Source organism: Hydrogenophaga sp., from assembly GCF_035481345.1.
GTDB lineage: Bacteria > Pseudomonadota > Gammaproteobacteria > Burkholderiales > Burkholderiaceae_C > Hydrogenophaga.
The window spans coordinates 1-85746 of record NZ_DATIGV010000021.1; the positions used below are offsets into that span (position 1 = coordinate 1).

Genomic DNA, 85746 nt, shown 5'->3' on the forward strand with positions numbered 1-85746 from the left:
TGATCGAGGTGGAGAAGGACTTCACCCTGGCCGCCGGCGGCTACGGCGAGGAGGTGAAGTTCGGCGGCGGCAAGACCATCCGCGACGGCATGGCGCAGAGCCAGCGCTCGCGCGCGCAAGGCGCGGTGGACACCGTGCTCACCAACGCGCTCATCGTCGACCACTGGGGCATCGTGAAGGCCGACATCGGCTTGAAGGACGGCCGCATCGCCGCCATCGGCAAGGCCGGCAACCCCGATACCCAGCCGGGCGTGGACATCGTCATCGGCCCGGGCACCGAGGTCATCGCCTGCGAAGGCATGATCGTCACGGCCGGCGGCATCGACAGCCACATCCACTTCATCTGCCCGCAGCAGGTGGACGAGGCCCTGGCCTCGGGCGTGACCACCATGCTGGGTGGCGGCACCGGCCCGGCCACGGGCACCTTCGCCACCACCTGCACGCCCGGGCCCTGGCACATCGAACGCATGCTGCAGGCGGCCGACGGCCTGCCCATGAACATCGGCTTCCTGGGCAAGGGCAACGCCAGCCGGCCCGACGCGCTGCGCGAGCAGATCGACGCCGGCGTCATCGGCCTCAAGCTGCACGAGGACTGGGGCACCACGCCCTCGGCCATCGACCAGTGCCTGGCCGTGGCGGAAGAGTCCGACACGCAGGTCTCCATCCACAGCGACACGCTCAACGAGTCGGGCTTCGTGGAGAACACGATCGAAGCGACCAGGGGCCGCACGCTCTGCGCCTTCCACACCGAAGGCGCGGGCGGTGGCCACGCGCCCGACATCCTGCGCGTGGTGGGCGAGAAGAATTTCCTGCCCTCCTCCACCAACCCCACCATGCCCTACACCGTGAACACGCTCGACGAGCACGTCGACATGCTCATGGTCTGCCACCACCTGGACGCGGCCATCCCCGAGGACCTGGCCTTCGCCGAGAGCCGCATCCGCAAGGAAACGATTGCGGCCGAGGACATCCTGCAAGACCTGGGCGCCATCAGCATGATGAGCAGCGACAGCCAGGCCATGGGCCGCGTGGGCGAGGTGATCATGCGCACCTGGCAGACGGCGCACAAGATGAAGCTGCAGCGCGGCACGCTGCCCGAAGACTCGGCGCGCAACGACAACTTCCGCGTCAAGCGCTACATCGCCAAGTACACGATCAACCCGGCCATTGCGCACGGCATCTCGCACATCGTGGGCTCGCTGGAGGTGGGCAAGTGGGCCGATCTGGTGCTGTGGAAGCCGGCCTTCTTCGGCGTCAAGCCCTTCATCGTGCTCAAGGGCGGCAGCATCGCGCTGGCGGCCATGGGCGACCCGAACGCCTCCATCCCCACGCCGCAGCCGGTGCACTTTCGCCCGCAGTTCGGCTCGTACGGCGGCGCGCTGGCGCGCGGCAGCCTGAGCTTCGTCTCGCAGGCCGGGCTGGACGCGGGCGTGGGCGAACGCTACGGCCTGAAGAAGACGCTGGCCGCCGTGACGGGGTGCCGCGGCGTGAACAAGACGCACATGGTGCACAACGCCTGGCTCCCCACCATGGAGATCGACGCGCAGACCTACAGCGTGCGCGCCGACGGCCAGTTGCTCACCTGCGAGCCCGCCAGCGTGCTGCCCATGGCGCAGCGCTACTTCCTCTTCTGATGCAACAAGCCTCGAAACTCATCGCCGGTGGCAAGGGCCTGGCGCCCGTGCTGCTCAAGCGCGCGCCCACGGTCGAGCTGGACTGGGACATCCGCCAGAAGAGCCGCTTCGACGCGCGCCTGAGCGATGGCCGCGCGCTCGCCGTCTTCCTGCCGCGCGGCAGCCTCGTGCGCGGCGGCGACGTGCTGCTCACCGCCGAGGGCGAACTCGTGCGCGTGATCGCGGCGCCGCAGCCCGTGCTGCGGATCACCGCCTGCCCCGCGCACCCGCTGGCCGAGCAGGCCTTCGACCTGATGCGCGCCGCCTACCACCTGGGCAACCGGCACGTGCCGATCGAGCTCAAGCCCGACCACCTGAAGATCGAACCCGACCACGTGCTGGCCGAGATGCTGCGCGCCATGCACCTGGACGTGGCCGAGGTGAGCGAAGCCTTCGAACCCGAGGGCGGGGCTTACGCCAGCCACAGCGGGCACGGGCATGGGCACTCGCATGGCCATGCACACGGTGACGGGCACGGCCACGACCACCATGACCACGAACACGGCCATTCGCACGACCACTGACGCGGGCCTGCTGCGCACCCTGTGGCTGGCCTCGCCCGCCCTGCCCGTGGGCGGCTTCTCGTACTCCGAAGGCCTGGAGGCGGCCATCGACGCCGGCCTGGCGAGCGACGAGGCCAGCGTGGCCACCTGGCTCATCGACCAGTTGCACCTGGGCCAGGCCCGCAGCGACCTGGCCGTGATGGCCGAGGCCATCCCCGCGTGGCGCGCGCGCGAACTGGACCGCGTGCGCGCCTTGAACCAATGGGTGCTCACCACGCGCGAGACCAGCGAGCTGCGCCTGCAGAGCGAGCAGATGGGCAAGTCCCTGCTCGCCTGGGCGCAGGCCCTGGGCGAACACGGCACGGCCGTGCACGCCGCCCTGAGCGAAGCCGCGCTGAGCCCGCCCACCTGGCCCGTGGCCGCGGCCTGCGCCGCGGCGCAGGGCGAGGCCACCGTGCGCGAGGCCGTGATCGGCCTGGCCTTCGGCTGGGCCGAGAACATGGTGCAGGCCGCCATCAAGGCCGTGCCGCTGGGCCAGGGCACGGGCCAGCGCCTGCTGGCGCGCCTGGTGGGCGAGATCCCCGCCGCCGTCGACGAGGCCATCGCGCGCGGCGGCGACGACCAGCGCCAGGCCTTCACCCCCATGCTCGCCATCCTCTCGGCGCGCCACGAAACCCAGTATTCACGCCTGTTCCGATCATGAGCACCCCGCTGCACCACATCCCCAACCGCACCAAGCCCCTGCCCCCACTGCGCGTGGGCATCGGCGGCCCCGTGGGCTCGGGCAAGACCACCCTGCTCGAAATGCTCTGCAAGGCCATGCGCGAGCGCTACGACCTCATCGCCATCACCAACGACATCTACACCAAGGAAGACCAGCGCCTGCTCACCGTGAGCGGCGCGTTGCCGGCCGATCGCATCCTGGGCGTGGAGACGGGCGGCTGCCCGCACACCGCCATCCGCGAGGACGCCTCCATCAACCTCGAGGCCATCGACCGCATGCTGGAGCGCTTCCCCGACGCCGACATCGTCTTCGTCGAAAGCGGCGGCGACAACCTGGCCGCCACCTTCAGCCCCGAGCTCAGCGACCTCACCATCTACGTGATCGACGTGGCCGCGGGCGAGAAGATCCCGCGCAAGGGCGGCCCCGGCATCACCAAGAGCGACCTCTTCGTCATCAACAAGACGGACCTGGCGCCGCACGTGGGCGCCGACCTGGAGGTGATGAAGGCCGACACCGCGCGCATGCGCCCCGACGCGCAGCGCCGGCCCTGGGTGATGACCAACCTCAAGACGCTGGCGGGCGTGGACGAGGTGGTGCGCTTCATCGAGACGCGGGGTTTGCTGAAGGCGGCGCAACCGGCCTGAAGGCCGAGGGCCGAGGGCGTCGCCCCGCCCGCGAACGCGCCGCACTAGAATCCCGGTCTCTGCGGAGACGTGGGTGAGTGGTTTAAACCAGCAGTCTTGAAAACTGCCGACCCGCAAGGGTCCGTGAGTTCGAATCTCACCGTCTCCGCCACTTGTCGAGCCGACGCCGTCACGCGGTAACCACCTCAGACCCGAGGCGCCGCCGCCCGCCGCGTCCACGACACGCAGCCCCCCGCGAGCGCCCCCTGGCCGACCCAAAGCGCTCCCCGCCGGTACAGCGCCCACCGCGCCGACGGATCGTCCAGCGCGACGCCCCACACCCCTCCCGACCCATCGACCCAGACGATGCGCGCCTGCGCCGCCGCCAGGGCCTGGTGCGCCTGGCCCGCGCTCACACCGGGCGCGAACAGCACCACGGTCTGATCGGCGCCTTGCGGCGCGCGCGCCGCCAGCGGCCCCGCCACCAGAGCGGCCAGGGCGAGCGAGACCGCCGCGGCGCGACCGCCGCCGCTGCCCGGTGGGCCGCGCCGGCGCAAAGCCCAGGCGCCCATCACCAGAGGCACCAGGCCAAAGACCACCAACCAGCCCAGGTCCCACAGCAGGGGGTGGGGCGAGTCCATGCGGATGCGGTGGATGCCCAGCAGCCAGTGCGAGAGCACGGCGTCGAGCGCGTGCCAGGCGCCGAAACCCGTCAAGGCCATGCCCCCCAGCAGGGCCCCGGCCCCGGCGCGCCCCAGTGCCGCGCGCCGACGCCAGAGCCCCCACAAGGCCGCCACCGCCAGCAGGTACATCAGGGCATGGAACAGGCCGTCCGCCAGCAACTGCGTTCGCAGGTCTTGCGCGGCCTGCACGGCCGAGAGCAGGTGGTGCCATTGGAGGATCTGGTGCAGCAGGACGCCATCGAAGAAGCCGCCCAGGGACACCCCGAGCAGGAAACCCGGCAGCTTCAAGGGCGTGAGCGCGCCCGCGCGCGTGGGCGCTTCGTCGTGACGGTGGTCGGTGTCCATGCGGTGCCCCTGCGCGCGAATCGGGCGAACACGAGGCAAGCGATATGCCCACCGCCACGCGCCACGCGAGGGAACGCCGATTGCCGAACCCGCCCATGAACGCCACGCCACCCGCCGCCGCGCCCCACCCGCTGTCGCTGCGCATCAACGGACAGGCGCACACCGCCATAGTGGATGCCTGGGTCACGCTGCTGGACCTGTTGCGCGATCGCTTGCAGCTCACCGGCACCAAGAAGGGTTGCGACCACGGCCAGTGCGGGGCCTGCACGGTGCTGGTGAACGGGCGGCGCGTTCTGTCCTGCCTGCAACTGGCGGTGATGCACGAGGGTTCGGACATCACCACGATCGAAGGGCTGGCGCGGGGCGACGTGCTGCATCCCATGCAGCTCGCCTTTCTGGAGCACGACGCGCTGCAGTGCGGCTACTGCACGCCAGGCCAGGTGTGTTCGGCGATCGGGCTCGTGAACGAAGGCCAGGCGAGCAGCCTCGACGAGGTGCGCGAGCTCATGAGCGGCAACATCTGCCGCTGCGGCGCCTACGTGCAGATCGCGCGCGCCGTGGCCGACGTGGCGCTGGGCGCCCCGCCGCACGAGAGCGAACGGGCCCGTCAGCCCATCGTCACCGGCACGGTGCCCGCATGAACCCCTTCGCCTACACGAAGGCCGCCGACACACCGGCCGCGCTCGCGCAGGCCGCGGCCGCCCCCGCGCCGGCTGACGCCTCTGCCGTGGAAATGAAGTTCCTCGCAGGCGGCACGAACCTGCTGGACCTGATGAAGGACAACCTCATGCGCTGCAGCCACCTGGTCGACATCAACGGCCTGCCGCTGGACGCCATCGAGGAGTTGCCCGACGGGGGCTTTCGGCTGGGCGCCCTGGCGCGCAACGCCGACACGGCCTACCACCCGGCGGTGCGCGAGAACCTGCCGCTGTTGTCGAGCGCCATCCTGGCGGGGGCCTCTGCGCAGATCCGCAACATGGCCACCAATGGCGGCAACCTGCTGCAGCGCACGCGCTGCTACTACTTCTATGACGCGCACACGCCCTGCAACAAGCGCGCGCCCGGCACGGGCTGCCCGGCGCGCGAGGGCCTGGCGCGGCAGCACGCGATCCTGGGCGCCAGCGAGCACTGCGTGGCCGTGCATCCGTCCGACATGTGCGTCGCGCTGGCGGCGCTGGGCGCGGTGGTGCACGTGCGCTCGGCGCGCGGCGAGCGCGACATCGCCTTCGCCGACTTCCACCGCCTGCCGGGCGATCGGCCCGAGCAGGACACCACGCTCGCACCGGATGAACTGATCGAATACATCGCCATCGCGCCGCTGCGGCAGTACGCGGCGCATTCGGTGTACCTGAAGCTGCGCGAGCGGCAGTCGTATGCCTTCGCGCTGGTGTCGGTGGCCGCGGCCCTGGACCTGGGGCCGAACGGGCGCATTCGCGGTGCGCGCCTGGCCCTGGGCGGCGTGGCGCACAAGCCCTGGCGCGACATCGGCGCCGAGGCGCTGCTGCAGGGCCAGGCGCCCGAGACCGCCGCGTTCGAGCGCGCCGCCACCACGCTGTTGCAGGGTGCCGTGCCGCACGGCCGGGGCGTGGGCAGCAACGCCTTCAAGATCCCCATGGCGCAGCGCGCCATCGTGCGGGCGCTGCAGACGGCCGCGCGCGGCACCGTGTCCCACACGGGAGGCAACCTGGCGTGAACGGCCGCCCCGACAACGCCCAGCCCGTCGCCGAGCCGGGCACCGGCCCGGTGGCCAAAGGCGACCCCGTGCCACGCGTGGACGCCCGCGCCAAGCTGACGGGGGCCGCGCGCTACGCGGCCGAGCACGCGGCGCCTGACCTGGTCCACGGCGTGGTCGTCAACAGCGCCATCGCCCGGGGCCGCATCACCGCCCTTCATCTGGACGACGCCCTGGCGGTGCCCGGCGTGCTGGAGATCCTGTCGCACCGCAACCGGCCTCGCATGCGAAAGCTGGACCTCTTCTACAAGGACATGACCGCCCCGGCCGGGTCGCCGTTCAAGCCCTTCCACAGCGATCGCATCCTGTACAGCGGCCAGCCCATTGCGCTGGTGCTGGCCGAGACCTTCGAGGCCGCGCGCTACGCCGCCTCACTGGTGCGCGTGGACGCCGACGCCGAGCCGCACGAGACGCGGCTGCTGTCGCATCTGCAGCGCGCGCACCAGCCCAGCCGCCTCAAGGCCGGCTTCTCGCCGCCACCGAAGGAGAAGGGCAACGCTCAGGCGGCCTTCGATGCGGCGGCTGTCAAGGTCGACAGCCAGTACCACGCGGGCGTTGAGCACCACAACCCGATGGAGATGCACGCCACCACCGTGCTGCGCGGTGAGGACGGCCACCTGACCATCCACGACAAGACGCAGGGCCCGCAGAACTGCCGCTGGCTGGTCTCGCACGTCTTTGGCCTGTCGCGTCATCAGGTGACGGTGAAGAACGCCTTCGTCGGCGGCGCTTTCGGCTCGGGGCTGCGCCCGCAGTACAACCTGGTGCTGGCCGTGATGGCGGCGCTGCGCCTGAAGCGCTCGGTGCGCGTGGTGCTGACGCGCCAGCAGATGTTCACCTTCGGCCACCGGCCCGAAACCTGGCAGCGCGTGCGGCTGGCGGCGGACGCGCACGGCCACCTTCGGTCGGTGATGCACGAGGCCATTGCCGAGACCTCGCGGCTCGAGGACTACGCGGAGGTGGTGGTCAACTGGTCGGGTCAGCTCTACGCCTGCGACAACGTGAAGCTCGACTACCGCCTGGTCGGGCTGGACCACTACAGCCCCATCGACATGCGCGCCCCGGGCGCCGCGCACGGCATGCACGCCCTGGAGGTGGCGATGGACGAGCTGGCCCATGCGCTGCAGATGGACCCGCTGGCGCTGAGGCTGAAGAATTTCGCCGAGCGCGATGGCGCCACCGGCCTGCCCTACTCCACCAAGGCGCTCAAGGCCTGCTACGAGCAGGGCGCGGCGCGCTTCGGTTGGGCTGGCCGGCCGCTGGCGCCGCGGTCCCTGCGCCAGGGCGACGAGCTCATCGGCTGGGGCATGGCCACCGGGCAGTGGGACGCCATGCAGATGTTCGCCCGCGCCCACGCCGAGCTGCGCGCCGACGGCAGCCTCATCGTGAGCAGCGCCGCCAGCGACATCGGCACCGGCACCTACACCGTGATGGCGCAGATCGCCGCCGCGGCCATGGGCCTGCCGATGGAGCGGGTGCTGTTCCGCCTGGGCGACTCCACCCTTCCGGTGGCGCCCGTGGAAGGCGGCTCCTCGCACGTGGCGACCGTGGGTTCCGCCGTGGAAGGGGTGTGCGAGAAGCTGCAGAAGACGCTGCTGCGGTTTGCGCACGCCCTGCCCGACTCGCCCTTCGCCAAGGCCCGCTTCAAGGACCTGCGGTTCCGCGGCGGTGCCATGGAGTGGATGGACGCGGACACCGGCGCGGTGCGGGCCTCGACGCCGCTGCCCGCGCTGCTGGCCGCCGCCGAAGTGGACCGCGTCGAGGAGCGCTACCTGATGCTGCCGAACCTGCTGCGGCAGAAGCGCTACACGCGGGCCACGCACTCCGCGGTGTTCTGCGAAGTGCGGGTGGACGAGGCGCTGGGCGTCGCGCGGGTCACGCGCATCGTGAGCGCCGTGGCGGCGGGCCGCATCATGAATGCGCGACTGGCCGCCAGCCAGGTGACGGGCGGCGTGGTCTGGGGCATCAGCCAGGCGCTGCACGAAGAGACCCACACCGACCACCGCCTGGGCCGTTTCATGAACCACAACCTGTCCGAGTACCACGTCGCCGCCAACGCCGACATCCACGACATCGACGTGATCTTCGTCGAGGAGGACGACCGCATCGTCAGTCCCCGCCTGGGCGCCAAGGGCGTGGGCGAGATCGGCATCGTGAGCGTCGCCGCGGCCGTGAGCAACGCGATCTTCCACGCCACGGGCCGGCGCTTGCGCTCCACGCCGATGACGCCCGACAAGATCATGGCACCGGGCCCCGACTGGGCCGCCGGCGACAGCGCGGTGGGCATTCCCCTGGTGCCGCGCTGAGGGGCAATGGGCGGAGCGCGCCGGCCAGCGGGCCCCGCCGAGGCTCAGGCCGCCAGTTCAAGTTCGCCCGGCTCGCGCATCAGCTCGGTGCCGGACGTCCAGGAGTAGGTGGCCGAGACGGTGCGCGACGGCGAACCGCCGGCGTTGACGGCGTCGCGGTAGACCAGCGAGCTCTTGCCCTCGGCTTCGGTGCCGACGTACTGCGTGCCGTCCTTGCGCAGGCCGGTTTCCTGCTCCACCACCTGGCGCACGAAGTCGCGCTGGCTCTGGAACTGGATGAAGGGCGGCAATGCGCCGTCGCCCAGCACCTCGGCCGGGTCGCGGCGTTCGTTGTCCTTGAACAGTTGCAGCGCGAGCTGGAAGTGGCCGAGCTCGTAGTCGAGGAAGCGCTCCCAGATCGCGCGCACGCGCGGGTTGGTTTCCTGCGCCGCGCAGCCCGCGTAGTTCCACACCTCGCAGGCCTCGCTGATGAGCAGCTTCTCCAGCGGCGACTCCATGGGATTGAGCATGGAGCCGTAGTGGGTGATGTGCTGCGACTCGACCGAGGCGATCTCCGCGTAGAGCTGGCGCGCGAGCGGGTCGGCGAACACCGGGCCGATGTTCATGTAGTAGTCGTGCGTCTGGTATTCGCCGCCGGTGAGCGTGAGGGCGTGCAGCTTGGTGGCCAGCGCGGCGTCGGGGCCGTAGGGCTCCAGCAGGTCGTGTTCGGGCGAGCGGTGGTGAAACCAGGTCTCGCGCGCCGGCACGATGTCGGTGTAGCCCTGGGTGATGTTGTTCGCGTCCTTGCCCTCCAGGCGGTCGAGCAGCGCGCTGTAGCGGTAGAGGTGGTCGAAGTCCTCGAGCAGCGCGTAGCGGTAGCCCTGGGCCAGGTAGGTGTCGGGTTCGAGCTGGGCCACCGAGGCCGTCACTTCGATGGCGGTCTGCTCGTAGCCGATGGTGGTCTCCAGCGGCGAGTGGTCGGCGCCCAGCAGCCAGTTGATGGTGGTGGCCTGGTGCTGCTCGACGCGCATGAGCTGCGCGAGCAGCGGGCGCGCGGCGGCGTTCATGCGCAACGCCACCTGCTTGGTGCGCAGCGAATCGAGCTCCAGTCCGTTCATGAGGATGATGCGCACGCGCGTGAAGGCGTCGTCGTCGAGCTTGCTGATCGGCTTGCCGACCATGTCCTTCCAGCTCATGCGCTGGCGGTCCAGGGCCATGCCCTTGTCTTGGAAGAGGTTGAGGCTCATGTCGGTTCTCCTGGTGAAGTGTCAGACGAGCACCGAGCTGCGCTCGGCACTCAAGAGCGCGCTCAACCAGTGCCGCACGATCTGTGCGTGCCGGGCCTCCTGCGCGAGCGCGCCGAGGAAGACGCCCGTCAGCTCGTCCTCACCCGCCTGCTCGGTGAGCTGGATCAGCAGTTCCCAGCCGGCGTTGTCCGCCAGCTCGGCGGTGAGCAGTGCGTTCAGCGACTGGGCCAGGGTGGTGCGCGGGTCGGTGATCACCTGCATGATCCCGGCATTGGCGGTCGCGGTCGCGTCCGCACAGGGCGTTTGCGCCGTGGGGTCGCCACCCAGGCGCCGCATGGCCTGGCAGAGCAGGTGAAAGTGCTGCAGCTCTTCGTCGCGGATGCGCTGCAGCGTCTGCATCGGCATTTCCTGCTGTAAGGTTTCAAGCACGGCGCCCTGCTCGCCTTGCGCGGCCATGGCCTCGGCCACGGAGGGCAGTTCCGCGTCGGCGTCGACCGCGGCCTGGTATTTGACGATGAGGGCGTCGTAGAGGCGTGTGCCCCCACGCTCGAAGGCGATGCGCTCGCCGATCTTGTCGAGCAGCAACTCGGGGCGCTCGCCCATGAGCTTGCCCATCCCCGTCTTGACGCTGCCCTTGAGCGAGGCTGGCGGAGGCACCGAGCCGATGGCCTCGGCCTCGGCGATGTAGCGCGCGTGGTCCTCGTCGCTGGCCGAGGTGTCGATGAAGGTGGGCGGGCTGTAGCGCAGCACGGCTTCGGTCATGGCTTGCACGCCTTTCGGCGATACGGCCTCGCCCGTTCGGTTGGCGCCGGTGGTGGTGGCTTGCATGGAGGCTCCTTGGGTTCGTGGGTGGAAGGAGCGAGCTATCGGGCAAGGCGCATACCCGTGTCCGGCGCGACGCGCCCGTAGACCTCGAGGTAGGCCCGCGCGGGTGCATCCCAGGCGAAGTCGCGCGCCATGCCCGCGCGCTGGATGCCGCGCCAGCGCCGTGCCTGCGCCCAGGCCGCCGTGGCGCGCGCCACGGCCTCGTCGAAGGCCGCCTGCGTGGCGGCCGCCATGAGGAAACCCCCGCCGCCCGCGGCCGCGTCGTTGACCGAATCGGCCAACCCGCCCACGGGCGTGACGATGGGCGGCGTGCCGTAGACCTGGCTGTACATCTGCGTGAGGCCACAGGGCTCGAAGCGCGAGGGCATGAGGAAGGCGTCGGCACCGGCCACGATCTGGTGGGCCAGGGTTTCGTCGAAGCCCAGGTGCACGCTGATGTGAGCCGGGTGGCGCGCGGCGGCCTGCGACAGCGCCGCCTGCAGCGCGGGCTCGCCGCTGCCCAGCACGACCAGTTGCGCGCCGCCGCGCACGATGGCGTCGGCGCCGCCGGCGATCAGGTCCACCCCCTTCTGGCCGGTGAGGCGACCCACGTGGCCCAAGAGCAGGCGCTCGCGCCGGGGCTCCAGGCCACAGGCCGCTTGCAGGGCCGTCTTGTTGATCGCCTTCGCCTCCAGACGCCCGATGCCGTAACGCTCGGTGATCAATGGGTCGGTGGCGGGGTTCCAGACCGTGGTGTCGATGCCGTTGAGGATGCCCTGCAGCCGCGCGGCCTGCGCGCGCAACACGCCGTCCAGGCCGAAGCCTTCGGCTTCGGTCTGGATCTCGCTCGCGTAGCGCGGGCTCACGGTGGTGATGGCGTCGGCGAATTGCAGCCCCGCCTTGAGCATGGAGCCCTGGCCCCAGAACTCCACGCCATCGATGCGGCGGTGCGCGGGCGCGATGCCGAGCGCCTCACAGGCCGTGAGCGGGAACAGGCCCTGGAAAGCCAGGTTGTGCACCGTGAGCACGCTCGCCGCCACCGGCGCGCCGTCGGTGGCGCGGGCCTGCCGCAGGTAGAGCGGCGCCAGCCCGCAGGGCCAGTCGTTCGCGTGCACCACGTCGGCCCGCCAGCCGATCGGCGAGGCCGCCGTGCCGAGCAGCGCGGCCACGCGGGCCAGCAGGCCGAAGCGCAAGGCGTTGTCGCCAAAGTCGCGACCGCCCGCGTCGGTGTAGGGGGTGCCGCCCCGCGCGTAGAGGGCCGGGCAGGCCAGCAACAGCAGCGAAGGGGCGTCCACGCGCTCCACGTGCAGCAACTGCGCCGCGGGCCAGGCGCCGTCCGCGGGCAGCGACCAGCTCGCCACGAGCGCACCGCCGAGCTTCATGTCGCCGTAGGCCGGCATGAGCACGCGCACGTCCTGCCCCAGGCGCGCCAGCGCGGGCGGCAGCGCGGCGCTCACGTCGCCCAGGCCCCCTGTCTTGGCCAGCGGCGCGCATTCCGGCGTGACAAAGAGAATGTTCATGGCGCGTCGCCCGACACCAGCACCACGAACGGCAGCCGCGCCGATGCCGGGCCGACGTCGCCCAGCAGGGCATCGAGCCGCAGGGCACCCTGCGCATCCGCCACGGGCTCGGCACCGGTCATCCATTCGCGCCAGGCCGCCACGCGCGCCAGCGCAGGGTGCGCGTCGGCGACCAGGAGCCGCGTGTCCTGCCAGCCCCGCGCGGCCAGCCCCCGCAGCAAGCGGGCGGCCACCACCACCACGGCCTGGCCCTCGTGCCAGCGCGCGAAGGCGATGGCGTGGTGGGCGGCCTCCCCCTCCAGCGCCAAGGGCAGGTAGCGACCGTCGCGCATCAGCGCCGGCAAGGCGCGGCGCAGTTGCAGCAAGCGCCAGGTGACGAGTTGCTTGAGGTCGCCGCCAGGGCAGGCGGGCAACAGGCGCGACCAGTCGGCCCGCGAAGGAACGTGTCCGCCGCCGTACAGCGGCCTCAGGCGCTCGAGCGAGGCCGCCAGCGCGGAAAAATCCACGGGGCGCCGGTTGTCCGGGTCGACGAGGCTGAAGCACCAGCGCTCGCAGCCTTGATAGATGTCCGGCACGCCGGGCACGGTGAGCTTGAGCGCAAGCTGCGCCAGGCCGTTGCGAAAGCCGTGGGGCGCCACCCACGCGACGAATGCTTCCAGCACGGTGACGAAGCCATCGAGCGAGAGCACCCCGTCGATGTAGCCGGCGAGCGCGCGCTCGTAGCCCTCGTCGGGACACAGCCAGCTCGACTGCCGCTTGGCTTCGCGCACGGCCTTGAGCATGTAGGCCTGCACACGTTCGCGCAGGCCCTCGCGTTCGGCGGCGTTCGCACCGGCGGCGGGCCAGACGCCCACGAGCGTTTGGTAGAGCACCCACCGGTCGTGCGGGCCGGGCGCCGGCTGGCCTTCGTGTTCGCCCAGCCACCGACCACCGAGCGCGTCCAGGCGCAGCACGGTGTCCTCCCAGGGCGCGGGCATTTCCGAGAGCACGTTCAGGCGCGCGCGCACGTCCTCCGAGCGCTTGCTGTCGTGCGTGGACGTGGCCAGCAGCCAGTGCGGCCGGTGGCGCGCGCGCTGCGCGCTCGCGTGGTGAAAGGCCGCCGGCGAGACGCCGAAGCGCCGCGGCTCGGCGCCCACGTCGTTGAGCGAGGCCAGGCGAACGTGGCGGTAGAAGGCCGTGTCCTCCACCGCCTTGGCCATCACCGGCGCGGTGAACTGCTGCCATCGCTCGACGAAACGGCGGCGCAACGCGGGGGCGGGGCCGTCCTCCCCGGCCATCAGCGCGCCCAGGAAGTCCAGCAGGCCGGCCTCGGACGGGTCGAGGCGGCGGCGCGCGTCGGCCAGGGCCCAGTCGATGTGGCGGCGGTCGGCCTCGCTCGCGCCGTCCCCGTCGACATAGGTGCGGTAGACGGGAAACGCGGTGGCCACCTCGGCCAGCGCGGTGCGCAGCCGCTGGCGGGTGAAGTCGCAGACGCGGCGGTCGGCCTGCGCGATGCGCACCCCGGTTTCGGTGAGCCAGCCCAGCTCCGCCGCGAGCGCCGATTCGATGATGTGGCGCTTGCACTCGCGCACGGTGTCCTCGTAGCCGGTGGTGTCGCCGGTGAAGGCTTCGTACGCCGCGTCGAAGGCGGACTGCGCGGCCGGGTCGACGAACAGGCCGTTGACCAGGCCGCTGAAGCGGTAGCCGGTGCCCCCGTGCACGGGCCAGTCCTCGGGCAGGGGCTCGTGCTCGGCGAGGATTTTCTCGACCACGAGGTAGAGCGCGCGCGGCTCCCGGCCGGCCGCGCGCGCCAGGGCCGCGTGGCGCCCCTGCAGGCGGTGGAAATACTCGCCGGGCCGGCTCAGCCCGTCGGGGTGGTCCACGCGCAGGCCGGTGATGCGCCCTTTGGCCAGCCAGCGCAGCACGCGCTGGTGCATGGCCTCGAACACCGCCGGGTCTTCCATGCGCACCGCCGCCAGCGCATTGATGTCGAAGAAGCGGCGGTAGTTGATCTCGTCGCCCGCGGTGCGCCAGTCGGCCAGGCGGAAGGCCTGGGCGCGCAACAGCGCGTCGAGTGCGTCGACGCTGGCGGGGTCGCCCGGCTGGCCCTGTAGCTGGCGCAGCGCGGCGGCGATCCATTCGCGCAGCCAGGCGTGCTGGCGCGCGAGCGCCGCCAGCCGCTGGCGGTGCAGCGCCGCGTCGCGGCGTCGGGTCTCCCGCTGCGCTTCGTCGGGCGTGTCGCGCGGCGCCAGGCGGCCGAAGGCGTCGAGCAGCGACTGCACCTCGGCCGCTTCCGGCGCGGGCACCGGTGGGGGCACGGCGGCCAGGATCTGCGGGTAGCCGCGCGGGTCAAGGGGGAACCGGTGCTCCCAGTAGACCGCCTCGAAGCGGCCCTCGGCCGCGTCGAAACGCAGCGAGATCTCGCCGGCCTCCAGCACGCGGCCATAGTGGTCGCCCAGCACGGGCAGCAGCACGCGCCCGCGCATCTCGGGCGCGGCGCTCGCCCACTCGATGTCGAAGGTGCTGGCGTGCAGCGAGGCCTGGCCGTGCTCCAGCACGTCCTGCCACCAGGGGTTGTCGGCACCCAGAACGCCCATGTGGTTGGGCACGATGTCGAGCACCTGGCCCATGCCGTGCGCCGCCAGGGCATCGCACAGGGCCGCGTGCTCCTCGTCCGTGCCGACCTCGGGGTTGAGCCGCGTGGGGTCGACGACGTCGTAGCCGTGCGTGCTGCCGGCGCGCGCCTTCAGGTAGGGCGAGCTGTAGAGGTGGCTCACGCCCAGCGCCGCCAGGTACGGCACGGCCGCGCGCGCCTGGGCGAAGGTGCTGCGGGCATTGAACTGCAGGCGGTAGGTGGCCAGCGGAATGTCGGCGCTCTCCAGGGGCGGCGGCTCCCCGGCCGCGTCGGCCAGTGAGTGGCCTCCACGCTCGGCCCGCATGGCCGCCGCGATGGCCACGAAGCCTGGCAGCGCCGCCATCGAGGACAGCGGCATGGGCAGGCGCAGCCGCCAGTTGGGGTGCACCGCCTCGGTGGTGCCGGGCACGTTCACCTGCCGCTGCTGCCCGCAGGCGTCTTCCAGTTGGACCGCCGCCAGCCAGCACGGCGTGCGGGCCAGGTAGGCGTGCACGGCGGCGCCCAGGCGGTGGTCGACGTCCGGCAGCGCGGTCGGGTGCAGGCTCATGCCCTCGGGCAACAGGCCTTCGCCATCGAGTGCGAGCAGCAGGTGGGCGCGGTCCTGCGCGCGGGCCAGCACCGCCTGCGCGTGGCCGTCCTCGCCGGGCAGCAGCCGCAGGCGCGCCTGGGTCTCGATGTCCTCGCCCGCCCAGAAGCCCGACAGCGTGGGCAGGTCGTGCGTGCTGAGCACGGCCAGCGCCTGCGGCTGCCATTCGCGCGGCGGACGAAAGCGGCCGTCCTCGGCGCGCTCGAACAGCAGGGTGCGGTAGGACAGCACGCCGCGCGCGCGCATGGCCTCGCGCATCTCGGGAGCGACGTTGCCCAGGTCCTCGCCAATCACGAGGCAGCGCTGGCGTTGGCTCTCGACGGCGAGGATGGCGAGCAGTTCGTGCAGCGGGTAGCGCACGTAGGTGCCGCCCTCGGGCGAGATCCAGAACAGGCGCATGAGCGCCATCACGTGGTCCATGCGCAGCGCGCCGGCGTGGCGCATCACGGCGCGCATGAGTTCGATGAAGGGCGCGAAGCGCGCGGCTTGCAAGGCCACGGGGTTCACCGGCGGCAGACCCCAGTCCTGGCCGATCGCGTTGAGCGGGTCGGGCGGCGCGCCCACCCGCAGGCCTGCCGCAAACAGCTCGCGCCCCACCCAGGTTTCGGAGCCACCGTCGTTGGCGCCCACCGCCAGGTCGCAGTACAGGCCCAGCGGCATGAAGCGGCGCGCGTGGCGCTGGGCCTGCGCGAGCTGCTCCTGCGCCACCCATTGCAACCAGAACCGGTAAGCCACCTCGTCGGCGTGTTGGCGCTCGAACGCCTGCACCGCGGGGCTGTCGTGCCGTTGCAAGGCCTCGGGCCAGGCCGGCCAGCCCCAGACCGAGGGATCGGCCGCGTGCAGCTGGCACTGGATGGCCTCCCACAGCGCGTGGCGGCCGAGCGTGCCATCGCGCTCGCGGCGAAAGTCGTCGAAGGCGCGCTGGCGCTGGCCGCGGGGGTCGGCGCGGAACTGCGCCCACAGCAAGCGCAAGACCTCGTGCTTGGCCACGGCGACCGTCGCGTAACGCACCTCGGGCGCTTCTCGCAGCGACTGCAGGCGCCGCTGGAACGCCGCGCTGGCGACCAGGGCCTGCGCGGGCTCGCAGCGCGCGAACTCGGGCAGGCCGGGCACGTCGATGAAGAGCGGGTTCAGGGCCAGCCGGCTCGAAGGGCTGTAGGGCGTGGCCTGTTCGGGGGCGTGCGCGAACAGCGCGTGCAGCGGGCTCAGGCCCACGAAGGCCGCGCCTTGCGACGCCGCCAGGTCGACCAGCTCGCGCAAGTCGCCGAAGTCGCCGATGCCCCAGTTGCTGTCCGAGCGCAGCGCGTAGAGCTGCGCGCTGAAACCCCACCAGCGTTCGCCTTCGCGCAGGGCGTCCGGCGCCCAGCAGCGCGGTGGCGCGACGATGACGAAGGCCTCGCCCGCCGGGGCTTCGAAGCGGTAGTAGCCTGGGGCGAGGCCGGCTGGCAAGGTGGCCCGCGAACCCTCGCCCGAGGCGAGCACGCGCCCGGCCCCCTCGGCCTCGCGCAGGGTCCAGGCCCCGTCCGCCGCGAGCGCGCCGGCCTCGCCTGGCGCGAGCACCTCGGTCCGGACGGGGGCGGCCGAAGCGGTGCCCATGGCCGCCAAAGCGCGCTCCAGCACGCCGGGGGGCACCTGCACCGGCTCGCCCCAGAAGCTCGTGTACTCGGTGGCGATGCCGGCGGCGCGCGCGCGCTCGGACAGGATGGGGGTCATTCGGGTTCCCCGAGCCGCCAGCGCGCCGCCCACGCGGGCCAGGCACCGCCATCGGGGCCGTCATCGGGCCAGGCGTGGCGAAACACCGGCCGCCAGCGTCCGCGCGACGGGGGCGCGGGGTCGTCGACCGGCGCCGCGCCGAGGTTGATGTCGAGCCACAGCACGGCGCCGTCGGTGTAGCGCCAGCACAGCCGCAGGCCACTCGCGCCCACGCGCCGCGCGCTGTGAACGCCCGGCGCGAGACGCGCCTGCCGCGGCACGATCCACCGCCGCCGCGCGGCCAGCGCCGCTTGCAGCAGCCGCTCGCGCGGCGCGCCGTGGCGCCGCGAGGCCTCGTCCCAGGCCAGGCGGCTGCGCTCGAAGCTCTCGCTCGCGCACGGGTCGGGCAAGGGCCGCTCGGGCGTCTCGGCGTGGCCGAACTCGCGCCGTCGGCCCGCGCGCACGGCCTCGCGCAGTTCGCCGTCCCAATCGGCGAAGTAGAGGAAGGGCCGCTCGGTGGCGAGTTCGTCGCCCTGGAACAGCAGAGGCGTGGCCGGCGTCAGCACGGTCAGCAGCAGGGCCAGCTCAAGGGCCTGCGGCGGCACCAGCCGGTCCAGCCGCTCGCCGAAGGGGCGGTTGCCGATCTGGTCGTGGTTGTGCATGGCGTTGACCATGGCGGGCAAGGGCTGCGGCGGCGCCGGCAGGCAGGCGGTGCGCCGGCCGCCCTCGCGCCGGGACGATTCCTTGAAGACGAAGCCGTGCGTGAGCGCGCGCGAGAGCAGGTCCAGCGGCTCGGCCGCATAGTCGCCGTAGTAGCCATGCGACTCGCCGGTCAGCAGCACGTGCAGCGCGTGGTGGAAGTCGTCGTTCCACTGGGCGTCGAAGCGACCCGGCTGTGGCGCGCCGGCTATGCGGTGACGCTCGTTCTTCTCGTTCTCCAGAACCAGGTGCACATGGCGCCCGGCCGTGGCCTCGCGAACCTGCGCCGACAGCTGCTGCAGAATGTCCGGCGAGGAGGCGTCGACGATGGCGTGCACCGCGTCCAGCCGAAGACCGTCGAAGCGGAACTCCTGCAGCCAGTACAGGGCGTTGTGGACGAAGAAGCGCCGCACGGTGGCGCTGTCGGGTCCGTCGAAGTTGAGCGCCGCGCCCCAGGGGCTCTGGTGCGTGGACGAGAAGAAGGCGGGCGCGTAGTGGTTCAGGAAGTTGCCCTGCGGACCGAAGTGGTTGTAGACCACGTCGAGCAACACCATCAGGCCAAGGCGGTGCGCGGCCTGCACCAGGGCCTTGAGCTGATCGGGCGTGCCGTAGGCGGCGTGCGGTGCAAAGGGCAGCACGCCGTCGTAACCCCAGCCGAAGCGGCCGCCGAAGGCGGCCACGGGCATGAGTTCGATGGCCGTGACGCCGAGCGCGGCCAGGCGCTCGAACTGGCGGGCCGCGGCCTCGAAGGTGCCTTCGGGCGTGAAGCTGCCGACGTGCAGCTCGTAGATGACGGCGTCGTGCCAGGGCCGGCCGGTCCAGCCCTCGTCCCAGTCGAAGGCCAAGGGGTCGGTCACCACGCTGGGGCCCAGCGGCCCGTGGGGGTTCCAGCGCGAGGCCGGGTCGGGCACGCGCTGACCGCCGTCCACCTCCCATTGGTAGGTGGTGCCGGCGCGGGCCGGCGCGACGCGGCAGTGCCAGAAGCCCTCTTGCGCGGCGCGCGCGCGCTGGCGGTGCGTGACGCCGGCGGCGTCTTGCCAGAGCAGCGCCGGCCCGGTGGCCGCGGGCGCCCACAGGCGGAAGTCCACGCCGCCGCGCGCGCGCGGCATGGCCCCGAAAGGCATGTCGTGGGCGTGCTTCATTGCGGCCCTTTCGCGGGGGCGGTGAGCACGGCCATGGAGAACGCCTCCAGCGTCCAGTGGGCGCCGGAGGCCACCGGGCCCTCGTCGGGCGGTGGCACCTCGGCCGTGCGGGTATCGACGCGGACCGCCCACTCGCGCTCGGGCGCTTCCTTGGGCAGGGTGAACATGGCCTCCTCCGGCGTGGCGTTGAACAGCAGCAGCACGGCTTCCTCGCCGTCGCGGCCCTCGATGACCGCGGCGACGCAGCGCACCTGCGGGTTGTTCCATTCCTGCGGCGTCATGTGCTGGCCCCAGACGCTGTGCCATTCGATGGCGGGGCAGCCGCCCGGGTCGTCGTTGCCGTCGGCCGGCCAGGCGCGCGGCCGCAGCACCGCGAGTTCCTGGCGCAGCCGCACGAGCCCGCGCACGAAGCCGTGCAGGGGCGCGTGCTCGCCCGCCCGCGCCCAGTCGAACCAGCTGATCTCGTTGTCTTGGCAGTAGGCGTTGTTGTTGCCGCCCTGCGTGCGCCCGATTTCGTCACCGCCCAACAGCAGGGGCACGCCGAGCGAGGCGAAGAGCGTGGCGAGGAAGTTGCGGCACTGGCGCTCGCGCAGGGACCGCACGGACAGGTCGTCGCTGGGGCCCTCCGCACCGCAGTTCCAGCTGCGGTTGTGCGCCTCGCCGTCGGCGTTGCCTTCGCCGTTCGCCTCGTTGTGCTTGCCGTCGTAACTGACGAGGTCGTGCAGCGTGAAGCCGTCGTGCACGGTCACGAGATTGACGCTGGTCCAGGGCGGGCGCCGGCGCGGCCTGTGCATGTCGGCACCGCCGCACAGGGCGGCCGCGAACTCGGGCAGGCTGCCATCGGTGTTGCGCCAGTAGTCGCGCACCGCGTCGCGGTAGCGCCCGTTCCACTCCATCCAGCCGGGCGGAAAGCCGCCCACCTGGTAGCCGTCGGGGCCCAGGTCCCAGGGTTCGGCGATGAGCTTCACGCGCGCGAGCACCGGGTCCTGCGCGAGCGCGGCGAAGAAGGGGGAGCGGTGATCGAAGCGGCCCTGGGCGTCGCGGCCCAGGGCGCTGGCGAGGTCGAAACGGAAGCCGTCCACGTGCATGTCCGTGACCCAGTAGCGCAGGCTGTCGAGCACCAGGCGCAGCGCTGTGGGGCTGCTGGTGTCCACGGTGTTGCCGGTGCCGGTGTGGTCCGTGTAGTAGCGCGCTTCTTCCGCCAGGCGGTAGTAGCCCGGGTTGTCGATGCCCTTGAGCGAGAGCGTGGGCCCGAGGTGGTTGCCCTCGCCGGTGTGGTTGTAGACCACGTCGAGGATCACCTCGAGGCCGGCCGCGTGCAGGGCCTTGACCATGGCCTTGAACTCGGTCACCGGGTCCGGCCCGCCGTAACGCGGCTCGGGCGCGAAGAAGGCCACGGTGTTGTAGCCCCAGTAGTTGGTGAGGCCGGCGTCCTGCAGGAAGCCGTCGTCGATGAAGGCCTGCACCGGCAGCAGCTCGACGCTGGTGACGCCCAGGTCCTGCAGGTGCTGCAGGGCCGGCGGGCTGGCCAGGCCGGCGTAGGTGCCACGCCATTCGGGCGGCACGCCGGGCATCGCCTGGGTGAAGCCCTTCACATGGACCTCGTAGAACACCGTGTCCTGCGGCGGCACGCGCGGTGGCTCGTCGTCGCCCCAGTCGAAGGCGCCGCGCACCACGCGGCATTTGGGAGCGAGCGCGCCGTTGTCGTTCACGTTCATCGCCAGGTCCTGGTCGTCGTGGCCCAGGGGGTAGGCGAACAGCGCGGGCCCGGAGACGAGTGGCCGGTCGATGGCGCGGGCGTGCGGGTCGAGCAGCAGCAGCGCGGGGTTGAAGCGCCAGCCGGCCGCCGGCTCGTAGGGGCCGTGCACCCGCAGGCCATAGAGCTGTCCGGGGCGCAGGCCATGCACGTAGCCATGCCACACGCCGTGCGTGAAGCCGGGCAGCGCGAGGCGCTCCACCTCGGTGCGGCCGTCGGCGGCGAACAGGCAGAGTTCCACCCGCTCGGCATGCGCCGAATGCACCGCGAAGTTGACGCCGTGCCGGTCGGGCGTGGCGCCCAGGGGCCAGGCTTCGCCCTCGGCCACGCGGTGGTGGGTGGCGCGAGGGCGGCGGGGTTTGATGAGGGTCAAGGGGGCGGGGACCCCTGCGCTCACGGCCACCCCCCTGCCCCGGGTCCGGCGCCTGGGATCGGCCTCACGCCATCGCCTCCTGGCGCTCCCCGGTGAGGCGTTCGACCACGGTCGTGGCGGCGTCGGTGCCCGGCGCCTGGCCGCGGCCCGGCGGGAAGAAGCGCGCGGGCACCACGACGATGCCGCTGCTGGTGACGTGAAAGCGCTGGCGATCGGCCTCCAGGTCGAGGCCGATGCGCTCACCGGGCGGGATGTCGTTGTCCTGGTCGATGATCGCGCGGCGGATGTGTGCGCCCCGTCCCACGCGCGAGCGCTCCATGACGATGCAATGTTCCATGACCGCGTTGCGCTCCACCAGCACCGAGCGGCGCAGCATCGCGTGGTCCAGGCGCGCGCCGTTCACGATGCTGCCCGAGCCGACGATGGAGCGGTGGATGACGCCGTTCTCGATCTGCGCCGATTCGGCCTGGTCGGGGCTGGCGTAGATCGGCCACTCGCGGTTGGTCATGCGGAACTTCGGCACCGCGCCCAGGGTGTCGAAATGGGCCTCGAAGTAGGCGTCGATGGTGCCGACGTCACGCCAGTAGCCGCGTTCTTCGTAGGGCGCGATGCCGGGGATGTCGTTGGTGCCGAAGTCGTAGGCGAACAGGCGGTGGCTCTCGATCATGGAGGGCAGGATGTGCTTGCCGAAGTCGCTCTGGCCTGTGTGGTGTGCGCGCCGCAGGGCCTCGAGCAGCACGTCCGCATCGAACAGGTAGTTGCCCATCGACGCCAGCGCGTGCGTCTCGTTGCCCGGCATGGGCCGCGTCTGCGCGGGCTTCTCGACGAAGCCGGTGATGCGCTGGTCGGCACCGGTTTCCACGATGCCGAACTGGTCGCATTGCGCCAGCGGCACTGGCAGGGTGGCCACGCTCACCTGCGCGCGCCGGGCGGTGTGGAAGTCGATCATCTGGCGCACGTCCATGCGGTAGATGTGGTCGGCGCCGAACACGGCCACGATGTCGGGACGGAAGGTCTCGATCAGGTGGATGTTCTGGTAGACCGAATCGGCCGTGCCCTGGAACCACTCGGGGCCGTTGCGCATCTGCGGCGGCACCACGGTGATGAAATGGCTGGGAATGAAGCGCGCCATGGCCCAGGACTGTCGGATGTGCTCGATGAGCGATTGCGACTTGTACTGGACCAGCAGGTACACCGAGTAGATCTCGGAGTTGATGAGGTTGGACAACACGAAATCGACGATGCGGTGCTTGCCGTTGAAGGGGACGGCGGGCTTGCACCGTTCGGCGGTGAGCGGGTGAAGGCGCGACCCCTCTCCCCCCGCCATGACGAATGCCAGGACGTTGTTGCTGCGTGACATGGAGAGCTCCCGCGCCGGTGCGCGAATGGGTTTAGATCGGGCCGTTCGAGAAGAACACGCAGGCCAGTGGCGGGACGGTGATGGCGGCGCTCGCGGGCAGGTGCCCCAGGGCCTTCGCCTGAGCCCGGACCCCGCCCAGATTGCCCATTCCGCTGCCCCCGTAGACGCTGGCGTCGCTGTTCAGTACCTCGTGCCACCACCCGGCAATCGGCATGCCAAGCCGCAGGTGGGTGCGGGGACGCGCCGTCAGGTTGCACACGGCGAGCACGAACTGATCGCCCGCGCGGCGGTAGAAGGCAAGCAGTTCGGGCTCATCGTGCGCGAGCGGCGCCCAGTCGAAACGGCCACCGAAGTCGTGCTCGTGCAGCGCGGGCAGGCCGCGGTACACGCGGTTGAGGTCGGCCACCCAGCGGGCCACGCCAGCGTGCAGCGGGCGCGCCAGGCGATGCCAGTCCAGGGTCTGCTCGTGGTGCCATTCGTGCGGCTGCGCGAACTCGCCGCCCATGAACAGGAGCTTCTTGCCGGGGTGCGCCCACATGTAGCCGTACAGGGCGCGCAGGCCCGCGAAGCGCTGCCACTCGTCGCCCGGCTGGCGCTGCAGCAGGCTGCCCTTGCCGTAGACGACCTCGTCGTGCGACAGGGCCAGCACGAAGTTCTCGTCGAAGGCGTAGACCGAGGAGAAGCGGATGTCGCCGCCATGCCAGTGCCGGTGCACGTGCTCACGCTGGAAGTAGCGCAGCGTGTCGTTCATCCAGCCCATGTTCCATTTCATGCCGAAGCCCAGGCCACCGGCGTGCACCGGGCGCGAGACGCCGGACCAGGCCGTCGACTCCTCGGCGATCACGTGCACGTCCGGGAAGGCGGCGTACACGGCGGTGTTGAGGTCCTGCAGGAAGCGGATGGCCTCGTGGTTGTGGTTGCCGCCTTCGCGGTTGGGGATCCACTGGCCCGGCTCGCGCGCGAAGTCCAGGTACAGCATGGACGACACGGCGTCCACGCGCACGGCGTCGACGTGGTACTTGTCGAGCCAGAACAGCACGTTGCCGATGAGGAAGTCGCGCACCTCGTAGCGGCCGTAATTGAAGATCAGGCTGTTCCATTGCGGGTGGAAGCCCTGGCGCGGGTCGGCGTGCTCGTAGAGTGCCGTGCCATCGAAACGCGCCAGCGCGTGGCTGTCGGCCGGAAAATGCGAGCCCACCCAGTCGACGATGACGCCGATGCCGGCCCGGTGCAGGGTGTCGACCATGGCCATGAGGTCCTGCGGCGTGCCGTAGCGCGAGGTGGGCGCGTAGTAGCCGCTGGTCTGATAGCCCCAGGAGCCGTAGAACGGGTGCTCGGCCACGGGCATGAGCTCCACGTGCGTGAAGCCCAGTTGCAGGCAGTGCGCGGCCAGGCGCACGCCCAGCTCTCGGTAGTTGAGGAAGTGGCCGTCCTCGCGCCGCTGCCAGGAGCCCAGGTGCACCTCGTAGATCGACATGGCGCGGCGCGCCGACTGGCGCTCGCCGCGCGTGGCCATCCATTCGCCGTCGTGCCAGTCGTGGTCGAGCCGCCAGACCTGGGAGGCGTTGCCGGGCGGGGGCTCGCAGCGGTGGGCGTGCGGGTCGGCCTTGTCCGTCCAGTGGCCGTCGGCGCCCTCGATGCGGTACTTGTAGAGATCCCCGTGCACGGCGCCTTCGGCGTTCAGGGCCCAGCGCCCGCTGCCGTCGTCCAGGCGGTGCATCGCCTGGGGGCGCCAGCGGTTGAACGAACCGATGAGGCAGACCTGGCGCGCGTTCGGTGCCCATACCGTGAAGCACACGCCGTGGGCGTGCGGCACCGCGCCGAGGGCTGGCGGCTGGCCGGACGGATGGGACGACCGGCTGCGCGAGCGCCCGGCTGAGGGCAGGGGAACGGGCGGCTGCGCCATTGCAGCAAAGTTTGCCAACTCAACCGCGCCGGTCGCGCGCGGCGAGCAGGCCGGCCAAGGCCAAGCCGGCGCCGAAGGCCAGGTACACGCCGGTGAGGCTGCGGCGCTGCAGGCGCCGCTCGAAGCCGGGCGTCAGCCGGGGCGGCACCAGCTGCAGGTCGACGCAGGCCGCCACGACCGTGACGGCGGCGGCGTCGCGCAGCGCGCGGCCAGCGCCGCGCGCGCGGCCGTGCGGGGCCATGCGCTCGTAGAGACAGGCCCAGAAGATGGACGCGAGGTGGTGCACCAGCGCGCCGGTCAGGGTGTAGCGCAGGCTGGGCCGGTCCTGGCGCAAGGCGCTGGGCCACAGCCAGTGGCTGGGCGCGTTCAAGGACGCGGCTGTTGCGCCGGTGTCGCGCTGCCCTCGCCAGGCCAGCACCAGCGTCGAGCAGGCGCTGGCGAGGGTGCCGCTCACGATGGCGGCTTGCAGGGCTTGGGTCCAGGGGGTCATCGATGGCTCCGGCGTTCGACAGGCATGGGACTTGCCCGATCGGCAATCGCCATGCCATCCACCCCCGCCCTCCCTTCGCTCCCTCCGGGCCCCTCCGGCGACGCCCCATGGTGATCCTGCTGGTCGGAGCCACCGGCTTTCTCGGTCGCCGGCTGGCGCGCGCCCTGCTCGCGGCCGGCCACGAGGTGGTCCAGGTGCAGCGGCGCCTGTCCGGCCCGTCGTCGGCCGGGGAGACCGAGCACGCCCGTCTGCGGCGCTTGCAGGGCGACTTCACCACCGATCACCGGATCGGCGACTGGCTGCCCCGGCTGCAGGGCGTGGACGCGGTCATCAATGCGGCCGGCATTCTTCGCGAATCGGGCCAGCAGACCTTCGAGGCATTGCATGTGCGCGGGCCTCGGGCCCTGTTCGAGGCGGCCGTGCAGGCCGGCGTGCGCCGGGTGCTGCAGGTGTCGGCCCTGGGGGCGAATGCCGACGCACGCAGCGCCTATCACCGCAGCAAGCGGGCGGCGGATGAGCACCTGCTGGGCCTGCCGCTGGCGGCCACCGTGGTGCAACCGGCCCTGCTGTACGGTACGGGCGGGGCGAGCGCTCGCCTTTTTTCCCGCTTGGCCGTTCTGCCCTGGGTGCCGGTGCCCGGCAGCGGGCGGCAGGAGGTGCAGCCGCTGCACGTGGACGACGCGGTGCAAGCCCTGCTGGCCCTGCTGGACGACGGGGCACCGCTGGGGCGGGTCGAGTTCGCCGGGCCACAGGCGATGGGCCTGTCGGATTTTCTGCTCACCCTGCGGCGGGCCCTGGGCCTGCCACCCACCCGGGTGGTGCCAATCCCGCAGGCCTGGGTGTCGGCCGCTGCCTGGCTGGGCAGCCACTGGCCCGGCGCGCTGCTTGACCGCGACACCTGGGGCATGCTGCAGCGGGGCAACACGGGCGATGCGGCGCCGGTCCGGGCGCTGCTGGGCCACCCGCCGCGCCCGCCGGCTGCGTTTGTCGAGCGGGACCAGGCGCCGGCCTTGCGGCAGGCGGCCCAACTGGAGGCCTTGCTGCCCGTTCTGCGGTGGTCCCTGGCGCTGGTCTGGCTGGTCACCGCCGTGGTGTCGATCGCGGTGTTTCCGCGCGAGCAGAGCCTGGACCTGCTGCAGCGCGCGGGCGTACCGGCGGCGTGGTCGCCGCTGTTGCTGTGGGGCGCCGCCGCGTTCGACGCGGTGCTGGGCGTGGCGACCTTGTTCTGGCACCGCTGGCGCCCTTTGTGGGGCGTGCAGGCCGCCCTCATCGCTTTCTACACGGCCGTCATCACGCTGCGCCTGCCGGAGTTCTGGGCGCACCCCTACGGGCCGGTGCTGAAGAACCTGCCGCTGCTGGCCCTGCTGTGGCTGTTGCACGCGCTCGCGCCGCCCCGCCCACCCGCCGAAGGACCGCGATGAACAGCTACCTCATCGTCAAATGGCTGCACGTGCTGTCATCGACGGTGCTGTTTGGCACCGGGGTGGGCACGGCCTACTACCTGCTCACCGTGAGCCTCACGCGAGAGCCGCGCGCGGTGGCGCTGGTCGCCGCACGCGTGGTGACGGCGGACTGGCTCTTCACCGCCACGACGGTGGTGGTGCAGCCGCTGACCGGCCTGTACCTGGTGCGCCTCTCGGGCGGATCGCTGTCGCCCACGTGGCTGCAGGGCTCGCTGTGGCTGTTCGCGCTCACCGTGGCCTGCTGGCTGCCGGTGGTCTGGCTGCAGATCCGCATGCGGGACCTGGCGCGCCGGGCGGTGGCGCGCAACGAAGCCCTGCCGCCCCAGTACCAGCGCTGCCTGTGGGCCTGGATCGCGCTCGGCTGCCCGGCCTTCGTGGCGATGGTGGCGATCTTCTACCTGATGGTCGCCAAGCCGGCGTGAGCGCCGTTACAGTTGACGCCTCAACCACCGCCGCCCGGCCTCACCCCTGCATCACGGAGCCCCTTATGCGCATTTCCCGTCTCGCTGCCCTGGCCGCGGCCCTGCTCTTGAGCGGCGCCGCCCTCGCCGGCCCGAACGATCCCTCGACGTTCGACGGCACCCGCTACCTGCCCCAGAAAGCGCTGTACGACTTCAATTTTTCCAAGCCCCTGGAGGGCAAGGCCGCCTTCGGCTACGTCAAAAACCACCTGCGCGCCATCAAGGAATACGGCGACCCGAAGTCGCACATCGTCATCGTGGCGCACGGCAACGAGCTGCATGCCTTCTCGCGCCTGAACCGCGCGGCCTACCCCGGCATGTACGAGGAGCTCAAGGCCCTGGCCGACGCGGGCGTGACGATCCGCGTCTGCGCCAACGCGGCGCGCTCGCGCGGCTACAAGCCCGATGAGTTCTACGACGTGGTCACCGTGGTGCCAGCCGCCGTGATCGACCTGGCCAAGTGGCAGAACGAGGGCTACAGCTACATGTACGCCGAGATGTTCCCGCGCCTGACGCGCGAGGAGCTGGTCAAGCAGAGCCCCGAACTGCAGTAAGCCGGCGGCTCACCAGGTCCGCCCGAAGCGCCCGGGCGGACCGTGCTGCGCCAGCAGCGCGTGCCACAGCGCCGTGAGTTCGGCCGAGGCGCCCGCGTCATTGGGGTTGAGGTTCACCGCCGTCTGCACCAGCACGAAGCGCGTGATCGGGTCGATCAACACCGCCTGGCCGAGGATGCCGCGCATGGCGTAGTAGCGCGGCGTCTCGCCGGACAGCCAGATCTGGTAGCCGTAGTTCGCGCCCAGCCCGCGCGGCGGCGTGGTGCTTTCGTGCACCCAAGGGCGCGAGACCACCTGCTGGCCATTCCAGCGCCCGTCGTGCGCCAGCATGAGGCCCAGGCGGGCCCAGTCGCGCAGGCGGGCCACCACGCAACAGAAGCTGAGCGCATCGCCCGCGGCGTCCGCGTCCCACGCGGCGTTCGCTTCGGCCCCCAGCGGGGCCCACAGCCGGCGGCTGAAGTAGTCGGGCAGCGGCATGCCCACCGCGCGGCTGATCACCATGCCCAGCACCTGCGAATCGGCACTGGAGTAGTGGAACACCCGGCCCGGCTCGGCCACACGCGAGTCGAACTGGCGCACCGCGGCCACCGCCCCCATGGCAGAGGGCCCGATGAGGCCGTCGATGAGGCGGCGCACGTCGTCGTCCGGTTGGTAAGTCTCCCGAAAGCCGATGCCGGAGGCCATGGGCAGCAAGGCGTGCAGGGGCGTGGCGCCGTAGGCCGTGCCCGCCAGCTCGGGCACGTAGGCGGACACGGAGTCGTCGAGCGAGCGGATGGCGCGGTCTTCCAGCGCCGCACCCGCCAGCAGACCGGTGATGGTCTTGGCCAGCGAATGCGAGAGGAAGCGGTCGCTGTCCTGGCGGCCATATTGGTAGCGCTCGAACAGGATGTCCGTGTCGCGCGCGATGAGCAGGCCAGTGACGGGGTGGCGGCGCAGGTAGTCGGCCAGGGTGTGGGTTCGGCCTTCGTGCTGGTACGTCAGGTCCAGTCTGCCCGGCGGCCGCGACAAGGGCGATGGCCTGGCCGAGGTGGGCACCTCGCGCAGGGGGCGGAACTGGTCGTAGTGGCTGTGCAGGCCCACGTAGTGTTCCTGCTTCAGGCCTTCGCGCTTGGTGCCGGGCGGGGGCACCGGGTAGCCCAGGGCCTGCCCGTACGCGGCGGCCTGCGGGCCATCGGGCGCAAAGCCCGGCTCGGCCCGCGCCGCCAGCGCCACCGCGCCGCACAGGGCGGCGCCCAGCACCGCCATCGCCCAGGACCGCAAGCCCGCCACCCTAGGCGTACTTCTTCAGGTTGGCCCGGATCCCCTTCACCTCTTCCGAGTAGCGCCCCAGCACCCGGGTGAGCAGGAGGTTGAGCGCACGGTAGGGCCAGGGCATGGGCCGCAGCACGTCCACGATGAGCACCACGCGGATGTCGCTGGCGTGGTTGATGACCTCGTGGCTCCAGCTGTCGTCGAAGAGGATGCTGTGGCCGTTCGTCCAGGTGTGGAACTGGTCCTTCACCCGCAGGGTGGGCGGGTTCTCGGCGGGCACCTTCAGGGCCAGGTGGTAGCGCAGGTAACCGGTGTAGGGCCCGTCGTGTGCGGGGATGGACTTGCCCGGGTCGAGGATGGAAAAAAAGGCGCCCAGCAGGTTCGGCACCTGGCGCAGCGCGGCCATGGTTTGCGGGCATTTGCCGGCGTTGGCGGGCACCTCGCCATCCACCGTGGCCAGCATGAAGACGCGCCAGCTCTTGTCGGGATTCACGGTGCCGGAGATGTAGGTCTCGACCTTGGAGACCTCGTGGTAGCGGGGGATGCGTTCGCGCTCCTGCAGCAGCGCCTCGAGCTCGGTGCGGATGGCGTCCTGGTGCCGGTCCAGCACGCGCAGGGCCGGGTAGGTCTGGTCGATGTCGAAGAACGCCGGCCGCTGCTGGCCGCCGGCCTGCCGCGAGAAGATGGCGTTGATGCGGCGCTGCACGGGTGTTTGCGACATCACGGCTCCTGGGGCGCCCCGGCGGGGCAGTCGCGCGCATTATGTGGCGCCGTCTCCGGCGGCAGGCAAAAAAAAGCAGCCCGGAGGCTGCTTTCAATCCTTGGAGGAGACGTTCGATCGCGGGATCAGTTGGCTTGCACGCTGCCTTCGATTTGCACCACGGCATTGCCTTGCGCGGCGCGCAGACCGGCCAGGCGGATCTGCTCGGCCTGTTGGGCGCTGGCGAAGGTCGTGATCTCGCCACCGTTGTGCAGGCCCAGGCGCAGGGCTTCCGCGGCCTCGGCGCGCACCTGGGCGCGGCTCAGGTTGCTCTTGACGGTGTTCTCGGCGACCAGGGTCTGGCCCTCGCCCAGCGCGAACACGCCGGCGTCGCGAGCCTCAAGGGCCTGGGCGCGCACTTCGGCGCGGCTGAGCGTGGAAGTGAACGGCGGATCGACAAAGATCGGGCCCTCGGCGAAGGCAGCGCCCGCGGTGAGGGCAAAAGCGATGGGGAGCAGGACACGTTGCGAGGTTTTCATGACAGTTCCTTTGGAGACGACAGGTTGAAGACGATGGAGGGTGGAGACACTGGGCCAGCCGTTCTGCGTCGGCATGGGAGGAACTGTAGAAACCGGGCCTGTCGTTTCCCGAACGCCTGAATTACGTATTCGTAACCCAATGCCAGCTCACTTTCCGTGACAATTTCATAGCGCGCAATTGGTCAGCGCGCCCTCTTTTCACCCTCCCCCACGCCATGCGCATCCTGGTCATCGAAGACGAAGCCAAGCAGGCCGACTACGTCAAACGTGGTCTGAGCGAAGCCGGCTATACGGTTGACGTCGCCCGCGACGGCATCGAAGGCCGCTACCTCGCCACCGAGGGCGACTACCAGCTCGTGGTGCTCGACATCATGCTGCCGGGCGTGGACGGCTTCGGCGTCCTGTCCGCCCTGCGCGAGAAGCACAACACGCCGGTGCTCATGCTCACGGCGCGCGACCTCGTGGAGGACCGCGTGCGCGGCCTGCAGTCCGGCGCGGACGACTACCTCGTCAAACCCTTCGCCTTCTCAGAGCTGCTCGCGCGCATCGCCGCCCTGCTGCGCCGCGGCCCGGCAGCCGGCAACGAGGCCGCCAACAGCCGCCTGAGCGTGAGCAACCTCGAGATCGACCTGCTCGGCCGCAAGGCCACGCGCGCAGGCCAGCGGCTGGAGCTCACGGCCAAGGAATTCGCGCTGCTGGCCCTGCTGGCGCGCCGCAAGGGACAGATCCTGTCGCGCACCACGCTGGCCGAGCAGGTGTGGGACATGAACTTCGACTCCGACACGAACGTGGTCGAGGTGGCGATCCGTCGGCTGCGCGCCAAGATGGACGACCCCTTCCGTCCCAAGCTGCTGCACAACGTGCGCGGCATGGGCTACGTGCTGGAGGAGCGCGCGTGAACACCACCACCATTGCCCCGCCCACCAGCCCGGCCGCCGCCGAGCCGAGCACCGCGGCCAAGCCCTGCACCTACTCCATCGGCAAGCGGCTGTCGCTGCTGCTGGCGGTGCAGACCATCATCGGCCTGGGCGTGTTGCTGGCCGTCATTTATGCCGCCACCTGGATGCTCTTCGAATCGCGCCAGCAGGAAGAGCTGCGCGGGTACTCCAACGTGCTCATCGAGGTGCTGAAAGAGGCCGACGCCGACGGCGGCGAGGCCGCGATGGTGCAGAAGCTGCAATGGCTGAGCGAGCGCCGGCCTGGCAACTTCGTGCAGATCCACCGCGCCGATGGCAGCGAGATGTACCGTGACGCGCTGCCCACCTTCGACCCCCAAACGGCCCCGACGAGCGAGCAGCGGTTCTCGGTGCCGCGCGCCGACGGCAGCGCACCGCTGCAGGGCCGGCTGGTGATGGACTGCTCGCGCGACGCGCAGTACGGCCAGCGCATGGCCCTGCTGCTGGTGGCCGCCACACTGGCGGGCGGCGCCTTCGTGGCCTGGGCCACGTACTGGCGCGTGCGCTGCAGCCTGCGTCCCCTGGCGGACCTGGCGGCGCAGACGCGCGCCATCGACGTGCGCCGGCTCGACCAGCGCCTGGCCATGTCCGAACCCATCGAAGAACTGCAACCGCTCATCGAGCAGTTCAACGGCCTCATGCAGCGTGTGGAGCGCACCTACGTGCAGCTCGAAGGCTTCAACGCCGACGTGGCGCACGAGCTGCGCACGCCGCTGGCCAACCTGATCGGGCACACCGAGGTGGCGCTCAGCCGCGAGCGCAGCGCGCCCGAACTCGAGGAAGTGCTGCTGTCCAACCTGGAAGAGCTGCAGCGCATGGCGGGCATCGTCAACGACATGCTCTTCCTGGCGCAGGCCGATCGCGGGGTGAAGGCCCGCCGCGGCGCGGCCGTGAGCCTGGCCGAGCTGGTGAGCCAGGTGGTGGAATTCCACGAAGCACCGATGGAAGAAGCCGGCCTGTCCATCGACATTGAGGGCGACGCGCAACTCGCCGTGGACGAGCCGCTGTTCAAGCGCGCGTTGTCCAACCTGCTGGGCAACGCCATCCGCTACGCCGACAAGGACTCGCGCCTGTGCGTGCGCATCCTGCGCGAGGGCAACAGCGGCGTGCGCTTGTGGGTGGAGAACGTGGGTCCGGCGATCGAGCCCGACCACCTGCCGCGCCTGTTCGACCGATTCTTCCGCGCCGACGCCTCGCGCTGCGAACTGGAGAAGCCGCACCACGGCCTGGGCCTGTCCATCGTGGCGGCCATCGCGCGCATGCACGATGGCTTCGCGGCGGCGGAATCCTCCGCTGGCCGCACGCGCGTGGGCTTCAGCCTGAGCTGACGCCCCCCGCCGCGCTGCGCGCGACCAAGGGGGGCGACACCTGCGGCCCGGCGAAGCCGGTTCCGCGGTATCTCTGGATATGCTGCGTTGGCGTGTCAGCCAGGCAAGAACAACGACTGCAGGTCGCTCAGAAAATCGAAGCCGCGCTCGGTCGGGCGCACCTGGCCGCCATCGCGCTCGATCAGGCCCTTCGCCTCGGCTTCGCGCAAGGCCGCGTCGATGCTGGACAGCGGCAGGCCGGTGCCGGCCATGAAGTCGGCCAGGGCGAAACCTTCGCGCAGGCGCAGCGCGTTGAGCATGAACTCGAAGGGCAACTGCGCGCGCGGCACCTCGTCCATGCTGGCCAGGGCGTCGCCGGCCAGGGCGCGTTCCATGTACAGCCGCGGCTCGCGCACGCGCACCGGGCGCGCGATGCGATGCGCGAAGCTGAGCTTGCCGTGCGCGCCCGCGCCAATGCCCAGGTAATCGCCGAAACGCCAGTAGTTGAGGTTGTGCCGGCAGGCATGGCCCGCGCGCGCGTAGGCCGAGACCTCGTAACGTTGCAGGCCGGCTTGCGCCGTGATCGCGGTGATGCGGTCCAGCATCTCGTAGGCCTCGTCGTCGCTGGGCAGCCGGGGCGGGAACTTGGCGAAGTAGGTGTTGGGCTCCAGAGTGAGGTGGTAGACCGACAGGTGCGGCGGCGCGAAGGACAGCGCAGTGCGCAAGTCGGCCTCGCATTGCGCGAGCGTCTGGCCCGGCAGGGCGTACATCAGGTCCAGGTTGAAGGTGTCGAACACCTGGGCCGCTTCTTCCAGCGCGGCGCGCGCCTGCGCGCCGTCGTGCACGCGGCCCAGGGCCTTGAGCTGCGCGTCGTCGAAGCTCTGCACGCCGATGGACAGGCGCGTCACGCCGGCCTGGCGGAACGCGCGGAAGCGGTCTTTCTCGAAGGTGCCGGGGTTGGCCTCCAGCGTGATCTCCGCGTCGGCCTCCAGCGGCAGGCGCGCGCGCACGTCGGCGAGCAGGCGGTCGATGGCCTCGGGCGAGAACAGGCTGGGCGTGCCACCGCCGATGAACACGCTGTGCACGGGCCGGCCCCACACCAGCGGCAAAGAGGCCTCGAGGTCGGCCCGCAGGGCATCGAGGTAGCGCGCCTCGGGCATCGCGGCGCCGGGGGCCGCCGTCGCGCTCCACTCATGCGAATTGAAGTCGCAGTAGGGGCATTTTTTCAGGCACCACGGCAGGTGGATGTAGAGCGAGAGCGGTGGCAGCGCGCCGAGCTGCAGCGTGCCCGGGCGCATCCAGTGGCGCGGGTCGCGGCTGATCGGGGCGTCGCTCATGGGGAAAGCTCCGGGTGGTGCGCGGCGGGCGCGCCGCTCAGGGCGCCGGCGAGAACCAGCGCTCGCGCATGAGTTCGAGCATGGCGCGCGCGGCCTGGCCGCGGTGGCTGTGCCGGTTCTTCACCTCAGGGTCGAGCTGAGCGAAGGTCTGGCCCAGCGCGGGGATGAACATCACGGGATCGAAGCCGAAGCCTTGATCGCCCACTCGCTCGCGCGTGATGAGGCCCGGCGCGCGGCCCGTGGCCACCAGGGGTTCGGGGTCGTCGGCGTGGCGCAGGGCCACGAGGGTGCTGACCAGCGCCGCGCGGCGGTCGCTCACCTCGCGCATCTGTTCGAGCAGCGCGGTGACGTTGTGGTCGTCGCCCTTGGGGTAGCCGTGCTGCGTGGCGTAGTAGGCGGTGTCCACACCCGGCAGACCGCCGAAGGCCTCCACGCAAAGCCCTGCGTCGTCGGCCACGGCCGGCAGGCCGCTCTCGCGCGCGGCGTGCCGGGCCTTGGCCAGCGCGTTCTCGATGAAGGTGCGGTGCGGCTCGGGCGCTTCGGGAATGCCCAGATCGGCCTGGCGCACCAGTTGCACGCCCAGCGGCGCGAACAGGGTCTGCAACTCGGCCAGCTTGCCGGCGTTGTTCGATGCCAGAACCAGCTTCATGCGCTGAGCGCGGCCTTCTGCAGGGCCACGAGTTCGGCGATGCCCTTCTCGGCCAGCACCAGCAACTGGTCCATCTCGGCGCGCGTGAAAGCCACGCCCTCGGCCGTGCCCTGCACCTCCACGTAATGACCGGCGCCGGTCATCACCACGTTCATGTCGGTGTCGCAGGTGGAGTCTTCCACGTACTCGAGGTCGAGCAGCGGCGTGCCATCGAGGATGCCCACGGAGATCGCGGCCACGTGGTCCCGGATCGGCGAGGCCGTGAGCTTGCCGGCGGCGATCAGGCGGTTCACCGCGTCCTGCGCGGCCACGAAGGCGCCGGTGATGGCGGCCGTGCGCGTGCCGCCGTCGGCCTGCAACACGTCGCAGTCGAGCGAGATCGAGCGCTCGCCCAGGGCCTTGAGATCGAACACGGCGCGCAGCGAGCGGCCGATCAGGCGCTGGATCTCCTGCGTGCGCCCGCTCTGCTTGCCCTTGGCGGCCTCGCGGTCGCTGCGGGTGTGCGTGGCGCGCGGCAGCATGCCGTACTCGGCCGTCACCCAGCCTTCGCCGCTGCCGCGCTTGTGCGGCGGCACCTTTTCTTCCACCGAGGCCGTGCACAGCACCTTGGTGTTGCCGAACTCGATGAGCACCGAGCCTTCGGCGTGCATGGTGTAACCGCGGGTGATGCGCACCGGGCGCAGGGCATTGGTGGCCCGCTGGCCTGGTCGTTGGACGGCCGTCATGGCAGAAACCTCAAAAGGGAAAACGAAGCTCAGGCGTTGCGCGCGGCCGCCGTGCGGGCGATCGCCGCATTGATCTCGGCGATCGATTTTTCGATGGCCGCGTCGTCCAGGTCTTCGATGGTGGGGTCGGGCACGCCCGACTGGATGGTGGAGGCGAACACGCCGTCCTCGATGTCTTCGGTGGAGACGCGCGTCGTCTGGTATTCGTCGACGGTTTCCCACTCCATGGCGAGCACGGTGACGTTGTCGCAGCGCTGGCCGCCGCGGCGCAGCGCGGTTTCCACGAGGTCGGGCACGGCCTGCTCCAGCGGGCGCGTGGACAGCTCGTTCACGATCTCATCGTCCTCGACCGTGCCCCACAGGCCGTCGGAGCACAGCAACACGCGGTCGCCCTGCATGAGCTGCACCGGGCCGGACAGGTCATAGACCGGCTTGGCCGGCGAGCCCAGGCAGGTGAAGAGGATGTTGCGGTTGATGTGCTCGGTGTTGCGGCCCAGATGTGCCTGCTGCTCCATGTAGGAGTGGTCGCGCGTGCGCGTGAGCAGCTCGTTGTCGCGCACCACGTACAGGCGCGAGTCGCCACAGTGCACCCAGTGGATGTGGCCACGCTCCATGACGGCCGCCACCAGCGTGGTGCGCGGCGTGTCGAGCATGCCCTTCTCCGCCGCGTAGCGGATGATCTGGTGGTGTGCGGCCATGAGTGCGCTGGAGAGGAACTCGGGCACCTCGCGCACCGTGGGGTTGGCCGCCTTCTGGAAGTAGGCCGACAGCGTCTGCAGCGCGAGCTGCGCGGCCATGGCGCCTTCGGGATGGCCGCCCATGCCGTCGGCCAGCACGAACAGGCCGGACTCGCGCGTGTAGGCGTAGCCCATGCGGTCTTCGTTGCGCTCGCGACCGCCTTGCCGGCTGATCTGATAGACCGAGAATTTCATCGGAACTTGGTGCCCACGTCAGTGGACTTGCGCAGCATTGACTTCTGTTTGTCGGAGACGATGTTGTCGAACTGCAGGCGCATCTTCTCGGCCACGGTGAGCTTGGTGTAGCTGCGCTCGGTTTCGCGGCTGAGTTCCTTCTGCAGCGCGAAGACCGATTGCGGACGAGAGAGCGGGTCGAGCGACATGCACCACTCGACCACTTCGATGAGGTTGTCGGAGTACACACCGCGCAGGCGCGACAGTGCGAGCGACAGGCGGTCTTTCTCGAGGCGCTGGGGCGCGTCGTTGGGCGGGTAGCCCTGCATGCTGGCGTAGATGCAGGCGCCGATGGCATAGATGTCCGTCCAGGGGCCCATCGACGAGTCGCGGCGGTACATCTCGGGCGCGGCGAAGCCGGGCGTGTACATGGGGCGGATGAAGTTGCCCTCTTTGCTCAGCACCTCGCGCGCGGCGCCGAAGTCGATCAGCACGGCGCGGTTGTCGTCGGTGACGAAGATGTTCGCGGGCTTGATGTCCAGGTGCAGCATCTTGTGCTGGTGCACGATGCGCAGCCCGCGCAGCACCTCGTCGTAGAGCGAGCGGATGGTGGACTCGCGGAAGACCTTCTGCTTCTTCAGTTCGCGAGCGGTGATGATGAACTCCTGCAGGGACGAGCCCTCGAGATAGTTCATAACCATGTAGACGGTCTCGTTCTCGCGGAAGAAGTTGAGCACGCTGACCACCGATTGGTGGGAGATCTGCGCGAGCGCGCGGCCTTCTTCGAAGAAGCTCTTGAGGCCCAGGCGGTAGAGCGAGAGTTTTTCGGGCTGCACCTGCGGCAGCAGTTCGCCGGGGCCGCGCGTGGCCAGCGATGAGGGGAGGTATTCCTTGACGGCGACCTGCTGGCCTTCGGTGTCGACCGCGAGGTACACCACGCCAAAACCGCCGGCGGCCAGCTTGCGAACGATGCGGTAGCCACCGATCACCGTGTCGGGTGGCAGAGGAGCGGGTTTGACCTTTGACATAATTCGACCGGTTTCCGAAACGCCCCGTTTTGGACCTCCAACACCACCGGCCCAGAGCGATGGCAGTTTACAGCATGACCGGCTACGCCTCGGCCCAGCGAAACGCTGGCGCGGAGCCGGCCGCGGGGGATTCCGGGCCGTCCGTCGGTGTCGAAATCCGCTCCGTCAACAGCCGCTTCCTCGACCTCAGCTTCAAGCTGCCCGACGACCTGCGCGCGAGCGAACCGGCCCTGCGCGAGCGCTTCACGCAGAAGCTCAAGCGGGGCAAGGTGGAGTTGCGCGGCTGGATCGAGGCCTCGTCGGACCAGGTGCCACGCGCACCGGGCAGCGCCGAACTGCAACGCCTGCTGGCCGCGCAGGACGCCGTCCGCACCTGGCTGCCCCAGGCCCAGCCGCTGTCGGTGGCCGAGGTGCTGGGCCTCGTCGAGCGCCGCAGCGCCCCGCCGGCCGACCTGCACGAGCGCCTCACCGAACTGCTGGACACCGCACTGGAGCAACTGCTGGAGGCGCGCGCGCGAGAAGGCGCGCGGCTGGCCAGCATGCTGCTCGATCGTGTGGGCCAGTTGCGCGCGCTGACCGACACGGCGCAGCCCCTGATCCCCGAACTCGTGGCGCAGCAGCGCCAGCGCTTCCTCGACCGCTGGCAGGAAGCGCTCGGCGCCGATGCCTCGGGCACCGTGGCCGGCAGCGAGGCCGCGCGCGACCGCGCCTTGGCCGAAGCCACGGCCTTCGCCATCCGCATCGACGTGGCGGAAGAACTCACGCGGCTGCGCTCCCACCTCGACGAAATCGAGCGCCTGCTGCAGCGCGGCGGCGAGGTGGGCAAGCGCCTGGACTTCCTGATCCAGGAGCTGCACCGCGAAGCCAACACCTTGGGCTCGAAGTCCTCGAGCCTGGAACTCACCCGCGTGTCGGTGGACATGAAAGTGCTCATCGAGCAGATGCGCGAGCAGGTGCAGAACCTGGAATGAGACCCTGATGCAGTACCCCGGCAACCTGTTCGTCGTGGCCGCGCCCAGTGGGGCCGGCAAATCCAGCCTGGTGAAGGCACTGATGGAGCTCGACGCCCGCGTGCAGCCCTCGGTGTCGCACACCACCCGCCCACCGCGCGGGCAGGAAGTCCATGGTCGCGAGTACTACTTCGTGAGCCAGGAAACGTTCGACCAGATGATCGCCCAGGACGCCTTCCTGGAATGGGCGCAGGTGCATGGCAACCGCTACGGCACCTCGAAGACGGCGATCGAGCAGCGCATGAAACAAGGCGCTGACGTGGTGCTGGAGATCGACTACCAGGGGGCGATCCAGGTGAAGCGGATCTTCCCCAACGCGGTGCTGATCTTCATCCTGCCGCCCAGTTGGGAAGAACTGCGCTCCCGCCTGGAACGCCGCGCCGAGGACACCGCCGACGTGATCGACCTGCGCCTGCGCAATGCCGCCATGGAGATGGCCCATGCCCGGGACTTCGACTTCGTTATAATCAACGAGTTATTCGAGCGGGCCCTGTTTGACCTCAAGGCCATCGTTCACGCCCAGCGCCTGAAGTACGCGGCGCAACGCAGCGCCAGAAGCGATACCTTCGAAGCGCTCGACATCCCCTGACACAGCCCGGAGCCCGCCATGGCACGCATCACCGTCGAAGATTGCCTGGAACAGATCCCCAACCGCTTCCAACTCGTGCTGGCCGCCACCTACCGCGCGCGCATGCTCAGCCAGGGCCATGCGCCCAAGATCGAGAGCAAGAACAAGCCGGGCGTGACCGCCCTGCGCGAAATCGCCGAAGGCAAGGTCGGCCTCGAGATGCTCAAGAAGGTCCCGACCTGAGCCGGTTCGTCGTACCCTCCCCACAAAAGACACCGCATGGCGGTGTCTTTTTGTTTCTGCAGCCCCCGATTCCTGCTTGAGACCAGGGCCTAGGGCCCTGACCCAAAGCGGTGCATGCCGTCAGGCGCTACAGTTGCAGGATGACGCCCACCGTCGACGGCACCCTGGCGGCCAGCCCGCCCGACGCGGCCACTGCGGCCGCCAGCGCAGCCGCGGCCAGCTTTGCCGCGCTGCTGGGCAAGCTCGACTACCTCGGCCCCACGGACATCGAACACATCCGACAGGCCTACCGGTTCGCCGATGAGGCCCACCTGGGCCAGTTGCGCAAGAACGGCGACCCGTACATCACCCACCCCATCGCCGTGGCCGCGCAGTGCGCGGAATGGAAGCTTGACGCCCAGGCCCTGATGGCGGCGCTGATGCACGACGCCATCGAAGACTGCGGCGTGACCAAGCAGGAGCTGGTGGAGCGCTTCGGCGCGCCGGTGGCCGAACTGGTCGACGGGTTGACCAAGCTCGAGCGACTGGAATTCACCTCCCGCGAGCAGAATCAGGCCGAATCCTTCCGCAAGATGCTGCTGGCCATGGCCAAGGACGTGCGGGTCATCCTGATCAAGCTGGCCGACCGCACGCACAACATGCGGACCATGGGCGACATGCCGCGCAACAAGTGGCAGCGCATCAGCTCCGAAACACTGGAGATCTACGCTCCCATCGCCCACCGCCTGGGCCTGAACTTCACCTACCGTGAGCTGCAGGACCTGGCCTTCCGCTTCCTGTACCCGTGGCGCTACGAGGTGCTGTCCAAGGCACTGAACAAGGCCCGCAACCGGCGTCGCGACCTGATCGCTCGCGTGCAGCAGGAGGTCGAGTCCGCGTTCGGCCGGCAAGGTCTGCCCGTGCGCATGATGGGCCGCGAGAAGACGCTGTACTCCATCTACCGCAAGATGGACAGCAAACACCTGTCCTTTGCCCAAGTCACCGACATCTACGGCTTTCGCGTGGTGGTGCCAGACCTGACCGATTGCTACACGGCGCTGGGCGTGCTGCACCAGCTGTACAAGCCGCTGCCGGGCAAATTCCGCGACTACGTCGCCATTCCCAAGGTCAACGGCTACCAGTCGCTGCACACCACGCTGGTCGGCCCCTTCGGCACCAACATCGAATTCCAGGTGCGCACGCACGCCATGGACGTGGTGGCCGAATCGGGCGTGGCCGCCCACTGGCTCTACAAGGCCAACGAGCCCGGCAGCGACATGTCGCAGCGCCTGGGCACGCAATGGCTGCAGTCCCTGCTGGATATCCAGCAGGAGACGCACGACGCCAGCGAGTTCTGGGACCACATCAAGATCGACCTGTTCCCCGACGCGGTCTACGTTTTCACGCCCAAGAGCAAGATCCTCGCGCTGCCGCGCGGCGCCACGGTGGTCGACTTCGCGTACGCGATCCACAGCGACATCGGCCAGCGCACGGTGGCCGCGCGCATCAATGGCGAGCAGCGACCGCTGCGCTCCGAACTCGCCAACGGCGACGTGGTCGAGGTGATGACCGACGAGAAGGCCGAGCCCAATCCCACTTGGCTGTCCTTCGTCAAGACGGGCCGCGCGCGCTCCAAGATCCGCCACCACCTCAAGACCGTCGCGCAGGAAAAGTCACTGGAACTGGGCGAGCGCATGCTCAGCCAGGCCTTGCGCTCCGAAGGCATCGCGCAACTCCCGGCCGAAGAAGGCGACAACGCCACCGTGTGGGACAAGCTGTTGCGCTTCACCGGCAACAAGAGCCGCGGGGAGCTGCTGTCCGACATCGGCATGGGCCGGCGCATCGCCAGCATGGTGGGCAAGAAGCTGGCGGTGCTGCTGGCGGAAACCGGACTCAAGCCCGACGCGGTGCTGATCAGCACCGAGCGCTACGCCGCCGGGCGGGACGATGGCACGCTGCAAGGCGTGGTCACGCTCGACGGCAGCGAAGGCCTGTCGGTGCAGTACGCCCCCTGCTGCAAGCCCATTCCGGGCGACCGCATCGTGGGCTACCTGGGCCGTGGCGAAGGCCTGGTGGTGCACGCCGAGGACTGTCCCGTCGCGCGCCGACTGCGCGATCGCGACGCGGAGCGCTTCCTCGAGGTCGAGTGGGCCGACGAGCCGGTGCGCTCCTTCGACACCACGGTCATCGTCACGGTGGCCAACGGCAAGGGCGTGCTGGCGCGCGTGGCCTCCAGCATCGCGGCGGCCGAGGCCGACATCACCCACGTGGACATGGGCGATGAGCCCGCGCAGACCGCCACGGACATCCGCTTCTCGGTCTCGGTGCGCGACCGCCAGCACCTGGCCGACGTGCTGCGCAGCCTCAAGCGCACGCCTTCGGTCATCAAGGCGCAGCGCTACAAGGCCGCCGCCAAGGCCTGATCAGGCGGTGGGTGCGGGGTAGCTCACCTCAAGCACTTCCAGCTCCTGCACCCCGCCCGGCACCGCGAGCTTCACCACGTCGCCCACGCGCGCCTTGAGCAAGGCCCGCGACACGGGCGCCACCCAACTCACCTGCCCCTGGGCGCTGTCGGCCTCGTCGGTGCCCATGATGGTGATGGTGGTCTCGCGCCCCGACTCGTCGGCGTAAGTGACAGTGGCACCGAAGAACACCTGGTCGCTGCCGTGGTGCGCGGACGGATCGACCACCTCGGCGATTTCCAGGCGTTTGGTGAGGAAGCGGATGCGCCGATCAATTTCGCGCAGGCGCTTCTTGCCGTAGAGGTAGTCGCCGTTTTCCGAGCGATCGCCGTTCTTGGCGGCCCAGTGCACCGCCTCGACCACCTTGGGGCGTTCCTCGTCCATCAGGCTCAGGAGTTCGTGGCGCAGGCGCTCATAGCCCGCGCGCGTGACATAGTTCTTGCCGCCCGGCGTGGCCGGGATGCCCATGTCATCGTCGTCGTCGTGATCGGATTCGCGGGTGAATGCCTTGCTCATGGTGACGAGGTGCGCGAGGAAGGGACACCAAAAGAAAAAGCCTGCAGCTTGTGGCTGCAGGCTTTTCAGTTTGGCGCGGCTGGCAGGATTCGAACCCACGACCCCTTGGTTCGTAGCCAAGTACTCTATCCAACTGAGCTACAGCCGCGAAGCCTCGCAGTATAGCAGGCTTTTTTGGTAGGCCGTGTTGGGCTTGAACCAACGACCAAAGGATTATGAGTCCTCTGCTCTGACCAACTGAGCTAACGGCCCGAGCGCGCGATTGTAGGTTGGCGTCGTCCGCCGGTAGTTACTTCGTGTGGCTTAGGGCGTTGCTCACCAGCTTGGCCGTCACGTCCACGATCTGGATCATGCGGTCATAGGGCATGCGCTGCGGGCCGATCACACCCAGGGTACCCACCACCTGGCCGTCCACTTCGTAGGGTGCCGTCACCACCGACAGGTCCTCGAAAGGCACCACCTGGCTTTCGCCGCCGATGTAGATGCGCACGCCGTCGGCCTGGTTCGAGACGTCGAGCAGGCGCATGAGCTGGGTTTTCTGCTCGAACAGATCGAACAGGCGGCGCAGGTTGCCGAGGTCGCTGCTGAACTCGCTCACCGACAACAGGTTGCGCTCGCCAGCGACCACCACCTCGTCCTGCGGGGTGGGCTGTGCGCCGATGTCCACGGCCTGCTTCATCAGGTCGGCGATCTCACCGCGCAGGGCGTCCAGTTCGGTGGTGAGGCGCTCTCGCACGGCCTCGATCGTGAGGCCCGCGTAGTGCATGTTGAGGAAGTTGGCGGCCTCCACGAGCTGCGACTGGGAGAAGTTGGCCTGGGTCTGGACGATGCGGTTCTGCACCTCGCCATCGGGCGAGACGATGATCACCAGCACGCGGCGCTCGGACAGGCTCAGGAATTCGATGTGCCGGAACACCGAACTGCGGCGCGGCGCCATGACCACGCCCACGAACTGCGACAGGCTGGACAGCAGATGCGCGGCCTGGCTGATGACGCGCTGCGGCGATTCCACGCCCGGCGCGCCGAATTCGGCGACGCGGGGCATCTCTTCGCGGCGCACGGTGAGCATGGTGTCGACGAAGAGCCGGTAGCCCCGCGCGGTGGGAATGCGCCCGGCTGAGGTGTGCGGGCTGGCAATCAGGCCCAGCTCCTCCAGGTCGCTCATGACGTTGCGGATGGTCGCGGGCGAGAGGTCCAGGCCGGCGGCCCGGGCCAGCGTGCGCGAGCCCACCGGCTGCCCGTCGGCGATGTAGCGCTCCACCAGCGCCTTGAGCAGCAACTTCGCGCGGTCGTCCATCATGCGGATCATTCTAAGGAAAGCCCTGATGAGGCGCTTCCACCCCTGCCAAAGCGCGCCTGGGCGGCGACACCGTGTGATGTAATTTGCGCATGAATGCCCCGCTGGATCCCCGCGCCACGACACCCACCGCGAACCGCCCGCTGCGCTTCGCCCACGTGGCTATCGTGGGCAAGTACCAGGCGCCGGGCGCGCGGCACGTGGTCGACGAGATCGCCCAGTTCCTGCACGCGCAAGGTTGCGAGGTGTCGCTGGAAGAGCAGACCGCGCAGAACACCGGACTGACGGACTACCCCTCACTGGACGTTCCGGGCATCGGCCGCCACGCGCACCTGGCGTTGGTCATTGGCGGCGACGGCACGCTGCTGGGCATCGGCCGGCAGATGGCGCGCCAGGGCGTGCCGCTGGTGGGCATCAACCAGGGCCGCCTGGGCTTCATCACCGACATCGCCTTCGACGACTACCGCGAAGCCCTGTGCCCCATCCTGCGCGGCGAGTACCAGGAGGAAGCCCGCGCACTGATGGCCGCCAGCGTCTGGCGCGATGGACAGTGCGTGTACGAAGCCACGGCGCTCAACGACGTGGTCGTCAACCGCGGCGCGGTGGCCAGCATGATCGAACTGCGCGTGGAAGTGGACGGCCGCTTCGTGGCCAACCAGCGCGCCGACGGCCTGATCATCGCGTCTCCCACCGGCTCCACGGCCTACGCGCTGTCGGCCGGTGGGCCGCTGCTGCACCCGAGCATCGGTGGCTGGGTGATGGTGCCGATCGCGCCGCACACGCTGTCCAATCGCCCCGTGGTGCTGCCCGCGCACTGCGAAATCGCACTGGAACTGGTCAACGGCCGCGACGCCAGCGCGAACTTCGACATGCAGACCTTCACCAGCCTGTTGCATGGTGACCGTATCGTGGTGCGGCGTTCGGAACACGCGCTGCGGCTGCTGCACCCGGTCGGCTGGAACTACTTCGACACGCTGCGCCGCAAGCTGCACTGGAACGAAGGCGCGTGAGCCCGGCGACATCCCCCACGTCCATACCCATTCATGAGCCTCAGACGCATCGTCCTGCGCGACTTCGTCATCGTCACCTCGCTGGACCTGGAACTGGCCGGCGGCTTCGGCGTGCTCACGGGTGAAACCGGCGCCGGCAAGTCCATCCTGATCGACGCGCTGCAACTGGCGCTGGGCGCGCGCGGCGACGCGGGCGTGGTGCGCGAGGGCGCGCCGCGCTGCGAGATCGCGGCCGAGTTCGACCGGCCCGAGATCCTGCGCCCCTGGCTCGACGAGCAGGGCTTCGCCGACGATGAGGCGCTGCTGCTGCGCCGCACGATCGACGCCGACGGCCGCAGCCGCGCCTGGATCAACGGCAGCGCGGCCACGCTCACGCAGTTGCGCGCCGCGGCCGATGCGCTGGTCGACATCCATGGTCAGCACGCCTGGCAAAGCCTCACGCGGCCGGAGGCGGTGCGCGAACTGCTCGACGCCTATGCGGGTGTGGACACCACGGCCTTGAATGCCGCGTGGTCCGCCTGGCGGCAGGCCGCCGCCGCCCTGCGCGAAGCGCGCGAACGCCAGGACGCTGCGCGCCAGGACAGTGAGCGCCTGGCCTGGCAGATGGCCGAGGTGGACAAGCTGGGCCCGCAAGCGGGCGAATGGGACGAGCTGAACACCCGGCATGGTCGCCTGGCCAACGCCCAGGCCCTGATCGACGCTGCAGGAACCGCCGTGCAGGTCCTGGACGAACAGGACGACAGCGCCGCCAGCCTGCTCAGCCGCGCGGTGTCGGCGCTGCAGGCGCAGGCGCACGTGGAGCCGGCTTTCGCGCGGATCGTTGAAACGCTGGAGAGCGCGCTGGCCCAGGTGCAGGACGCCGTGCACGAGCTGCACCAGCACCAGCGCCACATGGAGCTCGACCCTTCGGCCCTGGCCGCGCTGGACGAAAGGCTGGCGCAGTGGCTGTCCCTCTCGCGCCGCTACCGCACCACGCCTGAGGAACTGCCCGCCCTGCATGCGCAATGGGCCCGCGACCTGCAGCAGATCAACGACACGCTCGACCTCGCCGCGCTCGAACGGCGCGAGGCCACCGCGCGCACGGCCTTCGATCAGGCCGCCCGCGCCGTCAGCCGCCAGCGCCAGAAAGCGGCGCCGCGCCTGGGCACGGCCGTGACCGAGGCCATGCAGACCCTGGGCATGCAGGGCGGCCGCTTCGAGGTGGCTCTGCCGCCGCTGGCCGAGCCTCAGTCGCATGGGCTGGAGCAGGTGGAATTCCGCGTCGCCGGCCACGCCGGCAGCACGCCCAAGCCGGTGGCCAAGGTCGCCTCGGGCGGTGAGCTCTCCCGCATCGCCCTGGCCATCTCGGTGGTCACCAGCCGCCTGGGGCAGGCGCCCACGTTGATCTTCGACGAGGTGGACGCGGGCATTGGCGGCGCCGTGGCGCACACCGTGGGTCAGATGCTGCGCCAGCTCGGACAGGACCGCCAGGTGCTGGCGGTGACGCACCTGGCCCAGGTGGCGGCCTGCGCCGACCACCACCTGCTCGTGGCCAAGCAGCGACAGGGCCAGCAGACCCTGAGCACCGTGCAGGCCATCGACACCGAGCCGCGCGTGCGCGAACTGGCGCGCATGCTCGGTGGCAACGAACGCTCCGAAATCTCGCTCGCGCACGCGCGCGAACTCCTGTCGGCCTGATGGACACCGCCCCCGCCACCACCGAGCTCGTCGTCATCACCGGCATGTCCGGCTCGGGCAAGTCGGTGGCGCTCAACGCATTGGAAGACCTGGGCTTCTACTGCGTGGACAACCTGCCGCCCGAGCTGCTCGAGGCCTTCATCGACCTCGACCGCCACGACCGCCTGCGCAAGGTCGCCATCGCCATGGACGTGCGCAGCGCCAAGTCGCTGCCCGGCTTGCCGCGTCGACTGGCCGCGCTGCGCTCGCGCGACGTGCAACTCACCACGCTCTTCCTCGACTCCACCACCGACACGCTGGTGCGGCGTTTTTCCGAAACGCGCCGCCTGCACCCGCTGTCGCTGGAGGAAACCGATGACCAGCGCCGAGCGCTGACGGACGCCATCGAGTACGAGCGCGAGCTGCTGGCCGAGTTGCGCGAGCAGGCCCTGGTGCTGGACACCAGCCTCACGCGCGCCGCCCAACTGCGCAGCCAGGTCAAGGAACTCGTGGGCGCGACGCGCACCCCCATGACCCTGGTGTTCGAATCCTTCGCCTTCAAGCGCGGCATTCCCATGGACGCCGACTTCGTGTTCGACGTGCGCATGCTGCCCAACCCGCACTACGAGCCGCTGCTCAAGCCGCTGACCGGGCGCGACGCGCTGGTGGCGCGCTTCCTGGAAGCCAGCCCGGACGTGCTGGCCATGGAAGACCAGATCCGCGGCTTCCTGCAGCACTGGTTGCCCCACATGGAGCGCGACCACCGCAGCTACGTCACGGTGGCCATCGGTTGCACCGGCGGCCAGCACCGCTCCGTGTTCCTGGTGGAACGCCTGGCCGCGTTTTTCGGCGGGGAGTGGGTGGCGCGCGTGCGCCACCGCGAGGCCGATTACTGGTCGAGGAGCTGAGCCGCCCAGTCGCCCGACAGCAGGCTTCGCACCGGCGCCGGCAAACCCACGGACGGCAGCGCCGACAGCCGCACCCACTCGCCAGCCCAGTCCGGCGGCACGCTTTCCACAGCCACCCAATGCGGCAGCAACTGCAGTTCGCGGTGCGTGAGCGCATGGGCCACGGCCTCGGCCGCTATCCATTGCGAGGGCCAGTCGGCGGGCGATACGACCTGCATCGCCTCTTCGCTCGCAAACACCAGGGGCGCGTGCAGCCCCGCCCAGATGCCACGCTCGGGTCGGCGCTGCAGCCATACCTGGTCCCCGCGGATGGCGAACAGCAGCCACCAGCGCTCGAAGCGCCGCTGCACGCGGCGCGCTTTCACCGGGTACCGGGCGATGTCTTCGCGCTCCCGCGCCAGGCAGAGTTCGCGAGCGGGACAGGCGTCGCAACGCGGTCGGGTGCGCGTGCACACCGTGGCGCCCAGGTCCATCAGGCCTTGCGTGTAGGCGCGCATGTCGTCGTGGGTGACCTCGGCGGGCAACAGGCCCTGCGCCAGGTCCCACAGCGCGCGCTGGCTCGACGCCTGGCCCACGTCGCCCTCGAAGGCCAGCAACCGGGCGAGCACGCGCTTGACGTTGCCGTCGACGATGGACACGCGCTCGCCGAAGCAGAACGCGGCGATGGCCGCCGCCGTGGACGCGCCGATGCCGGGCAGGGTTTCGAGCTCCCTCGCGCTGGCGGGAAAGCGCCCGCCGTGTTCGGTCATCACGGCCTGCGCGCAGCGGTGCAGGTTGCGCGCGCGGCTGTAATAGCCCAGCCCGCTCCACAGCGCCATCACTTCGTCGATGGGCGCCGCCGCCAGCGCGGCCACATCGGGAAAGCGTTCGAGGAAGCGCGCGTAGTACGCCAGCACGGTCGAGACCTGCGTCTGCTGCAGCATGATCTCGGACAGCCAGACGCGGTAAGGGTCACGGGTGCCCTGCCAGGGCAGGCCGTGCCGCCCGGCGTGGCGTTGCCAATCGATGAGGCGCGGCGCGAAGTCCGCGGGCAAGGCCGTCATGCCGCCATGGCTTCGGCGTGTTCTTCGTCGGGCGCCGCGAGCAGGTGGGCAGTGAGTTCCTCGAACTTGAGTTCGAGCTGGTTGAGCGCGGCCTGCTGAACCTGCAGTTCGCGGATGCGCTCGTCCAGACCGCTGGCGGCCTGCTGGATGCGTGAAACCGCCTCGATGCGGCGCGTGAAGTTGCGGCGACGCTCACGCAGTTGCGCGTCGAGTTGGGCCGCGGCCGACTTGTTCCAGAGCTCGACTTCGTTCACCGCCGTTTCGTAGGCCACGCGCAGGCGGCTCATGAGCGCGCGCGCCAGCCGCTCGGCGAACTCGGGCTGGGCCAGGCGCAGGGCGTTGCCCAGGCTCAGGTACTGCAGGTGGCTTTTCTCGATGAGGTCGAGGTCCTTGCGGTAGAGCGCGAGCTGCGGCGACGACGGCGCCTGCAGCGAAAAGCCGTACTCGGCGTTGAGGTTCCTGAAGCTGCCCTCGAGCATGGACTGGATCTCGCCCGCCATTTCGTCGGCGCGGCTGAGGTCGTCGCGCAGGCGCTTGAAGGTGCTGTCGTAGGCGCGGCGCACACCCAGCTTGATGCCGGGGCTCTTGAGCTGGCGCGCCAGCGTGGAGACTTCGGCTTTCAGGTGCGAAGGACTCAGCAGCGCGAACAGGTCCTTGAGCAGGCGCAGGTGCACCGAGCGCACCGCCTGGATCTTGGCCCCGCTGGCGTCGAAGTCGGCCTGCTCCTGCTCGATGCGCAGGCGCATCTGCTTGATCACGCCCGCGTTCTTGCCGCGCAGGCCGTCGAGCTCCTGGATCTGCTCGACCAGGTCGCGCAGGCGCGAGTGCACCATCCGGCCGGCCTCGCCGCGCAAGGCCTCCACCCCGACAGCCACGGCCGCGCCCAGGATGCGCCGGCGCTGGCCCAGCAGGCCTTCGCTCAGTGCGCGCTCCAGATCGAGCAATTGGCTGGCCTTGAGCAGTTCGTCGTCGCGGTTGACCTTGGCCAGCAGGCCCTTCTGGGCCGACACCGCCAGTACCTGCGACTGCCGCACGCCCAGAATCTCGGCCGAATCGGCGCGTTGCGCGGCGATCTGCAACTGCACCTGTTCGGGGGAACTCAGCGCGTCCCACATGGTGTCGATCTTGTTGAGCACCACCAGGCGAGAGGCCTGGCCGTCGCCCAGCGTGGCCAGGTGCTGGCGCCAGATGCCCAGGTCGGATTTGGTCACGCCGGTGTCGGCCGCGAGGATGAACACCACCGCGTGCGCCTGGGGCAGCAGGCTGACGGTGAGTTCGGGCTCGGCGCCGATGGCGTTGAGGCCGGGGGTGTCGAGGATGACCAGCCCCTGCTTGAGCAGCGGGTGCGCCATGTTGATGAGCGCGTGGCGCCAGCGCGGCACCTCGATCAGGCCGTCGGGGCCGGGCAACGGGTTGTCCTCGGGCACCTCGTCGTGCCAGAAGCCCAGGGCGCGCGCCTCGTCCACGGGCACGTGGCGCACCTCGGACACCTTCTGGATGGCCTTGGCGAGCTGTTTCGGGTCGTTCACGTCCAGGTCGACGCGCTCCCATTTGGCGGGGGCGTTGCGCCAGTCGAGCAGGGATTGCGGCTGCAGGCGCGTCTCGATGGGCAGCAGGCGCAGGCAGGGCGGCAGGTCGGCGTCGTAGGCGAGCTCGGTGGGGCACATGGTGGTGCGCCCGGCGCTCGCCGGCATGATGCGTCGGCCGTAGCCCGCGAAGAACACCGCGTTGATGAGTTCGGACTTGCCGCGCGAGAACTCGGCCACGAAGGCCACCGTGATCTTGTCGTTCTTGATCTGGGCGTGCAGTTGATCGAGCCGCTCGCGGATGCCCGGCTCCATCAGCTCATGGTCGACCAGCCATTCGGACAGGAGCTTCAGGCGCAGCGCGAACTGCTTGCGCCAGGCGCCGTGCTGATCGAAGGCTTGAATGAAATTCATGCGGCAGTGTCTTTCGGGCGATCGACCAATATAGCACCCACCTCCCAGAGAGGCCGCCCATCGCGGACGCGTGGTCAGCGGGCCTGGCAGAGCGGGCAGAAGTAGGTAGAACGTTGCCCCTGCCGGATGCTGCGGATCGCCGTGGCGCACTGGCGGCAGGGCTGCCCGGCGCGGTCGTACACCATGGCATCGAGCTGGAAGTAGCCGCTCTGCCCTTCAGCGCTGACGAAATCGCGCAAGGTACTGCCGCCCAGCGCCAGCGCCCGCTGCAGCACGTCGACGATGGCGCCGTGCAAGCGCGCCGCGCGCGGGCCGCTGATGCGGTCGGCCCGCGTGGTGGGGCGGATGCCGGCACGAAACAAGGCCTCGCTGGCGTAGATGTTGCCCACGCCGACCACGATGTCACCGGCCAGCAGCACCTGCTTGATGGGCGCACGCCGCTGGCGCAGGGCCTGGTGGAAGCGCACCGGATCGAAGCCCGCCTCCAGCGGCTCCACGCCCAGCCCCCCCAGCAGTTGCACGGCGCGCGGGTGCTCGAGCGATGGCACGTGCACCACCGCACCGAAGCGGCGCGGGTCGTGCAGGCGCAACCGCCCCTGGCTGGTGTCCAGCTCGAAGTGGTCGTGCGGGCCGGCGGGCGGCAGCACCGGCGCGAACTGCAGGCTGCCCGACATGCCCAGGTGCAACAGCAGCCAGCCGGCATCCAGCTCCATCAGCAGGTACTTGCCCCGCCGACCGACCGAGCGCACCCGCTGCCCAACCAGCGCGTCCGGCTCGACGCCCAACGGCCAGCGCAGCGGTTTGCCCAGCGCCACGCTGCGCACCGTGCCCCCGGCGATGCGGTCGGCAAAGCTGCGTCGGGTGACCTCGACTTCGGGCAATTCGGGCACGGCGATCTGGGCGAAAAAAGGGCACGGGAACACGCGCCAGGGTCTTTGGATCAAGACACAAAGGCCTTGGACCCTTCAATTATCATGACCCGATGAAACCCCTGCCGCTGCATTCACGTCTTCGCCACTCGCTCGTGGCACTGGCATGCGCCGGCGTGCTGGCCAGCCCCGTGGCGCTGGCGCAGAGCCCACTGAAGCCCTCGGCCACCCGCTCGGCGCTCGACGCCTCCCTCTTCTACCAACTGCTGCTGGGCGAACTCAACGTGCGCGGCGGCGACCCCGGCGCGGGCTACTCGCTCATCCTCGACGCCGCCCAGCGGGAGAAGAACCCCGAGCTCTTCCGGCGCGCCGTCGAGGTCGCGCTGCAGTCCCGCCAGATCGACGCCGCGCTGACCGCCGCGACCACCTGGGCACGCGATATTCCCGGTGATGCCGACGCCAACCGCTTCGCGCTGCTCACGCTGCTGTCGCTGGGGCGCGTGAACGAAACCGCGCCAGTCCTGCGCGCCGTGCTGCAGGCCACCCCGGCGGAAGAACGCAACGGCGCCATCGCGGCCATTCCCCAGATGTACGCACGCGCCACGGACAAGGCCCAGGTGCTGGCCACCGCCCGCGAGGCGCTGGGCCCGTTCCAGAACCAAGCCGCCCACGCCGGCGCGGCCTGGGCCACCATCGGCCGGCTTGAACTCGACCTCGATCGCCCCGTGGCCGCCAGCGACGCGGTGCGGCGCGGCCATGCAGCGGACCCGGTATCGCCGTATCCCGCGCTGCTTGCACTGGAACTGCTGGAGCGCGGCCAGGCCGACACGGAGCTGGTGGTGCGCCAGCACATCGACGCCGCGCGGGCGAAAGACCCGCAGAACACGGCGATCGCCACCGCCTACGCGCGCGTGCTGCTCGACCTGGGCCGCCTGCGCGACGCGCGCGTGCAACTCGAGCGCCTGACCACACAGGCGCCGCAGCAGCCCGACCCCTGGCTGCTGCTGGGCATGCTGCAGGTGCGGGACAACGCACTGCCCGCGGCCAACGTCTCGCTCGACACCTACCTGCAGCTCGCTCGCGATGCGAAGGACGAGCGCGAGCGCCGCAGCCTCACGCAGGCCTACCTGCTCAAGGCAGAGATCGCCGAGAAGCAGCAGGACTTCGTTGCCGCCAACGCCTGGCTCGACCGCATCGACAATCCCGAGGAGATCATGGCCGCGCAGTTGCGCCGCGCCTCGGTGTTGGCGCGCCAGGGCCGCCTGGACGACGCCCGCGCCCTGCTGCGCAGCCAGCCCGAGCGCCGCCCCGACGACGCGCGCCTCAAACTTGTCAGCGAGGCCCAGCTGCTGCGCGAATTCAAGGCCTGGCGCGAGGCCTATCAGGTCTACGGCGAAGCGGTTCAGCGCTTCCCCGAGGACCCGGACCTGCTCTACGAGCAGGCCATGATGGGCGACCGGGCGGGCATGCCTGCCGAAATGGAGCGCCTGCTGCGCGAGCTCATCGCCGCCAAGCCCGACCACCACCACGCCTACAACGCGCTCGGCTACTCCCTGGCCGACCGCAACGAGCGCCTGCCCGAGGCCAAGCGGCTCATCGAGAAGGCCGTCTCCATGGCGCCCAACGACGCCTACATCCAGGACAGTCTGGGCTGGGTCGAGTTCCGTCTCGGCAACACCGAGCGCGCGCTCGGCATCCTGCGCGACGCCTATGGCAAGCGCCCCGACCCCGAGATCGCCGCCCACCTGGGCGAGGTGCTCTGGTTCAAGGGGGAGCGCGACGAGGCCCGCCGCATCTGGCGCGAGGGCCTGGCGCTCGCCAATGACAACGAGACGCTCAAGAGCACGCTCAAGCGCCTCAACGTCGAGCCGTGAGCCTGCGCGCCCCGCTCACCCGCCGCACGGCCGTCATCGCCCTGGCCGCCGGCCTCGCCGGCTGCGCCACGCCGCGGCCCCGCCTGCCCGGCGAGGCCGCCTGGTCCGGCCGACTCGCCCTGCGCGTGGACAGCACGCCTCCGCAGGCCTTCTCCGCCCTGTTCGACCTGCGCGGCAGCGCGGCCCAGGGCGAACTCCAGCTCAGTTCGGCGCTGGGGCAGACCCTGGCCACGGTGCGCTGGTCCGCGCAAGGGGCCGAGCTGCAACGCGGCAACGACACCACGCGCCGCGACAGCCTTGATGCGCTCACCACCGAACTCAGCGGCGCCCCCTTGCCGGTACTGGCCATGTTCGACTGGCTCCAGGGCCGGGACGCCCAAGCTGGCGGCTGGCGCGTCGACCTATCGGCACACGCCAACGGCCGCCTGGTGGCGCAGCGCGAACAGCCCCGGCCCTCGGCCGAGCTGCGCCTCGTGTTCGAACAACCATGAACAGCCTGTACGACGTTCCCGCGCCGGCCAAGGTCAACCTGTTCCTGCACATCATCGGCCGCCGCGGCGACGGCTACCACGAGCTGCAGTCCGTGTTCATGCTCATCGACTGGTGCGACCACCTGCACTTCGAGCGCCTGGACAGCGGCGCCATCGAGCGCGTGGACAGCGCGCCCGCCGATTTGCCCGCGGATGACCTGTGCGTGCGCGCCGCGCGGGCGCTGCGCGAGGCCACAGGCTGTGCCCTCGGTGTGCGCATCACGCTCGACAAGCGCCTGCCCGCCCAGGCGGGGCTGGGTGGTGGCTCATCCGACGCCGCCACCACGCTGCTCGCGCTCAACCGCCTGTGGAACCTGAACCTGCGGCGCGACGCGCTGGCGCGCATCGGACTCACGCTGGGCGCCGACGTGCCCTTCTTCATCGGCGGACGCCACGCCTGGGTCGAGGGCATCGGCGAGCGCCTGACCCCCATCAAGTTGCCGCGCGGCCACCTGGTACTGGTCAAGCCACCCGGTGGCGCGTCGACGCCACAGATCTTCGCGAGCCAGGCGCTCAAACGCGACACGAAAACTGCTACAATCCAAGGCTTTGCTGCAAACGGCAACCTCGAATCGCTGATGGCCTTTGGCCACAACGATCTGGAGCCGGTGGCACGGGCCCTGTGCCCCGAGGTCGGTGACGCGATTCACTGGCTGGCAGACCAAGGTCTGTCGGGGCGCATGACCGGTTCAGGTACCGCGGTGTTCGCACCGTGCACCGGGAATCCGGTTCTGGGCCCGGCGCCAGCCTCCTGGCAGGTGCGTGTCTGCAGCAACATGGATGCCCATCCATTGCTCGATTGGTGCGACGGCTGAACGCCGGCGCACCAGACGGCGCAGCGGTTGCGCAACCTGCGACAATTCGGTGGTTCGTGGCATCGTCACGGGCCTCCAGCGTAGGGGAGTCGCCAAGTTGGTAAAGGCACCGGATTTTGATTCCGGCATGCGAGGGTTCGAGTCCTTCCTCCCCTGCCACCGTTTTCTGACATCACTCACACTGGCCATCCCTGATGGCCGTTGTTTTTTGATCGCGGCCCCGCCGGTGGCCGCCAGACCGCTGGGAATGCCATGCAAGTTCAGCCCCCGGATTACATGATCTTCACCGGCAACGCGAATCCCGTGCTGGCGTCCGAGATCGCCCAGCACCTGGGCACGCAGCTCGGCGCGGCCACGGTTGGCCGCTTCTCCGACGGCGAGGTCACCGTCGAGATCACCCAGAACGTGCGCGCCCGCCACGTGTTCGTCGTGCAGTCCACCTGCGCACCCACGAACGAGAACCTGATGGAGCTGCTCATCATGGTCGACGCGCTCAAGCGCGCCTCGGCCGAGCGCATCTCCGCCGTCATCCCCTACTACGGCTACGCTCGCCAGGACCGCCGCCCGCGTTCCAGCCGCGTGCCCATCAGCGCCAAGGTCGTGGCCAACATGCTGCAGACCGTGGGCGTGCAGCGCGTGCTCACCATGGACCTGCACGCCGACCAGATCCAGGGTTTCTTCGACATTCCGGTCGACAACATCTACGCCTCGCCCGTGCTGCTGGGCGACCTGCGCACCAAGAACTACGAAGACCTGCTGGTAGTCTCGCCCGACGTGGGCGGCGTGGTGCGCGCGCGCGCGCTGGCCAAGCAGCTCAACTGCGACATGGCCATCATCGACAAGCGCCGCCCCAAGGCCAACGTGTCCGAGGTGATGCACGTCATCGGCGACATCGAAGGCCGCAACTGCGTGATCATGGACGACATGATCGACACCGCCGGCACGCTCGTGAAAGCGGCCGAGGTGCTCAAGGAGCGCGGTGCCAAGAAGGTCTACGCCTACTGCACGCACCCCATCTTCTCCGGTCCCGCCATCGAGCGCATCGCCAAGGGCAGCGCGCTCGACGAGGTGGTTGTCACCAACACCATTCCCCTGTCGCAGTCCGCCCAGGCCTGCGGCAAGATCCGGCAAGTTTCCGTGGCACCGCTGATCGCCGAGTCGATCGCGCGCATTGCCTCGGGCGAGTCGGTCATCAGTTTGTTCGCCGATCAGGACAACCTCTTCTGATCAGCGATCAATAACCGGTCGCCGCGAGGCGGCCTTTATCAACCGAGGCGTTCTGGTCGCGGAACCCCTCAACTGGAGTCAGTCATGCAATTCGTCGCTTTCGAGCGCGCCAAGCAGGGTACGGGTGCGAGCCGCCGTCTGCGCATCACCGGTCGCGCGCCCGGTATCGTTTTTGGTGGCACCGCCGCCCCCACCTCGATCGAACTCGATCACAACGCCCTGTGGCACGCCCTGAAGAAGGAAGCCTTCCACGCCTCCATCCTCGACATGGAGCTCAACGGCAAGGTTGAAAAAGTGCTGCTGCGCGATGTGCAGTACCACCCCTTCAAGCCGCAGGTCCTGCACGTGGACTTCCAGCGCGTGGACGAGAAGACCCGCCTGCGCAAGAAAGTGCCGCTGCACTTCACCGGCGCGGAAGAGTCGCCCGCCGTCAAGCTCGACAAGTGCCTGGTCAACCACGTGATCAACGACATCGAGATCGAGTGCCTGGCCACCCAGCTGCCCGAGCACATCACGGTGGACCTGAGCCAGGTCACCAAGGGTGCCACCGTGCACGCTGGCGACATCAAGTTGCCCAAGGGCGTGAAGATCGTCACCCACGGCCGCAAGGACATCACGGTCGCGACCGTGGTGGAGCCGGTCGAGGAAGTCGTGGCCGCTCCGGTGGCTGCGGCGCCCGCCGACGACAAGAAAAAAGGCAAGGGCAAAAAGTAACCCCCTGCCCCGCCATGAACAAGGCCCGCCCCGCGCGGGCCTTTTCTTTTGGGACAATCCCTCCCCATGATCAAGCTCATCGCCGGCCTGGGCAACCCGGGCCCCGAGTACGAGGCCACGCGCCACAACGCCGGTTTCTGGTGGGTGGACGAGGCCGCGCGCCTGCTCAAGGTCTCGCTGCAGATGGAGCGCTCGCACTTCGGCCTGGTGGCGCGCGCCAACGTCGGCGGCCAGTCGGTCTGGCTGCTCGAGCCCCAGACCTTCATGAACCTGTCGGGCAAGTCGGTGGGCTCGCTGGCGCGCTTCTTCAAGATCGCGCCCGAGGAGGTGCTGGTGGTGCACGACGAGCTGGACCTGCCCCCGGGCGAGGCCAAGCTCAAGAAGGGCGGCGGCCACGCGGGCCACAACGGCCTGCGCGACGTGCACGCTCAGATCGGCGCCGACTACTGGCGGCTGCGCCTGGGCATCGGCCACCCGGGCAACAAGAACGAGGTGGCGAACTGGGTGCTGAAGAAGCCTTCGCCCGACGACCGCATCGCCATCGAACAGGCCGTGGACCGCAGCCTGAGGGCCCTGCCCCACCTGATCGCGGGTGAGATGGACAAAGCCACCGCGCTCATCCACACGAGCAAGCCGCCCCGGCCGAAGCCGCCGCGGCCCGCCGCCGCGCCCGCTCAGGCGGCCGGTGCCTCACCCGAGGCCGACGACAAGCCCTGACCGGCCTTCTGCAGGCGCTGGTACTTCTGCCACAGCGTCTCTTTCGATTCGATGTGCGCCGGGTCCACCGGAATGCAGGACACCGGGCAGACCTGCACGCACTGCGGCTCCTCGAAGTGCCCCACGCATTCGGTGCAACGCCCGGGGTCGATCTGGTAGATCTCCTCGCCCATGGAGATCGCCTGGTTCGGGCACTCGGGCTCGCAGACGTCGCAGTTGATGCACTCGTCGGTGATCAGCAGGGCCATGGCGATCCTCTCAGGCCTGCAAGGGCGGCGGCGGCTCAAGCCGCGCCGCCACCGACGGGTGCACCATGGCCGACACGTCGCCGCCGAGCTTGGCGATCTCACGCACCAGGGTGCTGCTGATGCACTGCAGATCGGCCTGCGGCAGCAGGAACACGGTTTCCACGCCTGGGTGCAGCTTGCGGTTCATGGCAGCCATCTGCGCTTCGTAGTCGAAGTCGGTGATGTTGCGGATGCCCCGCACCACGGCTTGTGCGCCGTGCTGGCGGCAGAAGTCCATGATCAGCCCGTCGAAGGGCAAGGCGCGCACGCGGCCCGGCAGGCGGCCCGCCGCCTCGGCCACCATCGCCAGCCGCTCGTTCAGTGTGAACTGCGTCTTCTTGTGGTGGGCCACGGCCACGGCCACGATGACCTCATCGAACAGGCCGGCGGCGCGGCGCATCACGTCCTCGTGGCCGAGCGTGATCGGGTCGAAGGTGCCGCTGTAGACGGCGGTGCGGGCGGTGGTCTCGGGCATGAGAGGGATTATCCCGTGGCGCCGGGCGGTGCCGGACGCAGCAGGTGAAAGGCCACGGCGCCCGCGCGGCCGTGCCGGTGCGATGCCAGACCCAGGGGCGCCAGATCCGCCTCGGTCCAGGGGCGCGGGGCCTCGAGGTAGACGAAACCGTCGGCCGACACCGCCTCGCGGGCGGCGCGCAGCGCCGGCTCGAACAGGCCCGTCGCATCGAAGGGCGGATCGAGAAAGACCACGTCCAGGCCCTGCCCCGCCGCCGCACGCAGGGCCGCCAGGCCATCGCCGCGCTGCACGCGCACGGCCTCGGCCTTCAGGCGCGTGCGGATGGCCTGCAACTGCGCGACGAGCGCCGGATCCTGCTCCACCATCACCACCTCGCGCGCGCCGCGCGAGGCGGCCTCGAAGCCCAGCGCCCCGGTGCCCGCGAAGGCGTCGAGGCCGCGCCAGCCGGTGAGGTCCTGGCCCAGCCAGTTGAACAGGGTCTCGCGCACGCGCGAGGGCGTGGGCCGCAGCCCGGGCCGATCGGCCACGGGCAGCTTGCTGCGTTTCCACTGACCGCCGAGCAGGCGGACTTCTTGCGGCGGAGCGCCGGCGGACTTCTTCATGCCGGCGAGCTTAACCGCGCAATGTTCAGGGCTTTGCGCCAACGATCACGGTGGCCATGCGTTCCGGCTTCACCACGCGCTGCATCGCACCGCGCACCTCGTCCACCGTCAGCGCGCGCACGCGCTGCGTCCAGGTGTCCAGGTAGTCCAGCGGCAGGCCGTTCCAGGCGATGTTGACCACGTTGTCGAGCAGCTTGCGGTTGCTGTCGAAGCGCAGCGCGAAACCGTTGATGAGGTAGTCCTTGGCGGCCTGCAGTTCGGCCTCGGACGGGCCCTCGGCGATGAAGCGCGCCAGGGTCTCGCGCACCACGCGCACGGCCTCGTCGGCCTGGTCCGGCCGCGTGTTGAGCCCGATCTGGAACGCCCCCGCGTGGCGGCCCGGCGAGAAGTGGCTGTAGACGCCGTAGGTCAGGCCGCGCTTCTCTCGGACCTCGATTGTCAGGCGCGAGGTGAAGCCGCTGCCGCCGAGGATGTGGTTGCCCACGAAGAGCGGGAAGAAGTCGGGGTCGTCGCGCTTGAAGCCGGGCTGGCCCATGAGCACCTGCGCCTGCGCGGCGGCCATGGGCAGGCGTTGCTCCGAGGCCGCGGCCAGGGGCTGCACCTCGGGCACGGGCGGCAGCTCGGCGCAACCATTCGGCGCGATGGCGCGCGCCAGCGCGTCGACGATGCGCTCGGCGCCCGCGCGGTCCACCGCGCCCACCATCACCACCTGCGCGCGGCAGGCACTGACGTGGCGACGGTAGAACGCGCGCATGTCCTCCACGCGAATGGCCGCCAGGGTCTCGGGTGTGGTGAACCGCCCGTACGGGTGCTCCCCGTACACGGCACGCCCGAAGGCGTGGCCGGCCACCGTCGGCGGGCGGTTGAGGGCTTCGCGCAGCGCGGCCGTGGCGCGCTCGCGGTCGCGCCGCCACACGGCCTCGGGCCAGGAGGGCCGCGCCAGTTGTTGCGCTGCCAGGGCCACCGCGCGCGACAGGATCGCCGGATCGGTGAGGCTGCGCAGTTGCACCGAGAAGCGGTCGCTGCCCGCGCTTGCGCCGAACTCGGCGCCCAGGTCCACCCAGGCCGCGGCCAGGGCGTTCTCGTCACGCGCGGGCTGGCCTTCGTAGGCGCCCACGCCACCGTCCAGCAGGCCCGCCGCCGCATGGGCCAGCCCGGCCTGCGCGGCCGGCTCGCGCCGGCTGCCGCCGTCGAAGTCCATCTGCACGTCGACCATGGGAATGCTCGGGCTGTTCACCAGGTACACCCGCGTGCCACTGGGGTGCACCCAATGTTCGATGGGTATGGCGGCCGAGGCCGCGCCCGCGACCAGCGCCAGGCCCAGTGCGGCCAGCGCACGCTTCGCTGTTGTCCCATGCCTCATCGCGCGCCCTCCCCCGCCCGCGCCTCGGGCACCAGCACGCCGGTGTTGAGCGTGCGATCGATGAAGTAGCGCCGCGCCACCGCGCGCACCTGCTCGGCCGTCACGGCCTGCAACCCCGCCATCAGGCGCTCGCCGGCATCCGTCGGCAAGCCATTGAGCCAGTACGTGCCCTGCTCCTGCGCCTGGTTGAACACCGAGTCGAGCTTGTAGACCTCGGACGCGGTCCATTGCGTCTTCACGCGCTGCAGTTCCTCGTCGTTGACGCCCTCACGCGCGATGCGCTCGATCTCGGCCTTGAGCGCGCCAATGGCCATCTCCGCCGTGACCCCACGCGCCGGCACGGCCGAGGCGGTGAACACCTGTGGCCCACGGCCCATCAGCCCATAGCCCGAGCTCGCGCTGTCGGCGATGCGCTTGCCGCCCATGCCCTGCCCCTGCACCAGCGCGCGCTCCAGGCGCGCGCCGCTGTAGCCGTCGAGCACCCCCGAGAGCACCGCGAGCGCCAGCGCGTCGCGGTTGGTTTCGTCGTCCCCACCGGTGTAGCGGGGCGCGTGCCAGGCCAGCACCACCAGGCCCTGATCCGCCACGGCGCGGTACTCCAGTCGGCGCGGGCCGTGCTGCGGCGGCTCCGTGCGCGGCTTGCGCGAGGGCACGGCGCGCGCGGGTATGCGTCCGTAGGTGCGTTCGGCGATCTCGCGCACGCGATGTGGGTCCACGTCACCCGCCACCACCACGGCGGCGTTGGCCGGCACGTACCAGCGCTGGTGGAAGTCGCGCACGTCCTGCGGCGTCATGGCGTCGATGTCGCTCATCCAGCCGATGATGGGCCGCCGGTACGGACTGGCCTGCCACACCATGGCGTTGAAGGCTTCGAACAAACGCGCGCGCGGCGACTCCTCGGTGCGCTGGCGCCGCTCTTCCTTGATCACCTCGATCTCGCGCGTGAACTCGATGTCGGGCCACTGGTTGCTCGCGAACCGATCGGCGTTGAGCGCCATCACCTCTTCCAGCCGCTCGGCCGGCACCTGCTCGTGGTAGGCCGTGGCGTCGCGGCTGGTGAAGGCGTTCTGGCGCCCGCCCAGCGCGGCCACGCGCTCCGAGAATTCACCCGGCTTCAGGCTTGCACTGCCCTTGAACATCATGTGCTCGAGTGCATGGGCCACGCCGGAGGTGCCGTCGACTTCGTCGATGGCGCCGACGCGCACCCACAGCATGTGCACCGCCGTGGGCGCGCGGTGGTCGGGCCGCACGATCAGCGACATGCCGTTGGCGAGGGTGAAGGACTGGACCGCCGGGGCGGTGGGGGGTGGCGACGCGGCGTGCGCGATGGACGCGGCCAGTGCCAGCCCCAGGAGCGTCAAGAGGCGTTTCATAGAATCCCAAGGATTCCAGAGATTCTCAAATGTTCTCGTTTTTCCGCAAAAAAAATCCCGCGACCCCGCCTGAGGCACCGCTGGCCAGACCCGACGCCTCCCCGGCCGTCGAGCCTGTCCCGCCCCCCGCAGCGGCGATCGCCGCGCCCCCGGAGCCAGCGAACCTGCCCGCGGCCCAGCCCGCGCCAGCCGCCCCGCGCCAGGGCTGGCTCAACCGCTTGAAGAGCGGCTTGCGCCGCACCGGCAGCGGCATCGCCACGGTGTTCACCGGCACGCGCATCGACGAGGACCTGTACGAGGAACTCGAGGCCGCCCTGCTCATGGCCGACACCGGCGTATCGGCCACGCAGCACCTGCTTGGCGACCTGCGCCGCCGCGTGAAGGAGGCCAAAGCCACCGAGCCCGCCGCCGTGAAGGCCCTGCTGGCCGAGGCCATCGCCGACTTGCTGGCGCCCTTGCAGAAGCCGCTGGTCATCGGCGAGCACAAGCCCACCGTCATCATGGTCGCCGGCGTGAACGGCGCGGGCAAGACCACCTCCATCGGCAAACTCACGCGTCACCTGGCCGACGAAGGCGCCAGCGTGCTGCTGGCCGCGGCCGACACCTTCCGCGCGGCCGCGCGCGAACAGCTGGCCGTGTGGGCCGACCGGAACACGGTGGACATCGTGACGCAGGAAGGCGGCGACCCGGCCGCCGTGTGCTTCGACGCCGTGAGCGCCGGCAAGGCGCGCGGCAAGGACGTGGTGCTGGTGGACACCGCGGGCCGCCTGCCCACGCAACTGCACCTGATGGACGAGCTGCGCAAGATCAAGCGCGTGGTGAACAAGGCGGACCCCAGCGGTCCGCACGAGGTGCTGCTGGTCATCGACGGCAACACCGGCCAGAACGCGCTCGCGCAGGTCAGGGCCTTCGACGAGGCGCTGCAACTCACCGGCCTCGTCATCACCAAGCTCGACGGCACGGCCAAGGGCGGCGTGCTCTGCGCCATCGCGCGGGAACGGCCCGTGCCCGTGTACTTCATCGGTGTCGGCGAGAAACTCGAGGACCTGGAAACCTTCGACGCGCGCGAGTACGCGCAGGCCCTGCTCAGCTAGCGTCTTCCTCGCTGTAGTGGCGCCAGCGGCCCATGGCCTGGCGCATGGTGAGCACCTGCCGCTCGAAGGTGGGACAGGCCTGGCACATCGCCATGTGCAAACGCAAGGCCCAACGCTCCAGGCGCGGCAGTTCGCGGTCCTCCCGCGCGATGATCAGCGCGGTGACTTCCTTGCAGGTGCGGCGCAACGGGTAGATGGGCTTCATGCGGCGTCTCGGCGGGCGAACCAGTTGAGCTCCAGGCATTCGCGCAAGCGCAGGCGGGCCCGGTGCAACTGCACGTACAGATTGGTCGGCGTGAGCGAGAGCTCCTTACAGATCTCCTCGCTGCCCATCTCCAGCCACTCGCGCATCAGGAACAGGCGCCCCTGCACGGGCGGCAGTTTCTCGGTGCAGGCTTCCAGGATGCTCATGAACTGGCGATTGTCCAGGTCCTGCTCGGGATTGCCCCAATCGGCCGGCCGCTCGGCGAAGTGGCCATCGGCCTTGAAGGGCAGGTAGTCCAGCGGGTCGGCCTCGTCGTCCTCGCCCTGGCCCAGCGTCACCTCGCGCCCGTGCTGGCGCAGGGCATCGACGATCTTGTGCTTGAGGATGCCCACGAGCCAGGTCCGCAATTGCGCGCGCCGCTCGAAGGCCTGCGGCTTGGCGATCGCGGCCAGCACGGTCTCGGACACCGCGTCCTCGGCCCAGGACTCGTTGCGCAGTTGCAGGCGGGCGAACTTCATGAGGTAGGCCCGCGATTCGGCGACTTCCTGCTCGAACGTTGAAGACGACATGGCGCGCGAGTGTAGTGAATGGCGGTGACCGCATGGCGACGGGCGGTGTAAGAACCCGCGCCGTGCCGCGACACAAGCCCACCAGACCGCTTGCACCGGGCCATCGCGCGGTGGGCACTGGGTTTGAGGAGCCATTCCCATGAACCAACGCCAATTCCTCGCCGCCGCCGCCGGCTCGCTGATGTCCCTCGCCCTGCTGTCCACGCCCGCGCTGGCGCAGAACAGCGGCAAGGAAAAGTGCTACGGCATCGCCAAGGCCGGTCAGAACGATTGCGCCAACCTCGCCGGCACGCACTCCTGCGCGGGCCAGGCCAAGATGGACATGGACAAGGGCGACTGGAAGTACGTGCCCACGGGTACCTGCAAGCAGATGGGCGGCCTGTCGGCCGATGAGGCCAAGAAGGCCACGATGAAGAGCTGATCGCCAGCCCGGCACGCGCCATGCCAGCCCATACGTCCAACGACGCCGACGCGCCCGAGGTGGGCATCGGCTGGCGCGCGCCGCATCAGCGTGCCCTGCTCGAACAGAAGCCCGCGCTGGATTTCATCGAGGTGCACGCGGAGAACTTCTTCGCGCCCCATCCATCGGCGCGCGCGCCTTTGCTCAAGGCGCGTGAGTCCCACGACCTGAGCCTGCACGGCGTGGGCCTGTCGCTGGGGTCCGCAGGGGGCATCGACCCCTGGCACCTGGAGCGCCTGGCCGAACTCGTGGCCGAGACCGGACCACGCTTCGTGAGCGAGCACGCGAGCTTTGCGCGCGGCACCTGGCAAAGCCGCACCGTGCACGCCGCCGACCTGCTGCCCCTGCCCTTCACCCGCGAGGCACTGGACGTGCTGTGTGCCAACGTGCAGCGCGTGCAGGAGCGCCTGCGCCGCCCGATCGCGGTGGAGAACCTCTCCGCCTACCTGTGCTGGCCCGAGGCCGACTTCGACGAAGCCGGCTTCCTCACCGAACTGAGCCGCCGCAGCGGCTGCCACCTGCTCGTGGACGTGAACAACCTCGTGGTCAACGCGCTCAACGACCAGCGCGCCGGCCGCATCGACGCCCCCTTGCCCGCCGTGCGCCGCTGGCTCGATGCGATCCCGCCCGACCGCGTGAGCGAGTTGCACCTGGCCGGCCACCACGACCGCGGCGACCTCGTGATCGACGACCACGGCAGCCGCGTGCCCGGCCTGGTGTGGCAGGCGTACCGCCACGCCGTCGCGCGCTTCGGCCCCGTGCCCACGCTGATCGAGTGGGACACGGACATCCCCGCGCTGGAGGTGCTGCTGGATGAAGCCGCCACCGCGCGGCGCCTGGGCCGGGAGGCCTCGCGCGCGAGCGCCGTGGAGCGCATCGCATGAACACCCCGCTCGCGCAGCGGCAGAGCGAACTGCTCGACGCCTTGCTGCAGCCCCGCCCACCGGAGCCCGGTGCCGCCTGGCACGGCAAGGGCCTGAGCGCCTACCGCGCCAACGCCCACGCGCACGCCGAGCGCGCGCTGCGCGACGCCTACCCCGTGGTCGCCCAGTTGATCGGCGAGGACGCCTTCCACCCCCTCGCCCGCGCCCTGTGGCACCACCACCCACCCGAGCGCGGCGATCTCTCGGAGTGGGGCGCCGCGCTGGCGGCCTTCATTACCGCGCAGAGCGACCTGAACGGCCTGCCCTACCTGAGCGACGTGGCCCGGCTGGAATGGGCCCTGCACCTGGCCTCACGTGCCGCGAACGCCACCCCCGACGCCGCGAGCTTCGCCTGGCTACAGCGCGAGCCCCCCGAACGCCTGCGCCTGAGGCTGGCCCCCGGCACGGCGATCGTGCGCAGTCCCTGGCCCGTGCTCAGCCTGCTCGACGCCCATCTGCATGGCGAGCCGGACTTCGCCACCGTGGCCCGGCGCCTGAGCGACGGCGTGGCCGAGAGCGTGCGCGTGTGGCGCCAGGGCGCCACCCTGCGGCTCACGCCTGTCGACGACACGCTCGCGCGCTTCGAGGCCGCGCTGCTGGGTGGCCACACGCTCGGCCAGGCCCTGGACGACACGCCGATCGATGCCGTCGCCTGGCTGGGCGAGGCGGTGCGCAGCGGTCTGTGCGTGGGCGTGACGCCCGATGCAATCCACAACGAAGGAGAACCCCCATGTCCACCCACCCGCTGATCCACCGCGTCGCCGCCTGGTGGCAACCCATCGACCGCCTGCTCGACGCCGCCCAACCGCTGGGCGCGCTGCTCGCGCGGCTGTACATCGCGCAGGTCTTCTTCCTCTCGGGCTTGACCAAGATCCGCGACTGGGACACCACCCTGCTGCTGTTCACCGAGGAGTACCACGTGCCCCTGCTGCCGCCCGCCATGGCCGCCGTCATGGGCACGGCGGGCGAACTGGCCCTGCCCGTGCTGCTGGTGCTGGGCCTGGCCGGGCGCTTCTCGGCGCTCGGGCTGTCGGTGGTCAACGTGGTGGCGGTGCTGAGCCTGAGCGAGATCGCCCCGGCGGCCTTTCAGCAGCACCTCACCTGGGGCGCGCTGCTGGCCGCGCTCGCGCTGTTCGGTCCGGGGCGCTGGTCGCTGGACCATTGGCTGGGCGGTCGCCTGCGTTCCTGATCCCCATCGCGCGGGGCCGTACCATCGCGGCCCATGCGCAGCGGCATCACCCGACTTGTCCTCATCGGCGCAGGCCCGGCCCACCGAGAGGTGCTGGCCCGCCTGACGCGACACCACCCCGCCGACCTGCAGGTCACCCTGCTGGCCCCGCCTCCCGCGCCGGTGCACGAACCCCTGGTGCCGGCCGTGGTCGCGGGCCGGTACACGGCCGATTCCTGCCGCGTGGGCCTGTCGGGCCTGCTCGCCCTGGCCCACGCGCGCTGGGTCGGCGCTCGCTGCACCGCCCTGGACGTCGAGGGCCGCCTGGTGCGCGCCGCGCCGGCCGACGGCGGCGCGCCGATCGAGCTGCCCTTCGACCTGCTCTCGCTGGACACCGCCGCCACCACCGACCGCGAGGCGCTGGAGCAGCGCCTGCCTGGCGCGCGCGACATGGCGCTCGCGCGCTACCCCACCGAGGCCTTCCTGGGCCTGTGGCCGCGCGTGGTGTCGCTGGCGCGCCAGCGGCCGTTGTCGGTGGCCGTCATCGGCGCGGGCGCGGCGGCCATCGAACTGGTCTTCGCCGCGGCGCAGCGCCTGCGCGCCGAGGGCCAGGCCGGCACCATCCTCACCCTGCTCACCGACGGCGGCGTGCTGGCCGGCGACCTGCCGCCCACCGTGGCCTCGCGCGTGCGGCGCGAACTCAAGCGCCAGCGCATCCACGTGCTCAACGAACCCTGCACCGGCCTCTCGGTCGATGGCGTGCGCCTGGCCAACGGCGCGCTGCTGCGCTGCGACGTGCCCCTGGTGGCCGGTGCCGCGCAAGCGCCGCTGTGGCTGCGCGACACGCCACTGGCGCTCGCCGACGGCGGGCAGGTGCTCGTCAACCGCTTCCAACAGAGCCCGAGCCACCCGAACGTGTTCGCCGCCGGCCACGCCGCGCGCCGCGACGACCACCCCTACCCCGACATCGCCATGGCCTCGGCGCGCGCGGGCGCCGCGCTCGCGCACAACCTGCTGGCCGCGTTCGACGGTCAGCCCCTGCAGCCGCACTGGCCGGCGCAGCGCGTGTTCACACGGCTGTCCTGCGGCACCGACCGGGCCATCGCCGCCTGGGGCCCGCTGCGCGCCCAGGGCACCTGGGTGGCGCGCTGGAAAGACCGCGACGCGCGGCGCGAGGTGGCCGCACCGGCACCACAGGAAGAGGATCCGGCGCGCCCGATGTAGATCACCCACCATGGACGGCCCGTAAACTTGGGGACTACCCCCTACTGGTATCGACCGACCATGCGCCAGCGCCCCGCCTCCTTCCTCAGCCTCGGCATCGCGCTGATGGCCGCCCTGGGCGCCAGCGCCGCTCTCGCCCAGGCCGCGGCCGAACCGGCGCGCGTGCTGCACCCCTGGCAGGCCGCGCCGCCGCGCCTGTCGGCCGAGGCCTACTTCACCAACCTCAAGGACGGCGACCGCATCGAGACGCCCTACGTGCTCAGGTTCGGCCTCTCGGGCGGCTGGGGCCTGGCGCCCATCGCGCAGGCCGGGCAGGGCAAGAGCGGTCACCACCACCTGCTGGTCAACCGCGACCTGCCCCTCAACTTCAAGCAAGCCCTGCCCTTCAACGACCAGTACATCCACTTCGGCAAAGGCCAGATGGAAACCGTGCTCACGCTGGCCCCGGGCGAGTACACGCTGCGCATGCTGCTGGCCGACCAGAAGCACCTGCCGCACTTCGTCTTCAGCAAGCCCGCGAAGATCACCGTCACGCGCAAGAACGACACCGATCCCGCCACGCTGCAGAAGAAGGGCCTGGAGATCGACATGGCGCAGGGCAACAGCGTGCGCCCGCCCTTCCTGGTGCGCTTCCACGCCTCGCTGCTCAACGTGGCGCAGATGTCGCAGAAGATCCCCGACACGGGCCACTTCAAGCTCACCGTGGCCCCCGCGGGCGGTGGCGCCCCGGCGGTGATGGACTTCCGCGACGGGCAGACCGAGGTCTGGCTGGCACCGCCCGCAGGTGCCTACAACCTCAAGCTCGAGATGCTCGACAACCTCGACGGCGCCAAGCCATTGGTGGAGCCGGCCACGGCGCGCATCGAGGTCCGCTGAGCGCCACCGTTCAGCAGCCGAGCCGCTCGGCCAGGTCCAGCAGGTCGCGCGCGTGGTGGGTGTTCGCCGGGTCGGGCGACACGTCCTTCACGTGCGCGGCGCCGAACTCCAGCGGGCGTTCGATGTAGGCCGTGGCCAGGCCGCAGGCGCGCGCGGCGGCCAGGTCGTTCTGGTGGGCGGCCACCATCATCACCTCGGCGGGTGACAGGTCGAACACCCCGGCCGCGCCGAGGTAGACGCGCGGGTCGGGCTTGTAGGCGTGAAACACTTCAGCGGAGAGCACGCAGTCCCAGGGCAGGCCGGCGCGCTTGGCCATGTTGGTGAGCAGGCCGATGTTGCCGTTGGACAGCGAGCAGATCGTGAAGCGCGTCTTGAGGCGCGTGAGCCCCGCCACGCTGTCGGGCCAGGGGTTCAGTCGATGCCACACGCGGTTCAGGTGGGCGCGCTGCGCCTCGTCCAGGTGCTCCAGCCCGAAGCGCGGCAGGATGTCTTCAAGCATGCGCCGGTGCAACTCGTCCAGGCGCGTCCAGCCGATCTCGCCGCTGCGCACGCGCTGCATGGCGGGCTGGTAGCCCTCGCGCCAGGCGCGCGCGAAGGCGTCGGCGTCCACCTGCGGGTGCGCGGCCTGCACCTCGCGCACGATGCTGCCGTGCCAGTCGACAACGGTGCCGAAGATGTCGAAGACGAGGACAGAAATCGGGGGCATACGGGTCTCCTTCTTGGTTGGACGGGTCTTTGCAAATTCAGGATCCATTCTTGAATTGGCAAAAACCGCTCAGCTCACACCACACCGTACGCGCGCAGCAGCTCCCCCCAGGCCGCCAGCTTGCGCTCGAACGACCAGCTCGCGTTCGCCGGGCTCGTCGAGGGCAGGCGGTGCACCGGCAGGCCGAAGGCAGCGGTGAGCCGCGCGTGGCGGAAGCTCTCGCCGCCGTTGTGCGCGATGGCACGCAGCTCGGGGCACGCACGGCGCAGGCGCGCGAAGTCGTTGAGCTCGGCCTCGCGGATGGCGGTGTCCAGGCTGCCTTCGCGCTCGCAACTGGCGTACACGTCCCAGATGCCCAGCCCGTGGGCCAGGACCGCCGCCACGCGCTCGTCGTAGCCGGCCTGCACCAGCGGCTCGTTCCACAGGGTGCCCAGGATCTTCCAGAACGCGTTCTGCGGGTGCCCGTAGTACTGCTGCGCGCGCAGCGAGGCCACGCCGGGGAAGCTGCCCAGCACCAGCAGCCGCGTGTTCGGATCGGCAATGGGGGGCAGGCCGATGAGCCGCGTCATGCCAAGGCCGCCAGGCGCGGCAGCACGCGCCGCGCGTTGTCGCTCGTGGTGCGCGCGAGTTCCTCCGCCGCCACGCCGCGCAAGCCGGCGATCACCTCGCCGATGCGCGGCAGTTCGCGCGGGTGGTTCACGCCTTGCGGGCGGCCCGCCGCGCGCTCGGCCGCCGTCGCGTACAACCACCGCGGCGGGATGTCGGGCGCGTCGGTCTCCAGCACCAGGGCGTCGAGCGGCAGCTCACTCGCCAGGCGGCGGATCTGCCGCGCGGTGTCGAAGGTGGACGCACCGCCGAAGCCCAGCGCGAAGCCGCGCTCGACGAAGGCCGTGGCCTGCTCCAGGCTGCCGTTGAAGGCGTGGCCGATGCCGCCGTCCACCGGCAACTCGCGCAGGCCCTTGAGCAGGGCGTCGGCGCTGCGCCGCACGTGCAGGATCACCGGCAGGCCGTGTCGGCGCGCCAGGCGCAATTGCGCCCGGTAAAAGCGCGTCTGCCGCTCGCGCATGGCGGGTTCGGTGAGTTCGGGCACGAAGAAGTCGAGTCCGATCTCCCCGACGGCCACCAGGCGTGGGTCGTCGCGGTGGGTGTGCAAGGCCTCGTCCAGCGCGTCCAGGTCGGCGTCGTGCGCGCCCGGCACGCACAGCGGGTGGATGCCCAGCGCATAGGCGTCGTCGAGCCGGTGCGCGAGTTCGCGCACCACGTCCCAGTTGGTGCGCGCCACGGCGGGGATCACGCAGCGCGCGACGCCGCGCTCGCGCGCCTGCGCGCGCAGGGCCGCGACCTCACCGGCCGCGAACTCGCTCGCGTCGAGGTGGGCGTGCGTGTCGATCCACAGGGGTGTCATCGTTGCGCGTATAAGCTCGTAGTGGCATTGTGACCGCAACACCCAAGCCCCAAGGAGGACCGCCATGACACCCCGCTGGATCGCCACGCTCGCCCTGCCCTTGCTCGCTGGCCTGAGTGCCTGCGCCACGCCCGCCGGCCCGGGCGGCGCGCCGTCGCTGGTGGGCACCGAGTGGCGCCTGGAGGACCTGGGCGGCGCGGGCGTGCTCGACCGCGTGCCCGCCACGCTGGCCTTTCCCGAAGCCGGCCGCGTGGCCGGCAACGGTTCGTGCAACCGCTTCTTCGGCAGCTACACCCTGGTGCAGGACCGCATCGCCTTCGGCCAGATGGGCATGACGCGCATGGCCTGCGCGGGCGCCGTGGGCGAGCAGGAGAACCGCTACATGGCCGCGCTGCAGAAAGCGCAGCGCGTGCAGGTGCAGGGCATGACGCTCACGCTGAGCGTGGAGGGCATGGACAAGCCTTTGCGCTTCTCCCGAACCAAGCCCTGAAGCTCAGCCCAGCCGGCCCGCGTTCAGGCGCAGCACGCGGCCGCAGCGCGCCGCCAGGCCCTCGTCGTGCGTCACCACCACGAAGGCCGTGCCCTGGTCGCGCGCCAGGTCCATCATCAGTTCGAACACGCCATCGGCCGTGGCGCGGTCCAGGTTGCCGGTGGGCTCGTCGGCCAGCACGCAGGCCGGTTGCGTCACCAGGGCCCGCGCGATGGCCACGCGCTGGCGCTCGCCGCCCGAGAGCTCGGCCGGGCGGTGCGCCAGGCGGGCGGACAGGCCCACGCGCGCCAAGGTCGCGCTGGCGCGCTCGGCCGCCTCGGCGCGCGGCTGGCGGCGGATCCACAGCGGCATGGCCACGTTGTCGCGCGCGCTGAACTCGGGCAGCAGGTGGTGGAACTGGTAGACGAAGCCCAGGTGCTGGTTGCGCAGCTCGCCCTGGCGTGACGGACCCAGCGCCGAGAGCTGTTGACCCTTGAGCGCGACCGTGCCGCTGCTGGGCGCGTCCAGCCCGCCCAGCAAATGCAGCAGCGTGCTCTTGCCGGAGCCCGAGGCGCCCACGATGGCCACCGTCTCGCCCGCGTGCACGTCCAGGTCCACGCCCTGGAGCACGCTCACGTCCAGGCGGCCTTCGATGAAGCGCTTCGTGAGGCCACGAGCAGAAAGAACGATCTCGGTCATGATGGTTTCGCCGCTGGGCCGCCCCAAGGCGAAACGCACCCCCTTGGGGGGCAGCGACCCGCGCAGCGGCGGAGCGTGGGGGTTCTATTCATAACGCAGCGCCTCGGCGGGGTTGACGCGGCTGGCGCGCCAGCTCGGGTACAGCGTGGCCAGGAAGGCCAGCACCAATGAAATCACCGCCACCGGCACGATGTCGCCCTGCTGCGGGTCGCTGGGCATGCGGCTGATGAGGTAGATGTCCTGCGGCAGGAAGCTCGCGCCCAGCAGGCGCTCCAGCGCGGGCACGATCGTGTCGATGTTGAACGCCACGCCCAGCCCCAGCAGCAGGCCGAGGCCGGTGCCGATGACGCCCACCGCCGCGCCCTGCACCACGAAGATGCCCATGATGCTGCGCGGGCTCGCGCCCAGGGTGCGCAGGATGGCGATGTCGGCGCGCTTGTCGGTCACCGTCATCACCAGCGTGGACACGAGGTTGAACGCGGCCACCGCCACGATCAGCGTGAGGATGATGAACATCATGCGTTTCTCGAGCTGCACGGCCGCGAACCAGGTGCGGTTCTGGCGCGTCCAGTCGCGCACCAGCAGCCCCGGCGGCAGCTCGGCCGCCATCGTCACCGCCACTTCGCGCGCGGCGTGCAGGTCGCGGATCTTCACGCGCACGCCGGTGGGGCCTTCCACGCGGAAGATGCGCGCGGCGTCGTCCTGGTGCAGCATGGCCAGGGCCGAGTCGTATTCGTAGTGGCCCGAATCGAAGGTGCCGACCACCGTCATGCTGCGCACGCGCGGCACCACGCCGGCCGGCGTGACCTGCCCGCTCGGTGCGATCAGGGTGACCGTGTCGCCCGCGATCACGCCCAGGCCGCGCGCCAGTTCACCGCCGAGCACGATGCCGAATTCGCCCGGCTTGAGACGCGGCAGCACGGTGTCGGACAGATCGGCCGCGAGATCGGTCACCTTGGGCTCCAGCGCCGGGTCGATGCCGCGCACCAGCACGCCCTTCATGTCCTCGCCACGCGCGATCAGCGCCTGCGCGCCCACGAAGGGCGCGGCGCCCAGCACCTCGGGGCGCGCTTCGATGGTGGACAGCACCGTGGGCAGGTCGGGAATGGCCTGGCCGCCGGCCTCGAACACCTCGATGTGCGAGAGCACGCCGAGCATGCGGTCGCGCACCTCCTTCTGGAAGCCGTTCATGACGGACAGCACGATGATCAGCGCGGCCACGCCCAGCGCGATGCCCAGCATGGACACGCCGGAGATGAAGGAGATGAAGCCGTTGCGCCGGGTGGCGCGGCCAGCGCGCGTGTAGCGCCAGCCCAGCAGGAGTTCGTAGGGGGTTTGCATGGGTGATCGGCGGGCATTGTGGCATCCCCGACAATCGCGGCATGCCCGACGAGCCCTTGGTCCTGGATCCCGCGCACCACTGGCTGGTTCCTTTTGCCGCCCCTCTCGAAGGGGTGGATCCCCCCGCCCTGCCCGCGCTCGACGCCCTGCTCGCGCTGTTGCGCGAGGCCGCGCGCGACGCCGACGACGGCCTGAGCCTGAGCCCGCCGCACGAACGCGCGCTGGCCCGCGCCCAGGGCCTGCCCTTGCGCGACGGTGCCCTGCCCTGGGCCGCGCTGGCCAGCGACACGCCCCACACGCCACAGGCCTGGGTGCACCCCGTGCACCTGCAGGTGGGCACGGGCCAGGTGACGCTGCAGACCGCCGAGCAGGCCGGCGGGCTCGACGAAGCCGAATCGCGCGCGCTGTTCGACGCCCTGGCCCCGCTGTGCGCGGAGGATGGCGTGGCATTGCGCTTCGACAGCCCCACGCGCTGGCTCGCGCGCGGCGAGCGGCTGGGTGGCCTGGCCTGCGCCAGCCTGGACCGCGTGAGCGCCCGCTCCCTGGCCACCTGGCTGCCGCGCGGCGAGCAGGCGCGCTGGCTGCAGCGCCTGCAGAGCGAGGCACAGATGCTTTTCTACACGCACCGCGTGAACGACGCGCGCGAGGCCGCGCGGCACCTGCCCATCAACGGCGTGTGGCTCAGCGCGCCCGGCGCGGTGGACGACGGGCTGCGCTGGCGCCCCGCGCCCACGGTGGACGACCGCCTGCGCACGGCCGCCCTCGCGGGCGACACCGAGGGTTGGCGCCGCGCCTTCATCGCGCTCGACCAGTCCCTCTTCACCACCTTGCTCGAACGCGCCCGGCGCGGCGAGCCCCTGGCCCTCACCCTCTGCGGCGAACGCGCGGCCCTCACGCTCGTGGCCGAGCGTCCCGGCCTCGCGCAACGCTTCGCCCGCGCCCTCGGCCTGCGTCCACGCGCCAGCGCTCAAGACCTGCTCAAGACCCTATGAAAATCATCACCCGCGACGTTCCGCCGCGCGCCGCCTGGGCGCTTGAACAGGCCGGCCTGCACCCGCTGCTGGCGCGCCTGTTCGCCGCGCGCGGCGTCACCACCTCCGACGAACTGGACGACACACTTGGGCGCCTGCTGCCGCCCGACACCATGAGCGGCGCGCGCGAGGCCGCGCGGCAACTGGCCGACGCCATGGCCGCCCGGCAGCGCATCTGCATCGTGGCCGACTACGACTGCGACGGCGCCACCGCCTGCGCCGTGGGCGTGCGAGGCCTCAAGCTGCTCGGCGCGCCGCTGGGCTTCGACAGCGTCGGCTATCTGGTGCCCGATCGCGTGGTCGACGGCTATGGCCTCACGCCCGCCATCGCGCGGCGCGTGAAAGACAGCGGCGCCGACGTGCTGGTCACCGTGGACAACGGCATCGCCAGCGTCGAGGGCGTGCGCACCGCGCACGAACTGGGCCTGCGCGTCGTCGTGACCGACCACCACCTGCCCGGCCCGCAACTGCCGGCCGACTGCGTCATCGTGAACCCCAACCAGCCCGGCTGCGCCTTCGAGAGCAAGAGCATCGCTGGCGTGGGCGTGATGTTCTACGTGCTGCTGGCGCTGCGCGCGGAGTTGCGCGAGCGTGGTGTTTTCGATGCGAAGAATCAACCCCGCATCGACGCGCTGCTGCCGCTGGTGGCCCTGGGCACCGTGGCCGACGTGGTGAAGCTCGACGGCAACAACCGCCGCCTGGTCGCGCAGGGCCTGAAGCGCGTGCGCGCCGGCGCCTTGCCGGCTGGCATGGCGGCCCTGTTCGCCGCCGCGGGCCGGCGCGTGGAGACCGCCAGCGGCTTCGACTTCGGCTTCGCCCTGGGTCCGCGCCTGAACGCGGCGGGCCGGCTGGCCGACATGACCTTGGGCATCGAATGCCTGCTCACCGACGACCCCGCGCGCGCCGATGAGCTCGCGCGCACGCTCGACGGCATCAACCGCGAGCGCAAGCTCATCGAGGGCGAGATGCGCGAGCAGGCCCTGGAGATGGCCGAGGCCCTGTTCGACGAGGGCGAGGAGCCGCCGCCCGCCATGGTGCTGTTCGACCCCGACTTCCATGAGGGCGTGGTCGGCATCGTGGCCTCGCGCCTGAAGGACAAGCTGCACCGGCCCACCTTCGTCTTCGCCGCCAGCGCGGCGCCGGGCAAGGAGCACGAGCTCAAGGGCTCGGGACGCTCCATCCCCGGCTTTCACCTGCGCGACGCGTTGGACCTGGTGGCCAAGCGCCACCCGGGTGTGCTGCTGCGCTTCGGTGGCCACGCCATGGCGGCGGGTTGCACCATCGACGAGGAGCACCTGGACACCTTCGAGCAAGCCTTGCAGCAGGTGGCGCACGAGTGGCTGGACGCGGCCACGCTGCAGCGCCGCCTGGAGGCCGATGGCGCGCTGGACCGGCAGTACCGCCGGCCGGACCTGGTGGACGTGCTGCAGTCGCACGTGTGGGGCCAGGGCTTCGCGCCGCCGGTGTTCTGCGAGGAGGTGCGGGTGGTGAGCCAGCGCATCGTGGGCGAGAAGCACCTGGCGCTCAAGCTGCAGCACCAGGGGGATGCGGTGGACGGCATCTGGTTCGGGCACACCGAGCCGCTACCGGAGAAGGTGAAGATCGCGTTCCGGTTGGAACTGGACGAGTGGCAGGGACAGCGGCGGGTTCGGTTTCTGGTCGAGGCTGCGGAGATCTGAGTCACCTCTTGCGCGCAGGTTTCACACCTGCACCTCGCGAAGCTCGCGGCCACTGGGTGCCCTGCTCCGCGAATGTCCCCCGCCAAGGGCTGCGCCCTTGGCTCCTCCTTTATTTCGCTGCGCAGGGCACCCAGCGTCCGCGAGCTGCAGACCCGTTGGCGCACCCATCGACCGAGTGCCAACGAGGTCGGCGGTGATCGGGTGTCCGGCGCAGCGACATAAAGGAGGAGGAGCGGAGCGCGCCAGCGATCCGCTCCGGGGGACAGTCGCGGAGCCGGACACCCGAGCGCCGACGACCGGAGCCGCCGGAGAACGACTCGGCCGCCGACGACCGGCCCCCCCAGAGAAACCCCGTAAAAAAGGAGAGAGGTCAGCCCATCAGGGCTTCACGCACCGCCGCCAGTTGGCGACGAGAAACGGCCAGCCGCTCCTCCACCCCATCGAGCCGCACCGTCCAGCCCTCGCCCTCGACCGGATCGCTGTGTTTTTCAACGGCCCGCACCGCCCGACGCGACACCAGCGCATTGCGGTGCACCCGCACGAACAGGTGAGAGTAGCGCGACTCCAGGTCGCTCAGCGCGCCGTCGTAGATGTGTTCCTTCTCCGCCGTGCGCACGGTGATGTACTTCAGCTCGGCCTTCAGGTAGATGATGTCCGACAGCGCCACGCGCTCGCTGCGCCCGCGCTCCTGGATGATCAGCGCCTCCGGCGGGCCCGAATCACCCCCGCCTTCCTTGCCCGCGCGCACCTTCACCACCTTCTGCAGCGCCTGCTGCAGCCGCTCGCGCCGCACCGGCTTGGTCAGGTAGTCCACCGCCTCCACCTCGAACGCGCTCACCGCGTGCTCCGGGTAGGCCGTCACGAACACGATCGAGGGCGGCGCCGCCATCTGGCGCAGCGTGTTCGCCAGGGTGATGCCATCCACCCCCGGCATGTGCACGTCCAGCAGCACCAGCTCACAGTGGGTGCGCTGGATCATGTCCATCGCCTGCACGGCGTTGCCGGCCTCACCCACCACGTCGGTGCGCGGCTCGGTGCATTCGCTCAGCAGGGTGCGCATGCGCGAACGCGCCAGGGCTTCATCGTCGACGATCAGAACCTTCAGTGCCATGTTTGTTCTCCGTGATCGGTCTTTGCCATGCCGCGCTTATACCGGGATTTCGAGACGCACCTGAAACACGCCGTTGACCAGCGCGCTCTGGAAGCGGCCCTGCACATCATGCAACAAGGTCAGCCGTTGCCGCACGTTGTCCAGTGCGAGGCCGTTGCCGCGCTTGCCGCTGCCCGCCGGCACGGTGTTGGTGACCTTGATCACCACCACCCCGCCCCGGCGCTGCGTGCTGATGCGCACCGTGGCACCAACGGGGCTGGGCTCCACACCGTGCTTCACCGCATTCTCCACCAGCGGCTGCAGGATCAGGGGCGGCAGTCGGGCCTTGGAGGCCGCCTCGTCGATCGCCCACTCCACCTGCAGGCGGTCGCCGAAACGCACCTGCTCGATGGCCAGGTAGTGCTCGGCGAGCTCGAGTTCCTGCCACAGGGGCACCGCCTCCTTCGGGTCGGCCAGCGCGTGGCGGAACAGCTCGCTCAGGTCTTCCAGCAGGCTTTCGGCCTTGGCCGGCTCCTCACGCACCAGGGCGATGGCACTGTTGAGCGTGTTGAACAGGAAGTGTGGGCGGATGCGCGCCTGCAGCTCGGCCAGCCGGGCCGTGGTGCCCGCGGGCATGCGCGCCTTGGCACGCCACACCAGCCCGGCCACCAGCACCGCCGCCACCAGGGCGCCCGCCGCGGCCGAGGCGAACCACAGGTTGTGCGTGAGGATGCCCAGCCAGACCACCAGCGCGCAACCGTACAGGCCCGCCACGGCGCCGAGCGCGACAGCGACCGTCCACTGCCAGTGCGTAGGCATGCGCCCGAGCTGGCGCTTGAGCGCGCAGATGGCCAGCAGCCAGGCCAGCACGGCGGGCAGGGCCGCGCCGGTGTAGATGGCCAGCGAGGCGCCCCAGGTGAGGAAGCTGCTGGCCGTGAACAGCGCTGCCACGGCCACGATGGCCTGCACGAACAGCACCGCGCGCAGCACCACGCCGACCTGGCAGGTGTCGAACACCTGCACGCGGGCCCGCACGTACTCGGGCATCTCCGTGAGCGGACGCGCGCCCGCCGCGTGGGGCAACTCCTGGAAGGTCGATAAAATCCGCGAATCTTTCATGGGAAGCGATGCCGTTTTCCGTTCGGTCGGCCGCCCAGGCCCGCGCTTGGTTGCCCAGGCGCTCTCACACTCCCCCGTCCAGCCGCTGACAACACCATGTCATCCAACCAACTCGACAAGAAATCCGAAGCCTGGTCCGCCCTATTCTCGGAGCCGATGAGCGAGTTGGTCAAGCGATACACCGCGAGCGTCTTCTTCGACAAGCGACTGTGGCAGGCCGACATCCAGGGCAGTCTCGCACATGCCGAGATGCTGGCGGCACAAGGCATCATCGGCCAGTCGGATCACGCGGACATCCAGCGCGGCATGGCGCAGATCACCCGCGAGATCGAGAGCGGCGAATTCGAGTGGAAGCTCGACCTGGAGGACGTGCACCTCAACATCGAGGCCCGACTGACGCAACTGGTGGGCGACGCCGGCAAGCGCCTGCACACCGGCCGCAGCCGCAACGACCAGGTGGCCACCGACGTGCGCCTGTGGCTGCGCGGCGAGATCGACCTCATCGACGGCCTGCTGAACGAGCTGCAGCGCGCGCTGGTGGACGTGGCCGAGCAGAACGTGGACGTGATCCTGCCCGGCTTCACGCACCTGCAGGTGGCGCAGCCCGTGAGCTTCGCGCACCACCTGCTGGCCTATGTGGAGATGTTCTCGCGCGACGCCGAGCGCTTCGCCGACGTGCGCCGCCGCACCAACCGGCTGCCGCTGGGCAGCGCGGCATTGGCCGGCACCACCTACCCGCTGGACCGCGAGCGCGTGGCAAAGACCCTGGGCATGGTGGATGAGAAGGGCTTCCCCGTGGTCTGCCAGAACAGCCTGGACGGCGTGAGCGACCGCGACTTCGCCATCGAATTCAGCGCCGCGGCCTCGCTGTGCATGGTGCACATCAGCCGCTTCAGCGAAGAGCTGATCCTGTGGATGAGCCAGAACTTCGGCTTCGTGAAGATCGCCGACCGCTTCACCACCGGCTCGTCCATCATGCCGCAGAAGAAGAACCCGGACGTGCCCGAGCTCGCGCGCGGCAAGACGGGGCGCGTGGTGGGCCACCTCATGGGCCTCATCACGCTGATGAAGGGTCAGCCCCTGGCCTACAACAAGGACAACCAGGAAGACAAAGAGCCGCTGTTCGACACCGTGGACACGCTCACCGACACGCTGCGCATCTTCGCGGAGATGGTGGGCGGGCAGTTGAACCCGGCCACGGGCAAGAAGGAAGGCGGCCTCACCGTGAACGCGCAGGCGATGGAAGCCGCCGCCAACAAGGGCTACGCCACGGCCACCGACCTGGCCGACTACCTCGTGAAGAAGGGCCTGCCCTTCCGCGACGCGCACGAGACCGTGGCGCACGCGGTGAAGGCCGCCACCTCGCACAACTGCGACCTGTCCGAGCTGCCGCTCACCGTGTTGCAGGGCTTTCACGCCAGCATCGGCAAGGACGTTTACGAGGTGCTGAGCCTGCGCGGCTCGCTCTCGGCGCGCAACACCCTGGGCGGCACGGCGCCGGCGCAGGTGCGCGCACAGATCGCGCGGCACCGCGCCCGCCTGGGCTGAGCCTGGCGAGCGCCCACGCCGCATGCACGAGCCCATCGACCTCGGCACGCTGCGGGTGGTGATCGCCGCGGCCGACCTGGGCTCCATCAGCGCGGCCAGCGAACGGCTGCACCTGGCGGTGGCCGCCGCCAGTTCGCGCATCACGACGCTGGAAGACGCACTGGGCTTTCGCATCTTCGAGCGTTCCTCGCGCGGCGTGCAACTCACGCCGGCCGGCCAGATGCTGGTGCAGCGCAGCCGCGCCCTGCTGACCGACGCCGACCGCCTGGCCCAGCACCTGCAGGGCTACAGCCAGGGGCTGCAGGGCCAGGTGCGCGTGCTGGCCAACACCTCGGCACTGCTCGAGGTGTTGCCGCAGCGCTTGCAGCGCTTCCTCTGCAGCCACCCGCTGATCCGCGTGGACATCGAGGAACGCGGCAGCCCCGAGATCCCGCTCGCGCTGATCGAAGGCCGCGCCGACTTCGGCGTGGTCGACCTGCCGGTGCCACCCGCGGGCCTGGCCTTCACGCCCTTCTTCAGCGACACGCTGGTGCTGCTCGCACCCGCTTCGCACCGCCTCGCGGGCCGCAAGAAACTGCGCCTGGCCGACGCGCTGGACGAGCCCTTCATCACCCTGAGCGACGGCACCGCGCTGTCCAACCGCCTGCTGGCCTCGGCCACCGACGCGGGCCGCTCGCTCAACGTGCGCATGCGCATGCGCGGCTTCGACGCGGTCTGCCGCATGGTGGCCGCCGGCCTGGGCGTGGGCGTGCTGCCGCTGGAGGCCATTGCGCCGCAACTGGCGCACCTGCCGCTGGTGGCCGTGCCATTGAGCGACGCCTGGGCGCGGCGCACGCACAGCATCGCCACGCGCACCGACGCGCCGCTGGCCCCGGCGGCCGCCACGCTGGTGCGGGCGCTGACCCGGTGACCTCCGTGCCGCGCACGGCGGTGCGAGCCCCTTCGGGCGACCGGACGTGGCTCGGCCACTGAGCCCGACGGGCTTTCGCCAAACGCGAAAGCCGCCTTCCGCGCAGGCCATTGCTGCGCGGCGCAGGCCCTTCCTACACTGCCCGCGACCCCCCAACGAACACGCCGCCGCCACCGGTGGCGCAGGAGACATGATGAAGATCGCCCGCGTCTGGGCCACGCCGCTGAACCTGCCGGTCACCGTGCAGGCCGCCCGAGGCAGCAAGACCACCAGCCTGTCCGTCTGCCTCGTGTCCATCGAGACCGACACCGGCCTCGTCGGCACCGGCATGACCGCCATCACCGAGGAAGAGGTGATCGGCAGCATCGTCAACGACATCGCGGCGCACCACCTGGTGGGCCTGGACCCGCTGCGCCACGAGCAGATCTGGGAGCGCCTGTACTGGCTGCTCACGCCGCGCGGCCAGTCGGGCTACGCCAGCCATGCCATCGCGGCCATCGACCTCGCGCTCTGGGACCTCAAGGGCCAGGCCCTGGGCCAGCCCTGCTGGCGCCTGCTGGGCGGCGCGCGCGACGAGGTGCCGGTGTACGCCACCTTCGGCTTCGCCTTCTTCGAGCGCGACGAGCTGGCCGCCGCCGCGAAGGACTGGGTGGCGCGCGGCTTCACGCGCCTGAAGATGACCGTGGGCCACCACGCCCTGGCGCGGCGCGACGAGCCGCGCCCGCTGGACGCGGTGATCGCCGAGGACGTGCAGCGCACCCGCGCCGTGCGCGAGGCCGTGGGCCCGGACGTGCAGATCTACATCGATGCCAACTGCAGCCTGGACTACTTCCATGCGCTGAAGCTGGCGAAGCAGGTGGAGCCCTTCGACATCAGCTTCTTCGAGGAGCCGGTGACGCACAACGACATCCCCAACCTGCAGAAGCTGCGCGCCAAGACCGGCATCCCCCTGGCCGCCGGCCAGAACGAGGGCCTGGCCACGCGCTTTCGCGACCTGCTGGTGGCGCAGGCGGTGGACGTGGTGCAGCCCAACGCCTGCATCAGCGGCGGCTTCACGCAGTGCGGGCGCATCGCGGGCATGGCGGCGGCGTTCAACACGCGCTTTGCCAACGGGGGCGCCTGGCCGCACCACAACATGCACCTGCACGCGGGCCTGGCCAATGGCTCGCTGGTCGAATACCACTCGGTCGCGGTGCAGTGCTGCGAACTGGTCTTCGACGATCTGCCCAAGCCCGAGCGCGGCGTGCTGCGCCTGCCCGAGACACCGGGCCTGGGCTTCAAGCCAAATCCCGAGCGACTGGCCGAGCTGGCCAAACGGCCCGGTTCACGCGGCGCGGGCAAGGCCTGAAGCGCTCGCCCCACGACCACGACCACAACGACAGGAGACAAGACATGCAAGACACGACAAGCCACGCTTCATCCCGCCGCCGCTCCCTGATCGCCGCGCTGCTGGCCGCCGTCGCCACCACGGGCGTGGCCACCCCCGCCGCCGCGCAGGACTGGCCCACGCGCCCCATCCGCCTGGTGGTGGGCTACTCGGCCGGCGGCGGCGTGGACGCCATGGCGCGCCTGGTCGCGCCACGTCTGGCCGACAAGCTGGGCCAGCAGGTGGTGGTGGACAACCGCACCGGCGCGGCCGGCCTGATCGCCGGCGACACCGTGGCGCGCGCCGCGCCCGACGGTTACACGCTGATGCTGGGCGACAGCTCGCTGCTGATCGCCCAGTACCTGAAGCCGCAGATGAGCTTCGACCCCATCAAGTCCTTCACGCCGGTGGCCGGCCTGTTCACGCTGCCGCTGGTGATCGTGACGGGCAACGACTTCCCCGCCAAGACGCCGGGCGAGTTCGTGGCGCTGCTGAAGAAGCACCCCGGCCGCTACTCCTACGCCACCTCGGGCGTGGGCACGGTGCACCACCTGGGCTTCGAGATGCTCAAAGGCCAGACCGGCGCCTACGTGGTGCACATCCCCTACCGCGGCGCGGCGCAGATCGTGCCCGACGTGATGAGCGGCCAGGTGCCGATCGGCGTGGTGAGCGCGGCCTCGGCCATCGCCCAGGCGCGCGCCGGCAAGCTGCGCGCGCTGGCGGTGATGAACCCAGTGAAGCTGCAGGGCGGCGAGGACATCGCGCCGCTGTCGGACGCGCTGGCGGGCTTCTCGGCCGTGCCGCGCCTGTACGTGCTGGCGCCGGCCGGCACGCCCGCGCCCATCGTCGAGCGGCTCAGCGACTCGCTGCGCCAGGTCATGGAAGCGCCAGACATCGCGCAGGTGGCGGCCCAGCAGGGTGCCGTGCCGGCCTACATGCCGGCCGGCCCCCTGGCCGCCGACGTCGCGCGCGAGTCCGCCGCCTGGGGCAAGGTCATCCGGGAGCAGAAGATCTCGGGGCAGTGAGGCCGGCCTCACCCGCAGGCGGCTCAGCGGCAGGGCGGGGGCTCGGGCAGTTCCTGGCAGCGCTGGAAGGCCTCGGGCTTGAGCCCGCCACCCACCACGCGGTAGGCGTCGAAGCAGGCCTGGCTGGCCGCGTAGCGGTGCCAGGCCACCTCGCAGGCGGGCACGCCCGGCGGCAGCGGCGCGTCGGCCGGCACGGCCGTGGCGCGGTAGCGCTCGGGGATGTCCACCGCCTGGGTGTAGTGGGTGTAGCCGTCGCGGTCGGTCCAGCGCCAGATCTCCGCTGCTGCGGCGCACAAGGGCGACACGGCGGCGGCCAGCACCAGGGCGGGAAGTGTGAATCGGCGCATGGGCATCAGACCGCGCAGTATCCGCCCGGTTCCCCGCCCCCGCCACTCTGAAAATGTTTCAATCCGCGCCAGCGCGCTTTCACGCGCGGTGGGCGGGGCGGCTCGCTACCATCGCCGCCAACCCGGACCGACACACAACGAGGAGACCCCGTCCATGACCGTGATCACCAACATCGAAGACCTGCGCGTGCTGGCGCAAAAGCGCGTGCCGCGCATGTTCTACGAGTACGCCGACTCCGGCTCCTGGACCGAGGGCTCCTACCGCGCCAACGAAGCGGACTTCCAGAAGATCAAGCTGCGCCAGCGCGTGGCGGTGAACATGGAGAACCGCAGCACGCGCACCACGCTGGTCGGGGTGGACGCGGCCATGCCGCTGGCCATCGCGCCCACCGGCCTCACCGGCATGCAGCACGCCGACGGCGAGATCCTCGCGGCGCGCGCGGCCAGGAAGTTCGGCGTCCCCTTCACGCTGTCCACCATGAGCATCTGCTCCATCGAGGACGTGGCGCAGCACGCGGGCGAAGGCTTCTGGTTCCAGCTCTACGTCATGAAGGACCGCGCCTTCATCGAGCGACTGATCGACCGCGCCAAGGCCGCCCACTGCGGCGCCCTGGTGCTCACGCTGGACCTGCAGATCATTGGCCAGCGCCACAAGGACCTGAAGAATGGCCTGACCGCGCCGCCGCGCCTGACGCTGCCCAACATCCTCAACATCGCCAGCAAGCCGCGCTGGGCCCTGGGCATGCTGGGCACGAAGCGCCGCCAGTTCGGCAACATCGTGGGCCACGTGCAGGGCGTGAAGGACATGGCCAACCTGGGCGCCTGGACCTCGCAGCAGTTCGATCCCTCGCTCAACTGGGCCGACGTGGAATGGATCAAGCAGCGCTGGGGCGGCAAGCTCATCCTCAAGGGCATCCAGGACGTGGAGGACGCACGCCTGGCCGTGCAAAGCGGCGCCGACGCGCTGATCGTGAGCAACCACGGCGGGCGTCAGCTCGACGGCGCGCAGAGCAGCATCGAGGCGCTACCGTCCATCGTGGCCGAAGTGGGTTCGCAGATCGAGGTGCACATGGACGGCGGCGTGCGCAGCGGGCAGGACGTGCTCAAGGCCCGCGCCCTGGGCGCGCGCGGCTGCTACATCGGCCGCGCCATGCTCTACGGCCTGGGCGCCATGGGCGAGGAAGGTGTGAGCAAGGCGCTGGAGATCATCCACAAGGAACTCGACCTGACCATGGCCTTCTGCGGGCACACGAACATCGAGAACGTGGACAAGTCCATCCTGCTGCCGGGCACCTACCCGACGGCCTGAGCCCGGGCGCTCAGCGCAGCTCGTACACGAAGGTGCTGACCACGCGCAGCCGCTTCTCGCGCGAGCTGCCGTCGTCGTAGTCGCTGCCGGCGGCGCCGCTGATCTGGATCACGCCCTGGTTGGCGCTTTTCAGGGCACCCAGCCGGGCGCCCGCCTCGGCGGCGAACTTCTCGGCCTGCTCGCGCGCGTTGCGCGTGGCCTCGGCCAGCAGCGGGGCCTTCACGTCGTTGAAGCCGCGCAACTGGAACTGCGGGCCGCCCGAGCCCGGGCCTTCGCCGCCCAGTTGCACGCCCGCCTGGATCAGCGGGTCCACCGCCAGCGCCGCGGCCTGCACCTCGGCCACGCGCGCGGACTTCACGATGACCTGCCCCGTGCCGTTGAAGCGCAGGGGCTGGTTGCCCGAGCCGTACTCGCGCGCGAACAGGTCCTGCACGCCCAGCGGTCGCACCTCGATTTCCTCGTCCTTGAAGCCGCGCTGCTTGAGGAAGCCCACCACCGCATCGCGGTCGCCCGCGAGCGCCTTCTGCACCGCGTCGAAGGCGTTGCCGCCGCGGCGAAAGCCCAGGGTCCAGACGGCGAAATCGCTCTCCACGTTCTTCTCGGCCAGGCCCTTGACGGTGACGCTGCGGTCGGCGAGGCGGAAGCGCTCCAGTCCCTGGCTGACGGCCAGGCCGGCGATGGCGACGCCAGCGCCGACCAGCGCGGCGGCGAGCAATCGGGTGAGGGGATGGGTCATGAGGGCCTCCTGAGTGATTGCGACATACCGGGGCATGGTAAGCGGGCTACGATTCGCGCGTGAACGCCCAGCGCCGCATCGCCCACCTCGACATGGACGCCTTCTTCGCGTCAGTCGAACTGCTGCGCTACCCGCAGCTCAAGGGCCTGCCCATGGTCATCGGCGGCGGGCGCCGGCGCGAGACCGCGATGTTCGAGCGCCTGCGCGAGGCCTTTCCCGACACCGACTGGGGACCCGACACCCTGGACCGCATCCCGGTGGACTTCTTCCCTCGCCTGAGCGAGTACGTGGGCCGCGGCGTGGCCACCACGGCCACCTATGCGGCGCGCCAGTTCGGCGTCGGCTCGGCCATGGGGCTCATGAAGGCCGCCAGGCTGTGCCCGCAGGCCATCCTGTTGCCGGTGGATTTCGACGAGGTCAAGCGCCTGTCGCGCACCTTCAAGCGCGTGATCATGGAGATCGCGCCGGTGATGCAGGACCGCGGCGTGGACGAGGTGTACATCGACTTCACCGACGTTCCCGGCGGCCAGCGCGAAGGCGGGCGCGTGCTGGCGCGGCTCATCCAGAAGAGCATCTTCGAGGCCACGGGTCTCACCTGTTCCATCGGCGTGGCGCCCAACAAGCTGCTGGCCAAGATGGCCAGCGAGTTCAACAAACCCAATGGCATCAGCATCGTCCAGCCCGAGGACCTGCAGCGCCTGATCTGGCCCCTGCCCTGCCGCAAGGTCAACGGCGTGGGGCCCAAGGCCGACGCCAAGCTGCAGACCTTCGGCATCCACACCATCGGCGACCTCGCCGCGCGCGAGCCCGAGTGGCTGGTGGCGAACTTCGGCAAGAGCTACGGCGCCTGGCTGCATGAGGTGGCCTGGGGCCGGGACGACCGCCCTGTGGTGACGGAAAGCGAGCCCGTGGGCATGAGCCGCGAAACCACCTTCGAGCGCGACCTGCACGCCGTGCACGACCGCGCCGAGCTCGGCACCATCCTCACCGAACTGTGCGAGCAGGTGGCCAACGACCTGCAGCGCAAGGGCTACCTGGCGCGCACCATCGGCATCAAGCTCACCTACGTGGGCTTCACCAAGGTCACGCGCGACCTGACGCTGGACGAGCCCACGGCCGACGCCGCCACCATCCGCCGCGCGGCGGGCCAGTGCTTGAAGCGCGTGGACCTGACGCGGCGCTTCCGGCTGCTGGGCGTGCGCTCGTCCAAGCTCGTCAAACCGGGGACAGACGAGGCCGACGGCGCCGACCAGAATGCCCGCCACCCCAAGCCCCGAGACAAGGCCCACCGCGATGAACACACCGACCTGCTTTTCCCTGAGCTGGACTGACCCGGACGTGGCGCACCTGGCGCTGAACCGGCCCGAAGCGCTCAACACCATGGGCCCCGTGTTCTGGCGCGAGCTCGACGCGCTGCTGCACGAGATCAACGCCGAGGGCCGCGCCCGCGCCCTGGTCATCAGCAGCACCGGCAAGCACTTCAGTGCCGGCATGGCGCTGGAGACCTTCGGTGGGGCGATCACCATGGACGACCAGAGCCCCGAAGGCCGCGCCGCCATCTTCGACCTGCTGTCGCAGATGCAGGCGACCTTCACCCGCCTGGAAACCTTGCGCGCGCCGGTGGTCTTCGCCATTCAGGGCGGCTGCGTGGGCGGCGCGGTGGATCTGGTCACCGCCGGCTGCATTCGCTACGCCAGTGCCGACGCCTTCTTCTGCATTCAGGAAATCAACATCGGCATGGTGGCCGACGTGGGCACGCTGCAGCGCCTGCCCAAGCTCATTCCCCTGGGTGTGGTGAAGGAGCTGGCCTACACGGGGCGGCGCCTGCCGGCTGCACGCGCCCAGGCTCTGGGGCTGGTGAACGACGTGTTCGACAGCCACGCCGCCACGGTGGAGGCCGCGCTGCAGTGCGCGCGCGAGATCGCCGCCAAGCCGCCGGTGGCCATCTGGGGCACCAAGCAGGCCGTGAATTACGCCCGCGACCACTCGGTGGATGACAGCCTGCGCCAGATGGGCTGGCTGCAGGGCGCCATCTGGAGCAACGCCCACGTGCGCGAGGCCATCGTGGCCGCCAAGGAGCGGCGCGCGGGCCAGTTCACCTCGCTCACGCCGCTGCGCTCTTTTCAGGACAGCGACTGAGCCCTGCCCCGCCGCTCAGAAGCGGTGCCGCACGCCGACCTGCACGCCCGACGACACGCAGCAGGGCACGGGGTTGTTGAAACCCAGTGCCGACTGCGCGCCGTTGCGCACGCGGGTGTAGTGCGCGTACAGCGCGGTGCGGTGGGAGAGGTTGTGATGGCCTTGCAGCGTGAGGAGGGTCGCGTCGTCGTC

The 85746-nt window shown here is 70.4% G+C and carries 81 protein-coding genes and 4 tRNA genes; 44 read left to right on the forward strand and 41 right to left on the reverse strand.

The annotated features are described in order from the left end of the window. The 5 genes from ureC to VLG41_RS01830 form a co-directional block, all read left to right on the forward strand. Positions 1-1634, forward strand: a 1634-nt coding sequence (ureC, locus tag VLG41_RS01810) for an urease subunit alpha (RefSeq protein WP_325347694.1), incomplete at its 5' end; no start/stop codon positions are given. Then, positions 1634-2197, forward strand: a complete 564-nt coding sequence (gene ureE, locus VLG41_RS01815; protein ID WP_325347695.1) for an urease accessory protein UreE — start codon at positions 1634-1636, stop codon at positions 2195-2197. The genes ureC and ureE, both read left to right, overlap by 1 nt. After that, a complete protein-coding gene (locus tag VLG41_RS01820) occupies positions 2163-2879 on the forward strand; it encodes an urease accessory protein UreF (protein WP_325347696.1) in 717 nt (238 codons plus the stop codon). Before ureE ends, VLG41_RS01820 begins: the two co-directional genes overlap by 35 nt. Continuing rightward, positions 2876-3544: an urease accessory protein UreG gene (gene ureG / locus VLG41_RS01825; RefSeq protein ID WP_009519959.1), complete on the forward strand. Its 669-nt coding sequence runs from the start codon at positions 2876-2878 to the stop codon at positions 3542-3544. The genes VLG41_RS01820 and ureG overlap by 4 nt, the downstream gene beginning before the upstream one ends. Positions 3545-3607: 63 nt before the next feature. Continuing rightward, positions 3608-3695, forward strand: a tRNA-Ser gene (locus tag VLG41_RS01830). Between the two features lie 34 nt (positions 3696-3729). Here VLG41_RS01830 and VLG41_RS01835 read toward each other — a convergent pair. Beyond that, entirely contained in the window at positions 3730-4551 is an 822-nt protein-coding gene (locus VLG41_RS01835; RefSeq protein ID WP_325347697.1) for a DUF2243 domain-containing protein, read from the reverse strand. Positions 4552-4646: 95 nt separating this feature from the next. On the opposite strand from VLG41_RS01835, the gene VLG41_RS01840 reads away from it, so the two are divergent. From VLG41_RS01840 to VLG41_RS01850, 3 genes are read left to right on the forward strand one after another with little or no spacing between them, the layout of a single operon-like run. Then, positions 4647-5192: a (2Fe-2S)-binding protein gene (locus VLG41_RS01840; protein WP_325347768.1), complete on the forward strand. Its 546-nt coding sequence runs from the start codon at positions 4647-4649 to the stop codon at positions 5190-5192. Continuing rightward, positions 5189-6244, forward strand: coding sequence for a xanthine dehydrogenase family protein subunit M (locus tag VLG41_RS01845; protein WP_325347698.1), 1056 nt, complete (start codon positions 5189-5191; stop codon positions 6242-6244). Before VLG41_RS01840 ends, VLG41_RS01845 begins: the two co-directional genes overlap by 4 nt. Beyond that, positions 6241-8589, forward strand: a complete 2349-nt coding sequence (locus VLG41_RS01850) for a xanthine dehydrogenase family protein molybdopterin-binding subunit (protein ID WP_325347699.1) — start codon at positions 6241-6243, stop codon at positions 8587-8589. Before VLG41_RS01845 ends, VLG41_RS01850 begins: the two co-directional genes overlap by 4 nt. A gap of 44 nt (positions 8590-8633) precedes the next feature. Here the strand turns inward: VLG41_RS01850 and VLG41_RS01855 are convergent, their stop codons facing one another. The 9 genes from VLG41_RS01855 to VLG41_RS01895 all read right to left on the reverse strand — a co-directional run bounded on the left by VLG41_RS01855 (position 8634) and on the right by VLG41_RS01895 (position 24757). After that, positions 8634-9815, reverse strand: a complete 1182-nt coding sequence (locus tag VLG41_RS01855; protein WP_325347700.1) for a hypothetical protein — start codon at positions 9813-9815, stop codon at positions 8634-8636. A 21-nt stretch (positions 9816-9836) separates the two neighbouring features. Continuing rightward, positions 9837-10643: a ferritin-like domain-containing protein gene (locus VLG41_RS01860; protein WP_325347701.1), complete on the reverse strand. Its 807-nt coding sequence runs from the start codon at positions 10641-10643 to the stop codon at positions 9837-9839. A 35-nt stretch (positions 10644-10678) separates the two neighbouring features. Further along, the gene (gene glgA / locus VLG41_RS01865) at positions 10679-12139 is read right to left on the reverse strand and encodes a glycogen synthase GlgA (RefSeq protein ID WP_325347702.1); all 1461 of its coding nucleotides are present in this window, start codon (positions 12137-12139) and stop codon (positions 10679-10681) included. Further along, the gene (gene treY, locus VLG41_RS01870; protein WP_325347703.1) at positions 12136-17052 is read right to left on the reverse strand and encodes a malto-oligosyltrehalose synthase; all 4917 of its coding nucleotides are present in this window, start codon (positions 17050-17052) and stop codon (positions 12136-12138) included. The genes glgA and treY overlap by 4 nt, the downstream gene beginning before the upstream one ends. Beyond that, positions 17049-18872 (reverse strand): malto-oligosyltrehalose trehalohydrolase, encoded by a 1824-nt coding sequence (gene treZ / locus VLG41_RS01875; RefSeq protein WP_325347704.1) that lies wholly within the window; start codon positions 18870-18872, stop codon positions 17049-17051. The genes treY and treZ overlap by 4 nt, the downstream gene beginning before the upstream one ends. Continuing rightward, complete coding sequence (gene glgX, locus VLG41_RS01880; protein WP_325347705.1) at positions 18869-21001, reverse strand: glycogen debranching protein GlgX; 2133 nt, start codon at positions 20999-21001, stop codon at positions 18869-18871. Before glgX ends, treZ begins: the two co-directional genes overlap by 4 nt. A gap of 64 nt (positions 21002-21065) precedes the next feature. Next, positions 21066-22361, reverse strand: coding sequence for a glucose-1-phosphate adenylyltransferase (locus VLG41_RS01885; protein WP_325347706.1), 1296 nt, complete (start codon positions 22359-22361; stop codon positions 21066-21068). Between the two features lie 31 nt (positions 22362-22392). Then, a complete protein-coding gene (gene glgB, locus VLG41_RS01890; protein WP_325347707.1) occupies positions 22393-24177 on the reverse strand; it encodes a 1,4-alpha-glucan branching protein GlgB in 1785 nt (594 codons plus the stop codon). A gap of 109 nt (positions 24178-24286) precedes the next feature. Continuing rightward, complete coding sequence (locus VLG41_RS01895; RefSeq protein ID WP_325347708.1) at positions 24287-24757, reverse strand: hypothetical protein; 471 nt, start codon at positions 24755-24757, stop codon at positions 24287-24289. A 107-nt stretch (positions 24758-24864) separates the two neighbouring features. On the opposite strand from VLG41_RS01895, the gene VLG41_RS01900 reads away from it, so the two are divergent. The 3 genes from VLG41_RS01900 (at position 24865) to VLG41_RS01910 (ending at position 27235) form a co-directional block, all read left to right on the forward strand. Then, positions 24865-26178 (forward strand): SDR family oxidoreductase, encoded by a 1314-nt coding sequence (locus tag VLG41_RS01900; protein WP_325347709.1) that lies wholly within the window; start codon positions 24865-24867, stop codon positions 26176-26178. Beyond that, positions 26175-26642, forward strand: coding sequence for a DUF2269 domain-containing protein (locus tag VLG41_RS01905; protein WP_325347710.1), 468 nt, complete (start codon positions 26175-26177; stop codon positions 26640-26642). Before VLG41_RS01900 ends, VLG41_RS01905 begins: the two co-directional genes overlap by 4 nt. A gap of 65 nt (positions 26643-26707) precedes the next feature. After that, a complete protein-coding gene (locus VLG41_RS01910) occupies positions 26708-27235 on the forward strand; it encodes a DsrE family protein (RefSeq protein WP_325347711.1) in 528 nt (175 codons plus the stop codon). Between the two features lie 9 nt (positions 27236-27244). Here VLG41_RS01910 and VLG41_RS01915 read toward each other — a convergent pair whose 3' ends face one another. The 3 genes from VLG41_RS01915 to VLG41_RS01925 form a co-directional block, all read right to left on the reverse strand. Beyond that, positions 27245-28495: a serine hydrolase gene (locus VLG41_RS01915; RefSeq protein WP_325347712.1), complete on the reverse strand. Its 1251-nt coding sequence runs from the start codon at positions 28493-28495 to the stop codon at positions 27245-27247. Between the two features lie 10 nt (positions 28496-28505). Then, complete coding sequence (locus VLG41_RS01920; RefSeq protein ID WP_325347713.1) at positions 28506-29207, reverse strand: aspartyl/asparaginyl beta-hydroxylase domain-containing protein; 702 nt, start codon at positions 29205-29207, stop codon at positions 28506-28508. A 125-nt stretch (positions 29208-29332) separates the two neighbouring features. Continuing rightward, complete coding sequence (locus tag VLG41_RS01925) at positions 29333-29725, reverse strand: DUF4148 domain-containing protein (protein WP_325347714.1); 393 nt, start codon at positions 29723-29725, stop codon at positions 29333-29335. Positions 29726-29940: 215 nt separating this feature from the next. On the opposite strand from VLG41_RS01925, the gene VLG41_RS01930 reads away from it, so the two are divergent. Together VLG41_RS01930 and VLG41_RS01935 are read left to right on the forward strand one after the other, a co-directional pair. Continuing rightward, entirely contained in the window at positions 29941-30624 is a 684-nt protein-coding gene (locus VLG41_RS01930; protein ID WP_325347715.1) for a heavy metal response regulator transcription factor, read from the forward strand. Continuing rightward, positions 30621-32009: a heavy metal sensor histidine kinase gene (locus VLG41_RS01935; RefSeq protein ID WP_325347716.1), complete on the forward strand. Its 1389-nt coding sequence runs from the start codon at positions 30621-30623 to the stop codon at positions 32007-32009. Before VLG41_RS01930 ends, VLG41_RS01935 begins: the two co-directional genes overlap by 4 nt. Before the next feature lie 95 nt (positions 32010-32104). On the opposite strand, the gene hemW is transcribed toward VLG41_RS01935, so the two are convergent. From hemW to VLG41_RS01960, 5 genes are read right to left on the reverse strand one after another with little or no spacing between them, the layout of a single operon-like run. Continuing rightward, a complete protein-coding gene (hemW, locus tag VLG41_RS01940; protein WP_325347717.1) occupies positions 32105-33325 on the reverse strand; it encodes a radical SAM family heme chaperone HemW in 1221 nt (406 codons plus the stop codon). A 37-nt stretch (positions 33326-33362) separates the two neighbouring features. Then, positions 33363-33974 carry an RdgB/HAM1 family non-canonical purine NTP pyrophosphatase gene (gene rdgB / locus VLG41_RS01945; protein WP_325347718.1) on the reverse strand — a complete coding sequence of 204 codons (612 nt, stop codon included), beginning with the start codon at positions 33972-33974 and terminating at the stop codon, positions 33363-33365. Next, positions 33971-34699: a ribonuclease PH gene (rph, locus tag VLG41_RS01950; RefSeq protein ID WP_325347719.1), complete on the reverse strand. Its 729-nt coding sequence runs from the start codon at positions 34697-34699 to the stop codon at positions 33971-33973. The genes rdgB and rph overlap by 4 nt, the downstream gene beginning before the upstream one ends. Before the next feature lie 29 nt (positions 34700-34728). After that, complete coding sequence (locus tag VLG41_RS01955; protein ID WP_325347720.1) at positions 34729-35631, reverse strand: PP2C family protein-serine/threonine phosphatase; 903 nt, start codon at positions 35629-35631, stop codon at positions 34729-34731. Continuing rightward, positions 35628-36638, reverse strand: coding sequence for a serine/threonine-protein kinase (locus tag VLG41_RS01960; RefSeq protein ID WP_325347721.1), 1011 nt, complete (start codon positions 36636-36638; stop codon positions 35628-35630). Before VLG41_RS01960 ends, VLG41_RS01955 begins: the two co-directional genes overlap by 4 nt. A 59-nt stretch (positions 36639-36697) precedes the next feature. On the opposite strand from VLG41_RS01960, the gene VLG41_RS01965 reads away from it, so the two are divergent. From VLG41_RS01965 to VLG41_RS01980, 4 genes are all read left to right on the forward strand, one after another. Beyond that, complete coding sequence (locus VLG41_RS01965; RefSeq protein ID WP_325347722.1) at positions 36698-37609, forward strand: YicC/YloC family endoribonuclease; 912 nt, start codon at positions 36698-36700, stop codon at positions 37607-37609. 7 nt (positions 37610-37616) lie between these two features. Then, on the forward strand, positions 37617-38237 hold the full coding sequence (gmk, locus tag VLG41_RS01970; protein ID WP_325347723.1) for a guanylate kinase: 621 nt from the start codon (positions 37617-37619) through the stop codon (positions 38235-38237). 18 nt (positions 38238-38255) lie between these two features. Further along, positions 38256-38459, forward strand: a complete 204-nt coding sequence (gene rpoZ / locus VLG41_RS01975; protein ID WP_009519945.1) for a DNA-directed RNA polymerase subunit omega — start codon at positions 38256-38258, stop codon at positions 38457-38459. Positions 38460-38599: 140 nt separating this feature from the next. Beyond that, positions 38600-40861 carry a bifunctional (p)ppGpp synthetase/guanosine-3',5'-bis(diphosphate) 3'-pyrophosphohydrolase gene (locus VLG41_RS01980; RefSeq protein ID WP_325347724.1) on the forward strand — a complete coding sequence of 754 codons (2262 nt, stop codon included), beginning with the start codon at positions 38600-38602 and terminating at the stop codon, positions 40859-40861. On the opposite strand, the gene greB is transcribed toward VLG41_RS01980, so the two are convergent. The 4 genes from greB to hrcA all read right to left on the reverse strand — a co-directional run bounded on the left by greB (position 40862) and on the right by hrcA (position 42716). After that, positions 40862-41416, reverse strand: coding sequence for a transcription elongation factor GreB (gene greB / locus VLG41_RS01985; RefSeq protein WP_325347725.1), 555 nt, complete (start codon positions 41414-41416; stop codon positions 40862-40864). A gap of 71 nt (positions 41417-41487) precedes the next feature. Beyond that, positions 41488-41564: transfer RNA gene (locus VLG41_RS01990), tRNA-Arg, on the reverse strand. 27 nt (positions 41565-41591) lie between these two features. Next, positions 41592-41668, reverse strand: a tRNA-Ile gene (locus tag VLG41_RS01995). A 37-nt stretch (positions 41669-41705) separates the two neighbouring features. Beyond that, complete coding sequence (gene hrcA, locus VLG41_RS02000; RefSeq protein ID WP_325347726.1) at positions 41706-42716, reverse strand: heat-inducible transcriptional repressor HrcA; 1011 nt, start codon at positions 42714-42716, stop codon at positions 41706-41708. 89 nt (positions 42717-42805) lie between these two features. On the opposite strand from hrcA, the gene VLG41_RS02005 reads away from it, so the two are divergent. From VLG41_RS02005 to rapZ, 3 genes are read left to right on the forward strand one after another with little or no spacing between them, the layout of a single operon-like run. Beyond that, the gene (locus tag VLG41_RS02005) at positions 42806-43723 is read left to right on the forward strand and encodes an NAD kinase (RefSeq protein ID WP_325347727.1); all 918 of its coding nucleotides are present in this window, start codon (positions 42806-42808) and stop codon (positions 43721-43723) included. Between the two features lie 33 nt (positions 43724-43756). Beyond that, positions 43757-45400, forward strand: coding sequence for a DNA repair protein RecN (recN, locus tag VLG41_RS02010; protein ID WP_325347728.1), 1644 nt, complete (start codon positions 43757-43759; stop codon positions 45398-45400). Next, a complete protein-coding gene (gene rapZ, locus VLG41_RS02015) occupies positions 45400-46287 on the forward strand; it encodes an RNase adapter RapZ (RefSeq protein ID WP_325347729.1) in 888 nt (295 codons plus the stop codon). The genes recN and rapZ overlap by 1 nt, the downstream gene beginning before the upstream one ends. Here rapZ and mutY read toward each other — a convergent pair. The 3 genes from mutY to mutM all read right to left on the reverse strand — a co-directional run bounded on the left by mutY (position 46269) and on the right by mutM (position 50160). Further along, a complete protein-coding gene (gene mutY / locus VLG41_RS02020) occupies positions 46269-47330 on the reverse strand; it encodes an A/G-specific adenine glycosylase (protein WP_325347730.1) in 1062 nt (353 codons plus the stop codon). The two genes, rapZ and mutY, sit on opposite strands and share 19 nt — an antisense overlap. After that, positions 47327-49270, reverse strand: coding sequence for a dynamin family protein (locus VLG41_RS02025; RefSeq protein ID WP_325347731.1), 1944 nt, complete (start codon positions 49268-49270; stop codon positions 47327-47329). The genes mutY and VLG41_RS02025 overlap by 4 nt, the downstream gene beginning before the upstream one ends. Before the next feature lie 74 nt (positions 49271-49344). Further along, positions 49345-50160, reverse strand: coding sequence for a bifunctional DNA-formamidopyrimidine glycosylase/DNA-(apurinic or apyrimidinic site) lyase (gene mutM / locus VLG41_RS02030; protein WP_325347732.1), 816 nt, complete (start codon positions 50158-50160; stop codon positions 49345-49347). Positions 50161-50252: 92 nt separating this feature from the next. Here mutM and VLG41_RS02035 point away from each other — a divergent pair, with 92 nt between their 5' ends. The 7 genes from VLG41_RS02035 (at position 50253) to pth (ending at position 56016) form a co-directional block, all read left to right on the forward strand. Further along, positions 50253-52013, forward strand: coding sequence for a tetratricopeptide repeat protein (locus VLG41_RS02035; RefSeq protein ID WP_325347733.1), 1761 nt, complete (start codon positions 50253-50255; stop codon positions 52011-52013). After that, positions 52010-52504: a lipoprotein insertase outer membrane protein LolB gene (locus VLG41_RS02040; protein ID WP_325347734.1), complete on the forward strand. Its 495-nt coding sequence runs from the start codon at positions 52010-52012 to the stop codon at positions 52502-52504. Before VLG41_RS02035 ends, VLG41_RS02040 begins: the two co-directional genes overlap by 4 nt. Beyond that, positions 52501-53358, forward strand: coding sequence for a 4-(cytidine 5'-diphospho)-2-C-methyl-D-erythritol kinase (gene ispE / locus VLG41_RS02045; protein ID WP_325347735.1), 858 nt, complete (start codon positions 52501-52503; stop codon positions 53356-53358). Before VLG41_RS02040 ends, ispE begins: the two co-directional genes overlap by 4 nt. Positions 53359-53440: 82 nt before the next feature. Next, positions 53441-53517: transfer RNA gene (locus tag VLG41_RS02050), tRNA-Gln, on the forward strand. Positions 53518-53610: 93 nt separating this feature from the next. After that, entirely contained in the window at positions 53611-54585 is a 975-nt protein-coding gene (locus VLG41_RS02055; protein WP_009519902.1) for a ribose-phosphate pyrophosphokinase, read from the forward strand. Between the two features lie 84 nt (positions 54586-54669). Continuing rightward, positions 54670-55299, forward strand: coding sequence for a 50S ribosomal protein L25/general stress protein Ctc (locus tag VLG41_RS02060; RefSeq protein ID WP_325347736.1), 630 nt, complete (start codon positions 54670-54672; stop codon positions 55297-55299). A gap of 66 nt (positions 55300-55365) precedes the next feature. Then, positions 55366-56016, forward strand: a complete 651-nt coding sequence (pth, locus tag VLG41_RS02065; RefSeq protein ID WP_325347737.1) for an aminoacyl-tRNA hydrolase — start codon at positions 55366-55368, stop codon at positions 56014-56016. On the opposite strand, the gene VLG41_RS02070 is transcribed toward pth, so the two are convergent. Genes VLG41_RS02070 through VLG41_RS02090 form a run of 5 tightly spaced genes read right to left on the reverse strand, consistent with a single transcriptional unit; the run spans position 55974 to position 60116 of the window. Then, positions 55974-56264, reverse strand: a complete 291-nt coding sequence (locus tag VLG41_RS02070) for a YfhL family 4Fe-4S dicluster ferredoxin (protein WP_288254388.1) — start codon at positions 56262-56264, stop codon at positions 55974-55976. The two genes, pth and VLG41_RS02070, sit on opposite strands and share 43 nt — an antisense overlap. A gap of 10 nt (positions 56265-56274) precedes the next feature. Beyond that, a complete protein-coding gene (gene coaD / locus VLG41_RS02075; RefSeq protein WP_325347738.1) occupies positions 56275-56778 on the reverse strand; it encodes a pantetheine-phosphate adenylyltransferase in 504 nt (167 codons plus the stop codon). A gap of 8 nt (positions 56779-56786) precedes the next feature. Next, complete coding sequence (rsmD, locus tag VLG41_RS02080; protein ID WP_325347739.1) at positions 56787-57380, reverse strand: 16S rRNA (guanine(966)-N(2))-methyltransferase RsmD; 594 nt, start codon at positions 57378-57380, stop codon at positions 56787-56789. A 25-nt stretch (positions 57381-57405) separates the two neighbouring features. Further along, entirely contained in the window at positions 57406-58743 is a 1338-nt protein-coding gene (locus VLG41_RS02085) for a pitrilysin family protein (protein WP_325347740.1), read from the reverse strand. Next, a complete protein-coding gene (locus tag VLG41_RS02090) occupies positions 58740-60116 on the reverse strand; it encodes a pitrilysin family protein (RefSeq protein ID WP_325347741.1) in 1377 nt (458 codons plus the stop codon). Before VLG41_RS02090 ends, VLG41_RS02085 begins: the two co-directional genes overlap by 4 nt. A 29-nt stretch (positions 60117-60145) precedes the next feature. On the opposite strand from VLG41_RS02090, the gene ftsY reads away from it, so the two are divergent. Continuing rightward, on the forward strand, positions 60146-61210 hold the full coding sequence (gene ftsY, locus VLG41_RS02095; RefSeq protein WP_325347742.1) for a signal recognition particle-docking protein FtsY: 1065 nt from the start codon (positions 60146-60148) through the stop codon (positions 61208-61210). On the opposite strand, the gene VLG41_RS02100 is transcribed toward ftsY, so the two are convergent. After that, the gene (locus VLG41_RS02100) at positions 61203-61415 is read right to left on the reverse strand and encodes a zf-HC2 domain-containing protein (protein ID WP_009519893.1); all 213 of its coding nucleotides are present in this window, start codon (positions 61413-61415) and stop codon (positions 61203-61205) included. The genes ftsY and VLG41_RS02100 overlap by 8 nt on opposite strands. Beyond that, on the reverse strand, positions 61412-61984 hold the full coding sequence (locus VLG41_RS02105; protein WP_325347743.1) for a sigma-70 family RNA polymerase sigma factor: 573 nt from the start codon (positions 61982-61984) through the stop codon (positions 61412-61414). The genes VLG41_RS02100 and VLG41_RS02105 overlap by 4 nt, the downstream gene beginning before the upstream one ends. A gap of 139 nt (positions 61985-62123) precedes the next feature. On the opposite strand from VLG41_RS02105, the gene VLG41_RS02110 reads away from it, so the two are divergent. Genes VLG41_RS02110 through VLG41_RS02135 form a run of 6 tightly spaced genes read left to right on the forward strand, consistent with a single transcriptional unit; the run spans position 62124 to position 66635 of the window. Beyond that, entirely contained in the window at positions 62124-62405 is a 282-nt protein-coding gene (locus VLG41_RS02110) for a DUF2282 domain-containing protein (RefSeq protein ID WP_325347744.1), read from the forward strand. A 20-nt stretch (positions 62406-62425) separates the two neighbouring features. Beyond that, positions 62426-63328 (forward strand): DUF692 domain-containing protein, encoded by a 903-nt coding sequence (locus VLG41_RS02115; protein ID WP_325347745.1) that lies wholly within the window; start codon positions 62426-62428, stop codon positions 63326-63328. Next, positions 63325-64116 (forward strand): DNA-binding domain-containing protein, encoded by a 792-nt coding sequence (locus VLG41_RS02120; RefSeq protein WP_325347746.1) that lies wholly within the window; start codon positions 63325-63327, stop codon positions 64114-64116. Before VLG41_RS02115 ends, VLG41_RS02120 begins: the two co-directional genes overlap by 4 nt. Then, the gene (locus VLG41_RS02125) at positions 64098-64556 is read left to right on the forward strand and encodes a DoxX family protein (RefSeq protein WP_325347747.1); all 459 of its coding nucleotides are present in this window, start codon (positions 64098-64100) and stop codon (positions 64554-64556) included. The genes VLG41_RS02120 and VLG41_RS02125 overlap by 19 nt, the downstream gene beginning before the upstream one ends. A 33-nt stretch (positions 64557-64589) precedes the next feature. Beyond that, positions 64590-65759, forward strand: a complete 1170-nt coding sequence (locus tag VLG41_RS02130; RefSeq protein WP_325347748.1) for an NAD(P)/FAD-dependent oxidoreductase — start codon at positions 64590-64592, stop codon at positions 65757-65759. Positions 65760-65819: 60 nt separating this feature from the next. Then, complete coding sequence (locus tag VLG41_RS02135) at positions 65820-66635, forward strand: DUF4399 domain-containing protein (RefSeq protein ID WP_325347749.1); 816 nt, start codon at positions 65820-65822, stop codon at positions 66633-66635. A gap of 10 nt (positions 66636-66645) precedes the next feature. Here VLG41_RS02135 and VLG41_RS02140 read toward each other — a convergent pair whose 3' ends face one another. The 3 genes from VLG41_RS02140 to VLG41_RS02150 all read right to left on the reverse strand — a co-directional run bounded on the left by VLG41_RS02140 (position 66646) and on the right by VLG41_RS02150 (position 68746). Continuing rightward, a complete protein-coding gene (locus tag VLG41_RS02140; RefSeq protein WP_325347750.1) occupies positions 66646-67341 on the reverse strand; it encodes a haloacid dehalogenase type II in 696 nt (231 codons plus the stop codon). A gap of 74 nt (positions 67342-67415) precedes the next feature. Beyond that, positions 67416-67910 carry a DNA-deoxyinosine glycosylase gene (locus VLG41_RS02145; RefSeq protein WP_325347751.1) on the reverse strand — a complete coding sequence of 165 codons (495 nt, stop codon included), beginning with the start codon at positions 67908-67910 and terminating at the stop codon, positions 67416-67418. Further along, positions 67907-68746, reverse strand: coding sequence for a TatD family hydrolase (locus VLG41_RS02150; protein ID WP_325347752.1), 840 nt, complete (start codon positions 68744-68746; stop codon positions 67907-67909). The genes VLG41_RS02145 and VLG41_RS02150 overlap by 4 nt, the downstream gene beginning before the upstream one ends. 64 nt (positions 68747-68810) lie before the next feature. On the opposite strand from VLG41_RS02150, the gene VLG41_RS02155 reads away from it, so the two are divergent. After that, positions 68811-69236, forward strand: coding sequence for an META domain-containing protein (locus tag VLG41_RS02155; RefSeq protein WP_325347753.1), 426 nt, complete (start codon positions 68811-68813; stop codon positions 69234-69236). A 3-nt stretch (positions 69237-69239) separates the two neighbouring features. Here VLG41_RS02155 and lolD read toward each other — a convergent pair whose 3' ends face one another. Both lolD and VLG41_RS02165 read right to left on the reverse strand, forming a co-directional pair. Beyond that, positions 69240-69914: a lipoprotein-releasing ABC transporter ATP-binding protein LolD gene (gene lolD / locus VLG41_RS02160; protein ID WP_325347754.1), complete on the reverse strand. Its 675-nt coding sequence runs from the start codon at positions 69912-69914 to the stop codon at positions 69240-69242. A gap of 84 nt (positions 69915-69998) precedes the next feature. Then, the gene (locus tag VLG41_RS02165; RefSeq protein ID WP_325347755.1) at positions 69999-71255 is read right to left on the reverse strand and encodes a lipoprotein-releasing ABC transporter permease subunit; all 1257 of its coding nucleotides are present in this window, start codon (positions 71253-71255) and stop codon (positions 69999-70001) included. 41 nt (positions 71256-71296) lie between these two features. Between VLG41_RS02165 and VLG41_RS02170 the strand changes: the two genes are divergently transcribed. Together VLG41_RS02170 and recJ are read left to right on the forward strand one after the other, a co-directional pair. Continuing rightward, on the forward strand, positions 71297-72247 hold the full coding sequence (locus tag VLG41_RS02170; RefSeq protein ID WP_325347756.1) for a hypothetical protein: 951 nt from the start codon (positions 71297-71299) through the stop codon (positions 72245-72247). After that, complete coding sequence (recJ, locus tag VLG41_RS02175; protein ID WP_325347757.1) at positions 72244-73965, forward strand: single-stranded-DNA-specific exonuclease RecJ; 1722 nt, start codon at positions 72244-72246, stop codon at positions 73963-73965. Before VLG41_RS02170 ends, recJ begins: the two co-directional genes overlap by 4 nt. Positions 73966-74335: 370 nt before the next feature. On the opposite strand, the gene VLG41_RS02180 is transcribed toward recJ, so the two are convergent. Further along, positions 74336-75076, reverse strand: a complete 741-nt coding sequence (locus VLG41_RS02180; RefSeq protein WP_325347758.1) for a LytTR family DNA-binding domain-containing protein — start codon at positions 75074-75076, stop codon at positions 74336-74338. A 36-nt stretch (positions 75077-75112) separates the two neighbouring features. Next, positions 75113-76174: a sensor histidine kinase gene (locus VLG41_RS02185; RefSeq protein WP_325347759.1), complete on the reverse strand. Its 1062-nt coding sequence runs from the start codon at positions 76172-76174 to the stop codon at positions 75113-75115. A gap of 96 nt (positions 76175-76270) precedes the next feature. Here VLG41_RS02185 and argH point away from each other — a divergent pair, with 96 nt between their 5' ends. From argH to VLG41_RS02205, 4 genes are all read left to right on the forward strand, one after another. After that, a complete protein-coding gene (gene argH, locus VLG41_RS02190; RefSeq protein ID WP_325347760.1) occupies positions 76271-77722 on the forward strand; it encodes an argininosuccinate lyase in 1452 nt (483 codons plus the stop codon). A 22-nt stretch (positions 77723-77744) separates the two neighbouring features. Next, positions 77745-78632, forward strand: coding sequence for a LysR substrate-binding domain-containing protein (locus tag VLG41_RS02195; protein WP_325347761.1), 888 nt, complete (start codon positions 77745-77747; stop codon positions 78630-78632). A 193-nt stretch (positions 78633-78825) separates the two neighbouring features. Further along, positions 78826-79980 carry a mandelate racemase/muconate lactonizing enzyme family protein gene (locus VLG41_RS02200; protein WP_325347762.1) on the forward strand — a complete coding sequence of 385 codons (1155 nt, stop codon included), beginning with the start codon at positions 78826-78828 and terminating at the stop codon, positions 79978-79980. Between the two features lie 44 nt (positions 79981-80024). Further along, positions 80025-81023, forward strand: a complete 999-nt coding sequence (locus VLG41_RS02205) for a Bug family tripartite tricarboxylate transporter substrate binding protein (protein ID WP_325347763.1) — start codon at positions 80025-80027, stop codon at positions 81021-81023. A gap of 23 nt (positions 81024-81046) precedes the next feature. Here VLG41_RS02205 and VLG41_RS02210 read toward each other — a convergent pair whose 3' ends face one another. Further along, positions 81047-81370, reverse strand: coding sequence for a DUF4124 domain-containing protein (locus VLG41_RS02210; RefSeq protein WP_325347764.1), 324 nt, complete (start codon positions 81368-81370; stop codon positions 81047-81049). Between the two features lie 154 nt (positions 81371-81524). Here VLG41_RS02210 and VLG41_RS02215 point away from each other — a divergent pair, with 154 nt between their 5' ends. Further along, complete coding sequence (locus VLG41_RS02215) at positions 81525-82679, forward strand: alpha-hydroxy acid oxidase (protein WP_325347765.1); 1155 nt, start codon at positions 81525-81527, stop codon at positions 82677-82679. A 10-nt stretch (positions 82680-82689) separates the two neighbouring features. Here the strand turns inward: VLG41_RS02215 and VLG41_RS02220 are convergent, their stop codons facing one another. Further along, positions 82690-83415 carry an SIMPL domain-containing protein gene (locus VLG41_RS02220; protein ID WP_325347766.1) on the reverse strand — a complete coding sequence of 242 codons (726 nt, stop codon included), beginning with the start codon at positions 83413-83415 and terminating at the stop codon, positions 82690-82692. Positions 83416-83507: 92 nt separating this feature from the next. Here VLG41_RS02220 and VLG41_RS02225 point away from each other — a divergent pair, with 92 nt between their 5' ends. Beyond that, the gene (locus tag VLG41_RS02225) at positions 83508-84746 is read left to right on the forward strand and encodes a DNA polymerase IV (RefSeq protein ID WP_325347769.1); all 1239 of its coding nucleotides are present in this window, start codon (positions 83508-83510) and stop codon (positions 84744-84746) included. Next, positions 84709-85554 (forward strand): enoyl-CoA hydratase-related protein, encoded by an 846-nt coding sequence (locus tag VLG41_RS02230; RefSeq protein WP_325347767.1) that lies wholly within the window; start codon positions 84709-84711, stop codon positions 85552-85554. The genes VLG41_RS02225 and VLG41_RS02230 overlap by 38 nt, the downstream gene beginning before the upstream one ends. The last annotated feature ends 192 nt before the right edge of the window (positions 85555-85746 follow it).

What these genes read in the sequence shown, in the direction of transcription:
- VLG41_RS02130 (WP_325347748.1), top strand. Translation starts at nt 64,590, where the DNA reads ATGCGCAGCGGCATCACCCGACTTGTCCTCATCGGCGCAGGCCCGGCC.
- VLG41_RS01855 (WP_325347700.1), bottom strand. Translation starts at nt 9,815, where the DNA reads ATGAGCCTCAACCTCTTCCAAGACAAGGGCATGGCCCTGGACCGCCAG.
- treZ (WP_325347704.1), bottom strand. Translation starts at nt 18,872, where the DNA reads ATGAAGCACGCCCACGACATGCCTTTCGGGGCCATGCCGCGCGCGCGC.
- VLG41_RS01925 (WP_325347714.1), bottom strand. Translation starts at nt 29,725, where the DNA reads ATGAAAACCTCGCAACGTGTCCTGCTCCCCATCGCTTTTGCCCTCACC.
- VLG41_RS01840 (WP_325347768.1), top strand. Translation starts at nt 4,647, where the DNA reads ATGAACGCCACGCCACCCGCCGCCGCGCCCCACCCGCTGTCGCTGCGC.
- VLG41_RS02220 (WP_325347766.1), bottom strand. Translation starts at nt 83,415, where the DNA reads ATGACCCATCCCCTCACCCGATTGCTCGCCGCCGCGCTGGTCGGCGCT.
- VLG41_RS02205 (WP_325347763.1), top strand. Translation starts at nt 80,025, where the DNA reads ATGCAAGACACGACAAGCCACGCTTCATCCCGCCGCCGCTCCCTGATC.
- VLG41_RS02055 (WP_009519902.1), top strand. Translation starts at nt 53,611, where the DNA reads ATGCAAGTTCAGCCCCCGGATTACATGATCTTCACCGGCAACGCGAAT.
- VLG41_RS02145 (WP_325347751.1), bottom strand. Translation starts at nt 67,910, where the DNA reads ATGACGCGGCTCATCGGCCTGCCCCCCATTGCCGATCCGAACACGCGG.
- pth (WP_325347737.1), top strand. Translation starts at nt 55,366, where the DNA reads ATGATCAAGCTCATCGCCGGCCTGGGCAACCCGGGCCCCGAGTACGAG.
- VLG41_RS01895 (WP_325347708.1), bottom strand. Translation starts at nt 24,757, where the DNA reads ATGACCCCCTGGACCCAAGCCCTGCAAGCCGCCATCGTGAGCGGCACC.
- treY (WP_325347703.1), bottom strand. Translation starts at nt 17,052, where the DNA reads ATGACCCCCATCCTGTCCGAGCGCGCGCGCGCCGCCGGCATCGCCACC.
- ureG (WP_009519959.1), top strand. Translation starts at nt 2,876, where the DNA reads ATGAGCACCCCGCTGCACCACATCCCCAACCGCACCAAGCCCCTGCCC.
- VLG41_RS02135 (WP_325347749.1), top strand. Translation starts at nt 65,820, where the DNA reads ATGCGCCAGCGCCCCGCCTCCTTCCTCAGCCTCGGCATCGCGCTGATG.
- VLG41_RS02165 (WP_325347755.1), bottom strand. Translation starts at nt 71,255, where the DNA reads ATGCAAACCCCCTACGAACTCCTGCTGGGCTGGCGCTACACGCGCGCT.
- VLG41_RS01920 (WP_325347713.1), bottom strand. Translation starts at nt 29,207, where the DNA reads ATGTCGCAAACACCCGTGCAGCGCCGCATCAACGCCATCTTCTCGCGG.
- VLG41_RS01820 (WP_325347696.1), top strand. Translation starts at nt 2,163, where the DNA reads ATGACCACGAACACGGCCATTCGCACGACCACTGACGCGGGCCTGCTG.
- glgA (WP_325347702.1), bottom strand. Translation starts at nt 12,139, where the DNA reads ATGAACATTCTCTTTGTCACGCCGGAATGCGCGCCGCTGGCCAAGACA.
- VLG41_RS02210 (WP_325347764.1), bottom strand. Translation starts at nt 81,370, where the DNA reads ATGCGCCGATTCACACTTCCCGCCCTGGTGCTGGCCGCCGCCGTGTCG.
- VLG41_RS02215 (WP_325347765.1), top strand. Translation starts at nt 81,525, where the DNA reads ATGACCGTGATCACCAACATCGAAGACCTGCGCGTGCTGGCGCAAAAG.
- VLG41_RS02170 (WP_325347756.1), top strand. Translation starts at nt 71,297, where the DNA reads ATGCCCGACGAGCCCTTGGTCCTGGATCCCGCGCACCACTGGCTGGTT.
- rph (WP_325347719.1), bottom strand. Translation starts at nt 34,699, where the DNA reads ATGACGGCCGTCCAACGACCAGGCCAGCGGGCCACCAATGCCCTGCGC.
- rapZ (WP_325347729.1), top strand. Translation starts at nt 45,400, where the DNA reads ATGGACACCGCCCCCGCCACCACCGAGCTCGTCGTCATCACCGGCATG.
- VLG41_RS01960 (WP_325347721.1), bottom strand. Translation starts at nt 36,638, where the DNA reads ATGTCAAAGGTCAAACCCGCTCCTCTGCCACCCGACACGGTGATCGGT.
- VLG41_RS01905 (WP_325347710.1), top strand. Translation starts at nt 26,175, where the DNA reads ATGAACAGCTACCTCATCGTCAAATGGCTGCACGTGCTGTCATCGACG.
- VLG41_RS02070 (WP_288254388.1), bottom strand. Translation starts at nt 56,264, where the DNA reads ATGGCCCTGCTGATCACCGACGAGTGCATCAACTGCGACGTCTGCGAG.
- VLG41_RS02025 (WP_325347731.1), bottom strand. Translation starts at nt 49,270, where the DNA reads ATGAATTTCATTCAAGCCTTCGATCAGCACGGCGCCTGGCGCAAGCAG.
- VLG41_RS01965 (WP_325347722.1), top strand. Translation starts at nt 36,698, where the DNA reads ATGGCAGTTTACAGCATGACCGGCTACGCCTCGGCCCAGCGAAACGCT.
- VLG41_RS02060 (WP_325347736.1), top strand. Translation starts at nt 54,670, where the DNA reads ATGCAATTCGTCGCTTTCGAGCGCGCCAAGCAGGGTACGGGTGCGAGC.
- VLG41_RS02230 (WP_325347767.1), top strand. Translation starts at nt 84,709, where the DNA reads ATGAACACACCGACCTGCTTTTCCCTGAGCTGGACTGACCCGGACGTG.
- VLG41_RS02120 (WP_325347746.1), top strand. Translation starts at nt 63,325, where the DNA reads ATGAACACCCCGCTCGCGCAGCGGCAGAGCGAACTGCTCGACGCCTTG.
- hrcA (WP_325347726.1), bottom strand. Translation starts at nt 42,716, where the DNA reads ATGATGGACGACCGCGCGAAGTTGCTGCTCAAGGCGCTGGTGGAGCGC.
- VLG41_RS02195 (WP_325347761.1), top strand. Translation starts at nt 77,745, where the DNA reads ATGCACGAGCCCATCGACCTCGGCACGCTGCGGGTGGTGATCGCCGCG.
- rdgB (WP_325347718.1), bottom strand. Translation starts at nt 33,974, where the DNA reads ATGAAGCTGGTTCTGGCATCGAACAACGCCGGCAAGCTGGCCGAGTTG.
- gmk (WP_325347723.1), top strand. Translation starts at nt 37,617, where the DNA reads ATGCAGTACCCCGGCAACCTGTTCGTCGTGGCCGCGCCCAGTGGGGCC.
- VLG41_RS01930 (WP_325347715.1), top strand. Translation starts at nt 29,941, where the DNA reads ATGCGCATCCTGGTCATCGAAGACGAAGCCAAGCAGGCCGACTACGTC.
- VLG41_RS02085 (WP_325347740.1), bottom strand. Translation starts at nt 58,743, where the DNA reads ATGAGGCATGGGACAACAGCGAAGCGTGCGCTGGCCGCACTGGGCCTG.
- VLG41_RS02125 (WP_325347747.1), top strand. Translation starts at nt 64,098, where the DNA reads ATGTCCACCCACCCGCTGATCCACCGCGTCGCCGCCTGGTGGCAACCC.
- VLG41_RS02105 (WP_325347743.1), bottom strand. Translation starts at nt 61,984, where the DNA reads ATGTCGTCTTCAACGTTCGAGCAGGAAGTCGCCGAATCGCGGGCCTAC.
- VLG41_RS01845 (WP_325347698.1), top strand. Translation starts at nt 5,189, where the DNA reads ATGAACCCCTTCGCCTACACGAAGGCCGCCGACACACCGGCCGCGCTC.
- VLG41_RS02140 (WP_325347750.1), bottom strand. Translation starts at nt 67,341, where the DNA reads ATGCCCCCGATTTCTGTCCTCGTCTTCGACATCTTCGGCACCGTTGTC.
- VLG41_RS01910 (WP_325347711.1), top strand. Translation starts at nt 26,708, where the DNA reads ATGCGCATTTCCCGTCTCGCTGCCCTGGCCGCGGCCCTGCTCTTGAGC.
- coaD (WP_325347738.1), bottom strand. Translation starts at nt 56,778, where the DNA reads ATGCCCGAGACCACCGCCCGCACCGCCGTCTACAGCGGCACCTTCGAC.
- VLG41_RS01955 (WP_325347720.1), bottom strand. Translation starts at nt 35,631, where the DNA reads ATGAAATTCTCGGTCTATCAGATCAGCCGGCAAGGCGGTCGCGAGCGC.
- VLG41_RS02005 (WP_325347727.1), top strand. Translation starts at nt 42,806, where the DNA reads ATGAATGCCCCGCTGGATCCCCGCGCCACGACACCCACCGCGAACCGC.
- ureE (WP_325347695.1), top strand. Translation starts at nt 1,634, where the DNA reads ATGCAACAAGCCTCGAAACTCATCGCCGGTGGCAAGGGCCTGGCGCCC.
- mutY (WP_325347730.1), bottom strand. Translation starts at nt 47,330, where the DNA reads ATGACGGCCTTGCCCGCGGACTTCGCGCCGCGCCTCATCGATTGGCAA.
- lolD (WP_325347754.1), bottom strand. Translation starts at nt 69,914, where the DNA reads ATGACCGAGATCGTTCTTTCTGCTCGTGGCCTCACGAAGCGCTTCATC.
- argH (WP_325347760.1), top strand. Translation starts at nt 76,271, where the DNA reads ATGTCATCCAACCAACTCGACAAGAAATCCGAAGCCTGGTCCGCCCTA.
- rsmD (WP_325347739.1), bottom strand. Translation starts at nt 57,380, where the DNA reads ATGAAGAAGTCCGCCGGCGCTCCGCCGCAAGAAGTCCGCCTGCTCGGC.
- hemW (WP_325347717.1), bottom strand. Translation starts at nt 33,325, where the DNA reads ATGAGCGACGCCCCGATCAGCCGCGACCCGCGCCACTGGATGCGCCCG.
- VLG41_RS02155 (WP_325347753.1), top strand. Translation starts at nt 68,811, where the DNA reads ATGACACCCCGCTGGATCGCCACGCTCGCCCTGCCCTTGCTCGCTGGC.
- greB (WP_325347725.1), bottom strand. Translation starts at nt 41,416, where the DNA reads ATGAGCAAGGCATTCACCCGCGAATCCGATCACGACGACGACGATGAC.
- VLG41_RS01980 (WP_325347724.1), top strand. Translation starts at nt 38,600, where the DNA reads ATGACGCCCACCGTCGACGGCACCCTGGCGGCCAGCCCGCCCGACGCG.
- rpoZ (WP_009519945.1), top strand. Translation starts at nt 38,256, where the DNA reads ATGGCACGCATCACCGTCGAAGATTGCCTGGAACAGATCCCCAACCGC.
- VLG41_RS02225 (WP_325347769.1), top strand. Translation starts at nt 83,508, where the DNA reads ATGGACGCCTTCTTCGCGTCAGTCGAACTGCTGCGCTACCCGCAGCTC.
- VLG41_RS02185 (WP_325347759.1), bottom strand. Translation starts at nt 76,174, where the DNA reads ATGAAAGATTCGCGGATTTTATCGACCTTCCAGGAGTTGCCCCACGCG.
- VLG41_RS02180 (WP_325347758.1), bottom strand. Translation starts at nt 75,076, where the DNA reads ATGGCACTGAAGGTTCTGATCGTCGACGATGAAGCCCTGGCGCGTTCG.
- VLG41_RS02110 (WP_325347744.1), top strand. Translation starts at nt 62,124, where the DNA reads ATGAACCAACGCCAATTCCTCGCCGCCGCCGCCGGCTCGCTGATGTCC.
- VLG41_RS02150 (WP_325347752.1), bottom strand. Translation starts at nt 68,746, where the DNA reads ATGACACCCCTGTGGATCGACACGCACGCCCACCTCGACGCGAGCGAG.
- ispE (WP_325347735.1), top strand. Translation starts at nt 52,501, where the DNA reads ATGAACAGCCTGTACGACGTTCCCGCGCCGGCCAAGGTCAACCTGTTC.
- recN (WP_325347728.1), top strand. Translation starts at nt 43,757, where the DNA reads ATGAGCCTCAGACGCATCGTCCTGCGCGACTTCGTCATCGTCACCTCG.
- ftsY (WP_325347742.1), top strand. Translation starts at nt 60,146, where the DNA reads ATGTTCTCGTTTTTCCGCAAAAAAAATCCCGCGACCCCGCCTGAGGCA.
- VLG41_RS01835 (WP_325347697.1), bottom strand. Translation starts at nt 4,551, where the DNA reads ATGGACACCGACCACCGTCACGACGAAGCGCCCACGCGCGCGGGCGCG.
- VLG41_RS01900 (WP_325347709.1), top strand. Translation starts at nt 24,865, where the DNA reads ATGGTGATCCTGCTGGTCGGAGCCACCGGCTTTCTCGGTCGCCGGCTG.
- VLG41_RS02090 (WP_325347741.1), bottom strand. Translation starts at nt 60,116, where the DNA reads ATGAAACGCCTCTTGACGCTCCTGGGGCTGGCACTGGCCGCGTCCATC.
- recJ (WP_325347757.1), top strand. Translation starts at nt 72,244, where the DNA reads ATGAAAATCATCACCCGCGACGTTCCGCCGCGCGCCGCCTGGGCGCTT.
- VLG41_RS02100 (WP_009519893.1), bottom strand. Translation starts at nt 61,415, where the DNA reads ATGAAGCCCATCTACCCGTTGCGCCGCACCTGCAAGGAAGTCACCGCG.
- VLG41_RS02115 (WP_325347745.1), top strand. Translation starts at nt 62,426, where the DNA reads ATGCCAGCCCATACGTCCAACGACGCCGACGCGCCCGAGGTGGGCATC.
- VLG41_RS01860 (WP_325347701.1), bottom strand. Translation starts at nt 10,643, where the DNA reads ATGCAAGCCACCACCACCGGCGCCAACCGAACGGGCGAGGCCGTATCG.
- VLG41_RS02200 (WP_325347762.1), top strand. Translation starts at nt 78,826, where the DNA reads ATGAAGATCGCCCGCGTCTGGGCCACGCCGCTGAACCTGCCGGTCACC.
- VLG41_RS01885 (WP_325347706.1), bottom strand. Translation starts at nt 22,361, where the DNA reads ATGTCACGCAGCAACAACGTCCTGGCATTCGTCATGGCGGGGGGAGAG.
- VLG41_RS02035 (WP_325347733.1), top strand. Translation starts at nt 50,253, where the DNA reads ATGAAACCCCTGCCGCTGCATTCACGTCTTCGCCACTCGCTCGTGGCA.